We start from the raw sequence: 105,065 nt of genomic DNA, 5'->3' as shown, positions 1-105,065 counted from the left end.
CCACAGCCATCTGGCACAACTGGACCACCAACGCCAAGATCAAACGCTCTCTAATCGCTTACGACCACTGACAGCATTCGGACTCATTCATCTAGCGGCCCGGGTGGGGGCGCCCCCACGCGTAGCCGTGGGGGAGTACCCCCATCCTCCGCCTTGCGATCCACGGCACCAGACCCCTCCCCCTACGCCCGGAGGGCGTGGGGGGACCCCCGCCCTGATCCAGCCTGATCCGTAAGACAGGCCCCAGCCGCGCCGCCGGGTCCGATCTGACGATCGCAGCCATCGCCGTGGCCGAGGACCTTTCCCTCTTCACCACCGGTCCCGACGACCGGTCACCCGCCCGAAGGCGCCCCACGAAGGCTGATGCCGGAGCCGGGCCCCGGGCGGGCGGCGATCCCCACGGGCTGCACCGTGCGCGTGCGGCGTGATCGCGCGATCAACTCCCCGTCCGCTCACGCAAACGGCCTCGGACGAGAAGTCCGAGGCCGAGTAGAACCCCCACCTGGAGGAGAAACCCCAGGTCAGAGCGGTGATGCGCTGTGCCCCCGGCAGGATTCGAACCTGCGACACCCGCTTTAGGAGTTCGATCCTCCCGTGCTGCGGTCGGGCCTCGCTCCGCGCACCAGTGCGCACTTGGTCGCTGATACCCACCGCTGTGCGTGGTCGTTGATGTCAGCCTTGGATGTCAGAGCAACAGCTCCGGCACCGGACAGATCTCCCAAGGCTCGTCCGGCTGGTCGGCCCAACGTCACCGTACGTGCCGAGTAGAGCACCCCCACAGCGTCCGGCAGACCCGCCGGCTATCGTCCTCCCGATCCGCAAGGACGAGGCCGCCGGGCTACTTCTTCTGCGGACCGGTCCTTGACACGGATGGGAACACCCCCGCAGGCGCGGGGCCGACCAAGGTGACGCGGAGGAAGAGGGACACCTCCTCGGAACACCCCCGCAGGCGCGGGGCCGACACTTCCTGACCTGGGGTTCTTTCAGCGGGGAACGCGGATTTCAGTTAGTTGGGACGCGGGGGCACGGCTGGCAGCCGCGCCCGCGGGACGGGAATCTGGCAACACCGTGGTCATCATCGTCGGAGCGCCCTCAGAAACAGGCACGAGGCACCCCTCCTCGTCGTGGGAAGACCAAACGGCCTCGTCATCGTTCCCGATGTCGCCCATCCCCGTCCAGCAGTCCGCTTGGGGCGCCGGGGGCGTCGTTCGTAAGGTCGGTGGAGCGGCTTTGGGCGGGAGCTGCCATGGGGCGAGAGATCGGGGCCCGTAAGCTGCTGGCGACTCGGGCGGTCTGTGGACCTGCCCGCTAAGGCCCGATGTGGGCCCCGATCTTCGAGGCTCGCCCCATGGTGGCTGCGTAAAGCCGTGGAACCGACCGCCCCAGCCACAGAGGGTTTCTCACCGTTCAACCCGAGCTGTGGCATGCGGCCGGTGCCCGGGCCGGAGCGGGGCGGAGACAGGAGCGGCGGGCCGGGCGCCGGGCCGCGCTCGACGCGCTTGCGCGGCGGGGGCGCCTTGAACCAGTAGAGAAAGTTGTAACTCAGGGGCTGGGTGGTCTGAACTGCTGTGTGCAGGGCGGGAGCTGGGTGTTCTGGCGGTGGGCCAGGGGGAGGAAGCTCACGGGGCGGGCGGTCCAGGTGATGTTGGTCTTCGTGCTGGTGATGGACAGGGCGACTGGTTCGAGGTGGAGCAGGTCCTCAGCCATCGTGTGGCGGTCCTCGTAGAACCACCTCCACGCCTTCGCCGACGCGTCGACGTCGAGTGCCGGTTCGACGGTGTGGAGTGCGATGGCGATCCAGCGGATGGCCTGTTCGGCGGTGTCGGCGTCGATGGACGCGAGAAGGGCCGACTTCCCGTCGCCGTTTGTGGTGGTCCAGCACTCGCACCAGTAGCCCGGGGTTGGCTTCACCGGTCCGTGTCCCTCGGCCAAGCGGGGATCACCACGGGCGGCCTGCCCTGTGCGGGCCGGCGAAGAGTTCCGCGGTGACCGTGCGGCCCCCGTCGCTGTCGTGGACGACGACCTGGTGGGCGAGGCTGTTCACGATGTGGAGGCCCCGGCCGTTGGTGGCCCCGTCGCCGGCCCGGTTGATCTCGGGGGCGGTGTCGGTTCCGCCCGCGTCGGTGACCGAGAGCGCGACGACCCGGGCCGTGACGGCGACGGCCAGGTGAAAGCTCCCGGATTCCCGGCCGCTGGCGGTGTGGAGGACCGCGTTCGAGCTGAGTTCGCTGACGATCACTGCCGCGTCGTCCGCCATGGGCGAGCCTCGCAGGATGTCGCGTGTCCAGCGGCGGGCGCGGCTGACCTCTTCCGGGAGACCTGGGCAAGTGAGCCCCCAGACCCGGGCCCGGCTCGTATACTCGTGCATACAAGTCCCTTCATGCTGGTAGGCCGCCATGTGCAGCGGGTTAGAGCTAGACGAGTTTCACGCCGTCGTGGGCGCGTACGGCCGGTGGCGACGCCGCGTCCATCGCGTCCAGGACGCGGATCGCGTACGCCTCGTCGGCGAGTTCGGTGACCTCTTCGCGGGTGGCCCAGCGCAGGGCGCGGGTCTCACTACCGGTGGTGGGCGTGCCGTCGGCGGCCTCGCAGCGGAAGACCAGCGAGACGATCAAGCCCTTCATGTTCTTGTAGACGCCGGTCAGGGTCGCGGGAAGTGCGATCTTGAGACCGGTCTCTTCGAGGACTTCGCGTTGCAGTGCCCCGGGAATGGTCTCCTCGCGTTCGAGGACCCCGCCCGGTGGCTCCCAGTGGCTGTTGTCGCGCCGCTGTATGAGGAGGGCCCGGCCCTGGTCGTCCACGATGACTCCGGCGACGCTCACGGAGTGCGGGCGGTCAGTGCTCACGTTCCTCGGCCCTCTCGGCTGACTAGGCTCACCACGGTAGCAACAAGACTCGCCCACTCGTCTAGATACCTAAAGGAGTACGTATGCCTTCGCTTCCGAGCGGCATTCTCGGTGATCTCGACCCCACGAGCGATCGTGCGGTGTTCCGGCAGATCGCCGACCAGCTCAGGGACGCGATCGACCGTGGGCGATTCCGGGAAGGGGAGAAGCTGCCGTCAGAGGCGGAGCTTGTCGATCATTACGGCGTCTCCCGGATGACCGTCCGGAACTCCTTCTCTCTCCTCCAGGGCGAGGGCCTGGTGCACGCCGAGCACGGCAAGGGTGTGTTCGTACGACCTCGACCGCCCGTGCGTCGACTCGCCTCCGACCGCTTCGCGCGCCGCCACCGCAAGCAGGGGAAGTCGGCGTTCATCGTGGAGGCGGACGCGGCCGGCAGTCACCCCCAGGTGGACAGCCTGGAGGTGAAGGAGGAGAAGGCGAGCCAGGACATCTCGATGCGGCTCGGGTCCGTACGTCGGGTGCTCGCCCGTCATCGCCGCTACCTGCTCGACGGCCGACCGGTCGAGTTCGCCACTTCGTACCTCCCCCTCGACATCGCCCGCGGTACGCAGATCGCCGAACCCAACCCGGGGCCCGGCGGCATCTACGCCCGCCTCGAAGAACTCGGCCACCAGCTCGACCGCTTCGAGGAAGAGATCCGGGCCCGGATGCCCTCGCCCGCCGAGGTGAAGACGCTCCGGCTGGCGGCGGGCGTGCCCGTGTTCCACCTGATCCGAACCGCGTACGACACGGAGGGGCGGGCCGTGGAGGTCTGCGACACCGTGATGGCGGCGGACGCGTACGTGCTCAACTACCAACTTCCGGCCACCTGATGCCCTGACCAGGCGTTCCATGGCGGTGCGCGGAGTTCCCTCCCTGAACTCGTACGGCCCCATAGACATACTCGTATAGACGAGTGGGCAAGTTGTATGCGAAGGTGATCACCGCACCTCCCAACTCGGGGGTGCGGGACACATCTTGTCTAGACGAGTAGATGGGGAGATGGAGTGCATGCGCACCATTCGTGTGGAGACTTCGGCGGCGACGGTTCTGTTGACGGAGGCTCCTGAGCTGAAGGTTCGTGATCGGCAGACGGGGGAGATCGCCAAGGACGCTCAGACCGGTGAGAGCTTGATGACGCTCGGTGTCGTGTACATCGAGGACGGTGAGTCGTCGTTGGTGAAGGTCACGGTGCCGGAGAGCGGGATCGCTGACGGGCTGATGCTGGGGGCGCCGGTGTCGTTGCCGGGGTTGGTGGCGCGGCCGTGGGAGAGCGTGTTCAACGGGCAGCAGCGGCACGGCATCGCGTTCCGCGCCGCTGCCGTGATGCCGGCCGCGTTCCCCGCCGCCATGGGAGCGGACGCCTGATGGTCGACGCCACGACTCTGCTGGTCGTGGGCGGTCTCCTCGTCGTGTTCGGCGTCGGGGCCGCCTATGCCCGGGCCCGTCATCCGGGCCTGTATTGGTCCATGGTCGGTCTGCCGATATCGACCGCGCGGCTGCTGGGGTCGTACGGGTCGGTCATGGAGGCGTGCGGCCTGACCGTGGCGCCGTCCCGGCTGCGGGTGATGGCCGTTCGCGTGACGACTCGGCGGGAGGTGCGGCCGGTCCCGCCGCGTCGGGGGATTCTGCGGCCGACGTCGACGGGGTTACGGCTCCGGCTCCGGCTCGCGCCTGGTCAGGAACCGGCGGACGTGGCCGCGTCGGCGGAACGTCTGCGGCATGCCTGGGGTGTGCACGCCGTGTACGTGTCGACGGTCAAGCCTGGGCTGGTGGAACTGCGGCTCGTCGGCTTCGACGTCCTCAAGCGGGTGCGGATGCCCCGCAAGCTGGACACGGCCCTGCTGCGGGTGCCGGTGGCGTTGCGGGAGGACGCGACCGCCTTCGTACGCGACTACCGCACCGTTCCCCACGGGCTCACCCTCGGCGCGACGCTCTCGGGCAAGTCCATGTTCCTCCGCCACTTGATCAGCGGGCTCGCCTCGCAACCGGTCGCCCTCGTCGGCATCGACTGCAAGCGGGGCGTCGAACTGGCCCCGTTCGCTCCCCGCCTGTCTGCCCTGGCGACTGATCCGGCTGAGGCGGCGGAGCTGCTGCCCGCGCTCGTGGGAGAGATGGAGGAGCGGTACGACCTGATCAAGACACGGCAGGGCATCGCCCCCGGCATCCCGGACGAGGAGATCACCTCCGATATCTGGGGGCTGCCCGAGTCGGAACGCCCGGTGCCGATCGTGCTGGTGGTCGATGAGGTGGCGGAACTGTTCCTCATCGCCACCCGGAAGGACGAGGAGCGGCGGGATGAGATGGTCACCCACCTCATTCGGCTCGCCCAGCTCGGTCGCGCCGCGGGGATCTATCTGGAGGTGTGCGGGCAGCGTTTCGGCGCGGAGTTGGGCAAGGGGGCCACGATGCTGCGGGCCCAGCTCACCGGCCGGGTCTGCCATCGGGTCAACGACGAAGCCTCGGCCAAGATGGCCCTCGGTGACATCGCCCCGGAAGCGGTCGGTGCGGCCTGCACCATCGCCCCCGACGCGCCCGGCCTCGCCGTGGCCGGTGACACCTCGGGCGGCTGGTCCCGCATCCGCACCCCGTACCTCTCCCTCGCCGACGCAGCCGCCACCTGCCGCAACTCGGCCCACCTCACCCCCGACCTACCCGCGCTGAAGCCCTTCCGGCCGGACGTACTGGTGAACGACTGATGCGCGCCCAACTGGCCCGTGTGGACGCAGTACTCGTCCAGGCGGTCATCGCCGCCGCGTTGTCCTTCGCCCACCTTCACGACCTGGCGGTGGCAGCCGGACAGGACGGGTGGAAGGCGTGGGCCTACCCGGTCAGTGTCGACCTGTTGATGGTCGCGGCCTGGCGGCGCCTGCGCTCGGGGCAGTCCAAGACGGTTGCCTGGTGCTGGTTCGTCATCGCCCTCGCCGCGTCGCTGGGCGCGAACGTCGCCACCGCCGGACTCCTCGACATGAACGACGTCCCCGCCTGGCTCCGCATCACCGTCGCCGGTTGGCCCGCCCTCGCCTTCCTCGGCGGAACCCTCCTCGCCCACACCCCCGACCCGAAACCCCCACCCGTAGAACCACCCGATCCGCCGCCCCCAACGGCCGTCCCGGCCGCGCTGGTGGAGCACGCCCGCAAGGTCGCCACCGCACACCGCGCCCGCACGGGACACGCCCCCGACGCCGCGACCCTCCGTGCCCGGCTCGGAGTCCCCCAACCCATGGCCGACGCCATCGCCACCCGCCTCCGAGAGGAACGCTCACCGTGACCCCGAACCGCCGCTTCCGCCGCGTCACCCGCATCGGCCCCGTGCAGGTCGGGACTTCATACGACAACCGGGGGAGCGAGAAGCACACAGCCGCTTGCACCGCCCCGCGCTGCGGCTTCTCCGCCGACTACGACTCGCGCGCCGCCGCCGAACTCGCCGCCCGCACCCACCGCTGCCCCGTCCGCTGAAAGGGCCCGAACCCATGAACGTCAGCCTCCCGCTGGTCGCCGTCCTCGGATTCTTCGCCTGGGGCGCGGTCAAGTTCCTCGGCGTCCGAACCTGGGTGGTCGTCGTGATCACGCTCTTCGGCTTCTGGCTCTCCCAGACCTTCCTGGCCCCCGGCATCGAATCCGGAACGCGATCCAGCGTGGACATCATCAATGACTCACATGACTAGACGAGTAGATAAGGAGCACGTCATCTTCACCCGCACCACCCCGCCGCCCCTCGCCGAACTCTCCAAGCTCGCCACAGGCGGCACCCTGCCCGCCCTCGCTCGTCAACTGCGTGGCCTGGGTGGCTGTACGAACCCTGTCCGTCTCGACGGCCATCGCACGGAACACGCCCTCGACACCGCGACCGGGGAGATCGGCCCGCTCCTTCACCGCCTCGACTCCACCCGGCTTCCGGCGGGGAGTCTGCTGGTGCGGTGCAACAACCGCCGTACGACCCGCTGCACGGCCTGCGCGGAGGTCTACCGGCGCGACACCTTCCACCTGATCACCTCCGGCCTCCGCGGCGGCAAAGGCACCCCCGACACCGTCACCACCCACCCGCGGGTCTTCGCCACCTTCACCGCTCCCGGCTTCGGCCCCGTCCACAACCGCCCGTCGGGTCGTCCGGCCTGCCGCTGCGGAGTTGCGCACACCCCTGACGACCCGGCCTTGGGCACACCGTTGCGCTCGGACGCGTACGACTACGAAGCCGCCGTCCTGTGGAACGCCCACGCTGGCGCACTGTGGCGCCGCTTCACCACCCACCTACGCCGCGAAGTCGCCAAACGCGCCGGCCTCACCCAACGCGAGCTACGCCACCACGCCCGCGTCTCCTTCGCCAAGGTCGCCGAGTACCAAAAGCGCGGCGCGGTCCACTTCCACGCCGTCATCCGTCTCGACGGCCCCAACGGCAGCCACACCCCACCCCCGCCCTGGGCGACGGCTGAACTCCTGACCGACGCCATCCGCGCCGCCACCACCCAAGCCCGCATCACCGGCCCCACCCTCAACAGCCGCACGCACACCTTCACCTTCGGCACCCAACTCGACGTCCGCACCATCCGCGGCGCCGACTTCACAGGCGGCCAGGAGCTGACCGACCGGGCCGTGGCCGCGTACATCGCCAAGTACGCCACCAAAGGCGCCGAAACCGCCACCGGCGCCCTCGACCGCCCGCTGAAGTTCGCCGCCGAACTCGCCCACCTCGACATCACCGACCACGCCCGACAACTGATCCGCACCGCCTGGACCCTCGGCGCCCGCAAAGACCTCGCCCACCTCCGCCTCCGCGCCTGGGCCCACATGCTCGGCTTCCGCGGCCACTTCTCCACCAAGTCGCGCACGTACTCCACCACCCTCGGCGCCCTTCGCCACGCCCGCACCCAATGGCGCCACGCGCAGAACACCACCGAGCACCCCGAGCAGACCACGTACGTCCTCGCCCACTGGACCTACACCGGAACCGGCCTCACCGAAACCGAAACCTGGCTCACGGCCTCCCTCGAACCCGCCCCCGGAACGGAAGGAGAACCCACCCATGCGTGACGACGAGTTGTTGACCGTCACCGACGTGATGGGGCGGCTGAAGCTCAGTCGCTCGAAGGTCTACGACCTCATCCGTTCCCGGCAGCTCCCCTCAGTCACCATCGGCCGGTGCCGGCGCATCCCCGCCTTCGCCGTCCGCGACTTCATCACCGACGAGTTGGAGGCGGCGGCCTGATGGCGCAGCAACGCAAGCGGAACCCGAACGGCGCCGGCACGATTACCAAGCGGTCCGACGGTCGCTACCAAGCGGCGGTGTACGTCCCCCAGCCGGACGGCACGACGGCGCGCAAGTTCGCGTACGGCAAGACGTGGACGGAGTGCGACGCCAAGCGTCGTGTGCTGCTCGACAAGGCCGCTCAGGGCATCCCCGTGCCCACCCGTTCCCACAAGCTGGTGGAGTGGCTGCCCTACTGGCTGGAGAACGTGGTCAAGCCTCGGCGGAAGCTGAGCACCTACGACAAGTACGAAGCGCACGTACGACTTCATCTCGTGCCGCTGGTAGGTGCCAAGCGGTTGGAGTCCCTCAGCGTCGCGGACGTCCGCCGCTTCCTCGTACGGCTGGAGAAGACGACCACGGCGGCCACTGCCAAGGAAGCGCACCGGGTGCTGCGGTCGGCGCTGTCGTCGGCCTGCCGGGAGGAGCTGATCGCACGCAACGTCGCCAAGCTCGTCGAACCGCCCCGGACGGAGTCGCGCGAGCTGAGGCCCTGGACGTTGGAAGAGACCTTGGCCTTCCTCACGGCCTCCCGCGGTGACCCGCTGTACGCGGCGTTCGTGCTCGCCATCGCACTGGGGCTGCGTCGAGGGGAGATCGTCGGGCTCCGCTGGTCGGACGTCGACCTCGACAACCGCGTGCTCCACGTACGCCACCAGGTCCAGCGGCGTCGTGGCGTGCTGTACGACGACGACCCCAAGAGCCGTCGCCGCCGCGTGGTCCCACTGCCCGCTCTGTGCGTCGCGCCCCTCCGCTGGCACCGGATACGGCAGGCGACCGCCCGGACCAAGGCGGGGGAGAAGTGGCAGGACTCCGACTACGTGTTCACCACCCGCACCGGTCGGCCGGTCGAGCCGCGCAACGTCTACCGGTCCTTCACCCGCGTCGCCCAGTCCGCCGGTCTCCGCCTCATCCGGCTGCACGACGCCCGACACGGCACGGCCACGCTCCTCACGGCGGCCGGAGTCGCGCCCCGCGTCGTGATGGAGATCCTGGGACACTCACAGATCAGCATCACCATGGACGTGTACACGCACGTCGCCCAAGACACGCAGCGCGAGGCGATGAGCCATATGGACCGGCTGCTGAGGAGGCGCCCGGACCGCGGATGACCACAGGCGATCGCCCGCGTTGATGTCAGACGTGGATGTCAAAGACCCCGGACCATGATCGGTCCGGGGTCTTTGCGCTGGTGCCCCCGGCAGGATTCGAACCTGCGACACCCGCTTTAGGAGAGCGGTGCTCTATCCCCTGAGCTACGAAGGCGAAGGCGTGGCACTGCCGGACAGTGTAGCGGGTGGTCCTTCCCGGGCAGAGGCAGTTGATCAGCCACCCGCACCGCGCCCCGCGCCCGTGTCTTGACGGCGTCAGTGGGGGGTCCTAGCGTCGCCGGCTGGCTAGGTTCGGTGCTGGTGGGAGAGGGGTGCGCAGTGGGGGAAGGGCTGGCTGGGGTCGGGGCGCCGTTCGAAGTGGGGCGGGGGGAGGACGGGGGGCTTGCGTACGTCGGTGGGGTGCGGACGCTGACGGAGTTCGTGGAGGCCACCTGGGGGTACGGGGACCGGGTGTTCCTGGTGGGGGAGCGGAGGGCGTACTCGTACCGGGAGTTCTTCGCCGCCGCGAGTGCGCTCGCTCGGCGGCTCGTGGACGAGTACGGGGTGCGGCCGGGGGAACGTGTGGGGATCGTCATGCGGAACCGTCCGGAGTGGGTGATCGGCTTCTGGGGGGTGCAGCTGGCGGGGCTCGTGGCCGTGCCGTTGAACGCGTGGTGGACCGAGGGGGAACTGGGGTACGCGCTCGATGACTGCGAGCCCGCCGTGTTGCTCGTCGACGGGGAGCGGCTGGGGCGGGTGCGGGCGTGGGCCGGGGCCCACGGGGCGCATGTGGTGGTGTTTGCCGGGGACGGAGGGGACGGCGGGGACGGAGGGGGCGCCGAAGGCACAGGTGCGCGGATCGAGCGGTACGAGGACTGGGACGCACCCGATCCGTACGGCGCTCCGCCCGCCGTGGACGTGCGCGGCGAGGACGACGCCACCATCATCTACACGTCGGGCACGACGGGCCGGCCCAAGGGCGCCGTCGCGACACAGTTCGCGCAGGTGGGGGCCGCCGTGCATGCGCGGTACCAGGGTGCTGCCGCGACCTTGGCGCGCGGCGGGGTGCCGGGGGTCGGGGCGGCGCCCGTGGCGCTGATGACGTTTCCCCTCTTTCACGTCGCCGCCTTCACCACCCTCTATCCGGTCATGGCCGCCGGCGGCACGATCGTGCTGATGCGGAAGTGGGACGCGGCGCAGGCGGTCCGGCTGATCGACGAGCACCGGGCCACTCACTTCTCGGGGGTGCCGACGACCGCGCTGGAGCTGCTGGACGCGGCCGAGCGCGCGGGCAGCGGGCTCGCGTCGCTGACCAACCTCAGCACCGGTGGTGCCGCGGCGCCGCCCGAGCTGGTGGCGCGGTTGACCGCGCGGTACGGGACGCGGATCGAGCCGCGCACGGGGTACGGGCTGACCGAGACCTCCGGTGGCGTGCTGGCGAACTTCGGGGACGCCTACCGCGCCGACCCGCTGAGCGTGGGGCTGCCCGCGCCCGCCGTCGAGGTGCGGATCGACGAGGGCGGCGAGCTGCTGCTGCGCGGGCAGTCGCTCGTCCGCGGCTACTGGCGGGACCCGGAGGCGACCGCCGCCGCCTTCACCCCGGACGGGTGGCTGCGCACCGGGGACCTCGCCGTCGAGGTGGACGGGCGGATCCGGATCGTCGACCGGATCAAGGACGTGGTGATCCGCGGCGGGGAGAACGTGTACGGCGTCGAGGTCGAGGCGGTGCTGCACGAGCACCCGGCGGTCGCCGACGCGGCGGTCGTCGGCGTGCCGCACCCCGTACTGGGGGAGGAGGTCGCGGCGGTGGTGCAGCTGAGGGCCGGGGCCGCGGTGACGGGCGAGGAGGTGCGGGAGCACGTACGGGGCCGGCTCGCCGCGTTCAAGGTGCCGGCGCACGTCGTCTTCGGAGGCGTGCCCCGCAGCTTCACCGGGAAGATCCTCAAGCGGGAGCTGCGGGACACGGTCCACCGGCAGGTCACGAGCGGGTGACCCGCACCTTGTAGACGCCCTGCTCCTCGGAGAGCACCGCGATCTCCACCCCGTTCGCCTCGTCCGTGAACTTCTGCCCCGGCCGGTACGGCGCGTCGGAGAGTTCGGCGTGCACGTTGGGGCGCCGGGTGCAGCCGCCGCTGTCGGCGCGGCTGTCGGAGACCGTCACCGGGCCGTTGCCGGTGTCGACGCTGGAGCGCACCCGGTAGATGAGGACGCCGGGGCGGCACACGGCTTCGTCGTTGCCCTCGCGGGTGCGCACCTCGACCGCGTAACCGGTGTCGGCGGAGACCGGCACGACCGTCATCTTCGTGCCGCCCGCCGTGGCGAGCGGGGTGAGGGCGTACTCGGCGCTGCCGGACGCCGAGGCGCAGTGGATCTGTTCGGGGTCGAGCCAGCCGAGCTTCCACTTGTGCCAGCCGAGCATGTCGTTGTTGGCCCCCCAGTCCTCGGACATGATGTCCCAGTGGCCGACCTCGGCCCCGCCGTCCGCGGTGTAGAGGTCGGGCAGGCCGAACACGTGGCCGTTCTCGTGCGGCAGGACCCGGTACCCGGTCTCGGCGTACGAGCCGGACCCGTCGTCCTGGCGGCTGTAGACGAAGGACGTGTTGGCGAGCGGCACTCCGTCGGCGACGGGTGCGTCGGTGTTGCCGGAGAAGGTCACGGAGAGCACGGTGTCCAGCGCCGAGGGGCCGGCGTTGGGCGTCACCAATATGTTGACCAGGTCGTACTCGCTGAAGTCCACCTTCGGGTCGGCGACCGTCACGACGTCCTCGACCAGCTTGCGGTAGGCGGGGTCGTACGGTGCGCCGCGTTCTATGCCGTACGAGGTGAACGGCATCGGCATCCGCAGCCACCCCTTCACCGGGGTCTTCGCGACGTAGTCGAGCCGGCCGTACGAACTGGTCCGGAACCACTCGGCGGTCTGCGGGAAGAACTCGCCGAGCCGGTCCGTGGCCTCGCCCGGGCCGACGGCGTCGGGGAAGTCGACCATCAGGTTGAGGGCGCGGACCTCGCCGGTGGAGGGGGAGTAGCCGGGCGGGGTCGGCAGGCCCTCGGACATCTGGACACCGAGGGGGGCGGGGAGGCGGCAGGGGCCGAGGCCGGTCGCGTCGGGGGTGCCGGCGGCGGGGCCCGTGGACGCCCGGGTGGGGACGGTCAGGGTGCTGCTCGCGGTGGTGAGCGCGGCCAGGGTGACGGCGGCGAGGGCGGCCAGGCCGCCGATGCGGCGGGTGCGGCTCGGGTGGCGGTGCGCGTGGCCTCGGGGGTGTGCGCGTACGCGGTCGAGCGCGGCCCGGAAGGGGCCCGTGGCGCGGAAGGAGCCCGGGGCGTCGGCTATCCGATCGGCTCGGCGTATCCGGTGGGACCGGCGTGCCCGGTGGCGCGCGTGCAGCATGCAACCGCCTTCGGCTGAGGTCGGCAGCCGGCCGGATTCCGGCTGCTCCGTGTGCGTTCAGCCTCTGGTGGGCGGGGGTGCGGCGCGCGCCGAGCGGGGCCGTTCGTGTGACGCGGCGGATACGGAGCGCAGCCCGCGCGTGTGTGGCGCACGTCACGTTAGGTCGGGGAAATAAGCGGGGGTCGACTCCCCGTTTGCACCTGTGTTCCGCGAAGCGGGGAGGGAGTCCCCGCTTTGTGACGAACATGACAGAGACGCCACGGACAGCCGGAAGCAGCGCACGGAGGAGGGAGCGGGGTCGTGATCCCAGCCGCCAGGGTCGTCGAAGCGGACGTCGCCGCCGCGGACGCCGTCGGTGCGGACATCGCCGCATCGAGCGCCCAGGGACCGGACGCAGGTGCGGTCCGGGGGAAGCGCGGTCGCGCGCCGAGCCGTACCGAACCGGACGCCGCTTCCAACGGCGCTGGAGCGTCCAGCGGGACGGAGTGCGCGCACGCCGTCGGCCGACGCACCCCGCGCCCCCGCGCCGACGCCCTGCGCAACCGCGAGCGGATCATCCGCGCCGCCCGCGAACTGCTCGTGGCGTACGGCCCCGACGTGCCGCTCGACGAGATCGCGCGCCGCGCCGGCGTCGGCAACGCCACGCTGTACCGCCACTTCCCGGACCGCGCCGACCTCCTGCACGAGGTGGTCGTCTTCGTCCTGGACCGGATGTACGAGCAGGCGGAGCGCGCCCAGGCCGAGGAGGCGGACCCCTTCGACGCCGTGCGCCGCTTCGCGCACCGGGCGGCGGAGGAGCGCACGGGCGCCCTGTGCCCCGTCGTCTCCAGCACCTTCGACCGGGAGCACCCGGACCTCGTGAGCAGACGGACCCGGCTCGAAGACGCCGTCGAGGCGCTCATCGAGCGGGCCCAGACGGCGGGCCGGATGCGGCCGGACGTGGCCGTGGGGGACTTGATGGTCGTCGTGTCGCTGCTCACCCGTCCCCTCCCGGGCACGGGCTGCGTCGACAACGACAGCTTCGTCCACCGCCATCTCCAGTTGTTCCTGGACGGTCTCGAAGCGCCCGCGCGCTCCGAACTGTCGGGGAGGGCGATCACCTTGGAGGACCTGCGCAAGCACTGAGCACTGACCCGAAGCCCCAGCACCCCGACCCCCGGTCCCTGGCCCCCGAGCCCAGGGACCCCTGAACCCATAGACCCAGAGCACCCAGAGAACCTCCGGAGCACTGACGGCGGGACACCGCCGGCACGCCGCCGAGACGACGTGCCGCCGACCCGCCCGTGCGTCACCGAAGCGACCGCGGGGGCCGGGGCCGAGCGCGCTCGCCCACGCCCGTAGGCCGTTCTCGTACCACTGTGAACCGCCGGTTCCCTACCCCCTCACGCCCAGAACCGGCTCGATGCACCCCTAGGTGGACTCCTCCATGGCAAAAACAGCCCACGCCCTGCCGGACGCCTCGCGTCCCGATCCCCAGCGCTGGAAGGCGCTGATCTTCATCGCGCTCGCCCAGCTCATGGTGGTGCTGGACGCGACGATCGTGAACATCGCGCTGCCCACCGCCCAGGAGGACCTGGGCATATCCGACGGCAACCGCCAGTGGGTCATCACGGCCTACGCGCTCGCCTTCGGCGGACTGCTCCTCTTCGGCGGCCGGGTCGCCGACATGTGGGGCCGCAAGCGCGCCTTCGTCATCGGCCTCATCGGCTTCGCCGCGGCCTCCGCGCTCGGCGGCGCCGCCACGAACGAGGCGATGATGCTGGGCGCCCGTGCGCTCCAGGGTGTCTTCGGCGCGCTGCTCGCGCCCGCCGCGCTCTCGCTGCTCTCGGTGATGTTCACCGACGCCAGGGAGCGCGCCAAGGCGTTCGGCATCTACGGTGCGATCGCCGGTGGCGGCGGCGCCGTCGGCCTGCTGCTCGGCGGCTTCCTCACCGAGTACCTGAACTGGCGCTGGACGTTCTACGTCAACATCCCCTTCGCGATCGTCGCGGCCGTCGGCGCCTACCTGGTGATCCGCGAGTCCGAGGCCGCCCGCAACCGCTCCGCGCTCGACGTCCCCGGCGTCGTCCTGTCCACCCTCGGTCTGGTGGCCCTGGTGTACGGCTTCGCGCGCGCCGAGCACTCCGGCTGGTCGGACGGCCTGACGATCGGCATGTTCGTCGCCGCCGTCGTGCTGCTGGCCGCCTTCGTGGTCACCGAAGCCAAGGTGAAGGCTCCGCTGCTGCCGCTGCGCGTGCTCACCGAGCGCAACCGCGGCGGTGTGTACCTCTCCCTCGGCCTCGCCGTCATCGGCATGTTCGGCCTGTTCCTCTTCCTGACCTTCTACCTGCAGATCGTGAAGGGGTACTCGCCGGTCAAGACCGGTTTCGCCTTCATGCCGATGGTCGTCGGCATGATCGTCGGATCGACCCAGATCGGCACCCGACTGATGACCCGGGTCCCGGCCCGGCTGCTGATGGGCCCCGGCTTCCTGGTCGCGGCGCTCGGCATGCTGATGCTGACGCAGCTCGACGTGGACAGCTCGTACGCCACCCTGATCATGCCGGCGCAGCTGCTGCTGGGCCTCGGCATGGGCACGGCGTTCATGCCGGCGATGGCGCTGGCCACGAACGGCGTCGAGCCGACGGACGCGGGCGTGGCCTCCGCGATGGTCAACACCTCGCAGCAGGTCGGCGGTGCGATCGGCACGGCCCTGCTGAACACGATCGCCTCTTCGGCGACCACGGCGTTCATCGCCGACCGGGCGGCGGGCGCGACGAACCCGAAGCTGCTGGAGCTCCAGGGCATGGTGCACGGCTTCACCGCGGCGATCTGGTGGGCGGTGGCCATCCTGGTCGTCTCCGCCGCCATCGCGATCTTCATGATCAACGCGGGGCGTCCGGAGCTGGGTGCTCCGGGTGCCGCGTCGGGCGACGGCGCGGACGCCGAGGCGGAGGTGAAGGTCCCCGTCGTCATGCACTGAGACTCGGTGAGAGCTGAGGCTCGGGCGGGACCTGAGGCTCGTGCTCTAGCTCGTGCTCGTGCGGGACGCGAGCGGGCGGGCCGGGCGTGAGGTCCGTACGCGAAACCTGAGCGCGAAGCTCGGGCGGAACGTCCGAAGGGGCCTTGCCGGATCGATCCGGCAAGGCCCCTTCGGGCTCTCGGGGCCGCCTCCGGGCCGACGGAGCGCGGGCCGTCAGCGCAGCCAGGGCAGGTCCGCCCCGGAGTCCTGCGGCTGCAACCCCTCCGCGATCGTCTGCATGATCGCCCCGAGCTGGTCCACCTGCTCCGGCGTGAGCCGGTCGAACATCGCCTGGCGCACCGCCTCGACGTGCCCGGGCGCGGCGCCGCGCAGCACCTCGTACCCCGCGTCCGTCAGGACGGCGTTCTGGCCGCGCTTGTCGGAGGGGCAGTCCTCGCGGCGCACCCAGCCGTGGTGCTCCAGCCGGGCCACGGCGTGCGAGAGTCGAGAGCGGGTGATCTTGGCGTCGATGGCCAGCTGGGTCATCCGCTTGCGGCGGTGCGGGGCCTGGGAGAGCTGGACCAGCAGGCCGTAGTAGATGTGCGGCATCCCGGCGTCGCGTTGCAGTTGGCGATCGAGGTGGTCGTCGAAGAGCCTGGTGGCGTGGAGGTACCAGCGCCACACGCGCTGCTCGTCGTCGCTGAGCCAGCGGGGTTCGAGTCCGTCGCCGGCGCCTTTGCCGGACGCTGCCGTGGATGCCGTGTTCATACCTCTACTGTACGACCATTTCTTGAAAGTTAAACTAAATAGGGCTAAGGTTCGAGTGTGAGCTTGAAGATTCAAGCTTATGGTCCCATGTCGCGCACGAGCCGGAACGGTTCGTGGGCATCTGTCCCGGATCGGAGTTCTGGATTCCCATGACCACCGCCCCCGCAACGCCCCCGCCGGGAACGCCCTCGACGGAGCGCATGCCCGCCATCTACCTCTCCCACGGTGCGCCCCCGCTCGCCGACGATCCGGTCTGGCCGGGTCAGCTGGCCTCCTGGGCCGCCGACCTGCCGCGCCCCAAGGCGGTCCTCGTCGTCTCCGCCCACTGGGAGGAGGCGCCGCTCGCGCTCGGCGCGACCCGGACCGTTCCCCTCGTCCACGACTTCTGGGGGTTTCCGCAGCGTTACTACGGGGTCCAGTACGCGGCGCCCGGCGCGCCAGGGCTCGCCGACTCCGTGCGGAAGCTGCTGCGCCGCGCCGGCACGCCCGTGCAGGACGTGCCGGACCGCGGGCTCGACCACGGTGCGTACGTACCCCTGGTGGAGATGTACCCGGACGCCGACCTGCCGGTCCTCCAGATCTCCCTGCCCACCCTCGACCCGCAGAAGCTGCTGGAGGTCGGCCGCCGGCTCGCGCCGCTGCGCGACGAGGGCGTGCTGATCGTCGGCAGCGGGTTCTTCACCCACAACCTCGCCGCGCTGCGGCACGACGGCGTGCCCGGCTGGTCCGTCGAGTTCGACGACTGGGGCCGGCGGGCGCTCGCCGCGGCCGACGTGGACGCGCTGCTGGACTTCGAGCACAAGGCGCCTGCCGGGCAGCTGGCCCACCCCCGCACCGAACACTTCGCACCCCTCTTCGTCACCCTCGGGGCGTCCGAGGGCGAGCTGGAGCAGGGGCGCAGCGTGATCGACGGCTTCTGGATGGGACTCGCGAAGCGCTCGGTGCAGTACGGCTGACCGGTGCGGGGGAGCGGTGCAGGGGAGCGGTGCGGCTGGGCAGTACGGCTTGGCGGTACGGACGAGACGGCGGGGCGGGCCCGCGGCGGGGTGCCGTCGCGGGCCCGTCGCTACGCGTCGTCGCCGAGCCGCTTCTCGTACCAGGTGATGTCCCAGTACCGGTCGAACTTCCGCCCGACCTCGCCGTACGTCCCGATCGGCCGGAAGTCGAAGCGGGCGTGCAGCCGCACGGACGCGTCGTTCGGCTGGGTGATCCCGGCGTACGCCCGGTGCACGTCCTCGCCCGCCAGCGCCTTGAAGAGCGCCTCGTACAGCGCCGTGCCGACGCCGCGGCCGGCCGCTTCGGGCGCGCAGTAGATGCTGACCTCCACGGAGGTGGAGTACGCCGCCTTGGGGCGTAGTGCGCTGCTTGTGACGTATCCGAGCAGCGTCCCCGTTGCGTCCCGAGCAACCAGAAGGCGGTGCGGGCCGTCTTCAGGGTGGGAGCGCAGCCACGGAAGGCGCTGCTCAGGGGTGAAGGGCTCGGTGTCGAAGGTGATGGGCGTCTCGACGACGTAGTGGTTGTAGAGCTCGGTCAGCTCCGCTAGATCGGCCTCGACCCCTGGGCTGACCAGCACTTCTGTATGTTCCCCGGTCGGCTGACCCATCCATCCTCCTCGTGTGGCCGGACAGGGTACTGCAAGATCATAAAAAATGTCGCGCTGCATGGGAATTCTGTCCGGATTGCAATCGTTGTTTCCATCGGATGCAGGGCACCCGGAAGGGTGTCGCGACCTACTCAGCAAGGGAGCTCGCATGGCCACCCGTGCCGTCGCCCGTCGCCAGTCCGATAAGCAGGGGACCACCGACCGGGCCAGCAGTGTTCGCGCCGTGGGCGGGGAGATCGCCGACCGCGACCTGGTCGGCATGTACCTCGACGAGATCGCGCGTACGCCGCTGCTGGACGCCGCCAAGGAAGTGGAGCTGTCACAGACCATCGAGGCCGGGGTGTACGCCCGGCAGATCCTCGGCGGCGAGGTGGAGAGCGAAGCCGGCGGTGCCGCGCGCGAGGAGTTGGAGGCGCTGGTCGCCGAAGGCGAGCGCGCCAAGGACGTCTTCATCAGGTCCAACCTCCGTTTGGTGGTGGCCGTGGCCCGCCGCTATCCGCGCAGCGGCCTGCCGCTGCTCGACCTGATCCAGGAGGGCAATGCCGGCCTGGTCCGCGCGGTGGAGAAGTTCGACTACGCCAAGGGCTTCAAGTTCTCGACGTACGCGACGTGGTGGATCCGTCAGGCCATCACCCGCTCCATAGCCGACCAGTCCCGCACCATCCGGCTCCCCGTCCACCTGGTGGAGGAGCTGGGGCGGATCCGTCGCGTCCAGCGCGAGTTCAATCGCGAGAAGGGCCGTGAGCCGGAGGCCGTCGAGATCGCGGAGGAGCTGGGCTCCACCCCCGCGCGCGTCACGGACGTCCTCGACTGGGCCCGCGACCCCGTCAGTTTGAACATGTCGGTGGATGACGCCGGCGAGACCCAGTTCGGCGACCTCCTGGAGGACACCTCGGCGGTCTCCCCCGAGCAGTCGGTGCTGACGCTGCTGCGCAGCGAGGGCCTGGACGATCTGATCGGCCAGCTCGACCAGCGCACCGCGTCCATCATCCGCATGCGGTACGGCATCGTGGACGGCCGGGAGCGCACGCTCACCGAGGTCGGCAAGGAGCACGGACTGACCCGTGAGCGGATCCGCCAGATCGAGAAGCACGCGCTGCTGGAGCTGAAGCGCATGGCGCGGGACACCGGCTTCGACGCAGCCGCGTGAGCCCCCTGGGCGCCCCCGTGAAGAGCGCCCACCCCAAGCGGACCCCGAGGCCCACCCCCCCTGGCCTCGGGGTCCTTCCCTGTCCGGGGTCCGTGCGCCGAGGTCCGTGCGCCGGGGTCCGTGCGCCGGGTTCCGTGTCCCGGTGTCTGAGGGCCGGTTGGTTGCGGGCCCTGTCAGGCCGGGGGCGGGGGCACCGAGCGCTTCAGTCGGGCGCCCAGCTCGCTGACGTACGAGACGAGGGCCGCCGGCCCGTGCACGGTGAACTCGCAGTCCACCAGCGCCAGCCGCAGCGCCAGCCATTCGACGGAGTCCTGCGAGCGGGTGCGCAGCCGGCAGCGGTCCTCCCCGGTGGCGACGGGCACGCCGAGGTACGAGGGCAGCCGCGCCGCCACGAAGGAGGCGGGCGCCTCGAAGTCCACGTCGACCTCGTGCTCCTCGCCGTTCGACCGGGACATCGTGGACTTCAGCAGCTCCGCGCCGCTCTCCGCCGCCAACTCCCTGGGCGTGAAGCGCACCCCGGTCGCGAGCGGCTCGGAGACCCGGTCCACCCGGAACGTCCGCCAGTCCTCCCGTTCCAGGTCGTACGCCACCAGGTACCAGCGCCAGCCCGTCGACACCAGCCGGTGCGGCTCCACGAACCGGTTCGTCTCGCTGCCGTCGCCGGCGCGGTAACCGAAGCGCAGCCGCTCCCGCCCGCTCGCGGCAGCCGCGATCGCGGTGAGCGTGCGCGGATCGATGCTCGCGCCGTCGCCCCTGGTCAGGGGGATGGTCGCGGCCTGCAGGGTGGTCACCCGATGCCGCAGCCGGGACGGCAGCACCTGCTCCAGCTTCGCCAGGGCCCGTACGGAAGCCTCCTCCATGCCTTCGATGGCGTGCCCAGCCCCGGCGCGCAGGCCCACCGCGATGGCGACGGCCTCCTCGTCGTCCAGGAGGAGGGGAGGCATCGCGCTACCGGCGACCAGGCGGTAGCCGCCGACCGCGCCGCGGCTCGCCTCGACGGGATAGCCCAGGTCACGCAGCCGGTCGATGTCCCGGCGGATCGTGCGCGGGCTGACGTTCAGGCGCTCGGCCAGTTCGCTGCCCGGCCACTCGCGCGGAGTCTGGAGCAGGGAGAGCAGATTCAGGAGTCGTGCCGGAGTGTCCGTCATGGCTTCAGGATGACGGCTAACTAGGCCGTGTTCTGACCTATACGAACCCTAACGTTCGGCTCATGACCTCTCAGCAATCCGTGTCGTCCGCCACAGCCGCGGGGAACGCGCCAGACGCACCAGTACCAGGGCCGGCCCCTGCACCCGCCAGCGCGGAGCACGCCGACCGGCGCCGCTGGATCGCCCTCGCGATCGTGATGACCGCGGCCTTCATGGACCTGGTCGACGTCACGATCGTCAACATCGCCATCCCCAGCATCGAGCGGACCCTGGACGCCTCCTTCGGCTCCATCCAGTGGATCACCGCGGGCTACGCGCTCGCCTTCGCGGCCGGCCTGATCACCGGCGGCAGGCTCGGCGACATCTACGGCCGCAAGCGGCTCTTCCTCATCGGCATCGGCGGCTTCACGGTCGCCTCCGCGCTGTGCGGCTTCGCCGCAGGCCCGGAGATGCTGGTCGCCTCCCGCCTGCTCCAGGGCGCGACGGCCGCACTGATGGTGCCCCAGGTGCTGGCGATCGTGCACACCACCTTCCCGGCGCACGAACGCGGCAAGGTCTTCGGCCTCTTCGGTGCCGTCGTCGGACTCGGCGCGGTCTCCGGCCCCCTGGTGGGGGCCCTGCTGACGGAGTGGAACCTCTTCGGGCTCGAATGGCGGCCGATCTTCCTGATCAACCTGCCGGTGGGCATCGCGGGGCTGATCCTGGGCCGCAAGTACATCACCGAGTCCCGCGCCCCGAAGGCGCTCCGGCTCGACCTGGTCGGCGTCGTCCTCGTCACCGGCGCGATGCTGATGCTGGTCTATCCGCTGACGCGCGGCCGGGAGCTGGACTGGCCGGTGTGGGGTTACGTGTGCATGGCGGGCAGCCTCGTCGTGTTCGGCGCGCTCGTCGCGTACGAGCGGTTCAAGGCCCGCAAGGACGGTTCCCCGCTGATCGAGCTGTCCCTGTTCTCGGTGAAGTCCTTCGCGGCGGGCATCGCGGTGCAACTGGTCTTCGGGATCGTGCTGGGCGTCTTCTTCCTGGTCTGGACGCTCTACATGCAGACGGGCCTCGGCTGGAGCCCGCTGCGTGCCGGGCTGACCGGGGTGCCGTTCTCGATCGCCGTCTCCTTCGCGGCCGGCATCTCCGTGCAGAAGCTGGTGCCGCTGTTCGGGCGCAAGGTCCTCCAGGCCGGTGCGCTGGGGATGATCACCGGACTGCTGCTCTACATCTGGGCTGCCGGGCGCTACGGCACGGAGATCGAACCCTGGCAGATGGCGGGGCCGCTGGTCGTGATGGGCGTGGGCATGGGGCTGATCGTGGCGCCGCTGACGGACGCGGTGCTCTCCGGCGTGCCGCGCGAGCACGCGGGATCGGCGTCGGGGCTGATCACCACGGTGCAGCAGATGGGTACGGCGCTGGGCCTGGCGCTGGTGTCCGTGGTCTTCTTCGGCACGATGGACGAGGAACGGCTCGTCCCGAGCGAGGTCGGCACGGCCTTCACCGACGCCTTCCGCAACTCCCTCTGGTACGTCGTCGCGGTCCTCGTCGTCATCTTCCTGGTGATGTTCGCCCTGCCGGCCAGGCCGCGGCAGCACCTGGAGGGCGCGTCGGAGGATGAAGGCAACGTCGAGGCGCCGGAGAGCAACGCCGAGTCCGCGAAGAGGGGCGCGTCCGGTGAGGGCGTCGCGTCTCGGGAAGGCGGCGAACCGGCGAAGGGCGTCGAGTCCGCGGAGACGCAGGCGGCGGAGCAGGAGCAGCCGCGGGAAGCCACCTTGGCGCGCTGAGGCCGCCCTTCACCGCTGTGCCGTGCGCGGGCTCCGGGACTGCACCCGGGGCCCGCGCACGTACGCGCACCGGTACGTCAGAGGCCGGCCCGCGGGACGGAACGGCCCCGGCCGCGCGCCTCCATCGCTTCCCGGGCGATGCTCTCCGACTCGTACACCTCGCACATGTGGCGGCCGTCGGGCGTCGCGGTGTGCTCCACCTCCCACAGGGAGATCTCCGCCCCGTCGAGCAGCAGGAACGCGTGCTCGTAGAGGGTGAAGCCGGCGTCGCGCTCGCCGACGCGGCAGTGGCGGCCGAAGACCTGGGTGATGTGGTGGGCGAAGGCGGTGCGCAGCAGCTCGGCGGTGCGGGGGCCGGGGCGGTCGGCGTTCTCCGCGCGGCGCAGGACGCGGCGGGCGTGGTCGGCGGAATTGTCCGGGACGTACATCCGGGGGAGCGGAGCCGGCGGCGCGGCGATCAGCCGGGCCAACAACTCGGCGTCCGCCTCCAGGTGGGAGGCGGGGGACGCCGGATACTCAGAGGGAGCCGACGGGGCCGGGGGGACGACGGAGGGGCGCGGCCCCACGTCGGCGGAGCCGAGGGCGCCCCGGTCGGCCGGGTCCGTACCGCTGTCGGTGCCCTCGTCGGCCTTGGCGTGGCTCTCGCCGCGCTGGCGGCCCGCCGCCCCGTCGGTAGGGGCCGCGGCGCCCTCGTGGCCCCATGCGGCGTCCCGGGAGCGCGGGCCGGGCGGCGTGCCGTCGGCGTACCCGCTCGTGTCGCCGAAGCCGGGGAAGCCCGCGGGCAGTCGGGACGCGGCGAGCCGGACCTCGGACTCGTCCGCGTACACCTCGTGCTGTTCGGCGCCGCCGGGGCCGGAGTTGTGCACGAGCTCCCACAGGACGAGGGAGCTGCCGTCGCTCAGCAGATACGCGTGGCGGTACGTGGCGCGGTCGAGCTGCGCACTGTGGTGCGAGGAGTGCAGCGAACTCGCGTGCGCCAACGCCGAGTCCAGTCTCTCGACGGTGGCGTCGGGCAGGTCGAAGGAGTTGAGCGCTCGACCCAAGAGTCGCGAGAGGTGTGTCTCGGTTGTCTCATACGGATCGTTCAAGATGGGTCTCCTGGCCGTCGCCACAAGTGACTCGTTGATTGCTAAAAGTAGCCCCTGGGTCCGACACGGTGTCCGGCGTTAAGGAAAACGCAAGAAGTCTTTGCGGAGTTCCCCGCCGTCTTCCAAGATGGGCGTCCGGTGCGTCACTTGATGTCGTACAGCTCTCGGTACGCCGGGTAATCACCGCCTGGACCGGTTACGGACGCCGCCGCGAGCACCGCCTTGATGATGGCGCGCGACACCGCGTCAGCACCGGCAGCCAGCACGTCGTTCAGGGCGAGGGGGTGGTCCGCGGGCAGCGGCACCGCGCCGGTGGCGAGGGTGAAGACGGTGTCCCCGTCGTTGAGCAGGTGGACGGGGCGGACGGCGCGCGCGATGCCGTCGTGCGCCGTGCCCGCGAGCTTCTGCGCCTGTGCCTTGGTCAGGTCGGCGTCGGTCGCCACGACGGCCAGGGTGGTGTTCAACGGCGGCGGGCCGCTCGCCTCCCGGGCCTTCTCCAGCCTTTGCTGCGCCCGCGCGTGCACGGCCGGGTCGGGGTAGCGGACCCGGCCCGGCGCGCCGGAGCCCGCCGGTCCGTCTTCCTCGGGGTGGAATCCGCCCTCCTCGGGGTGGAAGAGGTGCCCGTACAGCACGCCCGTCGTCGGATCGAGCACCGAGCCGGCGGCGTTGGCGACGACGAGCGCGGCGACGGTGACGTCCCCGCCGTCCGCGCCGATCCCCTTCAGGACCGTGCTCGCCGTGCCGACGCCGCCCTTCACCGCCCCCACCACCGCGCCCGTGCCGGCGCCCACGTCGCCCTGCGGCACGGGGGCGCCGAACGGCGAAGCGGCGGCGTCGGCCACCGCGGCCCGGCCGGTGGCGGCGTCCGGGCGCGCGCTCCAGTCGCCGCCGCGACCGAGGTCGAACACGCAGGCCGCGGGGACGACGGGCACCACGCGTCCCGGCGCCACCGGCACCCCGCGCCCCTGCTCCTCCAGCCAGGCCATCACCCCGCCGGCCGCGTCCAGCCCGTACGCGCTGCCGCCGGTCAGCACGATCGCCTCCACGCGCTGCACCAGGTTCCGCGGGTCGAGCGCATCGGTCTCCCGGGTGCCGGGCCCGCCGCCCCGTACGTCCACGGCGGCCACCGCGCCGCCCGCGGGGGCGAGGACCACGGTCGTGCCGCTCAGCGCCCGCTCGCCCGGTACGCGCGCGTGTCCCACCCGCAGCCCCGCCACGTCCGTCAGGGCGTCGTTCCCGCCCGCCGCCGCGCCTGCCGTATGTGCTGTATGTGCCGTGTCTGCTGTGCCCTCGTGCGTCATGACTCCTGAGTACCACGCCGCCCCGTGGCCACCGATCGGGCGGCGCGGCGGGCCTCCCGCTCGGCGAGCAGCACGCCGGTCGCGACCGTCGCCGCCGAGACCAGCCCGCTGGCCAGCACCGCCCAGCCCTCGGCGAACGTGCAGCCGACGACGGCCACCGCCGCCACCGGCAGGGTCAGTTGCTGCGCCGTGCCCCGCTCGAAGTGACGGGCGTGCAGGAACCACACGGTCAGCAGGAAGACGGCCGTGGGCACGGTGACCGCTGCCGACGCGGCGACTTCCGAGATGTGTGCGACGCCCACCGCGTGCTCGACCGCCACCTCCATGCCCGCGCCGATGGCCGCCGCCGAACCGAAGACCAGGACGTGCCCGTAACCCCACGGCAGGGCACGCCGGTTGGACGTCAGCCGTTCGTGCGCCGGTACGGCGAAGTAGATCCACCACGCCGAGAAGATGATCAACAGTCCGCCGGCCGCGATGGGCAGCAGTTCGCTGACGGCCTCGTGCTCGTCGAGGGCGGACTGGACGGCGATGGTGCTCGCCGACATCGTCTCGCCGAGCACGATCAGGGTGAACAGGCCGTACCGCTCGACGATGTGGTGCGGGTGCCACGCCGTCCGGTGGTGCCGCTCCGCGATCGGCGGGACGGCCAACTCGGCGGCGATGACGACCAGGAACAGCCACCGCTTGTCGCCCTGCGGCGCGAACAGCAGCGCCACCCACGCCAACTGGCAGAGCACGATCCCCACGGCGTACGTGAGCGCCGTGCGTCGCCCCTCGCCCGTCTCCGAAGCGGCAGCCCGCAGCCACTGGGTGGTCAGCGCCAGTCGCATGATCAGGTACCCGGCGACGGCGATGCCCCAGTCGTTCGCCTCGAACGCCCGCGGCACCCCCGCCGCGTACACCAGCACCCCGGCGATCTGCACCAGCGTCGCCATCCGGTACGGAACGTCATCACAGTCGTATGCCGAGGCGAACCAGGTGAAGTTCATCCAGGCCCACCACACCCCGAAGAAGACGAACGCATACCCCGTCACCCCCTCCGCCGGGTGCCCCTCGGCGACCGCGTGGACGAGCTGCACCCCGGCCTGGGCGACCGCGACGACGAAGCACAGGTCGAAGAAGAGCTCCAGCGGCGTGGCCGCCCGGTGCTCCTCGTCGGCGCGGCGCGGCAGCATGCGGCGCACCGGCCGGGAGCCGCCGCCGGTGGTGGCTGAGGTGGTCATATGGCTCGTCATACGCCGGCCCACCGCGGCGCGACCCGTCCCGCCGCCGCGCCGCGGGCCGACTGGGCTAAGCCGTCACCCCACCGCCTGACGCCTCGCCGCCACGAAAGGCGCACCTGGCACGCCCTGCCTACGGTGGCCGCGTGACCGAGCCACCGCCGCGCCCGGACGGGCCGCCACCACCCGAGCCCCGCCCGGACGGGCCCGCCGCCCCCGGCCCTCCGCCTGCTGCGGCGAGCGGGACCACGGCGTACGGAACGGGCGCAGCGACAGTCCCACCGGGCCCGTCAGACCCGCCAGGCCAGTCAGACCCACCGGGGCCACCGGGGCCACCGGGGCCACCGGGGCCGCCGGGTCCGCCGGTTCCACCGGTTCCACCGGGTCCGCCGGTTCCACCGGGGCCGCCGGGCGAGGCGGGTGTGGTGCCGCTCGTGCCGGAGCCGAAGGACGGCAGGCGTGCTGCGGGCTCGGTGCAGGCCCGTGCCTCACTGGTCGCCGCCGCGGTCTCCGCCCTGCTGGTGCTGGCGATCGTGTTCGGCAGCCGGATGTTGCGCGACTTCGACTCCGCCCTCCTCCCCTACGCGGTCGCCACCGTCTTCCTCGCCTTCGGCATCGCCTACCGCTACACCGTCTGGGTCTCCTCCCCGGGCGCCAGCCGGCTGCTGCGGAAGGGATGGCGCAGCTTCTTCTCCCTCCGCAACGCCCGCCGCGCCCCCACCGCGCTGCCGCGGATGGCCGCCACCTATCTCGGCTTCCAGAAGTTCCTCGGCGCCCGCTCCCGGGCCCGCTGGGCGGCGCACCAGCTGATCTTCTGGGGGTGCGTGCTCGCGGCGCTGATCACCTTCCCGCTGACCTGGGGTTGGTTCACCTTCACCGCCGGCACCGGCTCGGGCCCCGGCTACGAGATGCGGATCTGGGGGATCAAGGTCCTCGGCTTCGACGCCCTGGACGCCGTGGGCTGGGTGATGTTCCACGGCCTGGACCTCGCCGCGGTGCTGGTCATCCCCGGTGCCTCGTACTTCCTGTGGCGCCGGCTCAAGGACCGTGCCGCCACCACCGGCCAGCGCTTCGCCTACGACCTGATCCCGCTGATCGCCCTGATCGTGATCTCCGTGACGGGCCTCCTCCTCACCTTCTCGTCGCTTTTCCTGCACGGCGGGGGCTACGAGTTCCTGGCGGTCCTGCACATGGTGGCCGTGGTCTTCACGCTCATCTACCTCCCCTTCGGCAAGTTCTTCCACATCGTCCAGCGGCCCGCCGCCGTGGGCACGCAGCTCTTCACCTACACCGCGCGCCAGGACGAACCGGTCCTCGCCTGCCGCCGCTGCGGCGAGACCATCGGCACCGCCCCGTACGTAGACAACCTCCGGGGCACCATGCGGGACCTGGACCTCGGCTTCGACGAGTGGGCGGAGTACTGCCCCCGGTGCAAGCGGACGCTGCGGGGCACCGCGTACCTCTCCCACGTCAAGAAGGGCTTCCAGTGACGACCGCGCCGCGCCAGCCCGGACCTGCCGGCCACGGGCCCGGCCCGGGAGGCGAACCCGGGCCCGGGTCTGGACCTGTGTCCGTGCCCTTCGACAACGCGATCGCCCCGCCCGGCACCCGCAGCTTCCGGGACGCCGGCGGCATCCCCGCCGACCGGTGGCACGCCGACCAGCACGGCGAGACGCTCGTCCCCACCCACTGCTGCTTCTGCGGCGTCCAGTGCGGCATGTACCTCCGGGTCGACCGCGGCGGCAAGGTCTTCGGTGTCGAGCCCCGCAACCACGACATCAACCGGATGCGGCTCTGCCCCAAGGGCATCAATGCGTATCAGCAGGTCAACCACCCGGACCGGCTGACCGCCCCGCTGCTGCGCCACTCGCGCGACGCACCCTTCAGGGAAGCCACCTGGGACGAGGCGCTGGACTTCACCGCCGCCGAGATCCGCCGCATCCAGGACGCCCACGGCAAGGACGCCTTCGGCTTCCTCGGCGGCGCGAGCCTGTTCACCGAGAAGACCTACCTCGTGGGGAAGTTCGCCAGGGTCGCCCTCGGCACCCGGCACGTCGACTACAACGGCCGTCTGTGCATGGTCTCCGCAGCGGGGGCGAACAAGCTCGCCTTCGGCATCGACCGCGCCGGCAACCCCTTCTCCGACATCCTCCTCACCGACTGCCTGCTGCTGGTCGGCGCCAACGTGGGGGAGTGCTTCCCCGTGCTGACGCAGTACGTGTGGGGGGCCAGGGACCGCGGCGCGAGCCTCATCGTCGTCGACCCGCGCGAGACGGCCGTGGCCCGGACCGCGGACATCCACGTCGCCCTCAAGCCCGGCACCGACGCCGCCTTCTTCAACGCCGTCCTCAACGTCATCGTCGACGAAGGGCTCACCGACGAGGCGTACCTCGCCGCGCACACCACCGGCTGGCCGGAGGTCAGGGCGCAGGCCGCCGAGTTCCCGCCCGGGCGGGCCGCGGAGATCTGCGGTGTGCCCGTCGAGCAGATCGTGCAGGTCGCCCGGGCCTTCGGCACCGCGGACAACGCCATGGCCTGGCACGCCCGCGGCATCGAGCACCACTCCCAGGGCGTGGAGAACTGCCTCTCCGTCATCAACCTCTGCGTCGCCACCGGCAACCTCGGCCGCCCCGGCGCCGGCTACGGCACCCTCACCGGCCAGGGCAACGGCCAGGGCGGCCGGGAGCACGGCCAGAAGTCCGACCTGCTGCCCGGTGGCCGCTCCATCAACGACGAGGAGCACCGCCGCCAGATCTGCGAGATCTGGGGCATCGACCCCGCCGAGCTGCCGCGTGCGGGGACCTCCATGATGGAGATGGTCTGGCAGATGCAGCGCGGCGAGATCCGCGGCCTGATCGGCGTCTGCAACAACCCCTTCGTCTCCCTCCCCAACTACGACGTCGTCAAGGGCGGCTACGACGCCCTCGAATTCCACGCCCAGTTCGACTTCTTCCTCTCCGAGACGGCGGCCAACGCCCACGTCGTCTTCCCCGTCACCACCTGGGCCGAGGACGAGGGCGTGATGGCCAACGCCGAAGCCCGCGTCGTCAAGCACAACAAGGCCCAGGAGCCGCCGGAGGGCGTGCGCACCGACACCTGGGTCCTGTGCCGGCTCGCCGAACGCCTCGGTGCGGGCGACAAGTTCCGCTACCAGGGGTCGCGCGACGTCTTCGAGGAACTGCGCATCGCCTCCGCCGGGACCGTCAACGACTACTACGGCATCACCTACGAACGGCTGGAGGAGACGGGCGGCATCGTCTGGCCCTGCCCGTCGACCGACCACCCGGGCACCCCACGGCTCTTCGAGGACGGGCGCACCCACCACGCGGACGGCCTGATCCACCTCCAGGCCGTCGGCTGGCACCCGCCCGTCGACCCGTACGACGACGACCACCCGCTGTCGCTGACCACCGGCCGGACCGTGGCGCACTTCCTCTCCGGCAACCAGACCCGCAGGCTCGGCGCGCTGGTCGAGCAGACCCCGCGGCCCTGGGTGGAGGTCCACCCCGCCCACGGCTTCCGCTCCGGCGACCCCGTGCGGGTGGTCACCCGGCGTGGCAGCGAGGTCTTCCCCGCCCTGGTCACCGAGGCGATCCGCCCCGACACGGTCTTCATCCCCTACCACTGGCCGGTGCCCACGGCCGCCAACGCGCTCACCATCGACGCCCTCGACCCCCGTTCCAAGATTCCCGAGTACAAGGTCTGCGCCTGCCGCATCGAGCGGGCCGAGCACGTCGACGACGTCCCCGAGCCGCCCACGGCCCCCGGCCACCGGGCGTACCCGGAAGTCCAGGCCGCCCGGACCGACCCCCTGCCGCCCTCGGCACCCCAGGGGCGGGGCACCGGCGAGAGGAGCTGAGGCCCGACCATGATGGGCAGAACGATCTTCATCGACCCCGGCCGCTGCATCGGCTGCCAGGCGTGCGTCTCCGCCTGCCGCGAGTGCGACTCCCACCGCGGCCAATCCATGATCCATCTCGACTACCCCGACGAGGGTCATTCCGTCGCCTCCCTTCCCACGGTCTGCATGCACTGCGAGGACCCCGTCGCGCCCTGCGCCGAGGTCTGCCCGGCCGACGCGATCCTGGTCACCGCCGACGGCGTGGTGCAGCAGGCCGACACCACCCGCTGCATCGGCTGCGCCAACTGCGTCAACGCCTGCCCCTTCGGCGTACCGAAGATCGACCTCGCGGCGAAGCTCCAGATGAAGTGCAACCTCTGTTACGACCGCACCTCGGTCGGCCTCGCCCCGATGTGCGCCACGGTCTGCCCCACCGGGGCCCTCTTCTACGGCACCGTCGACGAACTGCGGGCCGAGCGCCCCGGAGTGCAGGTCGCCGACTCGTTCACCTTCGGCCGGTCCACGGTCAGGACCGGCGTCGCGATGGTCGTCCCGGCGGACAAGGTGCAGTGGCCCGTCCCCGGAGGGCTGCCCGTCATCTCGGTCAACGGCGTGGACGTCCCCGGCGCGGGTGCCGTCCGGGACTCGGCACCGCCCGACGCCACCGGGCCGCAGGTGACGGGGGAGGCGGATCCGCGATGAGCCTCACCGCACCCCCGCCGGCCGACCCCTCAGACCCCTACGGTCCCCAGGGACCGTCCGGGCCGTCGGGGCCCACCGACCCGCCCGACCCGCCCGGCCCGTCCGGAGCAGCGGGGCCACCCTCGGGCGACGGCTCGCAAGAGGCCCTGAACGACCGGATCTCCGCGGACTCCCTCACCACCCGGCGCGACTACCTGCGCATCGTCACCACCGTCTCCGGCGGCCTCGCCGTCGGCGGCCTCGGCGTCGCCGCCGGCATCCTGCACCGCCACAACGACTCCGAGGGGGTGCCCGAGCCCAAGAAGATCGCAGATCAACTCGGTCCCGGCGAGTCGATCGCCTTCCGCTACCCCCGCGACGAGGACCGTGCCCTGGCCGTACGACTCGTGGACGGCAGCCTCGTCGGCTACTCCGCGGTCTGCACCCACCTCGCCTGCGCGGTGCTCTACCGCGCCGACCGCGGCCAACTCGGCGAACTGCTCTGCCCCTGCCACGAAGGGGTCTTCGACGTCCGCACCGGGGAGGTCACCGCCGGCCCGCCGCCGCGCCCCCTGCCGCGGGTGATCGTCACCGAGGACCTCGACGGCAGCATCTGGGCCCTGGCGACCACCCGATCCGGAGAGAGCGACAAGGACGCCTGGTGTCGACAGCTCGCCGAGGTCGCCCCCGAGCGGGCCATCGAACTCGGCTGTCCCGGCGCGGAGCTCCCGAAAGGCCAGGCATGACCGACTCACCGCAGCCGCAGCCGCAGCCGCAGCCGCAGCCGCAGCCGCCGAACCCCGGGCTTGAACGCATCCGGCCCTCGGACGCGAGCCAGCCGCCGCCGTACCCCCCTCCGCCGACCTATCGGCCGGGCAGCGCCGATCCGAGGCTGAACCGGCCCGTCCGCGAACGCTATCCCCAGATCAGACCGACCAGCGGCTGGGGAGACCCCCGGATCAGCCACACCGGCCCGGGGCCCGGCGCCGGGGGCGAACAGCAGCCGGAGCGGTCGGCCGCCCTCACGGCCCGGCTGGTGCTGGCCATGACCGTGGTCGTCGGCCAGCTCTGGGGGCTGACCGTGATCGTCAACGCTTGGATGCAGGGCAACACCGGCACGGCCTGGTGGGGTGCGGGCTTCCTCTGCCTGTCGTTCCTCGTCGTCCTCGTGATCTGGCTGCTCGACCCCAAGGACCGCTGACCTTCCGGGCCGTTCGAGGGCGACGGATGCGGGCGGTCGGATGGGCGGCGTCGCGGGCTGCGATGCGCCGTACCCTGGTGGTATGAGCACCGCCCCCACCCCCGGACCGCGCGATGCGAAGCGGCCCCGGCGGCAGAATCCCAAGCCGGGCCTGGTCTTCGACGATCCGCTGGACCAGCAGTCCTCGGACGATACGGACCGCGGGTGGGGTGAGCGGGCTCCTGCGAGCACGAGCAGCGCGGACGATCTCGCGCGCTTCCTCGACGAGAAGCCGCCCCACCACCTCTGAGCACCGACCGCCGCTGGGCGGACCGGCCCTAGGGCCGGTCGGAAGGCTGGCCGCCCGTCGCCCCGCCCGGTGCACCGCCGGCGCGCGACTGCGCCACCAGCGCGTCCCGGATCTCCTTGAGGACCTCCAGCTCCGACAGCTCGACGACCTCCTTCGTGCCTTCCTTCGCCGCGTCCCGGGCAGCCTTGCGGGCCAGGTACTTCGCCATGGGCAGCACCATGAGGAAGTAGACGACGGCGGCGGTGATGAGGAAGCTCAGCGTCGCCCCGAGGACGGAGCCCCAGAGGATCTGGATGCCCTGGACCTCTCCGTTCACCACCTTGCAGGTGCCCTTGATGCAGGAGCTGTAGGAGTCGAGGTCCTGGGTGCCGAACGCGCCGACGACCGGGTTGATGATGCCCTTCACGACGGAGTTCACGACTTGGGTGAACGCCGCGCCGATGACAACGGCCACCGCCAGGTCGATCACGTTCCCACGCATCAGGAACGCCTTGAAGCCCTCCAGAAGGCTGACTTTCTTCTCGGTCACCGCTGAGCCTTTCTTCACGAACACGGAATGCGGAGTCAAACGCTCCGCAACCTACGGCACGCGGTGGAGGCGCTGTCCAATCAAGGAGGGGAACGAGGCGCAACGGCGGTACGCCAGTACGAGTCAGGAAGGGGCGGGGACTCAGCACACCGCCACCACCAAACGGGAACTCGCGGCGGCTTCAGCCAACTCGGCGGCCGTGGCCCGGGGCACCGACAGCACCACGAGCGCCCCGCCGGCCGCGTCGCCGTCGGCCGTCTCGACAGCACTGTCCGCATCGGTCGCGCCGTCCGGACCGGGCCCTCGCAGACCCCGTCCGGGCACGGACTCCACCCGTACCCCGGCCGCCACGACCCGGGCCTCCGGCGCTGCCTCGGCGGCGGCACCGACCCCCATGGGCGAAGGCGCGGCGATCACATCGACCCGGTCACCCGGTCGTAGCAACCGCACCGTCGCCGCATCAGCGATCCGCACCGGAGCGGACACCAGGCGCACCGGGGGTCCAGGATCCTCGGCGACCCGGGACGCACCCCGCACCGCCGCCGTCGCAGCATCGTCCGACGCCGCCGAGCCGCGGGCTCCGGAAGCAGCGACGGCTGCCGCGACCACCGTGAGCCCGGCCGCCACCGCGCGCCGTCGCCTCCTCAGCGCCCGTCGCAGCCGGTGCGCGCCGCCCCGTACCCGCAAGGGAGGGAAGGGGGGAACGCTGCGGGGCTCGGGTACGGGAGAGGGCGGCAGCCCCGGAGCCGTGGAGAAGGGCGGGCTCACACCCGTCGCACCCGCACCCGCGCCCGCGCCCGAACAAGCGCCAGGACCCGCGCCCGAGCCCGATGAAGTCGTACGCAGCGAAGCCGCAGCGCCGGGGCGGCCGGAGCCGGGGGCACCCGCGGAGGGAGGGAAGGTCGTCATCGTCATGCACCGCCTGCCGTGTGGATCGTGAGAGCTGTTGCGTCCCGGCCGTCTTCGACCGCGTGACCTCACGATCCACCCGTCGTCGGAATCCCGCTGACGCCTGTGGACAACCACTCAGCTGTGGATAACTTCCTCACCCACACGAGTGCCCTCGCCCGTTCCGGCCCCTCACTCACACGGGCCCGAACCCTCCCCGGCCAAGCTCAGGGAAGGTCGATTCCCAGGTTCCAGCCCTCGTGTGCCTGCGTGCAGAGGCAGTCCCGTTCTCCGACCGCCGGCAGCGCCCCCACCGCGTCGAAGAGCACCGTGCGCAGCCGGTCCACGTTCTCGCCGAAGACCCGCATCACCTCGGTGTGCGAGACGCCGTCGCCGGTCTCCGCCCCCGCGTCCAAGTCCGTGACCAGCGCCAACGCCGTGTAGCACAGCTCCAGTTCACGGGCGAGCACCGCCTCCGGATGCCCGGTCATGCCCACGATCGCCCCGCCCGCCGCCGCGTACCACTGCGACTCGGCCCGGGTGGAGAACCGCGGTCCCGCTATGACGACGAGGGTCCCTCCGTCGACCGGCTCCCACTCCCGCCCCCGTGCCGCCTTGATCGCCACGGCGCGCCCCGCAGGGCAGTAAGGGTCGGCGAAGCCGGTGTGGACGACGTTCGGAACGACGCCGTCCGCGCGGGTCACCCCGTCGAAGTAGGTCTCGGCCCGCCCCTTCGTGCGGTCCACGAGCTGGTCCGGTACGACCAGCGTCCCCGGCCCGTAGTCCGGCCGGAGGCCGCCCACGGCGCACGGCGCCAGCACCTGTCGCACGCCCACCGAGCGCAGCGCCCACAGGTTGGCTCGGTAGTTGATCCCGTGCGGGGGAACGCTGTGGCTGCGTCCGTGACGGGGGAGGAAGGCGACCCTCCGGCCCGACACCTCGCCGAGGAAGAGGGAGTCGCTGGGGCTGCCGTAGGGGGTGTCCACCTGGACCTCGGTGACGTCCTCAAGGAAGGAGTAGAGTCCCGAGCCGCCGATCACGCCGATCTCTGCGTTCGCATTCGCCATGGCGGTCACACTATCGACGGCCGCCGTGCCGGAGGAGACCCCCCGAACGCCCGCCCCTCCCTGGCCCCGGACGTCCGGGGCCCTCCCGGCCCGGACACGCCAACGTCCCCGTCGTCCAGGACGGACGGGGACGTGCGGACGAGACCGTTGAAGGGGCGAAGAACGTACTACGTACTTCGCACTACGAGTGGGTTGCTCAGGCGGCCGAGGTGCTGGCGCTCGACGTCGACGAGGACGTCCCCGCCGAAGCCTTGTCGGAACCGGAACCGGAGCTGGAACCGGACCCCGAGTCGGAAGACGAGCCCGAAGCCGCCTTGTCGGAGCCCTTCGACGAGGAAGCGGAAGACGAAGCCGGCGAGCTGCTGGACGACGAGCCGCGGCTGTCGTTCCGGTAGAAGCCCGAGCCCTTGAAGACGATGCCGACCGCGGAGAACACCTTCTTCAGGCGTCCGTCGCAGCTGGGGCACACGGTCAGGGCGTCGTCCGTGAACTTCTGCACCGCCTCAAGGCCCTCGCCGCATTCGGTGCACTGGTACTGGTAGGTCGGCACGTGTCTTCCTCCTGGCACTCTCACTCGATGAGTGCTAACGACGGTCTATAGTGACCTATTCCAACGGATCAGTCCACCGGCACCTGTGGGCGGTGATTCTTCCCACGCGCTCCCCGCGCTCCCCGCGCTCCCCGCGCCGCTATCCGCCCCTCGGCCGACGGCGTGAGCCGTGACCGCAGCGACACCAGCGTGACCAGCGCGAACGCGGTCCCCACCAGCGGCACCAGGAACCCGGCGCTCGCCCCGCGCGCATCCGCCAGCTGTCCCGCCGCGGTCACGGCGAGGGCCTGCCCCAGCGCCACGGCGCCCGTCAGCCAGGTGAACGCCTCCGTCCGCGCCGACGCCGGCACCAGCGCCTCCACCAGGGTGTAGCCGCCGATCAGCGCGGGCGCGATGCACAGGCCGACCAACAGTCCGAGCGCGCCGAGCAGCACCACGGAGTGCGCGGTCCACAGCAGCGACGCGGTGAGCGTGAGCCCGACGTACCCGACGACCACCCGCCGCAGCGGGCCGTTCTTCCAGGCGATGGCGCCGCACGCGATGCCGGCCAGCATGTTGCCCGCCGCGAAGGTCCCGTACAGCACGCCGTTGACGCCCGGATTGCCGATCTCCTCGCTGAACGCCGTCACGGAGACCTGCATGCCGCCGAAGACGGAACCGATGCCCAAGAAGGCCACCGCGAGCACCCGCACACCCGGTACGGAGAGCGCGGACGCACGCTCGTGACCTGCGGCGGAGCCGTCGCCGTAACCCTTTGTTCCCGCGCCGCCCTTAAGGACCGGCGGTTGCGTGCGGTACTGCGCGGCGAAGAGCAGGCCGCCCACGAGCGTCAGCGCGGCCTCGGCGATCAGTCCGGCCGCCGGGTGCACGCCGGTGCTCAGCGCGGTCGCGAGCACCGGGCCCACCACGAACGTGAACTCGTCCGTCACGGACTCGAAGGCCGCGGCCGTCGACATCAGGGGCGAGCCGTCCAGCTTCGCCGCCCACCGGGCCCGCACCATCGGACCTATCTGCGGTACGGACGCGCCCGTCGGCACGGCCGCCGCGAACAGCGCCCACAGCGGCGCCCCGCTCAGCGCGAGCACCGTCAGGGCGGCGACCGAGGCCGTGTGCACCACGACCCCGGGCAGCAGCACCGCGCGCTGCCCGAAGCGGTCGGCGAGCTTCCCGCTCTGCGGCGCGAACAGCGCCATCGCGACGCCGGTGACGGCCGCGACGGCGCCCGCGCTGCCGTACGAGCCGGTGGTGTGCTCGACGAGCAGCACGATGCCGATGGTCAGCATCGCGAACGGCTGCCGGGCGGCGAAGCCGGGGAGCAGGAAGGTCCACGCGCCGGGGGTGCGCAGCAGTTGCCCGTATCCGGGGCGGGCCGGCTGCGCCGACTTCTCAGGCCCCTCGGGGCGTCCCCGCGGGGCCTCGGGGGCACCGTCGGGGTTCGGGGTGACCGCGGAGTCCACGGTCCGTGCCTTTCTGCCGCCTGGTAGCGGGCCCCCGGGGTGCGGGAGCCGGCCGAGAGCTGTCCACTCGCGCGGAACTGCGGTAGATACCGGGGCCCACTGCGAGGACTCCTCGGCCGCCATGCGGTCGCGCCAGCTCTGCGTCAGGCAGAGGTGGTCGATCAGGTGTGGCCATGGTAACCGGCCAAACCGGACGCAGGGGCCAGCTGACCAGCCGCGCCGCACGCCGACCCACCCGTACGGCGACCTGCCCGTACGCCGATCAGCGCGCCGCGCCCCGACCCGGACCCCCGGCGGACCGAGGGCCGCCCCGGTCTCAGCTCGCCGTGCCCAGCCACCCCGCGAGCTTGCCGCCCTGCGCCACGGCTCTGAGCCGTCGCTCCGTCGAGTCCCGCACCGGGTCCGTCGCCACGACCAGCAGTTCGTCCCCGCGCCTGAGCACGGTCGACGGCAGCGGTACGAAGCTCTTCCCGTCCCGTACGACCAGCGTGACCGCGGCCCCGCCCGGCAGCCGCAGCTCCGCGACCTCCACCCCGTGCATCTTGGACTCGTCCGGGATGGAGACGGAGAGCAGGTGTCCGCGCAGCCGCTCCAGCGGCGCCGACTCGATGCCCAGGTCGGACGGGGCGCCCGGCCCCAGCTTCAGGGCCTTGGCCAGCCACGGCAGCGTCGGCCCCTGCACCAGGGTGTACACGACGACCAGCACGAAGACGATGTTGAAGATCCGGGTGCTGTCGGCCACCCCGGACACCATGGGGATCGTGGCCAGGATGATGGGCACCGCCCCGCGCAGCCCCGCCCACGACAGCAGGACCTGTTCCCGCCAGGAGATCGAGAACGGCACCAGGCTCACCAGGACCGACAGGGGACGCGCGACCACGGTCAGCACCAGTCCGATGACCAGCGCCGGCACCAGGTCGTCGCCCAGCTCGTGCGGTGTCACCAGCAGCCCCAGCAGGACGAACATCCCGATCTGGGCGAGCCATCCCAGCCCTTCGGCGAAGCCGCGACTGGCGGGGGCGTGCGGCAGCTTGGAGTTCCCGAGCACGACCGCGGCCAGATAGACGGCGAGGAAGCCGCTGCCATGGGCCATGGCGCCGGCCGCGTACGCGATCACCGCGATCGCCATCACGGCGATCGGGTAGAGCCCGGAGGCCGGCAGCGCCACGTGTCGCAGCCCGAGGGCGCCGAGGAAGCCGATGCCCAGACCGATGCCCGCGCCGATCGCCAGCTCCAGCGCTATCTTCCCGACGAGCACGTACCAGTCGTCGACCGGGCCGGCCGTCGAGAAGGCGACGACGAGGATGACGACGGGGGCGTCGTTGAAGCCGGACTCTGCTTCCAGGACGCCGGTGACCCGGGACGGCAGCGGGACCCTGCGCAGGACGGAGAAGACCGCCGCCGCGTCCGTCGACGAGACCACGGCGCCGATGATCAGCGCCTGTCGCCACTCCAGTCCGACCAGGTAGTGCGCAGCCGCGGCCGTGACGCCCACGCTGAACGCGACGCCGATCGTGGACAGCACGACGGCCACGGGCAACGCGGGTTTGATCTCCTGCCATTTGGTGCCAAGGCCACCTTCGGCCAAAATCACCACAAGGGCGGCATAACCTATCACTTGCGTCAGCTCGGCATTGTTGAACGTGACGTTGAAGATGCCGTCCTGGCCTATGGCGACGCCGATGCCCAAGTACAGCAGCAGGCTGGGGAGCCCGCTGCGGGACGAGATGCGCACCGCAGCGACGGCGATCAACAGCACGAGCGCGCTGCTGAACAGGAGCTCGTTGAGGTCGTGGACAGTCAGTGGCCGATCCTTCCCCTCGCGCCTCTACGTGCCGGACGGTGAATCCGGGCGGCGACACTTCGTTACCTTACCTAATCTTTAACGTTTCCTTGACGCCGGGGGCGAAGCTTCGAGGTCCGGGTACCCAACTGTCGTGAATGGGACGCAAGGTGACGCTCTGGCGGGGTGCTTGTGGATACCGCGTCCGGGCGAGGCCGCAGCTGCGCCTATGGTTGCTCCAGCACCCCAGGACCAGCTTGCGCCTCGAAGGACAGCGATGCCCTCCAACACAACGGCCTCTTCCCCCAAGAAGAAGAAGGGGCGACGCGGTCGTCTGATCGTGATCCTCCTGGTGCTGGCTCTCCTCGGGGGCGTCGGCTACGGCGGCTACTGGGGCGTCGACGCGGTCCGCGCCTCCTTCCCGCAGACGACCGGCGAGATAAAGATCGACGGGCTCAAGGGCAAGGTCGAGGTCAAGCGGGACGACTACGGAATCCCGCAGCTGTACGCCGACAGCGACGAGGACCTCTTCCGTGCCCAGGGCTTCGTCCACGCGCAGGACCGCTTCTGGGAGATGGACGTACGCCGGCACATGACCGCGGGCCGCCTCTCCGAGATGTTCGGCAAGGACCAGGTCGAGACGGACGCCTTCCTCCGCACCCTGGGCTGGCGCAAGATCGCGCAGCAGGAGTACGACCAGAAGCTCTCGGCCGAGACGAAGAAGTACCTGGACTCGTACGCGGCGGGCGTCAACGCGTACCTCAAGGACAGGTCGGGCAAGGAGCTCTCGGTCGAGTACGCGGCCCTCGGGTTCGTGAACGGCGACTACAAGCCGGAGCCGTGGACGCCGGTGGACTCGGTGGCCTGGCTCAAGGCGATGGCGTGGGACCTGCGCGGCAACATGCAGGACGAGATCGACCGTTCGCTGATGACCAGCCGGCTGTCCCAGGAGCAGATCCAGCAGCTGTACCCGAAGTACCCGTTCGACCGGAACCGGCCGATCGTCGACCGGGGCGCGGTCGACGAGTCCGACAGTCGCTTCGACCTGAAGGCAGAGCCCTCCCGCGACAGCGACAGCGGCAACAGCGGCAACGGGAACAACAACGACGGCATCTCGTCCAACAGCGGCGCGAACAACGAGGGATTCACCGGCGGCACCAACTCCTCCGACGCCATCGAGGGCCTGAACACGCAGCTCTCCTCCCTCTCCGACAACCTGGACGCGCTCCCCGCCCTGCTCGGCCCGAACGGCAGCGGCATCGGCTCCAACTCCTGGGTCGTCTCCGGCAAGCACACGACCACCGAGAAGCCCCTGCTGGCCAACGACCCGCACCTCGCGCCGCAGCTGCCCTCGCTCTGGTACCAGATGGGCCTTCACTGCCGCGAGAAGTCCGACTCCTGCTCGTTCGACACCGCCGGTTACACCTTCTCCGGCATGCCCGGCGTGATCATCGGACACAACCAGGACGTCGCCTGGGGCCTGACCAACATGGGCGCGGACGTCACGGACCTCTACCTGGAGAAGATCTCCGGCGACAGCTACACCTACGACGGCAAGCAGAAGCCGCTGACGGTGACCGAAGAGGTCATCAAGGTCGCCGGCGGCAAGAGCAAGACGATCACGGTGCGCTCCACCGACCGGGGCCCCCTCGTCTCCGACCGGAGCACCGAGCTGGAGAAGGTCGGCCAGCAGGCCCAGGTCCCGAACTCCGCCCCGGACCGCGCCACCGGTTACGGCGTGTCCCTCCAGTGGACCGCGCTGCAGCCGGGCAACAGCATGGACGCCGTCTTCGGGCTGAACCGCGCCGACGACTTCGACTCCTTCCGCAAGGCCGCCCGCAAGTTCGAGGTGCCGTCGCAGAACCTGATCTACGCGGACGCCGACGGCAAGATCGGCTACCAGGCCCCCGGCAAGATCCCGGTCCGCGCGAAGGGCAAGGGCGACAAGCCCGCGCCCGGCTGGGACCCGGCGTACAAGTGGGACGGCTACATCCCCTTCGAGGAGATGCCGTACGAGGAGGACCCCGAGCGCGGCTACATCGTCACCGCGAACCAGGCCGTGATCGACGACTCGTACAAGCACGACCTCACCGTGGACTGGGGCTACGGCGCCCGCAGCCAGCGCATCAACGACATGATCGAGCAGAAGATCAAGGACGGGGGGAAGATCTCCACCGAGGACATGCGCACGATGCAGACGGACAACAAGAGCGAGATCGCCAAGCTGCTGACGCCCACCCTCATGAAGATCAACATCTCGGACCCGAACATCCGCGAGGCCCAGAAGCTGCTGGAGGGCTGGGACTACAGCCAGGAGCCGGACTCCGCAGCCGCCGCGTACTTCAACGCCGTGTGGCGCAACATCCTCAAGCTCGCCTTCGGCAACAAGCTCCCCAAGGAACTGCGCGTCAAGGGCGACTGCCTCTTCGTCCGCCCGGCCGGCAGCAACGCCCCGGCCGACCAGATCGAGCCGGTCGAGGAGTGCGGTACGCGCGACGCGGACTCGGCGCAGCCGGACGGCGGCGACCGCTGGTTCGAGGTGGTCCGCTCGATCGTGGACGACGAGGACAACCCCTGGTGGCAGTCGCCCCGCAGCCGTACGGACAAGGCGACCGACACCCGCGACGAACTCTTCGCCCGCGCCATGGAGGACGCCCGCTGGGAGCTCACGGCCGAGATGGGCAAGGACATCGACAGCTGGAGCTGGGGCCGGCTGCACCAGTTGCAGCTGAAGAACCAGACCCTGGGCACCAAGGGCCCCGGCGTCGTCAAGTACCTGCTCAACCGCGGTCCGTGGAACCTTGCCGGCGGCGAGGCCACGGTGAACGCCACCGGCTGGAACGCCGCGGCGGGCTACGACGTGGTGTGGGTGCCGTCGATGCGGATGGTCGTGAACGTCGGCGACTGGGACCGGTCGCGCTGGATCAACCTCTCCGGCGCCTCCGGCCACGCCTACAGCGCGCACTACACCGATCAGACGGACAAGTGGGCCAAGGGCGAGCTGCTCGACTGGTCCTTCACTCCGGACGCGGTGCAGAAGAACACCGTCGACACGCTCACCCTCACCCCGGCGACGGGCTGAGCACGGGCCGTCAGACACGACCTGAGCGCGTCTGACGGCCGGATCACGATCAGAAGCGCCGGACGCCGTCCGGTGTGACCACCGCGTGCACGGGGTGGTCGTGCGCCTCCTCCGGAAGGTGCGCGACCACCTCGTTCGCGTACAGCAGCACGATCAGCGGCGGCACCGCCGCGGAGGTCGCGAGCCGGGCGAGCACCCGGTCGTACGAGCCGCCGCCGCGCCCCAGGCGCATCCCGCGCGCGTCCACGGCCAGCCCGGGCAGCAGTACGGCGTCCGCCTCCCGTACGGCATCGGGTCCGAGCCGCGGCCCCGCCGGCTCCAGCAGCCCCCGCCCGGCGCGCACCAACTGCTCGGCGCCCTCGTACACGCCCCAGTCCAGGTCGTCGTCGGCCAGCAAGACCGGAAGCAGCACGCGTACGCCCCGGGCGCGTAGCGCGTCGAGGAGCGCGCGCGTGCCCGGCTCGCGCCCCACGGAGACGTACGCGGCGAGGGTGCGGGCGCCGGTCAGTTCCGGGAGGGAGAGGGCGTGCCGGGTGATGGCTTCGGCGGCCTGCCGGACGTCGTCGGGCGACAGCGCGGCGCGGGCGTCCAGCAGGTCACGCCGTACGGAGCGCTTCGCGGCGGCCAGCCCTCCCGCGGGCCGGTCGCCCCCCTCGGCCCCGCCGCCCCGCCCCTGCGCCGCGCCTTGTGAGCGTTCGTCGTCCATCGCCGCCGTCACCCCCGCCCTGCCCGGGAAATCCCGAGGGAATGCACAACTTCTCCCGACTTTCTCCGCATCTTTCCCTTGCTTTCGCCCTGACTTCGCACCATCTCTCCTCCGCATATCCACCGGATATTGTGCCGAGCATGACTCAGTCGAACCCCAGGATCAGCAAGGCGGTCATCCCCGCCGCCGGCCTCGGTACGCGCTTCCTGCCTGCCACCAAAGCCACTCCCAAGGAGATGCTGCCTGTCGTCGACAAACCGGCGATCCAGTACGTCGTCGAAGAGGCGGTCGACGCCGGGCTCTCCGACGTACTCATGATCACCGGACGCAACAAGCGCCCCCTTGAGGACCACTTCGACCGCAACTACGAACTGGAGGAGGCGCTCTCCCGCAAGGGGGACGAGCCGCGGCTGAAGAAGGTCCAGGAGTCCAGCGACCTGGCCACCATGCACTACGTGCGCCAGGGCGACCCGCGCGGCCTCGGCCACGCCGTCCTGTGCGCCGCCCCGCACGTCGGCGACCAGCCCTTCGCTGTCCTCCTCGGCGACGACCTGATCGACCCGCGCGACCCGCTGCTGTCGCGCATGGTCGAGATCCAGGAGCGCGAGGGCGGCAGCGTCGTCGCCCTCATGGAGGTCGAGCCCGCCCAGATCCACCAGTACGGCTGCGCCGCGGTCGTGCCCACCGGCGAGGGCGACGTCGTACGGGTCACCGAACTCGTCGAGAAGCCCGAGCCGGCCGAGGCGCCGAGCAACCTCGCCGTCATCGGCCGGTACGTCCTGGACCCCGCGGTCTTCGCGATACTCCGCGAGACCGCGCCCGGCCGCGGCGGCGAGATCCAGCTGACCGACGCGATCGCCAAGCTCGCCGCCGACGAGTCGATCGGCGGCCCCGTCCACGGCGTCGTCTTCCAGGGCCGGCGGTACGACACCGGCGACCGCGGGGACTACCTGCGGGCCATTGTCAGACTCGCGTGCGAACGTGAAGACCTGGGACCGGAGTTCCGCGACTGGCTCCGCCACTACGTCACCGAGGAGATGCAGCAGTGAGCAGCAGGATCTGGTCGGTCGACGACCACCTGGAGGACGTCCTCACGGCCGTGCGACCGCTCGATCCCATCGAGTTGCAGCTGCCCGACGCCCAAGGCTGCGTCCTGGTCGAGGACGTCACCGTCCCCGTCGCCCTGCCGCCCTTCGACAACAGCTCGATGGACGGGTACGCGGTGCGCGTGGCGGACGTGGCCGGCGCGAGCGAGGAGTTCCCCGCCGTCCTCACCGTCGTCGGGGACGTCGCGGCCGGCGGCGCCGCACCGCCCGCCGTCGGTCCGGGTCAGGCCGCGCGGATCATGACCGGCGCCCCGCTGCCGCCGGGCGCCGAGGCCGTCGTCCCCGTCGAGTGGACGGACGGGGGCACGGGCGGCGGCCCGGCCACCACGATGCTGCCCGCGGGGGAGGCGCCCGAGGGAGCCGGCGGCGAGGTCCGCGTGCACCGCGCGGTCGAGCCGGGCGCGCACGTGCGCTCGCGCGGCAGCGACGTCCAGGCGGGCGACCTGGCGCTCGCCCGCGGCACCGTGCTCGGCCCGCCGCAGATCGGGCTGCTCGCGGCCATCGGCCGGGGCGCCGTCCGGGTCCGCCCGCGCCCGCGCGTGGTCGTGCTGTCCACGGGCAGCGAGCTGGTCCAGCCCGGCGAAGCCCTCGGCGAGGGCCAGATCTACGACTCGAACAGCTTCGCGCTGGCCGCCGCCGCGCGGGACGCCGGAGCCCTGGCGTACCGGGTCGGCGCGGTCACCGACGACGCGGACGTGCTGCGCGCCACCATCGAGGACCAGCTCATCCGCGCCGATCTGGTGGTCACCACGGGCGGCGTCAGCGTCGGGGCGTACGACGTGGTCAAGGAGGCCCTGGCGGGGGTCGGCGAGGCGGACGCGGGGGAGGACGAGGTCACGCCCGGCAGCGGCGTGGACTTCCGCAAGCTCGCCATGCAGCCCGGCAAGCCGCAGGGCTTCGGCACCGTCGGCCCCGACCACACCCCGCTGCTGGCCCTGCCCGGCAATCCCGTCTCCTCGTACGTCTCCTTCGAGCTGTTCGTGCGCCCCGCGATCCGGACGCTCATGGGGATGACGGACGTCCACCGGCCCTGGGTGCGCGCCGTGCTCAAGGCGGACGCGGCGCTGCGCTCGCCGGCGGACCGCCGCCAGTTCCTGCGGGGCACCCACGACCCCGACGCGGGCACGGTCACCCCGGTCGGCGGAGCCGGCTCCCACCTGGTCGCCGCCCTCGCGCACGCCGACTGCCTGATCGTGGTGCCCGAGGCCGACACCGCGGTCGAGCCGGGCACGGAGCTGGAGGTGGTCCTCCTCGGGTGACGCCCACCGCCCGACGCGTACGGATCTCGGCCTGACGGCACGGGTCTTCGCCCGTCAGCAGGGGTCTCCGCTGGACGGTGCGGGCTGCGCTTGGCGGTACGGTGTCTGCGCACGCAGGCCCGTGGCCCGTACGGACCTGCCAGGCCCGGGAGCGGCGACGACCGAATGAGCATCCAATGAGCACTGACGGCGGCAGCCGGCTGACGCACGTCGACGCGGCCGGCGCGGCCCGCATGGTCGACGTCTCCGGGAAGGACGTCACGGCGCGGACCGCCCGCGCCAGCGGCCGGGTCCTGGTCGCGCCGCGCGTCGTCGAGCTGCTGCGCGGCGAGGGCGTGCCGAAGGGCGACGCCCTCGCGACCGCCCGGATCGCCGGGATCATGGGGGCCAAGCGCACCCCGGAGCTGATCCCGCTCTGCCACCCGCTGGCGCTCTCCGGGGTGACGGTGGACCTGACGGTCGCCGACGACGCCGTGGAGCTCGCGGCCACGGTCAGGACGACCGACCGCACCGGCGTCGAGATGGAGGCGCTCACCGCCGTGACGGTGGCCGCGCTCACCGTCGTGGACATGGTGAAGGCGGTCGACAAGGCCGCGGTGATCACCGACGTGCGCGTGGAGGAGAAGACGGGCGGCAAGTCCGGCGACTGGAGCCGGTCGTGAGCCGCGGCGGCGAGGTCCACAGCCACGCCCACCCCCAGGCCAGGGCTTCGGAAGCCCCCGAGGGCCAAGGACACCCCCCGGAGGTCCGCGCCCTGGTGATCACGGCGTCCAACCGGGCGTCCACCGGGGTGTACGAGGACCGCGGCGGCCCCCTGCTCGTCACCGGCCTCACCGCGCTGGGCTGCACCGTCGACGGCCCGGTGGTGGTGCCGGACGGCGCCCCGGTCGGCCGTGCGCTGCGCGAGGGCGTGGCCGCCGCGTACGACGTGGTCGTCACCACCGGGGGCACCGGCCTCTCGCCCACGGACCGCACCCCCGAGGAGACCCGCGCCGTACTGGACTACGAGGTCCCCGGCATCCCCGAGGCGATCCGCGCCTTCGGCGCCGGGAAGGTCCCCACGGCGGCGCTCTCCCGGGGACTCGCGGGCGTCGCCGGTCGTACGCTGGTCGTGAACCTTCCCGGTTCCCCCGGTGGCGTACGGGACGGTCTGGCCGTGCTGGAACGGCTGCTGTCGCACGCGGTCGACCAGATCAGGGGCGGTGACCACCCCGCGCCCCCACCCGGTCCCGACGACCGTCGGGAGACCAGACCTTCTGGGAGTACGAGCTGAACGCGCCCTGGCCGGTCGTACTGGCGGACGGCGACGTGGTCCTCCGTCCGATAAGGCTGCGCGACCAACGCACCTGGCGCGAGGTCAACCGGCGCAACCGCGACTGGCTGCGCCCCTGGGAGGCCACCGTCCCGCCGCCCGCGCCCGGCGCCCCGCCGGCGCAGCGTCCGACGTACCGCCAGATGGTCCGCCACCTGCGGGCCGAGGCGAACGCGGGCCGCATGCTCCCCTTCGTGATCGAGTACCAGGGGCGGCTGGTGGGCCAGTTGACGGTGGCCGGGATCACCTGGGGCTCCATGTGCTCGGGCCACGTGGGGTACTGGGTGGACCGGGGCGTCGCGGGCCGCGGAGTGATGCCGACGGCCGTGGCGCTGGTCACGGACCACTGCTTCCGCACCGTCGGACTGCACCGGATGGAAGTCTGCATTCGCCCCGAGAACGGGCCGAGCCGCAGGGTGGTGGAGAAACTGGGATTCAGGGAAGAGGGGATTCGTCCACGTTATCTCCACATCGACGGCGCCTGGCGGGACCACCTCGTGTTCGCACTGACGGCCGAGGAAGTGCCCGAGGGGCTGCTCCGCCGCTGGCAACGGGCCCGACCGCAGGCACCACAGGGCCCTCAAGGAACCCGGTAAATAAAATATGTGTTCGAAATCGACCGCCATTGACGATGTGATGATCCAAACAATCGCAAGAAAAGCCCGTCATATCAGCGGGATCGTGCGACACACCGGGCCAATTGGCGGATGCCCTTGCAAGAATCCCTCTACGGTGTGACCGTGAGCAGCAGCGGCCTCATCTACGCAGTCATCGTCGGGGCCTGGGCCGCCTACTTGGTGCCGATGTGGCTCCGCAGGCAGGACGAGCTAAACGAGGCTCGACCGACGGAACGCTTCTCCACCGCCATCCGGCTGCTGTCCGGACGCGAGGCGATGGAGCGCCGATACGCCAAGGAGCTGCGGGACCGCACCCCGGAGCAGCCCGAGTCCGACGTCCACCCGGATGCCGTCACGGAGCCCTTGAGCACCGTGGACGTCCGGGCCTTCGCCGCGCCCCGCACCGAGGTCCGGACCACGCCTCCGGACCCGGTGCAGGCGCCGGCGCAAGCGCCCGAACCGCCCCGGCAGCCCCGCCGACCCCGGCAGCGCCCCAGCGGCGCGGCGGCCGAGCGCGCCCGGCGCAGCAAGGTGCTGGCCCGGCGCCGGCGGACGACCGTGCTGCTCTTCGTGGCGTTCACGGCGGGCGCGGTCGTCGCCGCGGTCGGCGGCACCGGCTTCCTGTGGGCGCCGGCCGCCCCCGCGGTGCTCCTCAGCCTGTACATCGGCTACCTCCGCACCCAGGAGCGGCGCCGCTTCGTCGTCGTCATGGACCGCCGGCGCGCGGAGGCGGCTGCGCAGCGCCTGCGCGAGACCCGCCACGTCCGGCACGGCCGCCGCCAGCCCTCGCCCCCCGCCCCGGCGCCCGCCGCCGAGCCCGGCGAGGCCCCGGAGCCCCACCCCGAGCCCGAGCCGGCGCCGCTCTCGCCCCAGGAGGCGGGCCGCCGCGCCCTCGTCGAGCAGACGGACCACGCGGAGTGGGTCGACCAGCAGCGCGACCGCGGCCCGGCGACGGGCGACAGTTGGGACCCGGTCCCCGTCCCCCTGCCCACGTACGTGACGGCCCCGGTCGCCCCGCGCGCCACGAGCGGCATCGACATGAACGACCCGGACACCTGGAGCTCGGCCCGCTCCTCCGCCGCGGACCCGCCCCGCAGCGAGACTCCGCCACAGCGCCAGCAGCCCCAGCCCCGCCGCGCGACCCGCGACCGGGGCCGCACCCCCCTCTTCGACCAGTACGCCGACGAGGACCGTCCCCGCGCCGCCAACGAGTGATCGACTCCGCCCCAGGCCGCGGGGCGGAGCCGCCCCCGACCAGCACAGGAGCGGATTTCCGAGCACCCCGATCGGGATGCTAGAGTTTCACTCGTTGCAAGGGCCTGTGGCGCAGTCTGGTAGCGCACCTCGTTCGCATCGAGGGGGTCTGGGGTTCAAATCCCCACAGGTCCACAACAGCTCAGAGCCTCCGTCAGAGAGATCCGGCGGAGGCTCTGTGGCGTTGTACAGCAGTGAAGTACAGCAACTACTCCGGATCTTGCGCGCCCAGGTGCCGGCCCAGCCGCAGGAGTGCCTTGCGGGTCTCCTCCGACGGCACGTGCGTGTACACCTCCATCGTCACCGCGATCTTGCTGTGCCGGAGGATCTGCATCGCGATCCTCGGGTGCACGTCCAGCGCGGCGAGGAGCGAGCCGCAGGTGTGCCGGGTGTCGTGGAGCCGGATCGTACGGACATCGGCGCGGGCGCAGCGGTCCGCGAACGACCGGTTGAAGTTGCGCGGTTCGACGGGCGTCCCCCAACGGGTGGTGACGACGAAGTCCGAGCCCGACCACTGGTCGCCGGCTGCCTCGCGGGCCGCTGCCTGAGCCTTGTGCCGTAGCTGCAAGGCGGTGTGGGCGATCTGCGGCAGAGGGAGCGTGGCCATCGACGCGTCGGTCTTCGCCTCGTCGTGCACCAGTTGGCGCCTGATGCGCTGGAGTTGCTTCTCCACCGTGACCTCACCGGCTTCGAGGTCGACGTTCGACCAGGTGAGCCCCAGCACCTCGCCGCGCCGGAAGCCGAGTACGAGGATGAGGACGCACGCCGGGTAGAGCGGATCGCCCGCCGCACGGGCGGATTCCAGGAACTGCCGCGCCTCCTCCACGGACCACGGCTTGCGCCGTGTCCGGCGCGCGGACCGGACCTTGACGAGAGCGGCCACGTTCTTCGAGATCAGCTCCTCGGCCACGGCGTTGCTGAGCGCCGACCGCAGCACCGCCCTGGCGTCCTGCACGGTGCGTCGGGAGGCGATCTGCCCGCAGCACCGGCCGACTGTGCAGCAGCGGCGCCGCTGCCGGGGGTTCCTGTGTGTCTCCGGCCGTCGGGCGTCCTTGCCCTGGGCGCAGCACTGGCACTGCGCCAGCAGGGTGTTCACCCAGCTCCGGACGTCACGGACGGTCAGTTTGTCGAGCCGCTTGGAGCCCAGGTGCGGCGTGACGTAGAGACGGACGTGCATGGCGTACGTCTCGGCGGTCTTGGGCTTGAGGTCGGGCTCCACGATGTCCTTGAGCCACCGCTCCAGGTACGCGGCGAGGGTGGGCGTGGAGGTGGCGACCGGGCCCTTCTTGGACTCGGCGTGGAGTTTGATCCACTTGTCGTGGACCTCGTCGCGGGTCTTGCCGTAGACGTACTTGCGCCCCTTGGTGCCGTCGGGCCGGGTGACCCAGACGTAGGCGGCGAAGGTGTTTCGGTACGGGTAGATGGAGCCTTCGCCGTTGCTGCGCTTGCCGGTCATGCGGGCACCTCCTCGGCGTCGGCGGCGACGCGTTGGACGTAGCCGTCGACCCAGGCCGGGAGGATGCGGCGGTTGCGGCCGACCTTGACGGAGCGGATCTGCCCGGTGAGGACGAGGGTCTTCGTCTTGGAGAGGCCGAAGCCGAGCATGGCGGCGACCTCGGCCGTGGTGTGCCACCTGCGGGTGATAACGGTCATGGGGTGTCCCCTCCTTCCACGCGGTGGGCGATGAAGGCGGCTTCAGGGGAGTGGCCGCGGCCGGCGTAGCGCCAGTGGCTGACGGTGGTCGTGGGGCGGTTGGCGATGCCCAGGGTCTGACGGCGTTGGTGTGCCCGGTGGTTGGTTCGGGCGGTACGGAGTGCGGTCAGGGTGGTGGAGTAGCGGCGGGACTTGGTGGAGAAGTGGCCGCGGTAGCCGAGCATGTGGGCCCAGCGGCGTAGTTCGAGGGGTGCGAAGGGTGGGAGTGCGCCGAGCCACCAGCAGGTGGCGATCATGCGGAGTACGTGGGCGCGTACCGGGAGCAGGGCGAGGTCCGTGGTCGCACGGACGCGGGTGTCGACCGCGCCGGCCGTCTCGGCGCCCTTGGTGGCGTACTTGGCGATGTACGCGGCGACCGCGCCGTGTGCGGTGACGGGCCGGACGTCGACCTGAGCCCCGAAACGGAGGGTGCGGAGGCCGATGACGTCGGTGCCGGGGGCGCGGAGTCGTACGCTCCCGGCCGCGGTTCGTACGGCGGAGGTGAGGAGGTCGACGGTGGCCCAGTCGGGTGGAGCGGTGTTGGGGCCGTCGGGTCCGTCGAGGCGGATGGTGGCGTGGAAATGGATCAGCCCGCGTCGTTGGTACTCGGCGACCTTGGCGTAGGAGAGCCGGGTCGTCTGGGCGAACTCGGCGCGGGTGAGGTGGGCTCGACGGGCTAGTTCCCGCCTCAGCTCGATGGTGAAGCGGTGCCAGAGGTGACCGGCGCGGGATTGCCAGAGGACGGCGCCGGCGTAGTCGTAGCAGCGGGGGCAGAGCGGTTCGCCGAGCCGGAGGTCCGTACGGTCGTGACGGACGTGACAGCCGACGGGAAGACCGTGCGGGCAGCGCTCCCTGGACGAGCGGGGGCGGCAGGCGATGACCGCGCCGTTCCGCTCGCGGCGGGTGTGGACCGGGCCGAAGCCGGGGGCGGTGAGGGTGGCGAACACCTGAGGGTGGCCGCTGGCAGTCTCGGGGACTCCCTTGCCGCCGAGGAGTCCGGCGCGGATCAGGTGGTAGGTGTCGGCCCGGTAGAGGCGGGCGCAGGCCGGGCAGACGGCGGCGCGCCGGTTGCCGCACGCGACGAGGAGCCGGCCACCGTACTCACCGGACGAGTGGCTGTGCAGGGCGTGACCCGTCGTCGTGTCGAAGACGGTGGACTCACCGACGAGATGGATGGGGTTGGTGCAGCCGTTGAGGCTGGCGATGTTGCGGCGCCAGGCGTCGAAGCCGGGTGCGCCGGCGCGTTCGAGGAGGGCGGAGACGGCGGACGGGAGGCTCGTGGGCTCGTTCATCGGGAGCCTCCGAACGCCTGGCCCATGACCGCGGCGACGGCCTGGGGGCGCGTTTTGGCGCTGAAGCGGAGGGCCGGGTCGGTGAGCCAGAGTGCGGCGGCGTGAGCCGGGCAGAGGCGCTGTTCCGTACCGTCGCACCCGACGAGGACGACCTCTTCCCGGCCGTCGCACGTCGAACGGTCGTCGGCGCGTAGCTCGCACTCGGGCGAGTGCGGACGCTTCCTGGTGGACAATGGGTGTCGACTCCTTTCACTGCTCAGGTGGCGGATGGAGTGGGTTCCTGACGGGGTCGGGTTTGGCGACTTCGCGCCCCGTCGGGAACCCCTGAACGTGGTGTCAGGGGGCATGGCCCCTTTCCCTTCTGGTGTTGGGGACTCAGAACCGGATCTGGCCGAGGAAGCCGGCCACGGTGTCGATGGCCGTACGGACGGCGGGGGCGGCTGCCGTGGTGGCCAGGAGGAATCCGAACGCCGCGGAGATCAGGACGTGCGGCCAGCGCAGGTAGTGGATGCGCAGGAGGAACCAGATCAGCAGGCCGAGCAGGAGCACGGCGGACATGGAGATCAGCACGACGTCTCCTGCGCGGGTGTCTGGCGGGGTGCCGGCGGGCGACAGACCGCCAACTCCGGCAGGTCCGGCGCGAGGTGGGCGTACTGCGCTGCGACGGCTTCCGCCTCCGTCTCGGAGACGAGGAACGAGCGGGCGCGCTCCCAGCCGTCCCCAGAGGCGAGGACAGCGGTCCCGGCTTGTTCGGGCGGTATGGCCTGGGCGGCTTTGAGTGCGTCGGGGTTGAGGTCCCCGAGGGTCATCTCCGCCGTACCCGGATCGGACACGCGGTGGCAGACGCGGCCGGCGAGTTGGGCTCGAAGGGCGGTGACGCCCGGACCCATGTCGGAGCCGACGCGTTGGCCGGCGACGATGAGGAAGACGCCGAGTGCCGCTCCGAGCTGGGCGATGCGGATGAGCGCGGTGGCTGCTGCCTGGGCTTCGTCCTTCTCGCTGCGGTTGGCGATCAGGAACAGCTCCGCGATCTCGTCGACGATGACGACGACGGGGACGGGCCGGGTGGGTTCGGGGAGTCCCCAGACGTTGCGGACGTGGGCTTCGCGGCAGACTGCCATGCGGTCGAGGGTGAGGTCCACGAGCGCCGACAGGAGCTTGACCGCCTGGGCGCGGTTGGTGGCGAGGGCGGAGAGGCGGGAGCCGTAGAGGGAGAGTTCCATGCCGCCCTTGCAGTCGATGCCGACCAGGGCGACGGGCTGCGGTGCGAGGCCGGCGACGAGGGCGTTGACGAGCGTCGACTTTCCGGAGCGCGTGGCACCGACGATCAGCCAGTGGGGTACGCGCCGGAGGTCGACCACCCAGTGGGCACCGGTCTCCAGGACTCCCACGGTGACGCGGAGGAGTTCGTGGGGGCTTTGGTGGGTGTGCCGGGCCTGTTGGGGCGTCTGCAGCGGGTCCGAGGGGGACGCCGTGATACGTACGACACCGGGCTTCCACGGGGTCACGCGGACCGCGTGCACCTCCCAGGCGTGGGCCATGGCGGGCGCGGCCTTGATGAAGTCGTCCGGTGTCTGGCCGGGGAGCAGTCGGGCGAGTAGGTGGAAGCCCATACGGGTCGGCCGGATGAATCCGCATCGGGGGACGCGTGGTTGGGGCGGCGGTGCGCCCTTGCCGACGAGCCCGGAGACGACGGTGAGCGCGGCCTTGCGGCTGACGGCGAGGCCGCAGGCGGCCATGAGCGGTCGCCAGGTGCGGAGGACGCGGAGGCAGGCGGTCGGGTATCCGAGCGCCAGCCACCAGGCTGCCGGATAGCGGGAGCGTAGAACCGGGCTCAGCGTGAGCACGGTCGTGGTGAGGAGCAGGAGCGCGAGGGCGGTCCAGCTCGGCCAGGTCGAACCGGTGTCGTGGTGGGAGGAAGCCGTTAAGGTCACTGCCCACCGCCCTTGCCCGCGGGCGCGGTGAGGGGCTTGATCTCCTCGGCGCGGAAGGCGATCCCGTGCCGGCCGTCGTTCTCCCACGGCATCGCGATGAGGTCCCGGACCTGAACGGGCATGCCGAGCTGCACGCCGGTGGGCTCACCGGGCACGCTCACGTTGACGACGTCGGCGGACGCCCCGGTCATGAGGCAGAGGCCCACCTGGTACATCGTCTTGCCCGTCGCGCGGTCGATCTTGAGTTGACCGGTCTCGCGGTTGGCGACGCGCGGGGACGGTGCGACGGCGCAGATGATCCCGGTGAACTTGGCGGTGTCGATCGGAAGGGTTGCCACGTACTGAACTCCTCTGTGAAGGCACCCGGAGGTTGATCCTTCGGGTTGGTTGACCACCCGTAGTACGGGTGGACTTCCACCATGGAGCCCGTAGTACGGGTTGTCAAGCGACATGTAATGAGCGAGGCTGTGTCCACGATCGTGGACGGCAAGTTCACATGAGTGAGCGCAGCAGCAGCGACCACGGCACGGAGGACACACATGCCGCCGAAGAAGACGCAGCCGAAGTACCGCCAAATCGCGGACTACCTGCGGGAAGGCATCCTCAACGGCACGTTCCCGGCCGGCCAGCCGCTCCCCTCGGAGGAGGTCCTGGCCAAGCAGTTCCAGGTGACCCGCCCCACGGTGCGCCAGGGGCTGACGGAGCTACGGGCGTCCGGTCTGGTCGAGGCGATCATGGGCCGGGGGACCTTCGTCCGCTCACCCCACAACCGTCCGAGCCTCACGCGCCCGCGGGGAGTGCGACGCACGGTTGACGGCCGGTACGTCGAGGCCGACGGCATCCGCTGGACCGACGACGACAGCGCTACGGTGACGCGCACGGACGCCCCGCTCGCTTTGGCGGATCTGTTGCGCATCCCCCCGGGCGAGCCGATGTTCACCCATGACGCGCTCCAGACCGCGGACCAGGGCCGCCTACGCCAACTCCACCGGACGTACGTCCCCTTCTCCGTGCTCGCGGACACGAGCTACGACGCCGAGCCGCTACCGCCCGCGCCGGAGTTGTACGGGGTGCTCGCCGAGCTGGGCCACGAACTCACCTTCACGGAACACGTCCGCCCCCGCATGCCTCTCCCGGACCAGGCCCAAGCGCTCCGCCTCCCGGAGGGCGTCCCTCTGCTCCACATCCTCCGCCTGACCACCAACCAGACGGGCAAGCCGCTTGCGCTGGAGGAGTTCCACCTCCCGGGCGAAGACTTGGAGGTCTCGTACCCCCTCTGACCACGAAGAGCCCACCCGCCCCACGTGGTTCAAACTTTCTCTACTTCATCAAGGCGCCTCGCTCCGCTCCCCGCGCGCGGCCCGGCACTTGCCGGGCCCGCCGCTCCTGTCTCCGCCCCGCTCCGGACCGGCCGCCGGCCTCACGCCACAGCTCGGGTTGACCAGAGGGAGAAACCCTCTTGGGCTGGGGCGGTCGGCTCCACGGCTTTACGCAGCCACCATGGGGCGAGCCTCGAAGATCGGGGCCCGCATCGGGCCTTAGTGGGCAGGTCCACAGACCGCCCGAGTCGCCGCAAGCTTACGGGCCCCGATCTCTCACCCCATGGCAAACTCCCGCCCAAAGCCGCTCCACCGACCTTCAGCGGCCTGCCAAGGTGGCAGCGAGCTGCTCAACGCGCTGCAGACAGCGGGCCAAGCTTGGCGATTCTTCAGCTGCGACTCTAGGTCGCCATAGCCTAAAACCGAAATCTCGAATATCTGATGCATAGGTGGGCCCCACCGAAGCCCCGCTACTGGGCCTTGGGACAAGACCTTCGCGAACGTCCCTGCGTCGGGATTTCCGTGCAAGGTTGATAATCTCCTGCTTTGGATCCTGCAGAAGGTCCGGATTTCGAGGAACTTTACTCGCCGAAACTCCAAGGAAATCCGCGACCGCCTCCCGATCGGCGAGAAGCCAAGATTCTAGTTCTGTGACTGCGACCCGAAAGACCATCTGCTCGGCGGGAGCGGGAAGCCATTCACGCACGTTGGCTACCACACAGTCGTCCACAGAGTCCATGTCCACCAGAACGAACCAAGGCATGAACCTGGCGGCCTGATTATACGCCGGCAATTTCTTGAGGAGTGAAGATTTCCCGCCTTTTCCTTGCACCATATTTACAGAAAGGCCGCACTCCCGCAATATGGATCGGACTGCACCTTCATCCGAGATGCCCTCCACTGCGATCATGACCTTGTTCACTGAATCACCCCACGAAGAAGCTTAGCTGCCCAGCCTCTTCCGGGGCCGTGTACTCTTTCAAGATATCGCCTAGGGGCACTCCAGACTCACGCATAATCCGAATCTCTTCCCGGTCTGAAAGTCGGGATACCGCAGTTCCCTCGGATTCCGGAATTAGCACCAAAACCTCGTCGGAGCCGATCCCTGAATCGTTAAGAATCTCCGGAGAGTGGCTACTCACCAGAATCTGTCTCGAAGATTTCCTCTGCACCCTTGCAAACATCTGGGGAATGTTGCGTACCACTTCGGGATGCAGTGAGAGTTCAGGTTCTTCCAGTAGGAGTGGGCCGCGCGAATCAGCGACCGCCCATAGCAGGCCAAGGAGGCGCAACGTGCCGTCCGAAAAGTGATCTTCAGTTTGCCAGGCGCCATTTGGCCTCCAATGCTGATACTTGCCCTTCAGGTGTGGAACGCCTCGGATATCGGATTCCAATTCTAGTTTTTGCAGCTGCGGCACAGCCACTTTGAGAGCATCGACAATCTTCCGCAGCCGTGCGTCACGAGTCGCCTTCGGTGTGCGAGCAATTTGTTCAAGGAAGTCGCCACCGAATGGGTCGTTCTTCTTTCCTACGGACCTGTCCGGCTCTCGAACCAGCTGCGGAACAATGTGCATATAACTGAGGCTCGCGAAGAATTCCGCAACAATCCGGAATTTTCTGTTCACGTTGACTTGCTCAAGATGCGTTTGGCGCAACCGTTCCACGTCTCCACGGTCTCCTGCATCAGGCCGCCGCAGTAGGTCTTTCCCTCGATATTGCACTACCTCAGATTCGATGATTGGGCGCCTGTTATTATCTTGCTTAAACTTTAGCTCGTAGCTCCATTCATTCGAAACGCTATCGTTTCCGAGGGTGACCCTCAGTGAAACGGACGGGTACCTTCGAGCAGCAAAAGAGCGGATCATGCTTACGCCGCCGCGTTTCGCTACAGCAGCCTCAAATCCGCCACCAACAGAAACGATTTCCGAAAGAAACCGGAAACAGTCCAAAAAGTTCGACTTGCCTGCAGCGTTAGGGCCGACCAAAAACATTCTTTGCCTCAAGTCGACCGAGAAGCTCGTGAAATTCCTCCAATTCGCCACTTGGAGGCTCGTAAAGCGCATACTCTTGCGCTCCAAAGGATCGTGCTTGAGACCTTCTGCTTCTGTCACGAGGGCACCCCCTGGTGTATATCCGCTCCCGGATGTCTCGTCCGAATGGTATCGCCCATGTAAGGGCAGCGCTGAGATCTGGCGTAGGGAACAACAGTAGGTGGCGCTCCGGCAGAAGCCGCCGTCTGGCCGTTCGCTAGGTGACCGTGCGTCGTCGAGGTACGTGCATCGGATCTCCGGGCGTCAGCAGCACTGAGTGTCATACCGCGCGACAACGCCCACGCAGCCCTGAGTAACCGCACACCCCGGCGGGCCATAACCCCAGCTCAGTGCCACAAAGCCCCTGGCCAGCGCACCCGGTTGATTCGGTACGAAGAATCGTCTGTACAGCAGCGCAGTACCGCAACCCCAGCCGCCAGCCCCGTCCATAGACGGCCCTTCGCGGCCTCAGCGAGGTATGGACCTCCCCTGGCCGTTCCAGCTAGAGCTACGGATCAGAAGGGGTACGGCCGCCGTGGCCTACAGACCACGGCCGTACCAGATCAGGCGGGAACCAGCGGGGAACCACGGTGAAAGCGGCCCTGCACGAAGAGCCTGCAACGAGACCGTTCGCGCAGGTCAGCACCCAGATCAGTCCCAAACGATCGCGGCTTCCCAAGCTCAGGGCGCATTCCTGGGCCTCGGTGAGGCTCCCGCCGCTCGTTCGGGCTGCGGCGCTGGGGCGCCGGTCCCGAACGGCGGCGGAGACAACAGAAAGCCCCGGTCGCCGTGGCGGGGAACTGGGCGACCGGGGGCGGTGGGTGATCTTCAGGTGGGTGGGGAGTCGTGGGTGAAGTCTTCGTGGGGTATCGGGCCGTGGGGGAGGGATGAGGCACAGGTGGGGCAGGCGTAGAGGGGTGAGCCCTCGGGCGTGGGATCGGTGGTCCAGCGGATTCCCACGGGGGCGTGCGTGGTTAGGACGCATCCGGCGCACTTGGCGGTGAGGACTCTCGGCGGGGGTGAGGTCAGCGCGTTTGCGATCACGTTCGGTCGCCGTGAGTCACGGTACGGAGTACGTGGAGTTGAAGGGTGTCGTCGAGTAGGACGTAGGGGCGGACGAGGGCCACGTCCTCGGCGCGGAGGGGGCGTTGTCGTTCGAGGACGTGGGGCGGGGTAGAGGTGGTCCAGGGGGTCATGAACAGCTTGATCGGGGTGAGGGTAGGGCTTGGGGCGCGGTGGCGGCCTCGGGGGCGGGACAGTCGTCCTGGGAGGCGGCGGGTGATGAGCGTGAACAGCTTCTGCACGTGGTCGTCAGCTCCCCGGCGGCCTTTGGGCCGCGAGGCGTTCGGCCAGTTCCAGGGTCAGGCCGGTGACGAGGGTCTGGGCCAGGAGTTGGGCGGCTTCCGGGCGGATGGTTCCGAGGTGCACCAAGCCGTCGCCGTCGACGTTCACGTCCGGCTTGAGGCCGGGGAAGTCGGTGTCGAGGCCGAGCGCGCGGAGCTTGTCCGCGAGGGTGGTGGCGCTGCGGTGGGCGCGGGACCAGCCGCGGACGTAGGGGATGCCAGGGACCAGTTCCTCGGCGCGTTTGGCGATCACTCCTCGGCGGTCGGTCACCTCTGCTGCTCCTCTCCGATGTCGTCGGCCGCGGATCGGTGCCCGCGCGGGCAGGCAGCGTCGGCGGGCCATTCGCAGGTCAGGGCGCGGTCGAGGAGTTCGGCCAGGCGTTCTGCCGTTTCGGGGGAGACGCGGCCGAGTTCGACCAGGCCGTGGCCGAAGGCGTTCATCTGGGCCTGGAGGTAGGGGAAGTCCTTCTCCAGTCCGGCCGAGACCAGGACGTCGCGAAGCGCGGCGGTCGCGTCCCGGGCCGCGTACCACGGTTCACTCTCGATGGGGGACCAGCGGGCCGCGTCATCCCCCATGGCGAACCGCCTCCGCCCGAGCCGTCGTCCCGACCATCGCCGCGGGGACCGGGAACTCGTCGCCGTACCGGTCGACGCGTTCGAGCAGGCCGGTGGCGGCGACGAGCATCACCGCCAGGGCGACGACGCGGAGCGGGGACGGCTCCGGTGCTCGGGTCGGGGCGGCGAGCCACTGGTAGCGGTCGCCGGAGAGGGGCATCGGGCCGGGGAGGACGACGAAGGAGCCGGTGGCCAAGTACCCGTACGTGGGTGTTCCGTGGCCCTCGGACTCCCTGATCACGGCCCGGTCGAAGCGGTCCCGCGAACCCGGGGCGATGAGGAAGCCGACCTGCCTGTTGCCCAGGTCGGTCATGACGGGCCCGTGCGGCATGCCCCTCTGCTGGAGCTGGGAGAAGACCTCCACACCCGTCCGCTGCTCGATCACCACGACGTCGAAGTCCCGCCCGGTGGGGAACGGGTGCGGTGCGCGCGGGTCGTCGTCCCACTGTGATGCGCAGTGCTCCGGATCGTCAGCAGCCTCCGACAGCCACTTCCTGCCGCGCCTCGTCATCGTCTGCACGTCGCTTCACCTCAGTCGGTCCACGGCGACCGGTGTGGGGCGCCGGACTTCCAGAGTTGTGGGAGCGGCCATGACCAGGGCAGATGACGAGGGATGACAGGGGGTGACGGAGCTCGTCACCCCTGACGCACCCACCACTTCGCGTGAAAGGCGCCGTCGAGGGGGCGCGTGGTGGCGACGAAGTCCCTATATTCACGGGCAGGTGCACATGCTCACGAACTCCAGCGGGGGAGGCGGAGACGACGGTCATGACACAGCAGATCGGCGCACTTCTCCTCACCGCTCGTAGGGAACGCGGGTGGAGTCAGCCGCGGCTCATCCGGGAGCTGCGGAACGTGGCCGCGCGGCATGGTCAGAAGCTGCCGAGTGATGCGAGCGTGAAGCGCCGCATCGCGAGCTGGGAGAACGAGCACGGTACGCCGGACGAGTTCTACGGTGCGTTTCTGTGCGAGGCCCTGAGCCTGGACCCCCGGGATCTGGGGATGCAGCAGGCAGTACGGAACGAAGCCGGACGGCTGCTGGAGCTGACGTACCCCGACAGCCCGGAGGCAGGCGTCACCGCGATAGCGCCGTTATGGCGGGCCGACCTCGACGGTCACGAGCCGCTGCTCACCTCGGACGTCTCGGACGCCGTATGGCACGAAGCGTCGCTCCGCTGGCTCGTCACCCCAGAAGCCGCCGTGCCCGTCACCACAGTGGGGGACGGGCCACGCGTCGGACTCGCCGACGTCGCAATGATCAAGTCGACCGCGGACATGTTCGCCCAGCTCGACGACCGGTTCGGCGGTGACCACGCGCGACAGAGCCTGATCCAGTACCTCAGCAGGGACGTGGCACCGCTCCTGTCCGGCCAGTACACGCAGGCCGTCGGACGGGCCCTGTTCGCCACCGTCGCCGAAGCGACGCTCCTCGCGGGGTGGATGTCGTACGACGCCTGCCACCACGGGCTCGCGCAACGGTACTTCGTCCACGCGCTCAGGCTCGCGCAGGACGGCGACGACCGACGCATGGCCGGGAGCATCCTCTCCGCCATGAGCCACCAGGCCACGTTCCTCGGCTGCTACACCCAGGCGGCGACGCTGGCCCGTGCGGCGCGCATGGGCATCTCGGGCGTCGCGACGCCGACCCTGCTGGCCCAGTTCCACGCCATGGAAGCGCGAGCACTCGCCCGTACCGGGGACACCCGCGCCTGTGAACTCGCGCTGGCCGAATCCACCCGGGCCCTGGAACGAAGGAACAGCGACGACGAGCCCGAGTGGATCACGTACTTCGACGAAGTCGAACTCGCCGCGGAGGCCGCGCATTGTTTCCGGGACGTCAGCAGCGCCCGTCAGTCCGTCGCACACGCCGAGAACGCGGTCAGCGGAAGCCACGTCCGCAGTGACTTCTTCGCCACCATGGTCCTTGCCGACGCCCACATGCACGCCGGGGAACCGGAGGAAGCCTGCCGCGTCGCGGCCGACGCACTCGACCTGGGCGAGCAACTGAAGTCGGCGCGGTGCGTCAGCTACCTTACGGAGTTCCGCCGCAATCTCGCCCGGGCCGCGGAGACCGCCGTCGTACGCGACTTCCACGAGCAGTCCGCGGAGCACCGGCTCTGGCTCGCCACGGATGCGCGCGGCTGATCGCTCAGAAGGGCTGCCAGTCCTTGCGGCTGCCGCCGGTACGGATCGCTCGGACCCGACGCGTGAACTCGACCGCCGCCTTCTCGTCCGACGCGACCTGGTGGCCGAGCCACAGCGTCATCTTCAACTCACGCAGGTCAGCGAGGACGGGATAGCCGGGCCAGTTCAGCAGGTCGAAGCCGTAGCGATAGACGAACGACTCGTACTCGGCGCGCGTGTGCCAGCCCAGACGTTCGTAGAACAGCGCCGTGAGAACGAGGTCCCACTCCCGCTGCCCCAGCGAGAAGTCATCAAGGTCGATCAGCAGGGCCTTGCCGTCCCGGCCACGGAGCGCGTTGCCGACGTTCGCGTCCCCGTGGATCAGACCGAAGTCGAGCACCCAGTCCAGCCGGTCGTACTCCTTCTGAATCCGGCCCGTCCGCTCCTCCAGGAAAGCCAAGTCGTCATCCGCCACGCTGCCACGAAGGTCCCGAAGGAACTCCCAGACGCCGTCGAAGGGGTCGTAGTACGGCAGGCCCAGCGACGCCGGTTCTTCCAGCCAGTGCAGTTGCCGCAGCAGATCCGCCAGCTCAGCCGGGCCCGCGTACTCGTCCCGGTCTTGGGCGCTCATCCAGAACGTGACCGCTCGACCGTCGACCACGAGGGGCTGTTCCACGCCGGCCACCACCCGGGTCGCCGGGAATCCTTCAGCCTCCAGCCAGCGCGCCACCCGGACCGCGCGCCTCGACTCCTCCGACGCCTCCGGATCACGGGCGATACGCACGATCGCGGCGGAGTCGGGGAGGCGGTACACGGCGTTCGAACCGAGGCGGAGGAGCTGGGCGTTCGCCGGGCTGAGTCCAGCCGTACGGCACGCCCGCTCCAGGACCGCGCCCGCCACGTCCGCCGTGAACCCGCTCCTGCCCTCAGCGCCCGAAGTCATGCTTCGACGCTACAGGCCGATCCCGCGCCGGTCTGCTGTACAGCAACGAAGTACAGCAACCAGGCCGACCGCGTGTGAGCACCGCGGACCGTGCGCACCTCTCCGACCAGGACGGGAGACCTTGCCGACCTCGCTGCCCTTAGTTCGCATCGAGGGGGTCTGGGGTTCAAATCCCCACAGGTCCACAACAACACTGTTCTTGGGTTCGCTCGGGGGCAGTTGGCAAGGTCCCGGTGATCATGATGATCGCCGGGACCTTTGTCGTTTCCGGGATGGTCCTGGATGGAATCCGCCTCCTTCCAGGACAGGGGGTTCTTGGGGCGTCGGTGCGGTTTGGTCGACTCATCATGGATGCGGGACGCGAGGGGCACGCCTTCAGACGGTTATGGGGTGGGGCCGTCGAGGGGGCTGACCACTGGGGTGCTCACATGCTGGTAGATCACGGAGCTGCGGAAGTTGACGATCTCGCGGCGCTGGCTGAAGCGGTCCATGAGGAACGTGTGGAGGTGGTCGACGTCGGCGACGGCCACGTGGACCAGGAAGTCGTCGCCGCCTGCGACGACGAACACCGAGAGGACTTCGGGCAGGTCGGCCACGTACGCCTTGAAGCCCTCGATGACGTCCCGGCTGAGCGGGCGGACCTGGATCGACAGCAGGGCTTGGACCGGGCGGCCGAGGGAGCGGAGGTCGACCGTTGCGTGGAAGCCCGTGATCACTCCGCGGTGGCGCAGGGTTCGGGTTCGTTCGAGGCAGGTGGACGGGGCGATGCCGAGGCGGCGGGCCAGTTCTCTGTTGGTGATCCGTGCATCGCGCTGCAGGTGCTCCAGTATCAGCGAATCAAGTTCGTCCATGGGCGCCATTCTGGCCCCTGAAGCGAATGGAGTTCGGGGCATCCTCCTGGCTGCCGTCGGCATGCCTAGCGTTCACCGTCACTGACCGAACACTGTGACGGAGGGCGCGTGATGGCGGAGCGACCGGTTGGGGTCGTCGCTCGGCGGCGGCGGCGGCGGTCCGGGCTGGGAGCCGGGGCGGGGACGGCGTTGTGCGTCGGGGCGGTGCTGGGGCCGGGGGCGCTGACGCTGACGTCCACGGCCGCGGCGGAAGCGGGGCCGGGGTCGGTGCTGGCCTGGTTGGTGCTGGTCGCGGTGAGCCTGCCCGTTGCATGGGTGTTCGCGGCTCTCGGTGCCCGGCACCCGGACGGAGGCGGTGTGGCCGCGTCCGTTGAGAGGGCGTTCGGGGCTCGGCTGGCCGGGCCCGTGGGGTGGTGGTTCTACTGGGCCGTTCCGCTGGGGGTGCCCGCCGCGGCGCTCATCGGCGGCGAGTACGCGGCTGCCGCTGCGGGGTGGGGCCGTTCCGCCGTTCCCGTGATCGCGCTGCTGGTCGTGGGCGCTGCCTACGGGGCCAACCTCGTCGGGCTGCGCCTGTCGGGGCGTCTGCAACTGCTCATGGTCGGCGTCCTGGCGTCGCTGCTGGCCGTCACGATCGCGGTGTCGGGCACCCGGATGAGAGCCGCCCACTTCACTCCCTTCCTGCCGCACGGTTGGGCTTCCGTCGGAGTCGCGGCGGGCATGTTGTTCTTCGCGGTCGCGGGCTGGGAGGCGATCAGTCACCTCTCGGCGGAGTTCACCGCCCCGGAGCGGGACCTTCCCCGAGCCACCCTTTTGGCCTGGGGAATCGTCACCGTGCTGTACGTGGGGCTCGCGCTCGTCACCGTCGGAGCGCTCGGCACACGGGCCGGAGCCACCAGCACCCCGCTCACCCTGCTGCTGGAAGGGGGTTTCGGAGCTTCCGCCCGGCCCGTGGCGGCAGTTGCTGCGCTCCTGCTGACGTTCGGTGCGGTCAATGCCTACCTCGCCGGGGCCGCCCGGCTGGGCGAGGCGCTGGGGCGTCGGGGCGCTCTGCCCCGCAGGATCACGGTCGGGCCTGCCGAAGGGGGCGGCGTACCCCGGCGCAGCCTGACGGTCGTCACCCTCGCGTCGTCGGGGGTCGTCGTGGCGGTGGCCTGCGGATTCGTCGACCTGGAGACTCTGCTGCGGGCGACATCGGCGTGCCTTGCCGCCGTGACCCTTGCCGGACTCGCCGCCGCGACGGTCCTGTTGGAGGGGCGACGCTCCCTGCGCGTCAGCGCGGCCGTCAGCTGCGGCGTGGTCGCCACGGTGCTCGCCTTCTGCGGGCCGTTCCTGGTGGTGCCCGCCGTTCTGGCCGTGGCCGCCAGCGCCTTCGCTGCCTCCCCCTCTCGGCCTCACGCAACAGAAGGAAGGGCATCGCCGCGTGACCGCGGCATCTGACCACGGCGACCACCTTCTCGCATTGCACTACACCTCTCGGTGGCCTGACAGCAGCCGGACAGAAAGTGTCGGGCGGGTGGTGCCGCGTCCCTGACACGGTCGCAGCATGAGCGAATCGACGATCAACGACGACGAGGTGTCCGCGTTCGTGGAGCACGGCTTCCTCCGGGTGGAGGGGGCCTTCTCGCGTGACGTCGCGGCGGAGTGCCGGGAGATCATGTGGCGGGACATCGACGGGGAGCCCGATGACCCGACGACGTGGCGGAGCCCCGTGGTGCGGCTCGGTGCGTACGGGCAGGAGCCCTTCCGGGCCGCGGCCAACTCGCCCCGGCTGCATGCCGCGTTCGACGTCCTCGCCGGGGCAGGGCGCTGGGCTCCCCTCGGAGGGCTCGGCACGTTCCCCGTACGGTTCCGCAGCGAGGAGGAGCCGGGCGACGACGGGTGGCACGTCGACGCGAGCTTCCCGGGGGACGATCCGGCCGACGTCATGTCCTACCGGGTGAACGTCGCGTCGCGCGGGCGCTGGCTGCTGATGCTGTTCCTGATGTCCGACGTGGGGGAGGAGGACGCACCCACCCGGATCCGGGCGGGGTCCCACCTGGACGTCGCCGCGCTGCTCGAACCCGAACGAGAGGACGGCCTGGCGTTCATGGACCTCGCCGAGCGCGCCGTGCACGCCACCGAGCACCGGCCGCTGGTCACGGCCACGGGGCAGGCCGGGGACGTCTATCTCTGCCACCCCTTCCTGGTGCACGCTGCGCAGCCGCACCGCGGGGTCGAACCCCGTTTCATAGCGCAGCCGCCGCTGCTTCCCAAGCCGGGGCAGGGGCCGAGCACCGAGCGTCCCGACGGTGCGTACTCCCCGGTGGAGGCGGCGATTCGCCAAGGCGCCGGACGCTGACGCGCGGCGGTGCGTGTGGTGCGTAGGCACCAGGAAGCGCGGGTGCCTGGTCCGGGTGCACCAGGGAAAGACGGCTGCTGGGGACGATGCCCCGCGGGGCGCCGAGGCGGAGTGTTGGACGTGTGCGGATCTCGCACGTTTCCCCTTGCCTAGCGGTGTCTGGAGTGAACGACAGGTGGCGACATTTCTCTACCGGATGGGACGGTGGGCCTTCCGGCGGCGCCGGCTCGTGAGTGGTCTGTGGTTGGCCGCCCTGGTGCTCGCCGGGATCGCCGCCGCCACGGCACCGGCCGGGCAGGAAGAGGATCTGTCCATGCCCGGCACCGAGTCGCAGGAGGCGTTCGACCTCCTGGACGAGCGCTTCCCGCAGAGCAACGCGCAGGGTGCCGAAGCCCGGTTGGTGTTCCAGGCTCCGGACGGGCAGCGGGTGACTGCCAAGGAGAACAGGGCGGTCATCGAGGAGACGCTCGACTCACTGGACGGGGGCGATCAGGTCGCGTCGGCCTCCGATCCCTATACGACCGGCGCCGTCAGCAAGGACGGCACCATCGCCTACTCCACGATCACCTACACCGCGGACGCCCTCGACCTGACCGAGCCGACGAAGAAGGCGCTTGAGGGCGCGGCGAGCCAGGCCCGGGACGCGGGGCTGACCGTGGAGATCGGCGGCTCGGCCCTGGAAGCGGAAGTGGCACCGGGCGGTACGACGGAGATCATCGGCGTGATGGTGGCCGCGGTGGTGCTCGTGCTCACCCTCGGGTCGTTGGTCGCGGCCGGACTGTCGCTGCTGACCGCCTTCCTGGGCGTGGCCATCGCCTTCGGCCTGGTCACCGCGCTGGCCGTACCGCTGGGCCTGACGTCGACCGTTGCCATCCTGGCGCTGATGCTGGGCCTGGCGGTCGGCATCGACTACGCACTCTTCATCACCTCCCGCTACCGGGACGAACGCGCTCAGGGCAGCGAACCGGAGGAGGCTGCCGGCCGGGCGGTCGGCACGGCCGGGTCCGCCGTCGTCTTCGCCGGTGCGACCGTCTTCATCGCCCTGGTCGGGCTGGGCGTCGTCGGGGTTCCCGAACTCACCAAGATGGGCCTGGGCGGCGCGGGCGCCGTCGCCCTCGCGGTGCTCGTCGCGCTCACCCTGGTCCCCGCGCTGTTCGGCTTCTTCGGCCGGCGCGTCCTGTCCCGCGCCGTACGCAAGGCGGCCCGGCCGGGAAGCGAGCACCTGCACCGGGCGCCCGACGCGGCGGCCCGACCCGGGCTCGGCACCCGTTGGGCGCGGTTCGTGCTGCGCCGGCCGGTGGCCGTGCTGATGGTCGCCGGACTCGGACTCGGCGCCGTCGCGCTACCGACGCTCAGCCTTGAACTCGGGCTGCCCGGCGACGAGTCCAAGCCGGTGGAGACCACCCAGCGCCGCGCCTACGACCTGCTGTCGGACGGCTTCGGGCCCGGCTTCAACGGACCGTTGACGGTGGTCGTGGACACCACGAAGTCCGCGGACGCAGGGGCCGCCACGGACCTGGTCGTGCAGACCGTACGGGGCGTGGACGGGGTCGCGTCGGTCGGTGATCCGGTCCTCAGCGGGACCAAGGACACCGCCGTCCTCACCGCCGTGCCGCAGACCGCGCCGAACAGCGGCGAGACCAAGGACCTGGTGCACGCGATCCGGGACGCGGTCGCCGACATCGAGGCCGACACGGGCACCGACATCCTGGTGACCGGCACCACCGCGCTGAACATCGACATCTCCGAAGCCATGTCCGACGCCCTCGTCCCGTATCTGACCGTGGTCATCGGCCTGGCGGTGCTCCTGCTGACGGTGGTCTTCCGCTCGATCCTGGTCCCGGTCAAGGCCGCGCTCGGCTTCCTGCTGTCGGTGGGTGCCGCCTTCGGCGTCGTCGTCGCCGTCTTCCAGTGGGGCTGGGCGGCGGACCTGGTCGGCATCGAGCAGACCGGGCCCGTCATGTCGCTGATGCCGATCCTCATCATCGGCATAGTGTTCGGCCTCGCCATGGACTACGAGGTCTTCCTCCTCACCCGGATGCGCGAGGCGTACGTCCACGGAGCCTCCCCCGACGAGGCGGTCGTCAACGGCTTCCGGCACAGCGGACGCGTGGTGGCCGCAGCGGCCATCATCATGATCAGCGTGTTCGCCGGGTTCATCGGGATGAACAGCCCGACCATCCAGACGATGGGCGTCGGACTGGCCGCCGCGGTCGCCTTCGACGCGTTCGTGGTGCGGATGGCGATCGCACCCGCGGTCCTCGCACTGCTCGGCCACCGGGCCTGGTGGCTGCCCCCTATCCTGAACCGCGTGCTGCCGAACGTGGACATCGAGGGTGAGGCACTGAGCAGGCGCGCTCACCCCACAAGTACCGGTCCGGACGCAGCGGCGTCGCGGTTCCCCGTCGGTGGACGCTGAGCCGGCCATGACGAACGAGGGCGGCGGCGGCCTGCGACCGCGCGGCGCGTGGTGGCGGGAGGGCGCGATCACGGCGACGGCGTTCGTGCTCTGCCTGCTCGGTGCAGTGGTGCAGGTCGACGACACGCTGGCACCGCCGTCCGCCGCCGCCTACTTCATCGCCGTGGTGTCCTGTGCGGTGCTGCCGGTGCGGCACAGGGCGCCCCTGGCGGCCATGGCGGTCACGACCGCGAGCGGTGTGCTGGCGCCGGCCCTGGGCCTCCTGCTGAGCCCGCTCATCGTGGCCCCCGCCGTGATCACCGCGTACTCGCTCACCGCCCGCACGGAACGGCATGCGACGAGCGCGGTGTCGATCACCTCCGGGGCGCTGCTGGTCGCCTCCGCGCCCTTCTTCGGGGCCCTCTCGTGGCAGGACGCGAGCAGGGTGGCGGCAGTGGCGGCGTTCCCGCTGGTGGCCGGCGTGCTCGGATACTCGGCGCAGAACCGACGGGCCTATCTGGCGGCCGTGGAGGACCGGGCCCAACGGGCCGAGGAGAGCCGCGACAGCGAGGCCAACCAGCGGGTGGCCGAGGAACGCGTGCGCATCGCCCGGGAGCTACACGACCTCGTGGCCCATCAGATCACCCTCGCCAACGCACAGGCCACGGTCGCCGCCCACCTCTTCGACACCCGCCCGGAACAGACCCGCAAGAGCCTCCAGGAACTCGTCGAGACCACCAGCAACGCCCTCAACGAACTGCGGGCCACCGTCGGTCTGCTGCGCCAGTCCGGAGACGCGCCGGTGCTCTCCGAACCGGCGCCCGGGCTGTCCCGGCTTCCCGCGCTCCTCACGTCCTTCAGCCGTGCGGGGTTGGAGGTGGAGGTGGTCCAGATCGGCACGTCCAGGCCGCTGCCGCCCGGAGTGGACCTCACCGCCTACCGCATCATCCAGGAGGCCCTGACCAACGTGACCAAGCACGCCAAGACCAAGACCGCCGAGCTACGTCTGATCTGGCACACCGAACGGATGACCATCAGCATCGTCGACGGCGACAGGTACAACTACGAACCGTCGAGGAGTGCGGTCGTGCCCAGCACGACCTGGTACACGAAACCGCCAAGGACCGTGGACCTGAATGAGCCGTACGAGCGGGGCAGTTCGCCCGGCTACGGTCTGATCGGGATGCGGGAACGCGCCGTCGCTGCCGGGGGGAGCCTCAACACGGGCGAGCACCAGGGGGGCGGCTTCCAGGTCCTCGCCCAACTGCCCGTTCCCCCCGTCAAGGACACCGAGCAGCAGACTGCGGAAGCGGCGGGCGAAGAACGGAAGGGCGACGGAGAGGCGGGGGACGCGCCATGACGCTACGGGTGTTGCTCGCCGACGACCAGGCCCTGCTGCGCGACGCCTTCCGGATCCTCCTCGACAGCGCCGACGACATCACCGTGGTCGGCGAGGCCGCCGACGGACGGGAAGCGGTGCGACTCACCCGGGAGCTGCGCCCCGACGTGGTGATCATGGACATCCGCATGCCCGATGTGGACGGTCTCTCCGCCACGTCGCAGATCTGCGCGAGCCCGGAACTGCGCGACACCCGCATCCTGATCCTCACCACGTACGAGACCGACGAGTACGTGGCTCAGGCGCTGCGCGCCGGGGCCAGCGGCTTCATCGGCAAGGGCATCGGGGCCGAGGCCCTGCTGGACGCGGTGCGGACGGTCGCCGAGGGCGACACGCTGCTGTCTCAGGCTGCGACGCGCTCCTTAGTCGCCCGCTTCCTGGCCATGCCGGGCGAAGCACCCTCGTACCACCCGGATCAGCTCGCCGTGCTCACCCCGCGCGAGCGCGAGACGGTGGCTATGGCCGCGACCGGGCTGTCCAACCAGGAGATCGCCGATCGGATGTGCCTCAGCCCCTTCACCGTCCGTGCCCATGTGCAGCGGGCCATGACGAAGCTGAACGCCCGCGACCGGGCGCAGCTCGTCGTCATCGCCTACCAGACGGGCCTGGTCCAGGCCACTCCTGAAGGCGGCACCGATCCCTTGTCGTCGTGAGGACGACGAGCGGGGTCGGTGCCGCGGGAGGTCACGGCGTCGGGGCGAAATCGGGCAGGGCGAGGGCCGAGTGGGCCGGCCGGGCTGGCGCGGAGGGCAGGGTGACGAGGTCGCGCAGCCTGCTGTTGCGTTGCTCCAGGGCGTCCGCGGTGGTCGGGAAGAGGGTGGCCGCACCGGTGTCGACCAGCGCCTGGTTCATGGCGACGAACTCGCGGGCGCCGCGTTCGTAGGCGGCGAAGGCGGTGGTGTGGTCTCGGTTCGTGGCCAGGGCGTGGGCGAGGACGTAGGCACCGACCAGCGCGAGGCTTGAGCCCTGTCCGGTGAGGAACGAGGGGGCGTACGCGGCGTCGCCGACGAGGGCGACGCGGCCGTTCGACCAGCGGGGCATCCGGATCTGTCCGGCGGTGTCGACGAACAGGTCGTCCGCGTGGCGCAGGGCGCGGAGCATGTCGGGGACCTGCCATCCGGCGTCGGCGAAGGCCGTGGCGACCAGGTCGCGTTGGACGTCGGGGTCGCGCAGGGCGTCGAGCGGCGGCTCTGGTTGGTGGAAGGTGAGGAAGGCGTGCAGTTCGTCGTCGTCTCCGACGGCGTAGAGGGCGGCGGCTCTGCCCGGGGTGTTCCACATCATGACTTCGTGGGAGAGCGCGGAGGCGTTCGGCATGGTGAAGATGGCGAAGCAGTAGCCGAGGTGGCGGTGGAACTGTGCTTCGGGGCCGAAGAGGGCCGCCCGGGTGGACGAGTGCATGCCGTCGGCGCCGATGACCAGGTCGAAGGTGCGTTGTCGTCCGTGGTGGAAGGTGACGTCGACGCCGTGTGCGGTCTGGTCGAGGGTGGCGATGGAGTTGCCGAAGAGGAACTCCACGTCGTCGTGGACCAGTGTGTGGAGGGCTGTGGCCAGGTCTCCGCGGCGTACCTCCAGGTCCTGTCCCTCGACGCCGCCGGCGACGGTGCGCGGGTTGACCGAGGCGATGGTGCTGCCGTCGGCGTTGAGGAAGGTGCAGCGGCGGGAGTCGATGTGTGCGTTCCGTAGCTGCGGCAGTATGCCCATCCGGCGGACCACGTCGATCGCGGTGCCGCGGATGTCGATGGGGTAGCCGCCGTCGCGGAGGGCGCCTGCCTTCTCCACCACGGTGACGGCGTATCCGGACCGGTGCAGCCAGTACGCCAGTGCGGGGCCGGCGATGCTGGCTCCGGAGATCAGCACTTTGCGCCGGGGGCCGTTGGGGCTCATGTCTGGGCCACCTTCTTCTGTGTGTTGCGGACGACGAGGAGGGACAGGGCGGCGACGAGGCCGGCCGCGGCGAAGCCCGTGACGAAGGCGGATTCGCTCGGCAGGCCCGTCGTCGGGTCGGCGCTGGCGTCGAGGACCGCGCCGGCGATCTGGGCGCCCAGGGCGACGCCGATGACGCGGGTCACCACGAGCAGGCTGGTGGTGATGCCGGTGTCCTTGGTGTCGACGGCGGTGGCGGTGTTCGCCATCAGTGCCGTGGTGCCGATGCCCGCGGCGAACGCGGTCAGCACCTTGGCGAGGACGAGCTGCCATTCCGCGGTGTGCAGGGAGGCGAGGGCGATCATCGTGCCCGCCGTGATGACGGCGCCGCCGACGATCACGGCCCGCGGGCCGAACCGCCGTGCCGCGATTCCGCCGACCGAGTCGCTGAACGCCCCGGCTATGGCGCCGGGCAGCAGGAACAGCCCGATGTCGGTGGTGTTGGCGCCGAAGCCGTACCCCTCGGCCGGCATCGCGAAGAGCTGCGGCAGCAGGAAGACGACCATGCCGAAGCTGGTGGTGATGACGAAGGTGAGCACGCACGCGTGCCATATGGCGGGTCGGGCCAGCATGCGCAGGTCGACCATCGGGGAGGCCACCCGGCGCTCGACGACGACCCAACCGGTCGCGAGGCCGGCCACGGCGACCGCGATCGCGCCGACCGCGAGGGGCGACATGTCGCCGTCGGTCACCGTCACGAGCCCGAGCATGAACGCGAGCAGCGTGCCGCTCAGCAGGGCCGCGCCGAGCCAGTCGATCCGGTCGTCCGACGGGACCGGCGGATCGTGCGGCATCAGTCGGGCCACGAGCAGCGTCATCGCGATGACCGCGATTGTCGGCAGCGCGAACATCCAGTTCCAGGACAGTTCGTCCGATATAGGTCCGGCGAGCAGCGTCCCCACGATGCCGCCGCCCGTGAACAGGGCGATGACCAGCCCGATCGCCACCTGCGACTCGCCCGTCGACAGATGCTTGCGGACCAGGATGAACGAGAGGGGCAGCGCGCCCACCATGACGCCCTGCAAGACCTGCCCGAGCAGCAGCACCGGCAGGTTCGGCGCGAGGCTGGCCAGCAGCCCGCCGGCGGAGACCACGGCCATCAGCCAGATCAGGACCCGCTTTCCGCCGTAGCGGTCGCCGAGCTTCCCGGCGACGGGGGTGACGACCGCGCCGGTGATGAGGAGGGTGTTGCCGATCAGCGCGCCTTCGCCGGAGCTGACTCCCAACTCGCGTTGGAGTAACGGCAGCGCGGGCTCCACCACGGACTGAAGGGTGCCGAGGGCGAGCGCCAGGACGCCGAGGGCACCGATCGACAGTCTCCCTAGGCGGAGCGGGGAAACCACAGCGTGGGACATGGCCGTCCTGTTCGTCGTCGGTTGCGAGGATGCGCACGGAGCTGGCGGAGGGGCCCGCCACGCTCTCTTGGCGCTCGCCTTCCACACTCCCTCTCGCCACGGCCCGGGGCATCGTGCCCCGTGTTTGTCTTCTCCTGGTGCACGGAGACCAGCCGCCCGCGTGTCCTGGTGCCTACGCACCACGGCCCGATGGGAAAGCCCTCGTCGGACGGACGGACGGATGGACGGCCGGCGGACGGCGGCCGGCGGACGGTGGAGGCGCTCGGCGGGCTGGAGTACGAGCCGGATCCGCCGATCCACACGCCGCGGATCACCGTCGTGGTGGACCTCCGGGCGGGGCGGGAGGCGTGGTTCGGCGGCGCGCGCCGCAGCCGGGGCGGTCGGGCGGCGGCCGACGTGGTGACGCTCGCGGTGCGGGACCTGGAGCCGGGGGACGCGGTGCTGATGAGGACGTACCGCTCCGACGGCCAACGCGTCGAGACCGCCGAGCCGTTCGTGGAGGTCCGTACCGGGGCCGGGAGCCGGGACGAGCTGCTGGAGGAGGTGTGGGGCGCGTTGGCGTCTGAGTTCCGGGTGGCGGCGGCGGTCTTCGAACCGGGGCGGCTGACCGAGGCCGCCGTCCGCCACGAGGAGTCGGCCGTGGCGTAAAAGCTTCAGCCCGTCCCGGTGGGCGTCGGCCACGGCAGGACGGTCAGCTCCGGCCAGGTCTCCCTCCAGCGCGCCGTCTTCGTCTCGTACACCTCGCGCGGGGCGAGCACCGGGTTCGGGCGGACCACCAGGTCGAACACGTCGGACAGCCCGTGCGGTGCGTACACGCGCCACCGGCCGTCGGGTTCCAGTCGTACGCCCAGGCAGCACGTGGTCGCGGCGAAGCAGTCGATGGCCGCCTCGGTCGACCGGTGCGGCGGGCAGGGCACCCCGAACTTCTCCTCGTACCAGAGGTGTACGCGCGCTTCGTTGCGGATCTCCACTTCGGCGGGCAGGCCCGCGAACGCCGTACGCCCGGCCGCGATCGCCGCGTCCTCCGCCTCCCACGACAGGTCGGTGGCGTCGAAGTAGAAGAGGTCGTAGTCCTTGATGCCGCTGGTGGCGGGTCTGCCGGTGGCGACGTTCCACACCGTCTGGAACAGGCAGCCCGCCGTCAGGTACCAGTCGGGCAGGCGGAGCGCGGCGGCCCTGGTCAGTACGTCGGCCAGGACCTCGTTCTGGAGGAGCGCGGAGCGCAGGGCGTCGATCTGCTGGTCGAGGGGGAGCCGTCCGGGCATGCGTCATCCCTACCACGGGGGAGTTTCGCCCGGCGCCATCGCGCTCGGCGGCAGCCGGTGGGTCATCAGGGGCGTGCGGGTGGTGAACTCGCGGAACTTCACCGCGGCTTCGGAGAGGTACCGGTCGCGACGCCACACCAGCGTGAGCCGGCGCTGGCAGTCCGGCGCGGCCACGCGCACCCAGGCGACGGGGACGTGCGCCTCCGTGCCGACCTGGCGGGACACCGCCGGGATCAGCCCGATGCCGAGGCCGGCGCTGATCATGTCCTGGCTGGCGCCCGGCTCGTCACCCTCGCAGGACAGCAGCGGCGTCAGCCCCTCCGAGGCGAACAGCCGGTCGAGCAGGGCGCGCTGCCAATGGCCGCGGCGCGTGGTGACGAAGGGTTCGTGGGCGATCTCGGGGATCGTCACGCTCTCCCGCCCGTCCAGCCGGTGCCCGCGCGGCACCGCGAGCAGCACCTCCTCGCGCAGCAGCTCGATCGACTCCAGCTGGGCGCCGGGCAGCGGTTGCGACGCCACGCAGAAGTCGACCTCGCCGGAACGTAGTTGGCGGTCCATCTCCTCCACGTCGGACTGGTAGAGCCGCACGTCGGCGCGGGGGTGCGCGGCGCGGAAGCTGCCGAGGAGGTGGGTGACGGTCAGCAGGGTCTCGGAGGCGACGGCGACCCGGCCGAGCCCGGTGTCGCGGGCGTCGCGCAGCGCCCGGGTGCCGTCGGCGAGTTCGCTCAGGGCGCGGTCGACGTGGCGCAGGAAGATCGCCCCGTACTGGTTGAGCCGGATGCGGCGGCCCTCGCGGTGGAAGAGGGGGGTGCCCACTTCGGCTTCCAGGCGCGCGATCGTACGGCTCAGGGACGGCTGGGCGACGCGCAGTTCCTCCGCGGCGCGGCTGATGTGCTCGTAACGGGCGACGGTCTGGAAGTAGCGCAGCTGGAGCAGATCCACGGTCCACCTTCACTTATGCCTGTGGGGTCATCTCCACATAGCAAAGTCGGTCTTGGAACGCATGAGCAACTCCTCCCTACGGTGGCCGACGGGCGGGGAAACCGCGCACACGCCCAAGGACCCCGGCGTCTGCCCACGCGACGTGGGGACCCGCCCGTCCACCGTCCACTGAGCGACCGGTCGTTCGTCCCGCCGGTCCACGGTCCCAGGAGTCGCCTCATGAACGCTGTGGAGCTGGCAAGACTCCAGTTCGCGGCCACGGTCGGCATCCACTGGCTGTTCGTGCTCCTCACCATGGGGCTCGTCCCCCTCGTGGCGATCATGCACACCCGCGCCGCGTACACCCGCGATCCCGTCCGGAAGGCCGTCCGGGAGCGGATGACCCGCTTCTGGGGCCAGATGTACGTCATCAACTACGCGGTCGGCATCGTCACCGGCCTCGTCATGGAGTTCCAGTTCGGGCTGAGCTGGAGCGGGTTGAGCAAGTTCGCGGGCAACGTCTTCGGCGCCCCGCTCGCGCTCGAAACCCTCATCGCCTTCTTCGCCGAGTCCACCTTCCTCGGCATGTGGATCTTCGGCTGGGGCCGGCTGCGCCGCGGCGTGCACATCGCGCTGATCTGGCTGGTGGCCCTGACCGCGTACGCCTCCGCCTACTGGATCCTGATCGCCAACGGCTTCATGCAGCACCCCGTCGGATACGAGGTGCGCGACGGCGTCGCCCACCTCACCGACTTCGGGGAGCTGCTCACCAACCCCAGCGCGCTCGTCGCGCTCGGCCACGTCGCGCTCGCCGCGCTGACGACCGGCGGCGTCCTCGTGGCCGGCATCAGCGCCTTCCACTTCCTGCGCGGCACCGGGGAGACGGAGCTGTTCCGCAGCTCCCTGCGGCTCGGGCTCGCGGTGTCCACGCCGGCGTCGTTCTTCGTCGTCATCGTCGGGGACCTGCAGATGCCGGTGATCGAGCGGACCCAGCCGATGAAGCACGCCCTCCTGGAGGGCGGCGACGTCGCGCGGGTGCAGGAGCGGCTGACAGTGGAGTACGGGCCCGGCGACTACGTGCCGCCGTTCGCCGACTGGGTGAGGTTCGGCATGGACGCGATGACGTTCCTCGGGAACACCGTGTCCACCGTCACCCTCGTCGCCGCCGTCCTGCTGTGGAGGGACCTGCTGGTGCGCTGGCGCCCGGCGGCGTACGTGCTGGTGGCGACGGTCCCGCTGCCCTTCGTCGCCTCCGTGGGCGGCTGGGCCGTCCGCGAGGTGGGGCGACAGCCGTGGATCGTGTACGGGGAGCTGACCGTCGAGGACGCGCTCTCCCCGGTCGGCAGGGGCTCGCTGATCGTGTCCTGCGCCGTGTTCGTCGCGGTCTTCGTCGCCCTGGCGGTGACGAACTGGACGCTGATCGCCCGCTTCGCGCGCCGCGGGCCGGGCGCGACGCAGCTGGGAGCCGTCGAACCGCTCCCCGACGACGCCCTCGACCCTGATTCCGCCCCCGCCCCCACCCCCGACCCCGACCCTGATTCCGCTTCCGACTCCGACTCCGACGACGATCCCGACTCCGACTCCGACTCCGACACCGGGGCCCGGCCAGACACCGGCCGCCGCGGCGGGCAACGGTCCCTGCCGGTCTTCTGACCACCCACCCCGCTGCCTGTCCTTCCCTACGCGAACGAGAAAGGTGCGTGAGCCGCATGGGTCTGGAGATCCTCTGGCTGGGGCTCCTCGGCCTGCTGCTCGCCGGGTACTTCGTCCTCGGCGGTTACGACTACGGCGTACAGATGCTGCACCCCCTCCTGAAGGGCGGGCCGCGGGAGCGCGAGCAGGAGTGCAACGCCGCCCTCGACTCCATCGCGCCGTACTTCCTCGGCAACGAGGTCTGGCTGGTCGCCTTCACCGGCGTCCTGTTCGGCGCCTTCCCCTATCTGGAAGGCAGCCTGCTCTCCGGTCTGTACCCGCTGATCGTGGCGATCCTCGTCGGCCTGGTCCTCGGGAACGCCGCCGTCCAACTGCGCGGACGCGCCCGCGACGCCCGGAGCCGGCGGCGCTGGGACGCGCTGGTCGTGTTCGGCGGCGCGCTGCCCGCGCTGTGCTGGGGGCTCGTCCTCGGACTGCTGCTGCACGGTGTGCCCCGGGGGGCCGACGGGGCCTTCCACATCGGTGTCGGCGAGGTGTTCACCCCGTTCGTCCTGGCCTGCGGCGCGACCACCGCGCTGCTCTTCGCGGGCCACGGCGCCGCCTTCGTCGCCCTGCGCTCGGGCCCCGAACTCGCCACCACCGCACGGCACATCGGCACCCGCCTGCTGCGGGCGACCGGCGCCGCCGCCCTGCTCCCGCTGTTGCTCACGCTCTTCGGCGCCGGCGCCTCGATGACGAACCGGGGCACGGCGGCGGTCGTCGCGGTCCTCTTCGCGGGGGCGCTCGTTGCCGCCTGGTGGTCCCTGCGCCACGGGCGCCACGGCCGGGCGTTCGCCGCCACCAGCTGCGCGAGCGCGCTGCCCGTGCCGCTGGTCGGAGCCGGCCACTATCCGTACGTCCTGATCACCTCGGCCGGCGAGGGGATGACGATCCAGCAGGCCGTCACGGACGGGGTGACCCTGCGGATCCTGACCGCGTTCGGGGTCGTGCTGATCCCGGTGATCCTCGCGTACCAGGTGTGGAGCTGGTGGGTCTTCCGCGGGCGTACGGGCCGCCGCCACCCCCGTTACTTCTGACCCGTCCCCGGTGGGCACCGATTCCAGGAAGGAGGCCGGGATGAAACCGGTCGAGCGTCGACTGCTCCGTGAACTGCCCGTGTTGCGGCGCCATCTGACGCACTCCACGGCGCTGGCGCTGCTCGGCGCCGGGTTCGTCATCGCGCAGGCCGTGCTGCTGGCGGACGTTCTCGCGGAAGGATTCGCGGAAGGATTCGCGGAGGGAGCCACAGACGGCTCCGTCGGGGGCGCGTCGCTCCGTACGGCGCTGGTCGCGCTGGGCGCCGTGATGGCCCTGCGAGCCCTGGTGACCTGGGCCCGCGGAGTGCTCGCCCAGCGCGCCGCGGCCGACGCCAAAGCGGCGCTACGCGTACGGGTCACCGGCCGGCTCGGGCGGACCGCGCCCCTGCGGCTGGCGGCGCGCCGCCACGGCGAGACGGCGACGCTCCTCACCCGCGGGCTCGACGCCCTCGACCCGTACGTCGTCACTTGTCTGCCGACGACGGCGGCCACCGCGGTGGTGCCCCTCGCGGTCGTCGGCTGGCTGGCGTGGACCGACTGGAGCAGCGCGCTGATCGTCGTCGTGACGCTGCCGCTGATCCCCGTCTTCGGCGCGCTGGTCGGCCTGCACACGGCCCGGCGCACCGCCCGGCAGTGGCGGCTGCTGGCCCGGCTGGGCGGGCACTTCCTGGACGTGGTGGCGGGGCTGCCGACGCTGCGCGCGTTCGGCCGCGAACGCCACCAGGCCAGGGTGGTGGGGGAGATGGCCGACGCCCACCGGCGGACCACCCTGCGCACGTTGCGCGTGACCTTCCTGTCGTCCCTCGTGCTGGAGACGGTCGCCACGCTGTCCGTGGCGATGGTGGCCGTCCCGGTCGGGCTGCGGCTGCTCGGCGGGGAGGTGGAGCTGCGGACGGCGCTGATCGTGCTCTTCCTCGCGCCGGAGGCGTATCTGCCGCTGCGGGCCGCGGCGGCGGCGTTCCACGAGAGCGCGGAGGGGGTCGCGGTGGCGGAGAAGGTCTTCGCCCTGCTCGACGAAGACGAAGACGAAGACGAAGACAACGGCGACGGCGACGGCGACGGCGACGGCGACGGCGACGGCGACGGCGACGGCGAAGACAACGACAACTTCAACGACGACGACAACTTCAACGACGACGAAGACGACGAGCGCGACAGCGACAAGGGGATGCGGCCGGCTCCCGGCCCCTCCGCCGCTCCCCTCCTCAGCCTCGACGCGGTCACGGTCCACCACCCCGGCCGCCCCGCCCCCGCCCTCGCCGACGTCTCCCTCACCGTCCGCGCGGGCGAACACGTCGCCCTCGTCGGGCCGAGCGGCGCGGGCAAGTCCACCCTCCTCGCGCTGCTCCTCGGCTTCGTCGCCCCGACCGCGGGACGGGTGGACGTCGAAGGAGCCCCCCTCGACCCCGCCGTCTGGCGCACCGAGGTGGCCTGGGTGCCGCAGCGCCCGCACCTCTTCGCCGCCACCGTCGCCGACAACATCCGCCTCGGGCGCCCCGACGCGAGCGACGCCGACGTACGGCGGGCGGCCCGCGCCGCCTTCGTCCACCACGTCGTCGAGGAACTGCCGCAGGGGTACGGGACGGTGCTCGGCGAAGGCGGCGCCGGGCTCTCCGCCGGGCAGCGCCAACGGATCGCGCTGGCCCGTGCCTTCCTCAAGGACGCCCCCGTCCTGCTCCTCGACGAGCCGACCGCGCACCTCGACCCGGAGAGCGAGGCCGCCGTCACGCGCGCCACCGTCGCCCTGATGCGCGGCCGGACCGCCGTCGTGGTCGCGCACCGCACGGGCCTGCTGCCGCACGCGGACCGGATCGTCACCGTACGGGCCGGCGGAATCGTTCCGTCCGCCCCCGCGGAGGTTGCCGGTGGGCTCGCGTGCCCCGGGAGCGCGCCGGTCCCGTCGTAGCCCCGAAGGGGCCCCACCCCGCCTCCCCGCCAACCTCGATCCGTAAGAAAGGCCCTGGTGACCCCGTGACCCCGCACGCCCCGACCGCACCCCGGCCCACCCGGCGCCTGCTGCGGCACCTCCTGCCGTACTGGCGGCGGTTGCTGCTCGCCGCGCTCGCCGCGGCCGGCAGCGACCTGGCCGCCGCCGCGCTGATGACCACCGCCGCATGGCTGATCACCCGCGCCGCCGAACAGCCCCCGCTCGCCTCGGTGACCCTCGCGATCGTCGCCGTGCGCGCCCTCGCCCTGGGCCGCGGGCTGCTGCGCTACGCCGACCGGCTCCTCGGGCACGACGCCGCGCTGCGCGCCGTCGCCGGGCTGCGCACCCGGGTGTACGAGGCGTTGGTGCCGCTCGCGCCGGCCGGTGTTCCCGCCTTCCGCCGCGGCGACCTGCTGACCCGGCTCGTCGACGACGTCGACGCCGTACAGGACCTGCTGCTGCGGGTGCTGATCCCGGCCGCGGCGGCGTGCGCGGTCGCGGGCGCCGCCATCGGTACCGCCGTCGTCCTGCTGCCGCAGGCGGGCGCACTGCTCGGGCTCTCGCTGGCCGTCGCGGGGCTCGTCGTGCCCGCGCTGGTGCTCGCGGCGTCCCGCCGCTCGGGCCGGGCCCGGAAGGCGGCGCGCGCCGAACTCGCCGCGCTCAGCGTCGACCTGACCGCGGGCGCGGCGGACCTCGCCGCGTACGGCGCCCGCGGCCGTACCGAAGAGCGGGCCCGCCGCGCCGCCGCCCGGATCGCGGCCCTGGAGCGCCGAGCGGCCCTGACCACCTCGCTCGCCTCGGCCGCGGTGCTGCTGCTCCAGGCCGCGGCCACCGTCGGCGTCACCTGGCTCGCGCTGCGCGCCCACGCGGCCGGGGACCTGCCCGCCGTCCTGCTCACCGTGCTCGCGGTGCTCGCCCTCGTCGCCTTCGACGCCCTTGCGTCCCTGCCCGCGGCGGCCCGTCGGCTCGTGGAGGTACGGGCGTCGGCGCGGCGGCTGGCCGACCTCCTCGACACCCCGCCGCCGGTCACCGACCCGCCCGCCCCGCGCCCGCTCTTCGTCGACGGGCCGGTGGGCGTGGAGATCACCGACCTGCGGGTGCGACACCGTGCCTCCGGCGCACCGGCATTGGACGGGTTCAGCCTGCGACTGCCGCCCGGCCGGCGGGTGGTGCTCCACGGCGCCAGCGGATCCGGCAAGTCGACGCTGATCGCGGCGCTGATGCGGTTCGTCCCGTACGAAGCGGGCAGCGTCCGCGTCGACGGGCACGAGCTGAGCGCCTGCGCGGGGGCCGACGTACGGCGGGTGATCAGCGGCATGACCCAGGACGCCCACGTCTTCCACGCCACGATCCGCGCGAACCTGCTGCTGGCCCGCCCCGACGCCACCACGGACGACCTGCGGGAAGCGGCCCGCAGGGCGCGGATCCTCGACTGGGTCGACTCGCTGCCCCACGGCCTGGACACCGTCCTCGGCGGGGACGGCGCCACGGTCTCCGGCGGCCAGCGCCAACGCCTGCTGCTGGCACGGGCACTGCTCGCCGACCCGCCCGTACTCGTCCTGGACGAGCCGACGGAGGGGCTGGATCCACAGACCGCCGCCGCGGTCCTCGCGGACGTCCTCGACGCGACCCGGGGCCGCACCACGCTCCTGGTGACCCACGAACGGAACGGACTCGACGCGGCGGACGAGGTGGTCGGCCTGGACGCCCCCGCCGGCGCGCCCGGGGTCAGAGCGCGGTGAGCGGCTCGGCGGCGTGGGCGCGGCGCAGGGCGTCGAGGAAGCGCGGGGCTTCCGGGAACGTGACGTCGTCGATGCGGTGGACGGGGACGCCCGGCGTCCAGGAGTTCAGCACCACCGCGCCGGACAGCGCGGGCAGGTCGGCGGGGGTGACGTCCTGGACGCGCTGCGGGACGCCGATCCCGTCGAGCTGCCGGCCGACCACGGACATCATGGTGCCGCGCAGCACGTCGGCCCGCGGCCACACCACCGCTTCGCCGTCCCAGAACGCGAGGTTCCAGATCGTCGCCTCGCTCAGCCGGCCCTGCCGGTCGACGAACGCGGCGTCGTCGAAGCCCTCGGCCACGGCGCGCCGCAGGTGGTACGTCTTGGCGATCTCGCCGACGTGCTTGAGGGCCGGGAGGGGCCGCTCGTACGCCACGGTCGTCAGCGCCAGCGGGCCCTGCGGACCGTCGGCGGGCGGCCCGGTGCGGACCAGCACGTCGAGGTCGAGACCGGGGTCGTCGACGGTGAACTCGCCCACGGGGGAGTGGACGGTGGCCGTCAGCGACACGTCGGCCGGGCCGGCGTCGACGGCCGCGCGCAGCCGGGAGCGCACCAGGTCGTCGGGGAGCGCCCGCCCGAACAGCTCCTGCGAGGCCGACCGCAGCCGCGCCAGATGCAGATCGAGGCCCCGGACCCGGCGGTCGCGCACCTGGATCGCGGTGAAGTGGGCGTAGCCGGCGAACGCGAGCGGCGCGAGCTCGTCCGCGGTGGCCGGGCTGCCGTTGAGGTGGGTGACGAAGGAATCGGTGGGGGTCACTGCGGTGCTCATACGAGAAACCTAGGATCTGACATCAGTGTGAAGTTCAAGCGCGAGCCGGCGCGAGTGAGGGGGATCACATGGAGATGAAGATCGGTGACCTGGCGCGGGCGACGGGCGTGAACCCGCGGCTGCTGCGCTACTACGAGGAGCAGGGCCTCCTCGTGTCGTACCGCCTCTCCAGCGGCCACCGCCGGTACGCGTCCGACGCCCCGGTCGTCGTCGGCCACATCAGGACCCTGCTGGCCGCGGGCCTCTCGACGAACGTCATCCGCGCGGTCCTCCCGTGCGTCGAGGGCCCGGGCCCCGAACTCCACGCGTGCGTAGCGGACACGCTCCAGGAGCAACTGCGCGGCCTGGACGAGCGGATCACCGTCCTCCAGGACGCCCGTACGACGCTGGCGGGGTTGCTGCCCACGGGCTGAGCGCGGCGCACGTCGTACGCGGTGCCGTACGCGGGCGCCGCGCGCGGTCAGATGGGGATCCAGGCGGGCCACCAACTCGGATCCCGACCCGGCCAGCACTGCACCGAGAGGTACTCCCCGGACCTGTACAGCACGGCCACGAAGGCCCACAGCAGGAGCAGGGAGCCGAGCAGCGCACCCGACAGTGCGAGCACCGGGCTGCGCGGCGAGACCGCGCCGATCGTGATCGCCCACCACGCCGTCGTGACCAGCAGCAGCAGCGCGGCGTACGGGACGAGCCCGTAGGAGTTGGCGGAGTCGTTGATCCCGGCGTCGCACGCGTCCCACAACCGGGCGATGAGGAAGACCCCGACGAAGGTGGTGAGGAGGCCGGCGACGGGGCTGATCAGACAGCCGAAGCGGCGCATCAGCGGACGTTCCTGATCTGGGGCACGTCTTTCCCCTCCTGCTGCGCCCGCTCCATCTTGTCCATCGCGTCCCGGATGGCCGCGTCGAGCTGTTCCCGCGTCAGGTCCTTGCCGTGTCTGTCGTACAACTCCATGCCGACCTTCATGGTGATCTGGTCCCCGTGGTCGTCCTTGCCGGTGAGCAGGTCCTCGCCGAGCGAGGCGCCCTGGATGAGGGTGTCCTGGTCGAAGCCCGCGGCCCGTCCGACGTAGCCGTAGTGGATGTTCGAGTAGATGTCGTAGAACACCTCGCGGTTGGAGCCCGGCTGTTTGAAGAAGAGCTGGTCGACGCGCTCGACGTCGTACCGGTCCCGGATGAGGGGCTTGTGGTCCCAGTCCTGGCCCGGTGCGACCTTCGCTCCCCACAGGGTCAGCGCAGCCGTGACGTCGCTTCCGTAGTTCCTCCCGAATTCATACCATTCGGGCTCGCGGAGCAGGCCCTGGATCATGCGGACGGTGTCCGAGTCGACGTTCCGCATCATCTCGTCGTAGATGTACTTCTGCGCGTCCGTGTACCGGCCCTCGCTGTCGGCGTGCCGGCGGTAGCGGGCGATGTCGGCCGACGCTTCGCGGTTGAAGCCGTTGGCGGTGCCGTCGTCGGGGTCGGAGTCCACGCCGACCGCGACGAGCGCGACGGCCACGTCGGCGTCCGCCCGGCCGACCGCGCGCACGGCCCGCTCCAGTTGGCCCTCCCACTCGGCCGCGACTGCGATCACCGCTTCCCGGTGGTCGGGGTGGCGCTGGTAGGCGGTGAGCTGGCTCGGGGTCAGCCGTGAGGTGTCGTAGCTGACCCTGCCCTCGGCCGACACGCGCATGCCGTTCTCGACCGCCGCGTCGTGCACCGACTGGACCTGGGAGCGTAAACGCGTGAAGCGGGCGTGGGCCTCGCGCAGGACGCCCGCGACGGCCTTCGCCTGCTGCTGGGCGCCCACCAGCTCCTGGAGCGTCACTTCGAAGCGGGCGTTCGCGGCGAGGGCGCTGAGGCCGAGCCACGTGGGATCACGGGCCACGGCGTGGACGTCGCGCCGGTACTCGCGCTCGACCTCGGCGAACTTCGACGCCGTCGTCTCCCACGACTCCGCAGCCGTGGTGAGCGGGGCCAGGTTCGTGGTCATCACTTCCCGGTAACTCGGCACGCCGTCCTCCCGTCGTGCGGTCGCGGGCCCGGTGCTCCGGCCCCGCCTCGATGCCGACCGTGGGTCCTGCCACCGCTTCAGTACGCGTCGAAGCGCGACGATCCGCGAATCCGGTCGCCGGCGCCGGCGTCGCTGCCCTGGAGGGTGCCGGCGGCATCCCGCAGGCCGCTCTTCTCCGCGCTCAGGCGTCCCAGGAGCGCCCTCACCTGGTCCTGCCAGGTCTGGAGCGCCTTCTGCAAAGCGCCGGAGGTGGCCCAGCCCTGCCCGTCCCCCTTGAAGGCGGTGACGGCGGCGGTCGTGTTCTCCTCGGGGATGCTGCCGGCCTTCTTGGTGCCGGGCTCAAGACGATGCTCGATGGCGTTCGCCGCCGCGCGCTTCTTGGCCGGGCTCGATGCCAGATCCCCCGACGGTCCGCCCCCTCCGCCGCCGTCCAGGGGCGCGTTCTGATTCAACTGCGTCTGCACCGACTCACGCTGTGCGCCGTCTTCGCCCACGCCCAGGCCCCTTCCGGCTGGTACGCCCGCCCTTGGCCGTGCACGCACCATCGTCGAGGCGATCGAGGCGTGCCAGCAAGGCTCATACGCGCCGTGCTGACGGGGCGCCAGTTCCGGTTCTCCGGGTCCCACGGCTTCACGGAGGTGCCCGCAGGTGGACGCGCGCAGTTTCGACCGGGCTACCTACCGGGCAGTAGACAAGTGCCGCCGAACGAACGGCCGGGCGGCGGAATGTGACGCCCGGTCAGTGCGTGCCGCGGTGGGACGGGGTGTGAGCCGCGCGCCGTTCCCGCCGCGGTTCCCCCGGCGGTGATCGGTGCGCCGCCCCGCGCCACCCACGCGGGGTTCTCCCTCCACGTCCCCGCAGGAGCGTCCCCATGCGCCGCCGTACCCTCGCCACCGCCGTGACGACCGCCGCCGTCACCGTCTCCGCCGTCCTCGTCTCCACGGGCACCGCCTCCGCCGCCCCCGCCGACAAGTCCAAGGTGCTCAGCTCCTGGACCCAGACCAGCGCCGCCAGTTACGACGCCTTCTTCGCGGCCCGCGCGCGACAGTCCTCCTGGGCCGCGTACGGCTTCGACTGGTCCACGGACCACTGCTCCAACTCGCCCGACAACCCCTTCGGCTTCCCCTTCAAGAACTCCTGCATCCGGCACGACTTCGGCTACCGCAACTACAAGAAGGCGGGGAGCTTCAGCACCGACAAGGCCCGGCTCGACTCCGCCTTCCACGCCGACATGAAGCGGGTGTGCGCGCGGTACTCGGGCGCGACGAAGGGCACGTGCGACGGGACCGCCTGGACGTACTACCAGGCGGTGGTGCGCTTCGGCTGAGCCGTCGCTGCCCTCAGGAAGCCGCCTCCGGCCGCCGGGCGATCGCGACGACCTCCCGGCTGGCCGGGGTGACGGCAGTACGGACCCAGTCCCCGCACCGGGCCGCCGCATCCCGGTAACTCCTCACGCCCGGCTGCGCAGGTCCTTCGCCAGGCAGCGGACGTCGTCGTGGTCGCGGTAGTGGCCGAAGGTGCGCGGCGTCGGGGTGTAGCCGCTGGAGGCGTAGAGCCCGATCGCCGCGCGCTGCGGTGCGCCCGTCGAGAGGACCATGCGCGTGCGGCCGGCCGCGCGGGCGTCGGACTCCAGGGCGGCGAGTATGCGACGGGCCAGGCCCAGGCCGCGGGCCTCGGGGACGACGTACATGCGCTTCAGCTCGGCGTCGCCGTCCTCGTAGCCCTCGGGGTTGCCGTCCTGGCTGCGCCAGGCGCCGGAGGCCAGGGGGTGGCCGGTCTCGTCGTACGCGATCAGGTAGAGGCCCTGCGGGGGGAGGAACATCGACGCGTCGAGGGGCGTGGCGTCACCGTCGGTGCCGCCGTCCTCGCTCGGGCCGTACAGCTCCACGTACTCCTGGAGCACCTGGTCGCTGAGCTTCACGGCGTCCGGGTGGTCGTACGGGACCGGTCGAATGTGCATACGGATCATCGTACGGCGACCGACCCGACGGGTCGGGGACGGGCGGGGATGGCCGGGGACGGAGGGCCCGCGGGTTAGGCTCGCTGGATGCTCCAGGTGACTTCCGTGAACGTGAATGGGCTGCGCGCCGCCGCGAAGAAGGGCTTCGTCGAGTGGCTGGCGCAGACCGACGCCGACGTCGTCTGCCTCCAGGAGGTGCGGGCGGAGGCGGCGCAGCTCGCCGAGGACGTACGGGCGCCCGAGGGGTGGTTCACGGTGCACGTGCCGTCCGCGGCGAAGGGGCGGGCCGGGGTCGCGCTGTACACGCGACGCGAGCCGGACGAGGTGCGGACCGGGTTCGGGGTCGAGGAGTTCGACGACAGCGGGCGGTACGTGGAGGCGGACCTGCCGGGCGTCACCGTCGCCAGCCTCTACCTGCCGTCCGGTGAGGCGGGCACGCCGAAGCAGGACGAGAAGTACCGGTTCATGGACGCCTTCCTGCCGTACCTGAGCGAGCTGCGGGCGCGTTCGGCGGCGGCCGGGCGGGAGGTCGTGGTCTGCGGCGACTGGAACATCGCCCACCAGGAGGCCGACCTGAAGAACTGGCGCGGCAACCGCAAGAACGCCGGCTTCCTGCCGGAGGAGCGGGCCTGGCTGACCCGGGTGTACGAGGAGGCGGAGTACGTGGACGTGGTCCGCGCCCTCCACCCGGACCAGGAGGGTCCGTACAGCTGGTGGTCGTACCGCGGGCGGGCCTTCGACAACGACACCGGCTGGCGCATCGACCTGCTCGTGGCGACGCGGGGGCTCGCCGACCGGGCCGTGAAGGCGTACGTGGAGCGGGCGGCCAGCCACGAGGAGCGGTGGAGCGACCACGCGCCCGTGACCGCGGTCTTCGACCTCTAGGGCGTGTCTTACGGATCTTGCTGGGCTCGCGTGCCCTGGCACCATGCCTCGCCGCGTTGTCGTCGGTCGCCAATACTCCGCATTGGCTCCCTCCTCCGCCTTGCGATCCACGGCACCAGACCCCGCTCCCTGATCCAGCCTGATCCGTAAGACACGCCCTAGGGTCACGGCGAGGGCGGGGCGGTCCGGTCAGGACTGTTCCTCGTCCGTCCGCAGCGCGCGGTCCAGCGCCATCGACAGCTCCGCCTCCATCACGCTCTTCGCCAGCGAGCGCAGCCGCTCCGTCCGCTCCGCGCCCGTCGGGGCGTGCTCGCGGACCATCTCGACGAAGAGCGTCGCGAGGGCGTCCACGTGGGTCCGCACGCTGCGGCCGGCCGCCAGGACCTCGCCCAGCGGCACCCCCTCCCGCACCAGCGCCGCCGACACGTCCAGCAGCCGGCGGCTGGTGTGCACGATCGCGTCGCCGTCCGTCGCCAGATAGCCGAGGTCCAGCGCGTCGGCGAGGTCCTGGTGGGTGAACGCGCCGTCGAAGCGATCGGCCAGTTCCTCGGGGGTGAGGCGGACCGGGGTCTCCTCCGACGGCTCCCCGAGGCCCAGCACCTCCCCGACGTCCCGGCCGCTCTCGAAGGCGGCGGCGAGGTCGGCGATGCCGTTGAGGGTGTGCCCGCGCTCCAGCAGCGCGGTGATGGTGCGCAGCCGCGCCAAGTGGTGGTCGTCGTACCAGGCGATGCGGCCCTCGCGGCGCGGCGGCGGCAGCAGGCCGCGCTCGCGGTAGAAGCGCAGGGTGCGCACCGTGATGCCGGCCTTCTCGGCCAGCTCCTCCATGCGGTACTCGTGTCCTTCAGCCACGCCAGAAGCCTAGGTCGTGTCTTCAGAGTTCCGTCTGCCTGGCGGGGTCTGGCACGCACGCTCTCCCCCGTAGCCCTTCGGGCACGGGGGGGGGAGAGAGATCGCACGCACCAGACCCCGCCAGGCCCGCCCCAAGGACGGACGACGCCACTTTGAAGACACTCCGTAGGGCTTGTCCGGAAAGCCCCGCGTGGTCCTTCCGGCGCGGTTCCGCCGTGCGGGGTGCGCGGTGATGGCGCCCGCGGCCCGGTGGGTGGCTGGTCGCGCAGTTCCCCGCGCCCCTGAACGCCTCCGTCTCCAGCCCGCAGACAAGGGACGGGGTGGCGAAACAGGGGGCCGGTCCGCCGCGTCCCGGTCCGGTTGCGTGCCGCAGGTGACTTGGCGCGTCCGACCCCTACCGCTCGGTATGTTCCTGCTCTACTCTCCCCATCACGCCAGTGATTACTGGCAGTGTTCCGGGTCTTCACTGGGAGGCGAGACCGCATGGGTCGACAGGAGCAGGTGCCGAACGAACGCGCACGGAACACACCGGAGGGACCCGGCGCGCGGCACGTGAGGGTCGCCGTCATCGGGTCCGGGTTCGGCGGCATCGGCGCCGCCGTGCGCCTGCGGCGCGAAGGCGTCACCGACTTCGTCGTGCTGGAGCGCGCGGACTCCCTCGGCGGCACCTGGCGGGACAACAGCTACCCCGGCTGCGCCTGCGACGTCCCCTCCCACCTGTACTCCTTCTCCTTCGCGCGCAACCCCGACTGGCCGCGCACCTTCTCCGGCCAGGAGCACATCCGGGCGTACCTGGAGCACGTCGCGGACACCTTCCGGCTGCGGTCCCACATCCGCTTCGGCCACGAGGTGCAGCTGATGACCTGGGACGCCGAGCGGCTGCACTGGCGGATCGAGACCAGTGCCGGCGACTTCACCGCCGACGTGGTCGTCTCCGCGACCGGCCCGCTGTCCGACCCCAAGGTCCCGGACGTGCCCGGCCTCGACGGCTTCCCCGGCGCCGTCTTCCACTCCGCCCGCTGGGACCACGACCTCGACCTGCGCGGCAAGCGCGTCGCCGTGGTCGGGACCGGTGCCTCCGCGATCCAGATCGTGCCCGCGATCCAGCCGGAGGTCGCCTCGTTGACCCTCTTCCAGCGCACCCCGCCGTGGGTGGTGCCGAAGGCGGACCGGGCCGTGACGGGCGTCGAGCGCTGGCTGCACCGGCAACTGCCCTTCACCACCGCCCTGCGCCGCGGACTGCTGTGGGGCGTGCGCGAACTCCAGGTACAGGCGTTCACCAAGCGACCGCGGGAGCTCGCCCTCGTCGAGTCCGTGGCCAAGGCCCACCTCGCGCGGGCCGTCAAGGACCCGGCGCTGCGCGCCGCGCTGACCCCCTCGTACCGCATCGGCTGCAAGCGCATCCTGCTCTCCAGCGACTACTACCCGGCGATCGCCCGGCCCAACGTGGACGTGGTCACCTCCGGCCTCGCCGAGGTGCGCGGCGCCACGCTCGTCGCGACGGACGGGACGCAGGCCGAGGTGGACGCGGTCGTCTTCAGCACCGGTTTCCACGTGACGGACATGCCGATCGCCGAGCGGGTCGTCGGCGCGGACGGCGTCACGCTCGCCGAGGCGTGGCAGGACGGGGTGCGCTCGCTGCGCGGCGCCACCGCCGCCGGGTTCCCCAACTGGATGACGATCATCGGCCCGAACACCGGCCTCGGGAACTCCTCCATGATCCTGATGATCGAGTCCCAGCTGAACTACATGGCCGACTACCTGCGCCAACTGGCCATCCTCGGCGGTCGTACGGCGCTGGACCCGCGCCCCGCGGCCGTGGACGCCTGGAACGACCGGATCCAGGAGCGGATGAAACGGACCGTGTGGAACACCGGCTGCAAGAGCTGGTACCTCGACGACGCGGGGCGCAACACCACGCTGTGGCCGGGGACGACGTCCGAGTTCCGGCGGGCGGTGCGGGAGGTGGACCTCGGGGAGTACGAGGTCGTACGCGCCGCGCCCGCGACGAAGACCGCGCAGGTCACCGAGGCCCCGAAGGCCGGATCCCTGGGAGCGACCGCATGAGCACCGACCACCGGAACCCACGGCGCGCGCCGGAGCCCGCGGCACCTTCCACCCTGACCAGCCGCAAGGTCCGCTCGGCCGACGGCACGCCCCTGCACGTCGAGGTGCACGGTCCGAGTGACGCCCCCACCGTCGTCCTCGCCCACGGCTGGACCTGCTCCACCCGCTTCTGGGCCGCCCAAATCGCCGCCCTCTCCCACGAGATGAGGGTCGTCGCGTACGACCAGCGGGGCCACGGCCGCACCCCGCTCGCCCGCGTCGGCACGGACGTCCTCGCCGACGACCTCGAAGCGGTGCTCCGGGCCGTCCTCGCGCCCGGGCAGCGCGCCGTGCTCGCCGGGCACTCCATGGGCGCGATGACGATCATGGCCGCCGCCGAGCGGCCCGCCGTCGTCGAGCACGCCGCAGCCGCCCTGCTGTGCAGCACCGGCGCCTCCCACCTCGCGGAGGAGTCCCTGGTGTTCCCGCTGCGGCGCGGCCCGCTGCGCTCCAGGCTCACCGTTGCCGTCCTCGGCTCGCGCGCCCCGCTCGGCCCGGTCACCCCGCTGTCCAAACGGCTGCTGCGGTACGCCACGATGGGCCGCGCCGCGACCCGTACGCAGATCGGCGCGTGCGCCCGGATCGTGCACGCCTGTCCGCGCGCCACCCGGGTCGCGTGGGGCGGGGTCCTCGCCGAGCTGGACCTGACCGACGGCGTGCGCAAGCTCGCCGCACCCACGGTCGTGGTCACCGGCACCGCCGACCGGCTCAGCCCGCCCGTGCACGCCCACCGCATGGTGGCGCACCTCCCGGACTGCCGGGAACTGGTCGTCCTGCCCGGCGCCGGCCACATGACCCCGGTCGAGACGCCCGACGCCATCACCGCCAAGCTGCGCGAACTGGTCGCCGCCCACCTCGTGGAAGGGGAGGAAGCCGCATGAGCACGGCACGAACGGCACGGACAGCAGGAACGGCACGGGGCATACGGGGCGTTCCCCTCGAAGGGCAGGTCGCGGTCGTCACCGGCGCCGCCCGCGGCGTCGGCGCGCTGCTCGCCCGCAAGCTCTCCGCGCACGGCGTCCACGTCGCGCTCGTCGGACTGGAACCGGACGGCCTGAAGGAGACCTGCGCCCGGCTCCACACCGAGGGCGACGTCTGGGAGGCCGACGTCACCGACCACGCGGCCATGGCCCGGGTCGCCGGGCAGGTCAAGGAGCGCTTCGGCAAGGTCGACGTGGTCGTCGCCAACGCGGGCGTCGCGGCCGGCGGCCCGTTCGAGACCTCCGACCCCGTCGCCTGGCGACGGGTCGTCGAGGTCAACCTGATCGGCAGCGCCACCACCGGCCGCGCCTTCCTGCCCGTCCTCACCGAGAGCCGCGGCTACTTCCTCCAGATCGCCTCGCTGGCCGCGATCACCCCGGCGCCGATGATGACCGCGTACGCCGCGTCCAAAGCCGGCGTCGAAGCCTTCGCGCACAGCCTGCGCGCGGAGGTCCGCCACCGCGGCGTGCGCGTCGGGGTGGGCTATCTGTCCTGGACCGACACGGACATGGTCCGCGGCGCGGACCGCGACGACGTCATGCGGGAGCTGCGCGGCCGGCTGCCGTGGCCGGCGAACCGCACGTATCCGCCGGGCCCCGCCGTGGACCGCATCGTCACCGGCATCGAACGCCGCGCCCCGCACGTGTACGGCCAGCGCTGGCTGCGCGGCATGCAGCCCGTGCGCGGCTACCTCCCGTCCCTCATCGCCGTGTTGGGCAGCCGCGAAGTGAGCCGGCTCGACGGCCGGTTGGCCGGGGTCGCCACGGGCCTGGTGGGCGCGGGCGGCGCGGCCGACGAGGCGGCACGCGGCGGGTGAGCGGCGCGGGCGTGCTCCCGCGGGGAGCCCGGCAGCCGGGCCCGCAACCATCCGCAGGCGCGGACCGTGGAGTGCGCGACCGCGAGCAGCGGCCGGGGCCAGGGACGCCCGGCCCGGGAGCCGGCGCCCTCGACCGCGGCGCCCTCCCGGACCTCCCCCCGGACGTCCCCCCGTACGGCCCTCCGGTCATCCCCCTGACCGGCCCCCCGGGCCCCTCCCCGTACGGCTCCCCGGTCATCCCCCTGACCGGGCCCCCGAGCCTCCCCCCTGCTCACCGCGGGCGCACCCCCGTCCGCCGGTGCACCCCCGCCCGCGGGGAGTCTTTCGACCGGCGGACCGTACCGGGCCCGCTCGGCCACCACGGCGCGCGCCCGGGTCCACGACCGCACCGCCTGCTCGTCCCGCGTGCAGGCGCGGACGAAGGCCGCGAGGAGTTCCTCCCGCGGCAGGGTGCGCCGGGCGAGCGCGCCGGCCGCCGTGCTGGACGGCAGGCAGTCGCCCGCGTCCCGCGCACGGGCGGAGATCTGTCGATAGGTCAGTCCCGACCAGTCCTTCAACCGGCGCATCTGGTGCACCAGCTCGGCCGGAGACGTTGCGACGTTCGGATGCACGGGGTGGCCGACGGCCATCGATCCTCCCTGAAGCACGGGGCACCGGCGTCCCGCACTCGGTGCCTGCCTCCGTCGATTCCACCTGCTCGGGCATTGTCCAGAAACCCCGTTCCGACGTTCCTGGACAATGTCCGACCGCGGTTTGATGGCCCTCGTACTCGTCGAAGGGGGTGGGGTCGATGGCGGGGCGTCGAGAGCGTCCGCTCGATCCGACGGCCGGTCCCGTGGAGGCGTTCGCCTGCGGACTGAGGGACTTACGGGCCGCGGCCGGCGGGCCGACGTACCGGGAGATGGCCCGGCGCGCGGGCTACTCGGCCAGCGCCCTCGCCGCGGCTGCGGCGGGGGACCAACTGCCGTCGCTGCCGGTGACCCTGGCGTACGCGGAGGTCTGCGCGGGCGACCGCGAGGAGTGGGAGTCCCGGTGGCTCGCGGCGACCCGGGCGGCGGAGGAACAGACCGTCCTGGTCGCCGACGACGACACGGAGCAGGCCCCGTACCGGGGGCTGGCCCGCTTCGAGCCCGGCGACCGCGGACTCTTCTTCGGCCGGGACGAACTCGTCGTCGAACTGCTCCAGCTGATGTCCGCCCACCGCTTCGTGATGCTGACCGGAGCCTCCGGCAGCGGCAAGTCCTCCCTGCTGCGGGCCGGGCTGATCCCCCGGCTGCGCACCGGTCGGGGCACGGACGGGGTGCAGTGCGCGGCGATCAAGATCCTCACCCCCGGCGCGGAGCCGTTCGCCACCCACGCCCGCACCGTCGCGCGCCGCTCCGGCGGGGACACCCTGATCGTCGTCGACCAGTTCGAAGAGGTCTTCACCCTCTGCCGGGACCCCGCCGAACGCGCCCGCTTCCTCCATCTGCTGTCGGCCGCCCGCGCCCCGTCCAGCGGACTGCGGGTCGTCGTGGCCGTGCGCGCCGACTTCTACGGCCACTGCACCGAACACGCCGCGCTCGTCGACGCGCTGCGCTCGGCCCACCTGCTCGTCGGGCCGATGGACCCCGCCGACCTGCGGCAGGCGATCGTCGGCCCCGCCCGGGCCGCCGGGCTGATCGTCGAGCGGGAGCTGACCGCCCGGATCGTGGAACAGACCGCGGGCGAGCCGGGCGCCCTGCCGCTGATGTCCCACGCGCTGCTTGAGGTGTGGCGCCGCCGCCGCGGCCGGACCCTGACCCTCGCCGCGTACGAGGCCATCGGCGGCGTCCACGGCGCGATCGCCGACACGGCTGAGCACACCTACAGCAGCCTCAACGCGGACGAGTCCGTCCACGCCCGCCGGATGCTCCTGCGGCTGATCACCCCCGGCCAGGGCGCCCAGGACACCCGCCGCCCCGCACCCCGTACGGAACTGGCGGCCGTCGAGTCCCTGGAGGCCACCACCGTCCTGGAACGGCTCGCCCACGCCCGCCTCGTCACCCTCGACGGCGACACCGCGGACCTCGCGCACGAAGCGCTGATCACCGCGTGGCCGCGGCTGCGGACCTGGATAGACGAGGAACGGGTGCGGCTGGTGACCCACCGGCGCCTCACGACGGACGCCGACGCCTGGGCGGAACTCGACCGCGACGCCAGCGCGCTGTACCGGGGCACCCGGCTCGCGACCGCGCGCGAAGCCTTCCCCGACCCGTACCAGGGACTGACCGCCGTCGAGCGCGACTTCCTCGCCGCCAGCGTCACCGCGGAAGTGGACGAGGACGACGCCCGCGCCCGCACCACCAGCCGGCTGCGCCGCTCCACGGCCGCGCTCGCCGTCCTCCTGGTGCTGGCCGTGGTCGCCGGGGCTGTCGCCTGGCGGCAGAGCCACACCAGCGACGAACAGCGCGACAAGGCCGTCAGCGCCCAGCGCACCGCGCTCTCCCGCCAACTGGCCGCCCAGTCCGAGGAACAACTCGTCGGCAACCCCGCGCTCGCCTCCCTCCTGGCCCTGCACGCGTACCGCACCTCGCCGACCAAGGAGGCGAGGGCCAGCCTGCTGCGCGCCGCGGACATCCCGCTGCGCAACACCCACCACATTCCGGGGGCCGGGGTGCGCAGCGCCGCGTTCAGCCCGGACCTCCGCACGGTCGCGTACGCGGACGAGAAGCGCGGGACCTACCTCCACAATCTGAAGTCGAACCGGCGCGTCGCCCTCGCCGACTCGGTGAAGGTCCCGTTGGAAGTGGCCTTCAGCCCGCGCGGAGAGTCCATCGCCGTCTCGTACGCGGACGGTGTCGTACGGACCTTCGACGCGGCGTCCGGGCGCCCGCGCGCGGTGCTGACGGGGCTCCGGAAGTCCGTCAGGGCCCTCACGTTCAGCCGGGACGGTCGGCTGCTCGCCGCCACCTCCCCCGACGCGACCATCCGCGTGTGGGACACCACGACCGGGCGCAGCCGGCACACCTTCAAGATCTCCAAGAAGCAGCCCCCGCCGGCGAGCGAGCAGTTCCACTCGCTCGACTTCGCCCCCGACGGCCGCACGCTGGTCAGCGGCGGCAGCGACGTGCGGCTGTGGGACCTCACGACCGGCCGGAACCGCGTCTACATACCCCGGCCCAAGTACCCGTACCCGGTCCCCGAGACGAAGTACTACGCGAGGGCGGCCTTCAGCCCCGACGGCACGGAACTCGCCGTGGCCCAGCACGACGGCATGGTGACGCTGCGGGACGCCACCAACAGCTCGGTGATCATCGCTTCCCTCACCGGTCACGTCAGCCGCGTCAACCGCCTGGTCTTCAGCGGCGACGGTGCCTCGCTCGTGACCGGTGACGAGGACGCCCTACGGATCTGGGACGCGCGCAGCCAGGGCCCCCGCGCCACCCTCACCGGCTACACCCGGGGACTCAGGGCGATCGCCTTCAGCGCCGACGGCCGGTCGCTGGTCACCATGACCGAGGACGGGACGGTTCGAAACTGGGAGACGGGCGATCTCAACACCCACACCCTGACCGGCCACGTCGCCGACGTCGACACCCTCAGCTTCAGCGCCGACGGCCACACGCTCGTCACCGCCAGTGCGACCGTCCTTACCTGGAACCTGCCCACCGGCCGTCGTGAGGTCACGCTCACCGGCTCCCGAGGTGGTGCCGCTCTCAGTCCCGACGGCAGGACCCTGGTCACCGCGGACCACGACGGCACGGTCCGGCTGCGGGACGCCCGCACCGGTGCCTCGCGGCGCACCCTGCCCGGCCCCGTGCCCGACGTCAGGGGCCTCGTCTTCACCTCCGACGGAACGACGCTGGCCGCACTCGGCAAGAACCGGGTCCACCTGTGGGACGTCACCCAGGTCCGCCGCCACCGCACCCTGACCGGACCGGAGGGCGCCATCCACACCATGACGCCCCACCCGAGCGGCAGCGCCCTGGCGACCAGGGGCACGGACGGCACCGTACGGATCTGGGACGTCCGCACCGGTGACGTACGGCGCACGTTCCACCTTCCCGAGTCCGAGGCCCACCCCACCTTCAGCCCCGACGGCACGGTCCTCGCGACCAGTTACGCGCCCCGGGTCGGCAGCGGGGCCGAAAGCCCACGCCCGAGCTACATCCGATTGCGGGACCCCGAAACCGGGGAACTGCGCCGAACCTTCTCCCTGAACGACCACGTCCTGATCAACTCGATATCGTTCCACCCCGACGGCAAGTCCCTGGCCACGGGTGGCTCCGACGGCTCGGCCCGGATCTGGGACGTCGAGACGGGCACGCCGCGCCGCACCTTCTCCGACGTCGGCTATGTGGACCACGTCGCCTTCAGCCCCGACCGCGCCACCCTCGCCACCACCAGCTTCAACGGCGTCGTACGCCTGTGGTCCGTGGACCTCCCCGACGAGCCCGAGGCCATCCAGCAGATCTGCCGGTCCGTCAACCGCGAACTCACCGCCGTGGAGCGCAAGCAGTACAACGTCGGGGAGGCGTCCGTCTGTCCGGAGGCGGGGGAGGGGAGTCAGCCAGCCAGTAGCGCGCCGGCCAGTTCGCGCCACTCGCGCCGCGGGAACTCATCGGCCGCGGCGTCGGCGGGGGCTTCGGTGATCACGTTCAGCGCGACGTGGTCCGCGCCGGCCGCGTGGAAGTCGGCGATCCGGGCACGGATCCGGTCCAGGTCGCCCAACGCGAACACCGCGTCCACCAGCCGGTCGCTGCCGCCGTCCGTGAAGTCCGCCTCGGTGAAGCCGAGCCGCAGGAAGCTGCGGAGGTAGTTCTCGAACTGGAGGTACGGCGCGAGGCCGGTGCGGGCGATGTCGCGGGCCCGGGCCAGGTCCGGCTCCAGGACGACCTTCAGGTCCGGGGCGAGCAGTGCCCCGGGGCCCAGCAGGGCGCGGGCCTCGGCCGTGTGCTCCGGGGTGACCAGGTACGGGTGCGCGCCCAGTGCCCGGCCCGCCGACAGCTCCAGCATCTTCGGGCCGAGCGCCGCCAGCACCCGGCGGGACGCGGGGACGGGCGTCGGCGCGGCGTCGAGCGCGTCCAGATAGGCGACCATCGCGGCGTACGGCTTGGCGTACTGCGGGGTGCGGGCGCTGTGGCTGACGCCGAGCCCGAGCACGAACCGGCCCGGCGCCGACTCCTCGATGCGGGCCGCCCCTTCGGCGACCTCCGCTGCCGGGTGCTCCCAGATGCTGAGGATGCCGGTGGCCACCCGGATCCGGGGCGCGGCGGCCAGCACGGGCGCGGCCTCCGCCAGCGAGGGGCTGCCGCCGATCCACAGCGCGCCGTAGCCGAGTTCGTCCAGCTCGGCGACGGCTTCGGCCGTCTGCGGGGCCAGTCCCTGCCCGGGCACCGCCCGCAGGGAGAGGTGCCACACGCCGAAGCGGCCCAGCAGGGCCCGGTCAGAAGTGTTGGTCATGACGGAACAACTACCCGACTCCGAGGGGCTATTCCACCTTCCGGGACTGTGGGCGCGGCGGCAGCGGGGGCCGGCTGCGGTCCGGCACGTCGTCGTACCCCGGCGGGTCGAGGGCCGGCTGCTTCGCCAGCATGTCCAGGGCGAGCCGCACCGCGTCGTCCAGCCCCGCGTGCCGGCCCTCCGCCCAGTCCAGGGGGGTGCGCAGGGCCTCCAGGTCGGGCTCGACGCCGTGGTTCTCCACGGACCAGCCGTAGGTGTCGAACCAGGCCGCGTTCATCGGCACCGTGATGACCGTGCCGTCGATCAGCCGGTGGTTGCCGGTGATGCCGACGACCCCGCCCCAGGTGCGGGTGCCCACCACGGGACCGAGGTTCAGCAGCTTGAACGCGGCGGTGATCATGTCGCCGTCGGAGGAGGTCTCCTCGTCGGCGAGGGCCACGACCGGGCCGCGCGGCGCGTTCGACGCGTACGTGACGGGCTGTGCGTTGCGGGTGAGGTCCCACCCGAGGATCTTGCGGGTCAGGTTCTCCACCACGAGTTCGCTGATGTGGCCGCCCGCGTTGCCCCGCACGTCGACGATCAGCGCCGGCCGGGACACCTCCAGGCGCAGGTCGCGGTTGAACTGGGCCCAGCCGGAGCCGCCCATGTCGGGGATGTGGAGGTAGCCGCAGCGGCCGTCGCTCAACTCCCGCACCACCTCGCGGCGCTTGGCCACCCAGTCCTGGTAGCGCAGCGGGCGCTCGTCGATCAGCGGGGCGACCGCGACCCGGCGGGAGGCGCCCTCCGCGGTGCGGAACGTCAGCTCGACCGTCGTGCCGCCGGCGGCCGACAGCATGGGGAAGGGGCCGGCGACCGGGTCGACCGGGCGGCCGTCGACGTGGGTGAGGACCGCGCCCTCGCGGATGCCGGTGCCGGCGAGCGGCGAACGGGCCTTGGAGTCCGACGACTCGCCCGGCAGGATCCGCTGCACCACCCACCCCTCGTCCCGGTGGACCAGGTTGGCGCCGAGCAGCCCCATCGGCCGCTGGTAGTGGCGCGGCCCCTCGTCGCGCCGGGCGGGGGTCACGTACGCGTGCGAGGTGCCCAGCTCGCCCAGCACCTCCCGCAGCAGGTCGGCGAACTCGTCCGGGGACGCGACGCGTTCCACCAGCGGACGGTACTGGTCCAGGACGGCCGGCCAGTCGATGCCGCTCATGCCCGGGTCCCAGAAGTACGCGCTGATCAGCCGGCCCGCCTCGGCGTACGCCTGGCGCCACTCGGACGCCGGGTCCACCTCGTGCAGGATCCGGCGCAGGTCGATGTAGACGGTGGAGTCGGCGTCGCCGGCCTCCGTCGCCGGTACGGCCCGCAGCTCACCGCCGTCCACGACCACCAGCCGGGTGCCGTCGCCGCTGACCGCGAACCAGTCGAGATGCGCGACGAGTTCGGTGCGGCGGGCCTTGGAGATGTCGAAGTGCTCCAGGGTCGGCTGCCCCGAGGTGTCGGCCGGGTTCACGAACGTCTCGCCCAGCGCGCCCGAGATGGGCCAGCGCAGCCAGACCAGGCCGCCGCCGCTGACCGGGGAGAGCGCGGAGTACTTGGAGGCGGCCACCGGGAAGGGGGTGACCCGGCTCTCCAGGCCCTCGATCTCGACGACGGTGCCCGCGCCGTCGCCGGCGGAGCCGGCCGCGGCCGGCGCCTCGTCCAGCGGGTCGAGCCCGCCGGCGGCGGGGCGCCCGTCGGGCAGCAGCGCGAACGGCGAGGGCGTGGCCGACGACAGGGGGACGAGGTAGGGGCGGCAGCCGAGCGGGAACGACAGGTCGCCGGTGTGCACGTCGTACACCGGGTCGAAACCGCGCCAGGAGAGGAAGGCGAGGTAGCGGCCGTCGCTGGTGAAGACCGGGTTCTCGTCCTCGAAGCGGCCGTTGGTGACGTCGACGATCGTGCGGTCCTTTATCCGGGCCATGCGGATCTGGCGCAGGGACCGGCCCACGCCGGGCTGGGACCAGGCGAGCCAGGAGCCGTCGGGGGAGAAGGCGAGGTCGCGCACGGGGCCGTTGAGGGAGCGGACGATCTCGGTGACGAGGGGCTGCTCCGCGGTCGCGTCTTCCACAGCGGTCTCAGCGGCTCTGGTCTCCGCGTTTCCGGTCTCCGCGGTCCCGCTTTCCGCTGTCCCGGCTTCTGCTTCCGTGGACTCGGCGTCGGCGTCGGCGCCTTCGGCTTCCGCTGGCTCGCCGGCCGCGGTGGCGTCCGCGTCCTCCGCGTCGTCCGTGGCCAGGAGCAGCAGCCGGCCGTCGTGCGAGGCGATCGCCAGCCGCTTCCCCTCCGGGTCGGACTCCATCTCCCGCACCCGCCCCAACGCGCCCGAGGCGAGCCGGCGGGCCTCCCGGTCCCCGCTCGCCCGCGGCAGGTACGCGATCTCGACCGCGTCCTCGCCGTCCGCGTCCGTCACGTACGCCACCCGGCCGCCCGAGCCCAGCGCGACCGGGATCCGGGCCCGTACCCCCGGGGTGTCCGCGATGGTGCGGGCCGGGCCGTCGCGGTGGGTGAGCCAGTACAGGCTGCCGCGCACGGAGACGGCGCTGGCCCGGCCCGTCGGGTCGACGGCGAGCGCGTCCACGTGGTCGGAGGCGGGCACCTGGTACGTGCGCCGCCCCGCGCGCTGCCCCCCCAGCTGCACCGCCAGCCGGCGCGCCGCCGCGTCCGGGTCGCTCAGGTCGTCCACGATCCACAGCTCGCCCGCGCACTGGTACACCACCCGCCGGCCGTCGCTGGAGGCGTGCCGGGCGTAGAAGGCGTCGTGGTCGGTGTGGCGCTGGAGGTCGGAGCCGTCGGGGCGGCAGGAGTAGAGGTTGCCGACGCCCTCGTGGTCGGAGAGGAACGCGATCCGGTCGCGGACGAACATGGGGGAGTCCAGGTGCCCGTCGAGATCGGCCAGCAGCCGTTTGCCGTGCAGCCAGAGCCGCCCGGTGGCCCCGCCCCGGTACCGCTTCCACGAGGCGGGCTCGTGCGGCGCCTTCCCCGTCAGCAGCAGGGTGCGCCGCTCGCCGGCCACGTCGGCGACCGCGATGTCCGAGACCGGCCCCCAGGGCAGCTTCCCGCCCGGCGCGCCGTCCAGCGGGACGCTGTAGGCCCAGGAGAAGTACGAGAAGGGCTGGCCGTGCGACGAGACGGCGAGGACGTGCCCGTCCGGCCCCCAGCCGCAGACCCGGGTGTCCACGGAGCCCCAGTAGCTCAGCCGCCGCGCGGGCCCGCCCGCCAGCGGCACCAGGTGGATCTCCGGATCGTGGCTGCGCCAGGTCGTGTAGGCGATGTGCCGGCCGTCGGGGGAGAAGCGGGGGTGCCCGATCCGCGTCCGGTCGACGGTCAGCCGCCAGGCCCGCCCAGGGCGCTCGCCCGCCGGGACGAGCGGGGCGACCCACAGGTCGTCCTCGGCGGCGAAGCACACCAAGTCCTCGTGCAGGTGCGGATAACGGAGGTACGCCACGTCGTCGTCGCTCACGCCCCAATGCTTTCCGGGCACGGCGGGCGAGGCAACTCCTCATCCTGGATGGAACTCATGTCGGGGTCGGAAGGTTGAGCGCCTTCCGGGTGATGAAACCCACAGCGAAACGATTACGTTTCGCTTGGACCTTCGACTATCGTATTTCGAGTACGAAACCGTTTCGTTCGTTTCCGTATGAGTCCCACGAGTCCCCGCGAGTCCCGAAGGGAGGCCGACCGATGTCCCGCAGCCGACTGACCCCCGAGCGCGAGGCCGAGCTCTTCGACGCCGTGCTCGATCTGCTGCGCGAGGTCGGCTACGACTCCCTGACCATGGACGCGGTCGCCACCCGGACCCGTTCCAGCAAGGCGACGCTCTACCGGCAGTGGCACAACAAGCCGGAGCTGGTCACGGCGGCGCTGCGGCACCACTCCGGGCCCGGTGCCGACAAGGTCGACACCGGCACCCTGCGCGGTGACTTCCAGGAAATGATGTTGCGGGTGGACGACTGCCAGCTGGAGAAGGACTCGGCGCTGCTGCGGGGCCTGACCCTGGCGGTCCACGCCAACCCCGATCTGCTCCGGGTGCTCCAGGAGAAGCTGATCGAACCCGAGCAGAAAGAACTGCGCGTGGTGATCGACCGTGCGGTGGCGCGGGGCGAGGTCCGTCAGGACAACCCCGCGCGCGAGTTCGTGCCGCACATGCTCTTCGGAGCGTTCTTCGCCCTGCAGATGGTCGAGGACCGGGTCCCCAACCGGGATTTCCTCAGCCGCTACATCGACGCGGTGGTGCTGCCGGCCCTGGAGGCGCAATGACCTCCGTGAACTGGCGCGCACTGATCGCGACGGACCGATGTAGCGCGATGTAGTCCCCCGCGGCCCGGACTCCCCGTCTCCCGGGCGCCCTCGATCTCTCCCCACCCCGGAATCCGCTCAGCACCAGCTCGAAACCTGACGCGCGCCGCTCTCGTCGTCGGGCCGACTCCCCCTGCCCTGTATACGTCTCACCAACGGGAGTACGCCCTCGTGGCCACGTTCCTCTACAAACTCGGGCGGTTCGCCTTCAGGCGCCGCAAACTAGTCGCCCTGCTGTGGGTGGCGCTCTTCGCGATCGCCGGTGTGGCCGCCTCGTCCGCCGCCAAGGCCGAGGACCCGGGCTTCGCCCTGCCGGGCACCGAATCCCAGAAGGCGTTCGACCTGATGGAAGAGCGGTTCCCGGGGGCCAGCGCCGACGGCGCGTCCGCGCGGATCGTCTTCAAGGCGCCGGCCGGTCAGAAGATGACCGACGACGGGCCCAAGGCCGAGGTGAACGAGTTCATCGCGGACCTGAAGAAGGGCTCCACCGAGATCGCGTCCGTCGTGGACCCGTACAGCGGCAACGCCGTCTCCCAGGACGGCAGCACCGCGTACGTCTCGGTGTCCTACAAGGTCAACACGATGGAGCTCGACGAGAAGAGCAAGGAGTCGCTGACCGACGTCGCCAAGGACGCGCGCAGCTCCGGGCTCACCGTCGAACTCGGTGGTGACGCCACCATGGTCGAGCAGCACAGCGCGGGCGCCGAGATGATCGGCATCCTCATCGCCGCCGTCGTCCTGGTGATCACCTTCGGTTCGCTGATCGCGGCCGGTCTGCCGCTGCTGACCGCCATCATCGGCGTGGGCATCGGCATCTCCTCGATCACCGCGCTGGCGAACGTGCTGGACCTCGGCACCACCACCTCGATGCTCGCGATGATGATCGGCCTCGCGGTCGGCATCGACTACGCGCTGTTCATCGTCTCCCGCTACCGCGCCGAGCTGGCCGAGGGCCGGGAGAAGGAGGAGGCGGCCGGTCGCGCCGTCGGCACCGCGGGCTCCGCGGTCGTCTTCGCCGGTCTGACCGTCGTCATCGCCCTGGCCGGCCTCGCGGTCGTCAACATCCCGCTCCTCAGCAAGATGGGCTTCGCCGCCGCCGGCACCGTCGTCATCGCCGTCGTCATCGCGATCAGCCTCATCCCCGCCCTGCTGGGCTTCGCCGGGGACCGCATCCTCGGCCGCAAGGCGCGCAAGGCCCGCAAGGCCGGCGCCCACACCAGCAAGGGCCTGGAGGGCGAGAAGCCGAAGATGGGCGTCCGCTGGGCGCGCTTCGTGCTGCGCCGCCCGGTGGCCGTGCTGCTCACCTCCGTCGTGGGCCTCGGTCTGATCGCCATCCCGGCCGCCTCGCTCCAGGTGGGTCTGCCGGACGAGGGCTCCTCGTCGCCGGCCTCGACCCAGCGCAAGGCGTACGACCTGCTGTCCGACGGCTTCGGCCCCGGCTTCAACGGTCCGCTGAGCATCGTCGTGGACGCGAAGGACAGCAAGGACGCCCAGGGCGCGGTCGACGACGCCGCGGCGATGATCGGCAAGCTGGACGGGGTGGCCGCGACCATCCCCGGCGAGCTGAACAAGGCCGGCGACACCGGCATGATCACCGTCGTGCCGAAGGAGCGGCCGTCCTCCGTCGAGACGGAGAACCTGGTCGAGAACATCCGCGGCAAGAAGGACGACCTCAAGGCCGACACCGGCGCCACGCTGCTGGTGACCGGCGCCACCGCGCTGAACATCGACTTCTCGCAGAAGATGAACGACGCGCTGGTGCCCTACCTCGCGCTGGTCGTCGGACTCGCCTTCCTGCTGCTGGTGCTGGTGTTCCGCTCGATCCTGGTGCCGTTGAAGGCGGCGCTCGGCTTCCTGCTCTCCGTGGTGGCGGCGCTCGGTGCGGTCGTCGCGGTGTACCAGTGGGGTTGGCTCGCGGACCTGTTCAACGTGGAGCAGCCCGGCCCGATCATGTCGATGATGCCGATCTTCATGGTGGGCGTGGTCTTCGGCCTCGCCATGGACTACGAGGTCTTCCTCGTCACGCGGATGCGTGAGGCGTACGTCCACGGCGAGCGGCCGGGCGAGACCGTCGTCACCGGCTTCCGGCACGGGGCGCGGGTCGTCTCCGCCGCGGCGATCATCATGATCGGCGTCTTCGCCGGCTTCATCAGCTCCGGCGAGCAGATGGTCATGATGATGGGCTTCGGCCTCGCCATCGCCGTCTTCTTCGACGCGTTCGTCGTCCGGATGGCGATCGTCCCGGCGGTGCTGGCGCTCCTCGGCGAGAAGGCGTGGTGGCTGCCGCGCTGGCTGGACAAGGCGCTGCCGAACGTGGACGTCGAGGGCGAGAAGCTGCACCAGCAGCTCGCGGACCGGCCGGAGGACCCGGACGAGGACCGTCAGCTGGTCGGCGTCCGGTAGTCGAGCAACGTCCACCGGACATGCACAGGGCCGTGCCCACCACTTCTGCGGAGGTGGTGGGCACGGCCCTTTATCCACGTGAGGGGTCCACGTGAGGGTCCACGTGAGGGGGTCGCCTTCTTGGGCGCGTCAGGCCCTGGGGGCGGTCGCGGCTGCCGCGTACGTGTGGCGCAGGAAGCTCCTGAGGACGGTGGTGTCGAACTGGACCACCGACACCCCGTCCGCGGAGTGGAACTCCACCACCGCCTGCACCCGGCCGCACGGCCAGACCTCCACGTCGCCGCTGCGGGCCGGTGCGCGCAGCCCGGACTCCAGCAGTTCGCGGGGGAAGGTCCACCCCGTCCCGCCGGGGAAGGCGAACCGTACGGCCTTGGGGTCCTCGTCCGGCTCGTAGGACATGGCGACGCGGACCGGCCGGTACTGGGGAGCGTCCGTGACGATCCGGCCCCATGCGTGGTCTTCGACGGTGGCGGCGGGCATCGGTCGCTCCTCACGATCATGCGGCACTCTCATGCTTTTTTAACTTTTGCGTCTAATGTCCCATATTTTGGGCTACGGCTGCTCGGCGGCCCTTGTGCATTTTTTTGCGTTCACGCTTCTTTTGTGGCCGAGGCGCTCTTGCACACCATGTGCAAGTGGGCGCAGTCTGTGCTGCTGTCCGCACTGCACGGCACCACACCTCTCAGCACGGCACTTGCACGGCACGACACCGCACTGAGCCGCATCGCACCGCACCGCTCTGCTGACGTCCGCCCGCACCGTTGCCATCTGCTCGCACCGCTGCCTTCTGCTCGCGCCCGCACCGCTCGCCGCGCTCATCTCGGTTCGCCTCGGTTGTCATCGCCTTTCCGATCCGGAGCCAGCCATGCATGTTCCCGACGGATTCATCAACGCACCCGCTTCGGCCGCCTCCGCCGTCGTCGCCGCCGGGGTCGTCGCGATCAGCCTGCGCGGCGCCCGTCGCGAGCTGTCCGGCGCCGGCGCCGCCACCGACCTCGGGGGCGACCGCACCGCGCCCCTCGCCGGTCTCGTCGCCGCCTTCGTCTTCGCCGCCCAGATGCTGAACTTCCCCGTCGCCGCCGGCACCAGCGGGCACCTGATGGGGGGCGCGCTCGCCGCGGTCCTCGTCGGGCCCGCCACGGGCGTGCTGTGCATCACCGTCGTCCTGCTGCTCCAGGGCGTGCTCTTCGCGGACGGCGGCCTCACCGCCCTCGGCGTCAACGTCACCGTCATGGGCGCGGTCGCCGTCGGCACCGCGTACGTCCTCTTCCGCGGGCTGCTCGCGGTGCTGCCGCGCCGCCGCGGCTCGGTCACCGCCGCGACGTGCGTCGCCGCGTTCGCCTCGGTCCCGGCGTCCGCCGCGGCCTTCACCCTCCTCTACGCCGTCGGAGGGACGACGGACGTGCCGATCGACACGGTGCTGACCGCGATGGTCGGCGTCCACGTCCTCATCGGGATCGGCGAGGCCGCGATCACCGCGCTCACCGTCGGTGCGGTCCTCGCCGTCCGCCCCGACCTGGTGTACGGGGCCCGGGCCCTTCTCGCGCCGCTCAAGCTGCGGGTCGGCGGCGAGCTGGTCGACGCCCGGCCCGCGGCCCGCGCCGCCGCGCTCGGGCTGGGCGCGCACCGCTCGCCCCGCTTCCCTCGCGCACTCTGGCTCACCGGGCTGGTCGTCGCAGTCGGCCTTGCCGGGTTCGTCTCCCACTACGCCTCCACCGAGCCGGACGGGCTGGAGAAGGTCGCCGCGGACGAGGGCTTCGACGGGACGGCGGAGGAACACGCGAGCGCCGACTCCCCGCTCGCCGACTACGGCATCGACGGCATCACCGACACCAGGCTCTCCGGCGGGCTGGCCGGGGTGATCGGGGTCGGGGCGACCGCGGCCGTCGGCACGGGGGTGTTCGCGGTGGTCGTGGTGCGCCGCCGCCGAAGCCGTACGGCGGGGGCCGGCCCGGCGCCGATCGCCGAACTCGGCCACGGGCCCGGCCACGGCCACGGGCCCGGGCGGGCGTACCCGCCGCCGCTCGACCCGGGCGAACGGGCCTGACCGTGGGCGCCGGCCATCGACCGCACCGGCTGTACGTCCCCGGCCGCTCGCCCGTGCACGCCCTGCCGCCGCACTGCAAGCTCGTCGCCGTCCTCACCTTCGTCCTCGTCGTCGCGATCACGCCGCGCGAGGCGGTCTGGGCCTTCGGGTGGTACGGCGCGCTGCTCGTCGCGGTCGCCCGCGCGGCCCGCATCCCGGTGCACCGGCTGCTGAAACGGCTGCTGATCGAGGTGCCGTTCGTCGCCTTCGCGCTGATCATGCCGTTCGTCGTGCCCGGCGAGCAGGTCGACGTGGGCGGTGTGGAGCTGAGCGTCCCGGGGCTGTGGGGCGCCTGGAACGTCCTCGCGAAGGGCACCCTCGGCGTGGCCGCCTCCGCGCTGCTGGCCGCCACCACCGAGCTGCACTCGCTGCTGCTCGGCCTCCAGCGGCTGCGGCTGCCCGGGCTGCTGGTCCAGATCGCGTCGTTCATGGTCCGGTACGGGGACGTCGTCGCCGACGAGATGCGGCGGACGGCGGTCGCCCGGCGCTCGCGCGGCTTCGAAGCGCGCGGCGTGCACCACTGGGGCGTGCTGGCGAAGTCGGCCGGCGCGCTCTTCATCCGCTCCTACGAACGCGGGGAACGGGTGCACCTGGCGATGCTCAGCCGTGGATACGCGGGCGAGCTGCCTCCGATCGACACCGGCACGGCGGACGGGGCGGCGGCGAGCCGGGCGCAGTGGTCGTACGCCGCCGCGCTGCCGGCCGCCGCCCTCGTCGTCCTCCTCCTGGGATGGAGCACCCGATGAACGAGCCCGCGACTCCGGCAGTGGTCCCGCCCCCGCCCGCGCCCCCGTCCCTGCACGTCCGGGGGCTCGCCTACGCCTACCCCGACGGTCACCAGGCCCTCTACGGCGTCGACCTGACCGTGGCCCGCGGGGAACGCGTCGCCCTCCTCGGGCCCAACGGCGCCGGGAAGACCACCCTCGTCCTCCATCTCAACGGCATCCTCGGCGGTGGCGTCGGTACGGTCGCCGTCGCCGGGCTCCCCGTCGAGCGGCGCCACCTCGCCGAGGTCAGACGGCGCGTCGGCATCGTCTTCCAGGACCCCGACGACCAGCTCTTCATGCCGACG

Annotated in this window: 94 protein-coding genes, 2 tRNA genes and 2 pseudogenes (1 of these 98 cut by a window edge); 53 read left to right on the top strand and 45 right to left on the bottom strand. The window is 71.5% G+C overall.

Annotation, left to right across the window (positions count from 1 at the left end; genetic code table 11):
- Window positions 1-1,542: 1,542 nt before the first annotated feature.
- From AB0E05_RS25535 to AB0E05_RS25525, 3 genes are read right to left on the bottom strand one after another with little or no spacing between them, the layout of a single operon-like run.
- On the bottom strand, window positions 1,543-1,911 hold the full coding sequence (locus tag AB0E05_RS25535) for a hypothetical protein (protein ID WP_361967404.1): 369 nt from the start codon (window positions 1,909-1,911) through the stop codon (window positions 1,543-1,545).
- Window positions 1,912-1,939: 28 nt separating this feature from the next.
- The gene (locus tag AB0E05_RS25530) at window positions 1,940-2,368 is read right to left on the bottom strand and encodes an ATP-binding protein (protein WP_361967402.1); all 429 of its coding nucleotides are present in this window, start codon (window positions 2,366-2,368) and stop codon (window positions 1,940-1,942) included.
- 46 nt (window positions 2,369-2,414) lie between these two features.
- Window positions 2,415-2,822 (bottom strand): NUDIX hydrolase, encoded by a 408-nt coding sequence (locus tag AB0E05_RS25525; RefSeq protein WP_361967434.1) that lies wholly within the window; start codon window positions 2,820-2,822, stop codon window positions 2,415-2,417.
- Window positions 2,823-2,929: 107 nt separating this feature from the next.
- Here AB0E05_RS25525 and AB0E05_RS25520 point away from each other — a divergent pair, with 107 nt between their 5' ends.
- From AB0E05_RS25520 to AB0E05_RS25480, 9 genes are all read left to right on the top strand, one after another.
- Complete coding sequence (locus AB0E05_RS25520; protein WP_361967400.1) at window positions 2,930-3,718, top strand: GntR family transcriptional regulator; 789 nt, start codon at window positions 2,930-2,932, stop codon at window positions 3,716-3,718.
- A 178-nt stretch (window positions 3,719-3,896) separates the two neighbouring features.
- Complete coding sequence (locus AB0E05_RS25515) at window positions 3,897-4,253, top strand: hypothetical protein (RefSeq protein ID WP_361967398.1); 357 nt, start codon at window positions 3,897-3,899, stop codon at window positions 4,251-4,253.
- Window positions 4,253-5,584, top strand: a complete 1,332-nt coding sequence (locus tag AB0E05_RS25510; RefSeq protein WP_361967396.1) for an FtsK/SpoIIIE domain-containing protein — start codon at window positions 4,253-4,255, stop codon at window positions 5,582-5,584. Before AB0E05_RS25515 ends, AB0E05_RS25510 begins: the two co-directional genes overlap by 1 nt.
- Window positions 5,584-6,156, top strand: coding sequence for a DUF2637 domain-containing protein (locus AB0E05_RS25505; RefSeq protein WP_361967394.1), 573 nt, complete (start codon window positions 5,584-5,586; stop codon window positions 6,154-6,156). Before AB0E05_RS25510 ends, AB0E05_RS25505 begins: the two co-directional genes overlap by 1 nt.
- Window positions 6,153-6,344 carry a mobile element transfer protein gene (locus AB0E05_RS25500; protein ID WP_361967392.1) on the top strand — a complete coding sequence of 64 codons (192 nt, stop codon included), beginning with the start codon at window positions 6,153-6,155 and terminating at the stop codon, window positions 6,342-6,344. The genes AB0E05_RS25505 and AB0E05_RS25500 overlap by 4 nt, the downstream gene beginning before the upstream one ends.
- 14 nt (window positions 6,345-6,358) lie before the next feature.
- Entirely contained in the window at window positions 6,359-6,553 is a 195-nt protein-coding gene (locus AB0E05_RS25495) for a hypothetical protein (protein WP_361967390.1), read from the top strand.
- On the top strand, window positions 6,546-7,916 hold the full coding sequence (locus tag AB0E05_RS25490) for a replication initiator (RefSeq protein ID WP_361967388.1): 1,371 nt from the start codon (window positions 6,546-6,548) through the stop codon (window positions 7,914-7,916). Before AB0E05_RS25495 ends, AB0E05_RS25490 begins: the two co-directional genes overlap by 8 nt.
- Window positions 7,909-8,091, top strand: a complete 183-nt coding sequence (locus AB0E05_RS25485; protein ID WP_361967386.1) for a helix-turn-helix domain-containing protein — start codon at window positions 7,909-7,911, stop codon at window positions 8,089-8,091. Before AB0E05_RS25490 ends, AB0E05_RS25485 begins: the two co-directional genes overlap by 8 nt.
- A complete protein-coding gene (locus AB0E05_RS25480) occupies window positions 8,091-9,242 on the top strand; it encodes a site-specific integrase (protein ID WP_361967384.1) in 1,152 nt (383 codons plus the stop codon). The genes AB0E05_RS25485 and AB0E05_RS25480 overlap by 1 nt, the downstream gene beginning before the upstream one ends.
- A 78-nt stretch (window positions 9,243-9,320) precedes the next feature.
- Here AB0E05_RS25480 and AB0E05_RS25475 read toward each other — a convergent pair.
- Window positions 9,321-9,396, bottom strand: a tRNA-Arg gene (locus tag AB0E05_RS25475).
- A 245-nt stretch (window positions 9,397-9,641) separates the two neighbouring features.
- Here AB0E05_RS25475 and AB0E05_RS25470 point away from each other — a divergent pair.
- Window positions 9,642-11,213 carry a class I adenylate-forming enzyme family protein gene (locus tag AB0E05_RS25470; protein ID WP_361967382.1) on the top strand — a complete coding sequence of 524 codons (1,572 nt, stop codon included), beginning with the start codon at window positions 9,642-9,644 and terminating at the stop codon, window positions 11,211-11,213.
- Here AB0E05_RS25470 and AB0E05_RS25465 read toward each other — a convergent pair.
- Window positions 11,200-12,609 (bottom strand): M6 family metalloprotease domain-containing protein, encoded by a 1,410-nt coding sequence (locus tag AB0E05_RS25465; protein ID WP_361967380.1) that lies wholly within the window; start codon window positions 12,607-12,609, stop codon window positions 11,200-11,202. The two genes, AB0E05_RS25470 and AB0E05_RS25465, sit on opposite strands and share 14 nt — an antisense overlap.
- Before the next feature lie 534 nt (window positions 12,610-13,143).
- On the opposite strand from AB0E05_RS25465, the gene AB0E05_RS25460 reads away from it, so the two are divergent.
- On the top strand, window positions 13,144-13,734 hold the full coding sequence (locus AB0E05_RS25460; RefSeq protein ID WP_361967432.1) for a TetR/AcrR family transcriptional regulator: 591 nt from the start codon (window positions 13,144-13,146) through the stop codon (window positions 13,732-13,734).
- 301 nt (window positions 13,735-14,035) lie between these two features.
- A complete protein-coding gene (locus AB0E05_RS25455) occupies window positions 14,036-15,571 on the top strand; it encodes an MFS transporter (protein WP_361967378.1) in 1,536 nt (511 codons plus the stop codon).
- A gap of 213 nt (window positions 15,572-15,784) precedes the next feature.
- Here AB0E05_RS25455 and AB0E05_RS25450 read toward each other — a convergent pair whose 3' ends face one another.
- Window positions 15,785-16,318, bottom strand: coding sequence for a MarR family transcriptional regulator (locus AB0E05_RS25450; RefSeq protein WP_361967376.1), 534 nt, complete (start codon window positions 16,316-16,318; stop codon window positions 15,785-15,787).
- 149 nt (window positions 16,319-16,467) lie between these two features.
- Between AB0E05_RS25450 and AB0E05_RS25445 the strand changes: the two genes are divergently transcribed.
- On the top strand, window positions 16,468-17,274 hold the full coding sequence (locus AB0E05_RS25445; RefSeq protein WP_361967374.1) for a class III extradiol ring-cleavage dioxygenase: 807 nt from the start codon (window positions 16,468-16,470) through the stop codon (window positions 17,272-17,274).
- A gap of 110 nt (window positions 17,275-17,384) precedes the next feature.
- Here the strand turns inward: AB0E05_RS25445 and AB0E05_RS25440 are convergent, their stop codons facing one another.
- A complete protein-coding gene (locus tag AB0E05_RS25440) occupies window positions 17,385-17,921 on the bottom strand; it encodes an N-acetyltransferase family protein (protein WP_361967372.1) in 537 nt (178 codons plus the stop codon).
- Window positions 17,922-18,069: 148 nt separating this feature from the next.
- Here AB0E05_RS25440 and AB0E05_RS25435 point away from each other — a divergent pair, with 148 nt between their 5' ends.
- Window positions 18,070-19,071 carry a sigma-70 family RNA polymerase sigma factor gene (locus AB0E05_RS25435; protein ID WP_361967370.1) on the top strand — a complete coding sequence of 334 codons (1,002 nt, stop codon included), beginning with the start codon at window positions 18,070-18,072 and terminating at the stop codon, window positions 19,069-19,071.
- A gap of 173 nt (window positions 19,072-19,244) precedes the next feature.
- On the opposite strand, the gene AB0E05_RS25430 is transcribed toward AB0E05_RS25435, so the two are convergent.
- Window positions 19,245-20,219 (bottom strand): transcriptional regulator, encoded by a 975-nt coding sequence (locus AB0E05_RS25430; RefSeq protein ID WP_361967368.1) that lies wholly within the window; start codon window positions 20,217-20,219, stop codon window positions 19,245-19,247.
- A gap of 197 nt (window positions 20,220-20,416) precedes the next feature.
- Between AB0E05_RS25430 and AB0E05_RS25425 the strand changes: the two genes are divergently transcribed.
- Window positions 20,417-21,985: an MFS transporter gene (locus tag AB0E05_RS25425; protein WP_361967429.1), complete on the top strand. Its 1,569-nt coding sequence runs from the start codon at window positions 20,417-20,419 to the stop codon at window positions 21,983-21,985.
- Window positions 21,986-22,062: 77 nt separating this feature from the next.
- On the opposite strand, the gene AB0E05_RS25420 is transcribed toward AB0E05_RS25425, so the two are convergent.
- The 3 genes from AB0E05_RS25420 to AB0E05_RS25410 form a co-directional block, all read right to left on the bottom strand.
- The gene (locus AB0E05_RS25420; RefSeq protein ID WP_361967366.1) at window positions 22,063-23,073 is read right to left on the bottom strand and encodes a DUF6227 family protein; all 1,011 of its coding nucleotides are present in this window, start codon (window positions 23,071-23,073) and stop codon (window positions 22,063-22,065) included.
- A 143-nt stretch (window positions 23,074-23,216) separates the two neighbouring features.
- Window positions 23,217-24,374: a P1 family peptidase gene (locus tag AB0E05_RS25415; protein WP_361967364.1), complete on the bottom strand. Its 1,158-nt coding sequence runs from the start codon at window positions 24,372-24,374 to the stop codon at window positions 23,217-23,219.
- On the bottom strand, window positions 24,371-25,612 hold the full coding sequence (locus AB0E05_RS25410; RefSeq protein ID WP_361967362.1) for a low temperature requirement protein A: 1,242 nt from the start codon (window positions 25,610-25,612) through the stop codon (window positions 24,371-24,373). Before AB0E05_RS25410 ends, AB0E05_RS25415 begins: the two co-directional genes overlap by 4 nt.
- A 533-nt stretch (window positions 25,613-26,145) precedes the next feature.
- On the opposite strand from AB0E05_RS25410, the gene AB0E05_RS25405 reads away from it, so the two are divergent.
- The 6 genes and pseudogenes from AB0E05_RS25405 to AB0E05_RS25380 all read left to right on the top strand — a co-directional run bounded on the left by AB0E05_RS25405 (window position 26,146) and on the right by AB0E05_RS25380 (window position 31,609).
- Complete coding sequence (locus AB0E05_RS25405; RefSeq protein WP_361967427.1) at window positions 26,146-27,087, top strand: MFS transporter; 942 nt, start codon at window positions 26,146-26,148, stop codon at window positions 27,085-27,087.
- An 83-nt stretch (window positions 27,088-27,170) separates the two neighbouring features.
- Window positions 27,171-29,456, top strand: coding sequence for a molybdopterin oxidoreductase family protein (locus AB0E05_RS25400; RefSeq protein WP_361967360.1), 2,286 nt, complete (start codon window positions 27,171-27,173; stop codon window positions 29,454-29,456).
- Between the two features lie 9 nt (window positions 29,457-29,465).
- Window positions 29,466-30,059 (top strand): annotated as a pseudogene (locus AB0E05_RS25395) (4Fe-4S dicluster domain-containing protein); the annotation flags it as partial.
- Between the two features lie 77 nt (window positions 30,060-30,136).
- Window positions 30,137-30,865 (top strand): Rieske (2Fe-2S) protein, encoded by a 729-nt coding sequence (locus tag AB0E05_RS25390; RefSeq protein ID WP_361967358.1) that lies wholly within the window; start codon window positions 30,137-30,139, stop codon window positions 30,863-30,865.
- The gene (locus tag AB0E05_RS25385; protein ID WP_361967356.1) at window positions 30,862-31,320 is read left to right on the top strand and encodes a hypothetical protein; all 459 of its coding nucleotides are present in this window, start codon (window positions 30,862-30,864) and stop codon (window positions 31,318-31,320) included. The genes AB0E05_RS25390 and AB0E05_RS25385 overlap by 4 nt, the downstream gene beginning before the upstream one ends.
- Before the next feature lie 82 nt (window positions 31,321-31,402).
- On the top strand, window positions 31,403-31,609 hold the full coding sequence (locus AB0E05_RS25380; RefSeq protein WP_361967354.1) for a hypothetical protein: 207 nt from the start codon (window positions 31,403-31,405) through the stop codon (window positions 31,607-31,609).
- 28 nt (window positions 31,610-31,637) lie between these two features.
- Here AB0E05_RS25380 and mscL read toward each other — a convergent pair whose 3' ends face one another.
- From mscL to AB0E05_RS25350, 6 genes are all read right to left on the bottom strand, one after another.
- Window positions 31,638-32,138: a large conductance mechanosensitive channel protein MscL gene (gene mscL, locus AB0E05_RS25375; protein ID WP_361967352.1), complete on the bottom strand. Its 501-nt coding sequence runs from the start codon at window positions 32,136-32,138 to the stop codon at window positions 31,638-31,640.
- Window positions 32,139-32,279: 141 nt separating this feature from the next.
- Window positions 32,280-32,876, bottom strand: a complete 597-nt coding sequence (locus AB0E05_RS25370; protein WP_361967425.1) for an RcpC/CpaB family pilus assembly protein — start codon at window positions 32,874-32,876, stop codon at window positions 32,280-32,282.
- Window positions 32,877-33,253: 377 nt separating this feature from the next.
- A complete protein-coding gene (locus AB0E05_RS25365) occupies window positions 33,254-34,093 on the bottom strand; it encodes an S-methyl-5'-thioadenosine phosphorylase (protein WP_361967350.1) in 840 nt (279 codons plus the stop codon).
- A gap of 196 nt (window positions 34,094-34,289) precedes the next feature.
- Window positions 34,290-34,643, bottom strand: coding sequence for an FmdB family zinc ribbon protein (locus tag AB0E05_RS25360; protein WP_361967348.1), 354 nt, complete (start codon window positions 34,641-34,643; stop codon window positions 34,290-34,292).
- A 68-nt stretch (window positions 34,644-34,711) separates the two neighbouring features.
- The gene (locus AB0E05_RS25355) at window positions 34,712-35,992 is read right to left on the bottom strand and encodes an MFS transporter (protein WP_361967422.1); all 1,281 of its coding nucleotides are present in this window, start codon (window positions 35,990-35,992) and stop codon (window positions 34,712-34,714) included.
- Window positions 35,993-36,416: 424 nt separating this feature from the next.
- The gene (locus AB0E05_RS25350; protein ID WP_361967420.1) at window positions 36,417-37,904 is read right to left on the bottom strand and encodes a potassium/proton antiporter; all 1,488 of its coding nucleotides are present in this window, start codon (window positions 37,902-37,904) and stop codon (window positions 36,417-36,419) included.
- 256 nt (window positions 37,905-38,160) lie between these two features.
- On the opposite strand from AB0E05_RS25350, the gene AB0E05_RS25345 reads away from it, so the two are divergent.
- On the top strand, window positions 38,161-40,965 hold the full coding sequence (locus AB0E05_RS25345; RefSeq protein WP_361967346.1) for a penicillin acylase family protein: 2,805 nt from the start codon (window positions 38,161-38,163) through the stop codon (window positions 40,963-40,965).
- Window positions 40,966-41,014: 49 nt separating this feature from the next.
- Here the strand turns inward: AB0E05_RS25345 and AB0E05_RS25340 are convergent, their stop codons facing one another.
- Window positions 41,015-41,671 (bottom strand): 5-formyltetrahydrofolate cyclo-ligase, encoded by a 657-nt coding sequence (locus AB0E05_RS25340; RefSeq protein WP_361967344.1) that lies wholly within the window; start codon window positions 41,669-41,671, stop codon window positions 41,015-41,017.
- A gap of 140 nt (window positions 41,672-41,811) precedes the next feature.
- On the opposite strand from AB0E05_RS25340, the gene galU reads away from it, so the two are divergent.
- The 7 genes from galU to AB0E05_RS25305 all read left to right on the top strand — a co-directional run bounded on the left by galU (window position 41,812) and on the right by AB0E05_RS25305 (window position 47,354).
- A complete protein-coding gene (gene galU / locus AB0E05_RS25335) occupies window positions 41,812-42,720 on the top strand; it encodes a UTP--glucose-1-phosphate uridylyltransferase GalU (RefSeq protein ID WP_361967342.1) in 909 nt (302 codons plus the stop codon).
- Window positions 42,717-44,036, top strand: a complete 1,320-nt coding sequence (gene glp / locus AB0E05_RS25330; protein WP_361967340.1) for a gephyrin-like molybdotransferase Glp — start codon at window positions 42,717-42,719, stop codon at window positions 44,034-44,036. The genes galU and glp overlap by 4 nt, the downstream gene beginning before the upstream one ends.
- Window positions 44,037-44,212: 176 nt before the next feature.
- On the top strand, window positions 44,213-44,698 hold the full coding sequence (gene moaC / locus AB0E05_RS25325) for a cyclic pyranopterin monophosphate synthase MoaC (RefSeq protein ID WP_361967338.1): 486 nt from the start codon (window positions 44,213-44,215) through the stop codon (window positions 44,696-44,698).
- A 92-nt stretch (window positions 44,699-44,790) separates the two neighbouring features.
- Window positions 44,791-45,309: a MogA/MoaB family molybdenum cofactor biosynthesis protein gene (locus tag AB0E05_RS25320; RefSeq protein ID WP_361967418.1), complete on the top strand. Its 519-nt coding sequence runs from the start codon at window positions 44,791-44,793 to the stop codon at window positions 45,307-45,309.
- Complete coding sequence (locus tag AB0E05_RS25315; RefSeq protein ID WP_361967416.1) at window positions 45,306-45,944, top strand: GNAT family protein; 639 nt, start codon at window positions 45,306-45,308, stop codon at window positions 45,942-45,944. The genes AB0E05_RS25320 and AB0E05_RS25315 overlap by 4 nt, the downstream gene beginning before the upstream one ends.
- 144 nt (window positions 45,945-46,088) lie before the next feature.
- Window positions 46,089-47,180 carry a gephyrin-like molybdotransferase receptor GlpR gene (glpR, locus tag AB0E05_RS25310; protein WP_361967336.1) on the top strand — a complete coding sequence of 364 codons (1,092 nt, stop codon included), beginning with the start codon at window positions 46,089-46,091 and terminating at the stop codon, window positions 47,178-47,180.
- A 100-nt stretch (window positions 47,181-47,280) separates the two neighbouring features.
- Window positions 47,281-47,354 (top strand) — tRNA-Ala (locus AB0E05_RS25305).
- 73 nt (window positions 47,355-47,427) lie between these two features.
- On the opposite strand, the gene AB0E05_RS25300 is transcribed toward AB0E05_RS25305, so the two are convergent.
- The 7 genes from AB0E05_RS25300 to AB0E05_RS25270 form a co-directional block, all read right to left on the bottom strand.
- Window positions 47,428-48,675, bottom strand: coding sequence for a site-specific integrase (locus AB0E05_RS25300; protein ID WP_361967334.1), 1,248 nt, complete (start codon window positions 48,673-48,675; stop codon window positions 47,428-47,430).
- Window positions 48,672-48,872, bottom strand: coding sequence for a helix-turn-helix domain-containing protein (locus AB0E05_RS25295; RefSeq protein WP_361967332.1), 201 nt, complete (start codon window positions 48,870-48,872; stop codon window positions 48,672-48,674). Before AB0E05_RS25295 ends, AB0E05_RS25300 begins: the two co-directional genes overlap by 4 nt.
- The gene (locus tag AB0E05_RS25290) at window positions 48,869-50,203 is read right to left on the bottom strand and encodes a replication initiator (protein WP_361967330.1); all 1,335 of its coding nucleotides are present in this window, start codon (window positions 50,201-50,203) and stop codon (window positions 48,869-48,871) included. Before AB0E05_RS25290 ends, AB0E05_RS25295 begins: the two co-directional genes overlap by 4 nt.
- A complete protein-coding gene (locus AB0E05_RS25285; RefSeq protein WP_361967328.1) occupies window positions 50,200-50,436 on the bottom strand; it encodes a hypothetical protein in 237 nt (78 codons plus the stop codon). Before AB0E05_RS25285 ends, AB0E05_RS25290 begins: the two co-directional genes overlap by 4 nt.
- A 142-nt stretch (window positions 50,437-50,578) precedes the next feature.
- Window positions 50,579-50,773 carry a hypothetical protein gene (locus AB0E05_RS25280; RefSeq protein ID WP_361531117.1) on the bottom strand — a complete coding sequence of 65 codons (195 nt, stop codon included), beginning with the start codon at window positions 50,771-50,773 and terminating at the stop codon, window positions 50,579-50,581.
- On the bottom strand, window positions 50,767-52,137 hold the full coding sequence (locus AB0E05_RS25275; protein ID WP_361967326.1) for an FtsK/SpoIIIE domain-containing protein: 1,371 nt from the start codon (window positions 52,135-52,137) through the stop codon (window positions 50,767-50,769). The genes AB0E05_RS25280 and AB0E05_RS25275 overlap by 7 nt, the downstream gene beginning before the upstream one ends.
- Complete coding sequence (locus AB0E05_RS25270; protein WP_361967324.1) at window positions 52,134-52,475, bottom strand: hypothetical protein; 342 nt, start codon at window positions 52,473-52,475, stop codon at window positions 52,134-52,136. Before AB0E05_RS25270 ends, AB0E05_RS25275 begins: the two co-directional genes overlap by 4 nt.
- Before the next feature lie 201 nt (window positions 52,476-52,676).
- Here AB0E05_RS25270 and AB0E05_RS25265 point away from each other — a divergent pair, with 201 nt between their 5' ends.
- Window positions 52,677-53,417 carry a GntR family transcriptional regulator gene (locus tag AB0E05_RS25265; RefSeq protein WP_361967322.1) on the top strand — a complete coding sequence of 247 codons (741 nt, stop codon included), beginning with the start codon at window positions 52,677-52,679 and terminating at the stop codon, window positions 53,415-53,417.
- Window positions 53,418-53,775: 358 nt separating this feature from the next.
- Here the strand turns inward: AB0E05_RS25265 and AB0E05_RS25260 are convergent, their stop codons facing one another.
- From AB0E05_RS25260 to AB0E05_RS25240, 5 genes are all read right to left on the bottom strand, one after another.
- Entirely contained in the window at window positions 53,776-54,378 is a 603-nt protein-coding gene (locus tag AB0E05_RS25260) for a hypothetical protein (protein ID WP_361967320.1), read from the bottom strand.
- A gap of 4 nt (window positions 54,379-54,382) precedes the next feature.
- Complete coding sequence (locus AB0E05_RS25255; RefSeq protein ID WP_361967318.1) at window positions 54,383-55,567, bottom strand: AAA family ATPase; 1,185 nt, start codon at window positions 55,565-55,567, stop codon at window positions 54,383-54,385.
- Between the two features lie 1,230 nt (window positions 55,568-56,797).
- Window positions 56,798-57,100: a hypothetical protein gene (locus AB0E05_RS25250; RefSeq protein ID WP_361967316.1), complete on the bottom strand. Its 303-nt coding sequence runs from the start codon at window positions 57,098-57,100 to the stop codon at window positions 56,798-56,800.
- A complete protein-coding gene (locus AB0E05_RS25245; RefSeq protein WP_361967314.1) occupies window positions 57,097-57,405 on the bottom strand; it encodes a hypothetical protein in 309 nt (102 codons plus the stop codon). Before AB0E05_RS25245 ends, AB0E05_RS25250 begins: the two co-directional genes overlap by 4 nt.
- Window positions 57,395-57,955: a bifunctional DNA primase/polymerase gene (locus tag AB0E05_RS25240; RefSeq protein WP_361967414.1), complete on the bottom strand. Its 561-nt coding sequence runs from the start codon at window positions 57,953-57,955 to the stop codon at window positions 57,395-57,397. Before AB0E05_RS25240 ends, AB0E05_RS25245 begins: the two co-directional genes overlap by 11 nt.
- A gap of 386 nt (window positions 57,956-58,341) precedes the next feature.
- On the opposite strand from AB0E05_RS25240, the gene AB0E05_RS25235 reads away from it, so the two are divergent.
- Window positions 58,342-59,589: a hypothetical protein gene (locus tag AB0E05_RS25235; RefSeq protein ID WP_361967412.1), complete on the top strand. Its 1,248-nt coding sequence runs from the start codon at window positions 58,342-58,344 to the stop codon at window positions 59,587-59,589.
- A 4-nt stretch (window positions 59,590-59,593) separates the two neighbouring features.
- On the opposite strand, the gene AB0E05_RS25230 is transcribed toward AB0E05_RS25235, so the two are convergent.
- Window positions 59,594-60,511: an aminoglycoside phosphotransferase family protein gene (locus AB0E05_RS25230; RefSeq protein ID WP_361967312.1), complete on the bottom strand. Its 918-nt coding sequence runs from the start codon at window positions 60,509-60,511 to the stop codon at window positions 59,594-59,596.
- Window positions 60,512-60,894: 383 nt separating this feature from the next.
- A complete protein-coding gene (locus tag AB0E05_RS25225; protein ID WP_361967310.1) occupies window positions 60,895-61,362 on the bottom strand; it encodes an Lrp/AsnC family transcriptional regulator in 468 nt (155 codons plus the stop codon).
- Window positions 61,363-61,473: 111 nt separating this feature from the next.
- On the opposite strand from AB0E05_RS25225, the gene AB0E05_RS25220 reads away from it, so the two are divergent.
- The 5 genes from AB0E05_RS25220 to AB0E05_RS25200 all read left to right on the top strand — a co-directional run bounded on the left by AB0E05_RS25220 (window position 61,474) and on the right by AB0E05_RS25200 (window position 68,150).
- On the top strand, window positions 61,474-62,799 hold the full coding sequence (locus AB0E05_RS25220; RefSeq protein WP_361967308.1) for an amino acid permease: 1,326 nt from the start codon (window positions 61,474-61,476) through the stop codon (window positions 62,797-62,799).
- A 106-nt stretch (window positions 62,800-62,905) separates the two neighbouring features.
- A complete protein-coding gene (locus AB0E05_RS25215) occupies window positions 62,906-63,700 on the top strand; it encodes a phytanoyl-CoA dioxygenase family protein (protein ID WP_361967306.1) in 795 nt (264 codons plus the stop codon).
- Window positions 63,701-63,875: 175 nt separating this feature from the next.
- Window positions 63,876-66,119, top strand: a complete 2,244-nt coding sequence (locus AB0E05_RS25210) for an MMPL family transporter (protein WP_361967304.1) — start codon at window positions 63,876-63,878, stop codon at window positions 66,117-66,119.
- Between the two features lie 7 nt (window positions 66,120-66,126).
- Entirely contained in the window at window positions 66,127-67,458 is a 1,332-nt protein-coding gene (locus tag AB0E05_RS25205; protein WP_361967302.1) for a sensor histidine kinase, read from the top strand.
- Complete coding sequence (locus tag AB0E05_RS25200) at window positions 67,455-68,150, top strand: response regulator transcription factor (RefSeq protein ID WP_361967300.1); 696 nt, start codon at window positions 67,455-67,457, stop codon at window positions 68,148-68,150. The genes AB0E05_RS25205 and AB0E05_RS25200 overlap by 4 nt, the downstream gene beginning before the upstream one ends.
- 31 nt (window positions 68,151-68,181) lie before the next feature.
- Here AB0E05_RS25200 and AB0E05_RS25195 read toward each other — a convergent pair whose 3' ends face one another.
- Entirely contained in the window at window positions 68,182-69,381 is a 1,200-nt protein-coding gene (locus tag AB0E05_RS25195) for an FAD-dependent monooxygenase (RefSeq protein ID WP_361967298.1), read from the bottom strand.
- Window positions 69,378-70,775: an MFS transporter gene (locus AB0E05_RS25190; RefSeq protein ID WP_361967296.1), complete on the bottom strand. Its 1,398-nt coding sequence runs from the start codon at window positions 70,773-70,775 to the stop codon at window positions 69,378-69,380. The genes AB0E05_RS25195 and AB0E05_RS25190 overlap by 4 nt, the downstream gene beginning before the upstream one ends.
- 189 nt (window positions 70,776-70,964) lie before the next feature.
- Between AB0E05_RS25190 and AB0E05_RS25185 the strand changes: the two genes are divergently transcribed.
- Window positions 70,965-71,423, top strand: coding sequence for an IMP cyclohydrolase (locus AB0E05_RS25185; protein WP_361967295.1), 459 nt, complete (start codon window positions 70,965-70,967; stop codon window positions 71,421-71,423).
- A 5-nt stretch (window positions 71,424-71,428) separates the two neighbouring features.
- Here AB0E05_RS25185 and AB0E05_RS25180 read toward each other — a convergent pair whose 3' ends face one another.
- Window positions 71,429-72,040: a nucleotidyltransferase family protein gene (locus AB0E05_RS25180; RefSeq protein WP_361967293.1), complete on the bottom strand. Its 612-nt coding sequence runs from the start codon at window positions 72,038-72,040 to the stop codon at window positions 71,429-71,431.
- Window positions 72,041-72,049: 9 nt separating this feature from the next.
- Window positions 72,050-72,982: a LysR family transcriptional regulator gene (locus tag AB0E05_RS25175; protein ID WP_361967291.1), complete on the bottom strand. Its 933-nt coding sequence runs from the start codon at window positions 72,980-72,982 to the stop codon at window positions 72,050-72,052.
- A gap of 219 nt (window positions 72,983-73,201) precedes the next feature.
- Here AB0E05_RS25175 and AB0E05_RS25170 point away from each other — a divergent pair, with 219 nt between their 5' ends.
- The 4 genes from AB0E05_RS25170 (at window position 73,202) to cydC (ending at window position 79,359) form a co-directional block, all read left to right on the top strand.
- A complete protein-coding gene (locus AB0E05_RS25170; RefSeq protein ID WP_361967289.1) occupies window positions 73,202-74,614 on the top strand; it encodes a cytochrome ubiquinol oxidase subunit I in 1,413 nt (470 codons plus the stop codon).
- 56 nt (window positions 74,615-74,670) lie between these two features.
- On the top strand, window positions 74,671-75,690 hold the full coding sequence (gene cydB, locus AB0E05_RS25165; protein ID WP_361967287.1) for a cytochrome d ubiquinol oxidase subunit II: 1,020 nt from the start codon (window positions 74,671-74,673) through the stop codon (window positions 75,688-75,690).
- Between the two features lie 40 nt (window positions 75,691-75,730).
- Entirely contained in the window at window positions 75,731-77,596 is a 1,866-nt protein-coding gene (gene cydD / locus AB0E05_RS25160) for a thiol reductant ABC exporter subunit CydD (protein WP_361967285.1), read from the top strand.
- Window positions 77,597-77,661: 65 nt separating this feature from the next.
- Window positions 77,662-79,359 (top strand): thiol reductant ABC exporter subunit CydC, encoded by a 1,698-nt coding sequence (gene cydC / locus AB0E05_RS25155; protein WP_361967283.1) that lies wholly within the window; start codon window positions 77,662-77,664, stop codon window positions 79,357-79,359.
- Here cydC and AB0E05_RS25150 read toward each other — a convergent pair.
- Window positions 79,346-80,170, bottom strand: coding sequence for an aminotransferase class IV family protein (locus tag AB0E05_RS25150; RefSeq protein ID WP_361967281.1), 825 nt, complete (start codon window positions 80,168-80,170; stop codon window positions 79,346-79,348). The genes cydC and AB0E05_RS25150 overlap by 14 nt on opposite strands.
- A 68-nt stretch (window positions 80,171-80,238) precedes the next feature.
- Between AB0E05_RS25150 and AB0E05_RS25145 the strand changes: the two genes are divergently transcribed.
- On the top strand, window positions 80,239-80,583 hold the full coding sequence (locus AB0E05_RS25145) for a MerR family transcriptional regulator (protein WP_361967279.1): 345 nt from the start codon (window positions 80,239-80,241) through the stop codon (window positions 80,581-80,583).
- Between the two features lie 47 nt (window positions 80,584-80,630).
- Here AB0E05_RS25145 and AB0E05_RS25140 read toward each other — a convergent pair whose 3' ends face one another.
- The 3 genes from AB0E05_RS25140 to AB0E05_RS25130 all read right to left on the bottom strand — a co-directional run bounded on the left by AB0E05_RS25140 (window position 80,631) and on the right by AB0E05_RS25130 (window position 82,659).
- The gene (locus AB0E05_RS25140) at window positions 80,631-80,990 is read right to left on the bottom strand and encodes a hypothetical protein (protein ID WP_361967277.1); all 360 of its coding nucleotides are present in this window, start codon (window positions 80,988-80,990) and stop codon (window positions 80,631-80,633) included.
- A complete protein-coding gene (locus tag AB0E05_RS25135) occupies window positions 80,990-82,144 on the bottom strand; it encodes a polymorphic toxin type 44 domain-containing protein (RefSeq protein ID WP_361967275.1) in 1,155 nt (384 codons plus the stop codon). The genes AB0E05_RS25140 and AB0E05_RS25135 overlap by 1 nt, the downstream gene beginning before the upstream one ends.
- A gap of 98 nt (window positions 82,145-82,242) precedes the next feature.
- Window positions 82,243-82,659: a hypothetical protein gene (locus tag AB0E05_RS25130; RefSeq protein WP_361967273.1), complete on the bottom strand. Its 417-nt coding sequence runs from the start codon at window positions 82,657-82,659 to the stop codon at window positions 82,243-82,245.
- Window positions 82,660-83,036: 377 nt separating this feature from the next.
- On the opposite strand from AB0E05_RS25130, the gene AB0E05_RS25125 reads away from it, so the two are divergent.
- Window positions 83,037-83,492 (top strand): phospholipase, encoded by a 456-nt coding sequence (locus tag AB0E05_RS25125; protein ID WP_361967271.1) that lies wholly within the window; start codon window positions 83,037-83,039, stop codon window positions 83,490-83,492.
- 123 nt (window positions 83,493-83,615) lie between these two features.
- On the opposite strand, the gene AB0E05_RS25120 is transcribed toward AB0E05_RS25125, so the two are convergent.
- A complete protein-coding gene (locus AB0E05_RS25120; RefSeq protein WP_361967269.1) occupies window positions 83,616-84,125 on the bottom strand; it encodes a GNAT family N-acetyltransferase in 510 nt (169 codons plus the stop codon).
- Window positions 84,126-84,212: 87 nt separating this feature from the next.
- Here AB0E05_RS25120 and AB0E05_RS25115 point away from each other — a divergent pair, with 87 nt between their 5' ends.
- Complete coding sequence (locus AB0E05_RS25115) at window positions 84,213-85,010, top strand: exodeoxyribonuclease III (protein ID WP_361967267.1); 798 nt, start codon at window positions 84,213-84,215, stop codon at window positions 85,008-85,010.
- A gap of 189 nt (window positions 85,011-85,199) precedes the next feature.
- Here the strand turns inward: AB0E05_RS25115 and AB0E05_RS25110 are convergent, their stop codons facing one another.
- Window positions 85,200-85,859 carry a MerR family transcriptional regulator gene (locus AB0E05_RS25110; RefSeq protein WP_361967265.1) on the bottom strand — a complete coding sequence of 220 codons (660 nt, stop codon included), beginning with the start codon at window positions 85,857-85,859 and terminating at the stop codon, window positions 85,200-85,202.
- A 483-nt stretch (window positions 85,860-86,342) separates the two neighbouring features.
- Here AB0E05_RS25110 and AB0E05_RS25105 point away from each other — a divergent pair, with 483 nt between their 5' ends.
- From AB0E05_RS25105 to AB0E05_RS25090, 4 genes and pseudogenes are all read left to right on the top strand, one after another.
- Window positions 86,343-87,926 carry an NAD(P)/FAD-dependent oxidoreductase gene (locus tag AB0E05_RS25105; protein WP_361967263.1) on the top strand — a complete coding sequence of 528 codons (1,584 nt, stop codon included), beginning with the start codon at window positions 86,343-86,345 and terminating at the stop codon, window positions 87,924-87,926.
- Window positions 87,923-88,846, top strand: a complete 924-nt coding sequence (locus tag AB0E05_RS25100) for an alpha/beta hydrolase (RefSeq protein ID WP_361967261.1) — start codon at window positions 87,923-87,925, stop codon at window positions 88,844-88,846. The genes AB0E05_RS25105 and AB0E05_RS25100 overlap by 4 nt, the downstream gene beginning before the upstream one ends.
- A complete protein-coding gene (locus AB0E05_RS25095) occupies window positions 88,843-89,763 on the top strand; it encodes an SDR family oxidoreductase (protein ID WP_361967259.1) in 921 nt (306 codons plus the stop codon). Before AB0E05_RS25100 ends, AB0E05_RS25095 begins: the two co-directional genes overlap by 4 nt.
- 790 nt (window positions 89,764-90,553) lie before the next feature.
- Window positions 90,554-94,147, top strand: a pseudogene (locus AB0E05_RS25090) (WD40 repeat domain-containing protein); the annotation flags it as partial.
- Between the two features lie 143 nt (window positions 94,148-94,290).
- On the opposite strand, the gene AB0E05_RS25085 reads toward AB0E05_RS25090, so the two are convergent.
- Both AB0E05_RS25085 and AB0E05_RS25080 read right to left on the bottom strand, forming a co-directional pair.
- A complete protein-coding gene (locus tag AB0E05_RS25085) occupies window positions 94,291-95,187 on the bottom strand; it encodes an LLM class F420-dependent oxidoreductase (RefSeq protein WP_361967257.1) in 897 nt (298 codons plus the stop codon).
- 28 nt (window positions 95,188-95,215) lie between these two features.
- The gene (locus AB0E05_RS25080) at window positions 95,216-98,668 is read right to left on the bottom strand and encodes a S41 family peptidase (RefSeq protein WP_361967255.1); all 3,453 of its coding nucleotides are present in this window, start codon (window positions 98,666-98,668) and stop codon (window positions 95,216-95,218) included.
- 221 nt (window positions 98,669-98,889) lie between these two features.
- On the opposite strand from AB0E05_RS25080, the gene AB0E05_RS25075 reads away from it, so the two are divergent.
- Together AB0E05_RS25075 and AB0E05_RS25070 are read left to right on the top strand one after the other, a co-directional pair.
- The gene (locus AB0E05_RS25075; RefSeq protein ID WP_361967253.1) at window positions 98,890-99,465 is read left to right on the top strand and encodes a TetR/AcrR family transcriptional regulator; all 576 of its coding nucleotides are present in this window, start codon (window positions 98,890-98,892) and stop codon (window positions 99,463-99,465) included.
- Between the two features lie 210 nt (window positions 99,466-99,675).
- The gene (locus AB0E05_RS25070; protein WP_361967251.1) at window positions 99,676-101,907 is read left to right on the top strand and encodes an MMPL family transporter; all 2,232 of its coding nucleotides are present in this window, start codon (window positions 99,676-99,678) and stop codon (window positions 101,905-101,907) included.
- Window positions 101,908-102,036: 129 nt separating this feature from the next.
- On the opposite strand, the gene AB0E05_RS25065 is transcribed toward AB0E05_RS25070, so the two are convergent.
- Window positions 102,037-102,387, bottom strand: coding sequence for an SsgA family sporulation/cell division regulator (locus AB0E05_RS25065; RefSeq protein WP_361967249.1), 351 nt, complete (start codon window positions 102,385-102,387; stop codon window positions 102,037-102,039).
- A 385-nt stretch (window positions 102,388-102,772) separates the two neighbouring features.
- On the opposite strand from AB0E05_RS25065, the gene AB0E05_RS25060 reads away from it, so the two are divergent.
- The 3 genes in view from AB0E05_RS25060 to AB0E05_RS25050 are tightly spaced (at most 2 nt apart) and all read left to right on the top strand, a layout consistent with a single transcriptional unit that may run on beyond the window.
- Complete coding sequence (locus tag AB0E05_RS25060; RefSeq protein WP_361967247.1) at window positions 102,773-103,954, top strand: energy-coupling factor ABC transporter permease; 1,182 nt, start codon at window positions 102,773-102,775, stop codon at window positions 103,952-103,954.
- 2 nt (window positions 103,955-103,956) lie between these two features.
- Complete coding sequence (gene cbiQ, locus AB0E05_RS25055; RefSeq protein ID WP_361967245.1) at window positions 103,957-104,739, top strand: cobalt ECF transporter T component CbiQ; 783 nt, start codon at window positions 103,957-103,959, stop codon at window positions 104,737-104,739.
- Window positions 104,736-105,065 carry the 5' end (the start) of an ABC transporter ATP-binding protein gene (locus tag AB0E05_RS25050; protein WP_361967243.1) on the top strand. 456 nt of this gene lie beyond the right edge of the window, so only the first 330 of its 786 coding nucleotides appear in the window; the start codon lies at window positions 104,736-104,738; its stop codon lies off the right edge, out of view. The genes cbiQ and AB0E05_RS25050 overlap by 4 nt, the downstream gene beginning before the upstream one ends.

The sequence above is a fragment of the Streptomyces sp. NPDC048057 genome (assembly GCF_040653095.1).
Taxonomy (GTDB): Bacteria; Actinomycetota; Actinomycetes; order Streptomycetales; family Streptomycetaceae; genus Streptomyces.
This window is presented reverse-complemented; position numbering and strand designations above follow the sequence as displayed.

Bases quoted from the DNA above. Each gene is read 5' to 3' on its own strand.
- AB0E05_RS25520 (WP_361967400.1), top strand. From the start codon at position 2,930: ATGCCTTCGCTTCCGAGCGGCATTCTCGGTGATCTCGACCCCACGAGC.
- AB0E05_RS25200 (WP_361967300.1), top strand. From the start codon at position 67,455: ATGACGCTACGGGTGTTGCTCGCCGACGACCAGGCCCTGCTGCGCGAC.
- AB0E05_RS25225 (WP_361967310.1), bottom strand. From the start codon at position 61,362: ATGGACGAACTTGATTCGCTGATACTGGAGCACCTGCAGCGCGATGCA.
- AB0E05_RS25170 (WP_361967289.1), top strand. From the start codon at position 73,202: ATGAACGCTGTGGAGCTGGCAAGACTCCAGTTCGCGGCCACGGTCGGC.
- AB0E05_RS25380 (WP_361967354.1), top strand. From the start codon at position 31,403: ATGAGCACCGCCCCCACCCCCGGACCGCGCGATGCGAAGCGGCCCCGG.
- AB0E05_RS25415 (WP_361967364.1), bottom strand. From the start codon at position 24,374: ATGACGCACGAGGGCACAGCAGACACGGCACATACAGCACATACGGCA.
- AB0E05_RS25145 (WP_361967279.1), top strand. From the start codon at position 80,239: ATGGAGATGAAGATCGGTGACCTGGCGCGGGCGACGGGCGTGAACCCG.
- AB0E05_RS25510 (WP_361967396.1), top strand. From the start codon at position 4,253: ATGGTCGACGCCACGACTCTGCTGGTCGTGGGCGGTCTCCTCGTCGTG.
- AB0E05_RS25245 (WP_361967314.1), bottom strand. From the start codon at position 57,405: ATGGGGGATGACGCGGCCCGCTGGTCCCCCATCGAGAGTGAACCGTGG.
- AB0E05_RS25240 (WP_361967414.1), bottom strand. From the start codon at position 57,955: ATGACGAGGCGCGGCAGGAAGTGGCTGTCGGAGGCTGCTGACGATCCG.
- AB0E05_RS25445 (WP_361967374.1), top strand. From the start codon at position 16,468: ATGACCACCGCCCCCGCAACGCCCCCGCCGGGAACGCCCTCGACGGAG.
- AB0E05_RS25115 (WP_361967267.1), top strand. From the start codon at position 84,213: ATGCTCCAGGTGACTTCCGTGAACGTGAATGGGCTGCGCGCCGCCGCG.
- AB0E05_RS25440 (WP_361967372.1), bottom strand. From the start codon at position 17,921: ATGGGTCAGCCGACCGGGGAACATACAGAAGTGCTGGTCAGCCCAGGG.
- AB0E05_RS25215 (WP_361967306.1), top strand. From the start codon at position 62,906: ATGAGCGAATCGACGATCAACGACGACGAGGTGTCCGCGTTCGTGGAG.
- AB0E05_RS25220 (WP_361967308.1), top strand. From the start codon at position 61,474: ATGGCGGAGCGACCGGTTGGGGTCGTCGCTCGGCGGCGGCGGCGGCGG.
- AB0E05_RS25345 (WP_361967346.1), top strand. From the start codon at position 38,161: ATGCCCTCCAACACAACGGCCTCTTCCCCCAAGAAGAAGAAGGGGCGA.
- AB0E05_RS25205 (WP_361967302.1), top strand. From the start codon at position 66,127: ATGACGAACGAGGGCGGCGGCGGCCTGCGACCGCGCGGCGCGTGGTGG.
- AB0E05_RS25185 (WP_361967295.1), top strand. From the start codon at position 70,965: ATGGGAAAGCCCTCGTCGGACGGACGGACGGATGGACGGCCGGCGGAC.
- AB0E05_RS25295 (WP_361967332.1), bottom strand. From the start codon at position 48,872: ATGACCGTTATCACCCGCAGGTGGCACACCACGGCCGAGGTCGCCGCC.
- AB0E05_RS25100 (WP_361967261.1), top strand. From the start codon at position 87,923: ATGAGCACCGACCACCGGAACCCACGGCGCGCGCCGGAGCCCGCGGCA.
- AB0E05_RS25430 (WP_361967368.1), bottom strand. From the start codon at position 20,219: ATGACGGACACTCCGGCACGACTCCTGAATCTGCTCTCCCTGCTCCAG.
- AB0E05_RS25195 (WP_361967298.1), bottom strand. From the start codon at position 69,381: ATGAGCCCCAACGGCCCCCGGCGCAAAGTGCTGATCTCCGGAGCCAGC.
- AB0E05_RS25150 (WP_361967281.1), bottom strand. From the start codon at position 80,170: ATGAGCACCGCAGTGACCCCCACCGATTCCTTCGTCACCCACCTCAAC.
- AB0E05_RS25075 (WP_361967253.1), top strand. From the start codon at position 98,890: ATGTCCCGCAGCCGACTGACCCCCGAGCGCGAGGCCGAGCTCTTCGAC.
- AB0E05_RS25065 (WP_361967249.1), bottom strand. From the start codon at position 102,387: ATGCCCGCCGCCACCGTCGAAGACCACGCATGGGGCCGGATCGTCACG.
- cydB (WP_361967287.1), top strand. From the start codon at position 74,671: ATGGGTCTGGAGATCCTCTGGCTGGGGCTCCTCGGCCTGCTGCTCGCC.
- AB0E05_RS25405 (WP_361967427.1), top strand. From the start codon at position 26,146: ATGTTGCGCGACTTCGACTCCGCCCTCCTCCCCTACGCGGTCGCCACC.
- AB0E05_RS25505 (WP_361967394.1), top strand. From the start codon at position 5,584: ATGCGCGCCCAACTGGCCCGTGTGGACGCAGTACTCGTCCAGGCGGTC.
- AB0E05_RS25290 (WP_361967330.1), bottom strand. From the start codon at position 50,203: ATGAACGAGCCCACGAGCCTCCCGTCCGCCGTCTCCGCCCTCCTCGAA.
- moaC (WP_361967338.1), top strand. From the start codon at position 44,213: ATGAGCACTGACGGCGGCAGCCGGCTGACGCACGTCGACGCGGCCGGC.
- AB0E05_RS25190 (WP_361967296.1), bottom strand. From the start codon at position 70,775: ATGTCCCACGCTGTGGTTTCCCCGCTCCGCCTAGGGAGACTGTCGATC.
- AB0E05_RS25140 (WP_361967277.1), bottom strand. From the start codon at position 80,990: ATGCGCCGCTTCGGCTGTCTGATCAGCCCCGTCGCCGGCCTCCTCACC.
- AB0E05_RS25495 (WP_361967390.1), top strand. From the start codon at position 6,359: ATGAACGTCAGCCTCCCGCTGGTCGCCGTCCTCGGATTCTTCGCCTGG.
- AB0E05_RS25180 (WP_361967293.1), bottom strand. From the start codon at position 72,040: ATGCCCGGACGGCTCCCCCTCGACCAGCAGATCGACGCCCTGCGCTCC.
- AB0E05_RS25425 (WP_361967429.1), top strand. From the start codon at position 20,417: ATGACCGCGGCCTTCATGGACCTGGTCGACGTCACGATCGTCAACATC.
- AB0E05_RS25085 (WP_361967257.1), bottom strand. From the start codon at position 95,187: ATGACCAACACTTCTGACCGGGCCCTGCTGGGCCGCTTCGGCGTGTGG.
- AB0E05_RS25390 (WP_361967358.1), top strand. From the start codon at position 30,137: ATGAGCCTCACCGCACCCCCGCCGGCCGACCCCTCAGACCCCTACGGT.
- AB0E05_RS25480 (WP_361967384.1), top strand. From the start codon at position 8,091: ATGGCGCAGCAACGCAAGCGGAACCCGAACGGCGCCGGCACGATTACC.
- AB0E05_RS25125 (WP_361967271.1), top strand. From the start codon at position 83,037: ATGCGCCGCCGTACCCTCGCCACCGCCGTGACGACCGCCGCCGTCACC.
- AB0E05_RS25135 (WP_361967275.1), bottom strand. From the start codon at position 82,144: ATGACCACGAACCTGGCCCCGCTCACCACGGCTGCGGAGTCGTGGGAG.
- AB0E05_RS25485 (WP_361967386.1), top strand. From the start codon at position 7,909: ATGCGTGACGACGAGTTGTTGACCGTCACCGACGTGATGGGGCGGCTG.
- AB0E05_RS25265 (WP_361967322.1), top strand. From the start codon at position 52,677: ATGCCGCCGAAGAAGACGCAGCCGAAGTACCGCCAAATCGCGGACTAC.
- AB0E05_RS25230 (WP_361967312.1), bottom strand. From the start codon at position 60,511: ATGACTTCGGGCGCTGAGGGCAGGAGCGGGTTCACGGCGGACGTGGCG.
- AB0E05_RS25490 (WP_361967388.1), top strand. From the start codon at position 6,546: ATGACTAGACGAGTAGATAAGGAGCACGTCATCTTCACCCGCACCACC.
- AB0E05_RS25385 (WP_361967356.1), top strand. From the start codon at position 30,862: ATGACCGACTCACCGCAGCCGCAGCCGCAGCCGCAGCCGCAGCCGCAG.
- AB0E05_RS25365 (WP_361967350.1), bottom strand. From the start codon at position 34,093: ATGGCGAATGCGAACGCAGAGATCGGCGTGATCGGCGGCTCGGGACTC.
- AB0E05_RS25410 (WP_361967362.1), bottom strand. From the start codon at position 25,612: ATGACGAGCCATATGACCACCTCAGCCACCACCGGCGGCGGCTCCCGG.
- AB0E05_RS25095 (WP_361967259.1), top strand. From the start codon at position 88,843: ATGAGCACGGCACGAACGGCACGGACAGCAGGAACGGCACGGGGCATA.
- AB0E05_RS25465 (WP_361967380.1), bottom strand. From the start codon at position 12,609: ATGCTGCACGCGCGCCACCGGGCACGCCGGTCCCACCGGATACGCCGA.
- cydD (WP_361967285.1), top strand. From the start codon at position 75,731: ATGAAACCGGTCGAGCGTCGACTGCTCCGTGAACTGCCCGTGTTGCGG.
- AB0E05_RS25340 (WP_361967344.1), bottom strand. From the start codon at position 41,671: ATGGACGACGAACGCTCACAAGGCGCGGCGCAGGGGCGGGGCGGCGGG.
- AB0E05_RS25515 (WP_361967398.1), top strand. From the start codon at position 3,897: ATGCGCACCATTCGTGTGGAGACTTCGGCGGCGACGGTTCTGTTGACG.
- AB0E05_RS25300 (WP_361967334.1), bottom strand. From the start codon at position 48,675: ATGACCGGCAAGCGCAGCAACGGCGAAGGCTCCATCTACCCGTACCGA.
- AB0E05_RS25455 (WP_361967378.1), top strand. From the start codon at position 14,036: ATGGCAAAAACAGCCCACGCCCTGCCGGACGCCTCGCGTCCCGATCCC.
- AB0E05_RS25450 (WP_361967376.1), bottom strand. From the start codon at position 16,318: ATGAACACGGCATCCACGGCAGCGTCCGGCAAAGGCGCCGGCGACGGA.
- AB0E05_RS25435 (WP_361967370.1), top strand. From the start codon at position 18,070: ATGGCCACCCGTGCCGTCGCCCGTCGCCAGTCCGATAAGCAGGGGACC.
- AB0E05_RS25530 (WP_361967402.1), bottom strand. From the start codon at position 2,368: ATGCACGAGTATACGAGCCGGGCCCGGGTCTGGGGGCTCACTTGCCCA.
- galU (WP_361967342.1), top strand. From the start codon at position 41,812: ATGACTCAGTCGAACCCCAGGATCAGCAAGGCGGTCATCCCCGCCGCC.
- AB0E05_RS25120 (WP_361967269.1), bottom strand. From the start codon at position 84,125: ATGCACATTCGACCGGTCCCGTACGACCACCCGGACGCCGTGAAGCTC.
- AB0E05_RS25060 (WP_361967247.1), top strand. From the start codon at position 102,773: ATGCATGTTCCCGACGGATTCATCAACGCACCCGCTTCGGCCGCCTCC.
- AB0E05_RS25105 (WP_361967263.1), top strand. From the start codon at position 86,343: ATGGGTCGACAGGAGCAGGTGCCGAACGAACGCGCACGGAACACACCG.